92 protein-coding genes and 1 tRNA gene (2 of these 93 only partly in view) are annotated in these 115343 nt (G+C 73.0%); 31 read left to right on the top strand and 62 right to left on the bottom strand.

The window, feature by feature from the left end:
* The 4 genes from V6D49_RS22965 to panD all read right to left on the bottom strand — a co-directional run.
* A protein-coding gene (locus V6D49_RS22965) for a non-ribosomal peptide synthetase (protein ID WP_340562474.1) crosses the window boundary here: on the bottom strand, window positions 1-1197 show its 5' portion. 2088 nt of this gene lie to the left of the window's left edge; only the first 1197 of its 3285 coding nucleotides appear in the window; it begins with the start codon at window positions 1195-1197; its stop codon lies beyond the left edge, outside the window.
* Window positions 1194-8885, bottom strand: coding sequence for a non-ribosomal peptide synthetase/type I polyketide synthase (locus tag V6D49_RS22960; protein ID WP_340562472.1), 7692 nt, complete (start codon window positions 8883-8885; stop codon window positions 1194-1196). Before V6D49_RS22960 ends, V6D49_RS22965 begins: the two co-directional genes overlap by 4 nt.
* A complete protein-coding gene (locus V6D49_RS22955) occupies window positions 8882-15109 on the bottom strand; it encodes an amino acid adenylation domain-containing protein (protein WP_340562470.1) in 6228 nt (2075 codons plus the stop codon). Before V6D49_RS22955 ends, V6D49_RS22960 begins: the two co-directional genes overlap by 4 nt.
* 66 nt (window positions 15110-15175) lie before the next feature.
* Complete coding sequence (gene panD, locus V6D49_RS22950; protein ID WP_340562469.1) at window positions 15176-15610, bottom strand: aspartate 1-decarboxylase; 435 nt, start codon at window positions 15608-15610, stop codon at window positions 15176-15178.
* Between the two features lie 363 nt (window positions 15611-15973).
* Here panD and V6D49_RS22945 point away from each other — a divergent pair, with 363 nt between their 5' ends.
* Window positions 15974-16678, top strand: coding sequence for a response regulator transcription factor (locus tag V6D49_RS22945; protein WP_340562467.1), 705 nt, complete (start codon window positions 15974-15976; stop codon window positions 16676-16678).
* Window positions 16679-16869: 191 nt separating this feature from the next.
* Entirely contained in the window at window positions 16870-17436 is a 567-nt protein-coding gene (locus V6D49_RS22940) for a flavin reductase family protein (RefSeq protein ID WP_340562465.1), read from the top strand.
* Window positions 17437-17521: 85 nt separating this feature from the next.
* On the opposite strand, the gene V6D49_RS22935 is transcribed toward V6D49_RS22940, so the two are convergent.
* The 3 genes from V6D49_RS22935 to V6D49_RS22925 form a co-directional block, all read right to left on the bottom strand.
* Window positions 17522-19075, bottom strand: coding sequence for a tryptophan halogenase family protein (locus V6D49_RS22935; protein WP_340562463.1), 1554 nt, complete (start codon window positions 19073-19075; stop codon window positions 17522-17524).
* A 52-nt stretch (window positions 19076-19127) separates the two neighbouring features.
* Complete coding sequence (locus tag V6D49_RS22930) at window positions 19128-19940, bottom strand: tryptophan 2,3-dioxygenase family protein (RefSeq protein WP_340562462.1); 813 nt, start codon at window positions 19938-19940, stop codon at window positions 19128-19130.
* A gap of 451 nt (window positions 19941-20391) precedes the next feature.
* Entirely contained in the window at window positions 20392-21444 is a 1053-nt protein-coding gene (locus V6D49_RS22925) for an aminotransferase class V-fold PLP-dependent enzyme (protein ID WP_340562461.1), read from the bottom strand.
* A gap of 181 nt (window positions 21445-21625) precedes the next feature.
* Here V6D49_RS22925 and V6D49_RS22920 point away from each other — a divergent pair, with 181 nt between their 5' ends.
* From V6D49_RS22920 to V6D49_RS22895, 6 genes are all read left to right on the top strand, one after another.
* Window positions 21626-22555, top strand: coding sequence for a hypothetical protein (locus V6D49_RS22920; protein ID WP_340562460.1), 930 nt, complete (start codon window positions 21626-21628; stop codon window positions 22553-22555).
* Window positions 22549-23862: a sensor histidine kinase gene (locus V6D49_RS22915; RefSeq protein WP_340562459.1), complete on the top strand. Its 1314-nt coding sequence runs from the start codon at window positions 22549-22551 to the stop codon at window positions 23860-23862. The genes V6D49_RS22920 and V6D49_RS22915 overlap by 7 nt, the downstream gene beginning before the upstream one ends.
* A complete protein-coding gene (locus tag V6D49_RS22910; RefSeq protein ID WP_340562458.1) occupies window positions 23859-24515 on the top strand; it encodes a response regulator transcription factor in 657 nt (218 codons plus the stop codon). Before V6D49_RS22915 ends, V6D49_RS22910 begins: the two co-directional genes overlap by 4 nt.
* A 260-nt stretch (window positions 24516-24775) precedes the next feature.
* The gene (locus V6D49_RS22905) at window positions 24776-24979 is read left to right on the top strand and encodes a hypothetical protein (RefSeq protein WP_340562457.1); all 204 of its coding nucleotides are present in this window, start codon (window positions 24776-24778) and stop codon (window positions 24977-24979) included.
* Window positions 24980-25022: 43 nt separating this feature from the next.
* Entirely contained in the window at window positions 25023-25709 is a 687-nt protein-coding gene (locus tag V6D49_RS22900; RefSeq protein WP_340562456.1) for a class F sortase, read from the top strand.
* Between the two features lie 81 nt (window positions 25710-25790).
* A complete protein-coding gene (locus tag V6D49_RS22895; protein WP_340562454.1) occupies window positions 25791-26975 on the top strand; it encodes a TerD family protein in 1185 nt (394 codons plus the stop codon).
* 48 nt (window positions 26976-27023) lie between these two features.
* On the opposite strand, the gene V6D49_RS22890 is transcribed toward V6D49_RS22895, so the two are convergent.
* Window positions 27024-28562: a hypothetical protein gene (locus V6D49_RS22890; protein WP_340562453.1), complete on the bottom strand. Its 1539-nt coding sequence runs from the start codon at window positions 28560-28562 to the stop codon at window positions 27024-27026.
* A gap of 270 nt (window positions 28563-28832) precedes the next feature.
* Between V6D49_RS22890 and V6D49_RS22885 the strand changes: the two genes are divergently transcribed.
* The gene (locus tag V6D49_RS22885; RefSeq protein ID WP_445330581.1) at window positions 28833-30671 is read left to right on the top strand and encodes an endonuclease/exonuclease/phosphatase family protein; all 1839 of its coding nucleotides are present in this window, start codon (window positions 28833-28835) and stop codon (window positions 30669-30671) included.
* Between the two features lie 15 nt (window positions 30672-30686).
* Here the strand turns inward: V6D49_RS22885 and V6D49_RS22880 are convergent, their stop codons facing one another.
* The 3 genes from V6D49_RS22880 to V6D49_RS22870 all read right to left on the bottom strand — a co-directional run bounded on the left by V6D49_RS22880 (window position 30687) and on the right by V6D49_RS22870 (window position 33655).
* Window positions 30687-31541, bottom strand: a complete 855-nt coding sequence (locus V6D49_RS22880) for an EI24 domain-containing protein (RefSeq protein ID WP_340562451.1) — start codon at window positions 31539-31541, stop codon at window positions 30687-30689.
* Between the two features lie 78 nt (window positions 31542-31619).
* Window positions 31620-32609 (bottom strand): 2,3,4,5-tetrahydropyridine-2,6-dicarboxylate N-succinyltransferase, encoded by a 990-nt coding sequence (gene dapD, locus V6D49_RS22875; RefSeq protein WP_340562450.1) that lies wholly within the window; start codon window positions 32607-32609, stop codon window positions 31620-31622.
* Between the two features lie 62 nt (window positions 32610-32671).
* The gene (locus tag V6D49_RS22870; protein WP_340562449.1) at window positions 32672-33655 is read right to left on the bottom strand and encodes an NAD(P)/FAD-dependent oxidoreductase; all 984 of its coding nucleotides are present in this window, start codon (window positions 33653-33655) and stop codon (window positions 32672-32674) included.
* 79 nt (window positions 33656-33734) lie between these two features.
* Here V6D49_RS22870 and V6D49_RS22865 point away from each other — a divergent pair, with 79 nt between their 5' ends.
* The 3 genes from V6D49_RS22865 (at window position 33735) to V6D49_RS22855 (ending at window position 35496) form a co-directional block, all read left to right on the top strand.
* On the top strand, window positions 33735-34337 hold the full coding sequence (locus V6D49_RS22865) for a helix-turn-helix domain-containing protein (protein ID WP_340562447.1): 603 nt from the start codon (window positions 33735-33737) through the stop codon (window positions 34335-34337).
* A gap of 341 nt (window positions 34338-34678) precedes the next feature.
* Window positions 34679-35041: an RNHCP domain-containing protein gene (locus V6D49_RS22860; RefSeq protein ID WP_340562445.1), complete on the top strand. Its 363-nt coding sequence runs from the start codon at window positions 34679-34681 to the stop codon at window positions 35039-35041.
* A gap of 26 nt (window positions 35042-35067) precedes the next feature.
* Complete coding sequence (locus tag V6D49_RS22855) at window positions 35068-35496, top strand: RNHCP domain-containing protein (RefSeq protein ID WP_340562444.1); 429 nt, start codon at window positions 35068-35070, stop codon at window positions 35494-35496.
* 50 nt (window positions 35497-35546) lie between these two features.
* Here the strand turns inward: V6D49_RS22855 and V6D49_RS22850 are convergent, their stop codons facing one another.
* On the bottom strand, window positions 35547-35870 hold the full coding sequence (locus V6D49_RS22850) for a DMT family transporter (protein ID WP_191207384.1): 324 nt from the start codon (window positions 35868-35870) through the stop codon (window positions 35547-35549).
* A gap of 51 nt (window positions 35871-35921) precedes the next feature.
* Window positions 35922-36509 (bottom strand): TetR/AcrR family transcriptional regulator, encoded by a 588-nt coding sequence (locus V6D49_RS22845; protein ID WP_445330658.1) that lies wholly within the window; start codon window positions 36507-36509, stop codon window positions 35922-35924.
* A gap of 86 nt (window positions 36510-36595) precedes the next feature.
* Here V6D49_RS22845 and V6D49_RS22840 point away from each other — a divergent pair, with 86 nt between their 5' ends.
* Window positions 36596-37009 (top strand): VOC family protein, encoded by a 414-nt coding sequence (locus tag V6D49_RS22840; protein WP_340562440.1) that lies wholly within the window; start codon window positions 36596-36598, stop codon window positions 37007-37009.
* Window positions 37010-37095: 86 nt separating this feature from the next.
* Here the strand turns inward: V6D49_RS22840 and V6D49_RS22835 are convergent, their stop codons facing one another.
* From V6D49_RS22835 to V6D49_RS22800, 8 genes are all read right to left on the bottom strand, one after another.
* The gene (locus V6D49_RS22835) at window positions 37096-37437 is read right to left on the bottom strand and encodes a metal-sulfur cluster assembly factor (RefSeq protein WP_191207387.1); all 342 of its coding nucleotides are present in this window, start codon (window positions 37435-37437) and stop codon (window positions 37096-37098) included.
* Window positions 37434-37901, bottom strand: a complete 468-nt coding sequence (gene sufU, locus V6D49_RS22830) for a Fe-S cluster assembly sulfur transfer protein SufU (RefSeq protein ID WP_191207388.1) — start codon at window positions 37899-37901, stop codon at window positions 37434-37436. The genes V6D49_RS22835 and sufU overlap by 4 nt, the downstream gene beginning before the upstream one ends.
* Before the next feature lie 13 nt (window positions 37902-37914).
* Window positions 37915-39183: a cysteine desulfurase gene (locus V6D49_RS22825; RefSeq protein WP_340562439.1), complete on the bottom strand. Its 1269-nt coding sequence runs from the start codon at window positions 39181-39183 to the stop codon at window positions 37915-37917.
* Window positions 39180-39944 (bottom strand): Fe-S cluster assembly ATPase SufC, encoded by a 765-nt coding sequence (gene sufC / locus V6D49_RS22820; RefSeq protein WP_340562437.1) that lies wholly within the window; start codon window positions 39942-39944, stop codon window positions 39180-39182. The genes V6D49_RS22825 and sufC overlap by 4 nt, the downstream gene beginning before the upstream one ends.
* A 6-nt stretch (window positions 39945-39950) precedes the next feature.
* Window positions 39951-40283, bottom strand: a complete 333-nt coding sequence (locus V6D49_RS22815) for a non-heme iron oxygenase ferredoxin subunit (RefSeq protein WP_191207391.1) — start codon at window positions 40281-40283, stop codon at window positions 39951-39953.
* Window positions 40280-41452, bottom strand: a complete 1173-nt coding sequence (gene sufD, locus V6D49_RS22810) for a Fe-S cluster assembly protein SufD (RefSeq protein WP_340562435.1) — start codon at window positions 41450-41452, stop codon at window positions 40280-40282. Before sufD ends, V6D49_RS22815 begins: the two co-directional genes overlap by 4 nt.
* A gap of 85 nt (window positions 41453-41537) precedes the next feature.
* Complete coding sequence (gene sufB / locus V6D49_RS22805) at window positions 41538-42959, bottom strand: Fe-S cluster assembly protein SufB (protein WP_191207393.1); 1422 nt, start codon at window positions 42957-42959, stop codon at window positions 41538-41540.
* The gene (locus V6D49_RS22800; RefSeq protein WP_340562433.1) at window positions 42956-43759 is read right to left on the bottom strand and encodes a helix-turn-helix transcriptional regulator; all 804 of its coding nucleotides are present in this window, start codon (window positions 43757-43759) and stop codon (window positions 42956-42958) included. The genes sufB and V6D49_RS22800 overlap by 4 nt, the downstream gene beginning before the upstream one ends.
* 168 nt (window positions 43760-43927) lie before the next feature.
* Here V6D49_RS22800 and V6D49_RS22795 point away from each other — a divergent pair, with 168 nt between their 5' ends.
* Window positions 43928-44854 (top strand): ABC transporter ATP-binding protein, encoded by a 927-nt coding sequence (locus V6D49_RS22795; protein ID WP_340562431.1) that lies wholly within the window; start codon window positions 43928-43930, stop codon window positions 44852-44854.
* Between the two features lie 5 nt (window positions 44855-44859).
* Complete coding sequence (locus V6D49_RS22790) at window positions 44860-45633, top strand: ABC transporter permease (protein ID WP_340564233.1); 774 nt, start codon at window positions 44860-44862, stop codon at window positions 45631-45633.
* Between the two features lie 31 nt (window positions 45634-45664).
* On the opposite strand, the gene pgl is transcribed toward V6D49_RS22790, so the two are convergent.
* From pgl to tkt, 5 genes are read right to left on the bottom strand one after another with little or no spacing between them, the layout of a single operon-like run.
* Entirely contained in the window at window positions 45665-46444 is a 780-nt protein-coding gene (pgl, locus tag V6D49_RS22785) for a 6-phosphogluconolactonase (RefSeq protein ID WP_340562430.1), read from the bottom strand.
* Window positions 46441-47469: a glucose-6-phosphate dehydrogenase assembly protein OpcA gene (opcA, locus tag V6D49_RS22780; RefSeq protein ID WP_340562429.1), complete on the bottom strand. Its 1029-nt coding sequence runs from the start codon at window positions 47467-47469 to the stop codon at window positions 46441-46443. The genes pgl and opcA overlap by 4 nt, the downstream gene beginning before the upstream one ends.
* Entirely contained in the window at window positions 47466-49013 is a 1548-nt protein-coding gene (gene zwf / locus V6D49_RS22775) for a glucose-6-phosphate dehydrogenase (RefSeq protein ID WP_340562427.1), read from the bottom strand. Before zwf ends, opcA begins: the two co-directional genes overlap by 4 nt.
* 5 nt (window positions 49014-49018) lie before the next feature.
* Window positions 49019-50137 carry a transaldolase gene (tal, locus tag V6D49_RS22770; protein WP_340562426.1) on the bottom strand — a complete coding sequence of 373 codons (1119 nt, stop codon included), beginning with the start codon at window positions 50135-50137 and terminating at the stop codon, window positions 49019-49021.
* A 40-nt stretch (window positions 50138-50177) separates the two neighbouring features.
* Window positions 50178-52262 carry a transketolase gene (tkt, locus tag V6D49_RS22765; RefSeq protein ID WP_340562425.1) on the bottom strand — a complete coding sequence of 695 codons (2085 nt, stop codon included), beginning with the start codon at window positions 52260-52262 and terminating at the stop codon, window positions 50178-50180.
* Window positions 52263-52666: 404 nt separating this feature from the next.
* On the opposite strand from tkt, the gene V6D49_RS22760 reads away from it, so the two are divergent.
* Complete coding sequence (locus V6D49_RS22760) at window positions 52667-53623, top strand: heme o synthase (RefSeq protein WP_340562423.1); 957 nt, start codon at window positions 52667-52669, stop codon at window positions 53621-53623.
* Window positions 53624-53764: 141 nt separating this feature from the next.
* Entirely contained in the window at window positions 53765-54130 is a 366-nt protein-coding gene (locus tag V6D49_RS22755) for a hypothetical protein (protein ID WP_340562422.1), read from the top strand.
* A gap of 75 nt (window positions 54131-54205) precedes the next feature.
* Here the strand turns inward: V6D49_RS22755 and V6D49_RS22750 are convergent, their stop codons facing one another.
* The 13 genes from V6D49_RS22750 to V6D49_RS22690 form a co-directional block, all read right to left on the bottom strand.
* A complete protein-coding gene (locus tag V6D49_RS22750) occupies window positions 54206-55204 on the bottom strand; it encodes a COX15/CtaA family protein (protein ID WP_340564230.1) in 999 nt (332 codons plus the stop codon).
* 103 nt (window positions 55205-55307) lie between these two features.
* A complete protein-coding gene (pgi, locus tag V6D49_RS22745; protein ID WP_340562420.1) occupies window positions 55308-56966 on the bottom strand; it encodes a glucose-6-phosphate isomerase in 1659 nt (552 codons plus the stop codon).
* 95 nt (window positions 56967-57061) lie between these two features.
* Window positions 57062-57397 carry an RNA polymerase-binding protein RbpA gene (locus V6D49_RS22740; protein WP_191207407.1) on the bottom strand — a complete coding sequence of 112 codons (336 nt, stop codon included), beginning with the start codon at window positions 57395-57397 and terminating at the stop codon, window positions 57062-57064.
* Between the two features lie 172 nt (window positions 57398-57569).
* Complete coding sequence (gene secG, locus V6D49_RS22735; protein ID WP_340564227.1) at window positions 57570-57797, bottom strand: preprotein translocase subunit SecG; 228 nt, start codon at window positions 57795-57797, stop codon at window positions 57570-57572.
* A gap of 173 nt (window positions 57798-57970) precedes the next feature.
* Window positions 57971-58747, bottom strand: coding sequence for a triose-phosphate isomerase (gene tpiA / locus V6D49_RS22730; protein ID WP_340562419.1), 777 nt, complete (start codon window positions 58745-58747; stop codon window positions 57971-57973).
* A 6-nt stretch (window positions 58748-58753) separates the two neighbouring features.
* A complete protein-coding gene (locus V6D49_RS22725; RefSeq protein WP_340562417.1) occupies window positions 58754-59977 on the bottom strand; it encodes a phosphoglycerate kinase in 1224 nt (407 codons plus the stop codon).
* Window positions 59978-60101: 124 nt separating this feature from the next.
* On the bottom strand, window positions 60102-61106 hold the full coding sequence (gene gap / locus V6D49_RS22720) for a type I glyceraldehyde-3-phosphate dehydrogenase (RefSeq protein WP_340562416.1): 1005 nt from the start codon (window positions 61104-61106) through the stop codon (window positions 60102-60104).
* A gap of 181 nt (window positions 61107-61287) precedes the next feature.
* Complete coding sequence (gene whiA / locus V6D49_RS22715; RefSeq protein WP_191207412.1) at window positions 61288-62265, bottom strand: DNA-binding protein WhiA; 978 nt, start codon at window positions 62263-62265, stop codon at window positions 61288-61290.
* Complete coding sequence (locus V6D49_RS22710; protein ID WP_340562414.1) at window positions 62256-63278, bottom strand: gluconeogenesis factor YvcK family protein; 1023 nt, start codon at window positions 63276-63278, stop codon at window positions 62256-62258. The genes whiA and V6D49_RS22710 overlap by 10 nt, the downstream gene beginning before the upstream one ends.
* On the bottom strand, window positions 63275-64219 hold the full coding sequence (rapZ, locus tag V6D49_RS22705) for an RNase adapter RapZ (RefSeq protein ID WP_340562412.1): 945 nt from the start codon (window positions 64217-64219) through the stop codon (window positions 63275-63277). Before rapZ ends, V6D49_RS22710 begins: the two co-directional genes overlap by 4 nt.
* A 40-nt stretch (window positions 64220-64259) precedes the next feature.
* Window positions 64260-66245 carry an excinuclease ABC subunit UvrC gene (uvrC, locus tag V6D49_RS22700; protein WP_340562411.1) on the bottom strand — a complete coding sequence of 662 codons (1986 nt, stop codon included), beginning with the start codon at window positions 66243-66245 and terminating at the stop codon, window positions 64260-64262.
* 75 nt (window positions 66246-66320) lie between these two features.
* Window positions 66321-66977 carry an MBL fold metallo-hydrolase gene (locus tag V6D49_RS22695; RefSeq protein WP_340562410.1) on the bottom strand — a complete coding sequence of 219 codons (657 nt, stop codon included), beginning with the start codon at window positions 66975-66977 and terminating at the stop codon, window positions 66321-66323.
* 82 nt (window positions 66978-67059) lie between these two features.
* On the bottom strand, window positions 67060-67821 hold the full coding sequence (locus V6D49_RS22690) for a maleylpyruvate isomerase family mycothiol-dependent enzyme (protein ID WP_340562408.1): 762 nt from the start codon (window positions 67819-67821) through the stop codon (window positions 67060-67062).
* Between the two features lie 191 nt (window positions 67822-68012).
* On the opposite strand from V6D49_RS22690, the gene uvrA reads away from it, so the two are divergent.
* From uvrA to V6D49_RS22675, 3 genes are all read left to right on the top strand, one after another.
* On the top strand, window positions 68013-70982 hold the full coding sequence (gene uvrA, locus V6D49_RS22685; RefSeq protein ID WP_340562406.1) for an excinuclease ABC subunit UvrA: 2970 nt from the start codon (window positions 68013-68015) through the stop codon (window positions 70980-70982).
* Between the two features lie 21 nt (window positions 70983-71003).
* On the top strand, window positions 71004-71441 hold the full coding sequence (locus V6D49_RS22680; RefSeq protein ID WP_340562404.1) for a Rieske (2Fe-2S) protein: 438 nt from the start codon (window positions 71004-71006) through the stop codon (window positions 71439-71441).
* Between the two features lie 128 nt (window positions 71442-71569).
* The gene (locus V6D49_RS22675) at window positions 71570-74062 is read left to right on the top strand and encodes a phosphodiester glycosidase family protein (protein WP_340562402.1); all 2493 of its coding nucleotides are present in this window, start codon (window positions 71570-71572) and stop codon (window positions 74060-74062) included.
* Here V6D49_RS22675 and V6D49_RS22670 read toward each other — a convergent pair.
* The 4 genes from V6D49_RS22670 to uvrB form a co-directional block, all read right to left on the bottom strand.
* Window positions 73971-74975, bottom strand: a complete 1005-nt coding sequence (locus V6D49_RS22670) for a TerC family protein (RefSeq protein ID WP_340562400.1) — start codon at window positions 74973-74975, stop codon at window positions 73971-73973. The two genes, V6D49_RS22675 and V6D49_RS22670, sit on opposite strands and share 92 nt — an antisense overlap.
* Before the next feature lie 254 nt (window positions 74976-75229).
* Window positions 75230-77086 carry a TerD family protein gene (locus V6D49_RS22665; protein ID WP_340564225.1) on the bottom strand — a complete coding sequence of 619 codons (1857 nt, stop codon included), beginning with the start codon at window positions 77084-77086 and terminating at the stop codon, window positions 75230-75232.
* 30 nt (window positions 77087-77116) lie between these two features.
* On the bottom strand, window positions 77117-77695 hold the full coding sequence (locus V6D49_RS22660; protein ID WP_340562398.1) for a TerD family protein: 579 nt from the start codon (window positions 77693-77695) through the stop codon (window positions 77117-77119).
* 175 nt (window positions 77696-77870) lie between these two features.
* Window positions 77871-80015: an excinuclease ABC subunit UvrB gene (gene uvrB, locus V6D49_RS22655; RefSeq protein ID WP_340562397.1), complete on the bottom strand. Its 2145-nt coding sequence runs from the start codon at window positions 80013-80015 to the stop codon at window positions 77871-77873.
* A gap of 203 nt (window positions 80016-80218) precedes the next feature.
* Here uvrB and V6D49_RS22650 point away from each other — a divergent pair, with 203 nt between their 5' ends.
* From V6D49_RS22650 to V6D49_RS22640, 3 genes are all read left to right on the top strand, one after another.
* On the top strand, window positions 80219-81172 hold the full coding sequence (locus V6D49_RS22650) for a glycerophosphodiester phosphodiesterase (RefSeq protein WP_340562396.1): 954 nt from the start codon (window positions 80219-80221) through the stop codon (window positions 81170-81172).
* A gap of 34 nt (window positions 81173-81206) precedes the next feature.
* Window positions 81207-81752 (top strand): methylated-DNA--[protein]-cysteine S-methyltransferase, encoded by a 546-nt coding sequence (locus tag V6D49_RS22645; protein ID WP_340562394.1) that lies wholly within the window; start codon window positions 81207-81209, stop codon window positions 81750-81752.
* A 144-nt stretch (window positions 81753-81896) separates the two neighbouring features.
* Window positions 81897-83147: an MFS transporter gene (locus tag V6D49_RS22640; RefSeq protein WP_340564223.1), complete on the top strand. Its 1251-nt coding sequence runs from the start codon at window positions 81897-81899 to the stop codon at window positions 83145-83147.
* A gap of 72 nt (window positions 83148-83219) precedes the next feature.
* Here V6D49_RS22640 and V6D49_RS22635 read toward each other — a convergent pair whose 3' ends face one another.
* A complete protein-coding gene (locus V6D49_RS22635; RefSeq protein ID WP_340562393.1) occupies window positions 83220-83984 on the bottom strand; it encodes a PIG-L deacetylase family protein in 765 nt (254 codons plus the stop codon).
* Window positions 83985-84066: 82 nt separating this feature from the next.
* Between V6D49_RS22635 and V6D49_RS22630 the strand changes: the two genes are divergently transcribed.
* The 3 genes from V6D49_RS22630 (at window position 84067) to V6D49_RS22620 (ending at window position 86944) form a co-directional block, all read left to right on the top strand.
* Window positions 84067-84843: a class I SAM-dependent methyltransferase gene (locus tag V6D49_RS22630; protein WP_340562392.1), complete on the top strand. Its 777-nt coding sequence runs from the start codon at window positions 84067-84069 to the stop codon at window positions 84841-84843.
* 164 nt (window positions 84844-85007) lie between these two features.
* Complete coding sequence (locus V6D49_RS22625; RefSeq protein WP_340562390.1) at window positions 85008-86177, top strand: CapA family protein; 1170 nt, start codon at window positions 85008-85010, stop codon at window positions 86175-86177.
* A gap of 23 nt (window positions 86178-86200) precedes the next feature.
* A complete protein-coding gene (locus V6D49_RS22620; RefSeq protein WP_340562389.1) occupies window positions 86201-86944 on the top strand; it encodes a Mut7-C RNAse domain-containing protein in 744 nt (247 codons plus the stop codon).
* Between the two features lie 18 nt (window positions 86945-86962).
* Here the strand turns inward: V6D49_RS22620 and V6D49_RS22615 are convergent, their stop codons facing one another.
* From V6D49_RS22615 to rpsA, 6 genes are all read right to left on the bottom strand, one after another.
* Window positions 86963-87937 (bottom strand): pirin family protein, encoded by a 975-nt coding sequence (locus V6D49_RS22615; protein WP_340562387.1) that lies wholly within the window; start codon window positions 87935-87937, stop codon window positions 86963-86965.
* A gap of 96 nt (window positions 87938-88033) precedes the next feature.
* Window positions 88034-88747: an HNH endonuclease family protein gene (locus tag V6D49_RS22610; RefSeq protein WP_340562386.1), complete on the bottom strand. Its 714-nt coding sequence runs from the start codon at window positions 88745-88747 to the stop codon at window positions 88034-88036.
* A 114-nt stretch (window positions 88748-88861) separates the two neighbouring features.
* Window positions 88862-89224 carry a tetratricopeptide repeat protein gene (locus tag V6D49_RS22605; protein ID WP_445330580.1) on the bottom strand — a complete coding sequence of 121 codons (363 nt, stop codon included), beginning with the start codon at window positions 89222-89224 and terminating at the stop codon, window positions 88862-88864.
* A gap of 61 nt (window positions 89225-89285) precedes the next feature.
* A complete protein-coding gene (coaE, locus tag V6D49_RS22600; RefSeq protein WP_340562383.1) occupies window positions 89286-89879 on the bottom strand; it encodes a dephospho-CoA kinase in 594 nt (197 codons plus the stop codon).
* 22 nt (window positions 89880-89901) lie between these two features.
* Window positions 89902-90858, bottom strand: coding sequence for a PAC2 family protein (locus V6D49_RS22595; protein ID WP_340562381.1), 957 nt, complete (start codon window positions 90856-90858; stop codon window positions 89902-89904).
* Window positions 90859-91047: 189 nt separating this feature from the next.
* Window positions 91048-92559 carry a 30S ribosomal protein S1 gene (gene rpsA / locus V6D49_RS22590; RefSeq protein ID WP_340562380.1) on the bottom strand — a complete coding sequence of 504 codons (1512 nt, stop codon included), beginning with the start codon at window positions 92557-92559 and terminating at the stop codon, window positions 91048-91050.
* Window positions 92560-92954: 395 nt separating this feature from the next.
* On the opposite strand from rpsA, the gene V6D49_RS22585 reads away from it, so the two are divergent.
* Window positions 92955-93761 carry a class I SAM-dependent methyltransferase gene (locus tag V6D49_RS22585; protein WP_340562379.1) on the top strand — a complete coding sequence of 269 codons (807 nt, stop codon included), beginning with the start codon at window positions 92955-92957 and terminating at the stop codon, window positions 93759-93761.
* Window positions 93758-96298, top strand: a complete 2541-nt coding sequence (gene hrpB, locus V6D49_RS22580) for an ATP-dependent helicase HrpB (protein ID WP_340562377.1) — start codon at window positions 93758-93760, stop codon at window positions 96296-96298. Before V6D49_RS22585 ends, hrpB begins: the two co-directional genes overlap by 4 nt.
* A gap of 39 nt (window positions 96299-96337) precedes the next feature.
* Here hrpB and V6D49_RS22575 read toward each other — a convergent pair whose 3' ends face one another.
* Both V6D49_RS22575 and polA read right to left on the bottom strand, forming a co-directional pair.
* A complete protein-coding gene (locus V6D49_RS22575; protein ID WP_340562376.1) occupies window positions 96338-97924 on the bottom strand; it encodes a lytic transglycosylase domain-containing protein in 1587 nt (528 codons plus the stop codon).
* 132 nt (window positions 97925-98056) lie between these two features.
* Window positions 98057-100726: a DNA polymerase I gene (gene polA, locus V6D49_RS22570; RefSeq protein ID WP_340564221.1), complete on the bottom strand. Its 2670-nt coding sequence runs from the start codon at window positions 100724-100726 to the stop codon at window positions 98057-98059.
* Window positions 100727-100942: 216 nt separating this feature from the next.
* On the opposite strand from polA, the gene V6D49_RS22565 reads away from it, so the two are divergent.
* Window positions 100943-103228, top strand: a complete 2286-nt coding sequence (locus V6D49_RS22565) for an FdhF/YdeP family oxidoreductase (protein ID WP_340562374.1) — start codon at window positions 100943-100945, stop codon at window positions 103226-103228.
* Window positions 103229-103287: 59 nt separating this feature from the next.
* Window positions 103288-103740, top strand: coding sequence for a PaaI family thioesterase (locus tag V6D49_RS22560; RefSeq protein WP_340562373.1), 453 nt, complete (start codon window positions 103288-103290; stop codon window positions 103738-103740).
* Window positions 103741-103814: 74 nt separating this feature from the next.
* On the opposite strand, the gene V6D49_RS22555 is transcribed toward V6D49_RS22560, so the two are convergent.
* The 6 genes from V6D49_RS22555 to V6D49_RS22530 form a co-directional block, all read right to left on the bottom strand.
* Window positions 103815-104582, bottom strand: coding sequence for an ABC transporter ATP-binding protein (locus V6D49_RS22555; protein WP_340562371.1), 768 nt, complete (start codon window positions 104580-104582; stop codon window positions 103815-103817).
* Window positions 104579-105538: an ABC transporter ATP-binding protein gene (locus V6D49_RS22550; RefSeq protein ID WP_340562369.1), complete on the bottom strand. Its 960-nt coding sequence runs from the start codon at window positions 105536-105538 to the stop codon at window positions 104579-104581. The genes V6D49_RS22555 and V6D49_RS22550 overlap by 4 nt, the downstream gene beginning before the upstream one ends.
* Complete coding sequence (locus tag V6D49_RS22545; protein WP_340562367.1) at window positions 105535-106899, bottom strand: branched-chain amino acid ABC transporter permease; 1365 nt, start codon at window positions 106897-106899, stop codon at window positions 105535-105537. The genes V6D49_RS22550 and V6D49_RS22545 overlap by 4 nt, the downstream gene beginning before the upstream one ends.
* Complete coding sequence (locus tag V6D49_RS22540) at window positions 106896-107819, bottom strand: branched-chain amino acid ABC transporter permease (RefSeq protein ID WP_340562366.1); 924 nt, start codon at window positions 107817-107819, stop codon at window positions 106896-106898. The genes V6D49_RS22545 and V6D49_RS22540 overlap by 4 nt, the downstream gene beginning before the upstream one ends.
* 206 nt (window positions 107820-108025) lie before the next feature.
* Window positions 108026-109183 (bottom strand): branched-chain amino acid ABC transporter substrate-binding protein, encoded by a 1158-nt coding sequence (locus V6D49_RS22535; RefSeq protein ID WP_340562365.1) that lies wholly within the window; start codon window positions 109181-109183, stop codon window positions 108026-108028.
* A 276-nt stretch (window positions 109184-109459) separates the two neighbouring features.
* Window positions 109460-110140, bottom strand: a complete 681-nt coding sequence (locus tag V6D49_RS22530; protein ID WP_340562363.1) for an ANTAR domain-containing response regulator — start codon at window positions 110138-110140, stop codon at window positions 109460-109462.
* Between the two features lie 96 nt (window positions 110141-110236).
* Here V6D49_RS22530 and V6D49_RS22525 point away from each other — a divergent pair.
* Window positions 110237-110311: transfer RNA gene (locus V6D49_RS22525), tRNA-Leu, on the top strand.
* Window positions 110312-110549: 238 nt separating this feature from the next.
* Here the strand turns inward: V6D49_RS22525 and pyk are convergent.
* The 4 genes from pyk to V6D49_RS22505 form a co-directional block, all read right to left on the bottom strand.
* On the bottom strand, window positions 110550-111977 hold the full coding sequence (gene pyk / locus V6D49_RS22520) for a pyruvate kinase (protein ID WP_340562361.1): 1428 nt from the start codon (window positions 111975-111977) through the stop codon (window positions 110550-110552).
* Between the two features lie 101 nt (window positions 111978-112078).
* Window positions 112079-113428: a glutamine synthetase family protein gene (locus V6D49_RS22515; RefSeq protein ID WP_340562360.1), complete on the bottom strand. Its 1350-nt coding sequence runs from the start codon at window positions 113426-113428 to the stop codon at window positions 112079-112081.
* Window positions 113425-115224: an IucA/IucC family protein gene (locus tag V6D49_RS22510; RefSeq protein ID WP_340562359.1), complete on the bottom strand. Its 1800-nt coding sequence runs from the start codon at window positions 115222-115224 to the stop codon at window positions 113425-113427. The genes V6D49_RS22515 and V6D49_RS22510 overlap by 4 nt, the downstream gene beginning before the upstream one ends.
* Window positions 115221-115343, bottom strand: the end of a protein-coding gene (locus V6D49_RS22505) for a hypothetical protein (RefSeq protein WP_340562357.1). It continues 1170 nt past the right edge of the window; the window shows 123 of its 1293 coding nt (coding positions 1171-1293); its start codon lies off the right edge, out of view — the gene reads right to left on this strand; its stop codon occupies window positions 115221-115223. Before V6D49_RS22505 ends, V6D49_RS22510 begins: the two co-directional genes overlap by 4 nt.

Below are 115343 nucleotides of genomic sequence, written 5' to 3'. Positions count from 1 at the left end.
GAGCCGGGGCGGCAGGTCCTCCTGGGGGAACACCACCATGGTGAGGGGGTAGTGGGGACGTCCGTCGTAGGCGAAGTCGACGATCTCCAGCCCGTGCAGGGCCATCTCGGGCGCGGGGGTGTTCTCGAAGGCGAGGTCGGTCTCGAACAGGGGGACCCCGCCGCCGGGCAGCCCGGCCCACCGGGGGAACAGGTGCAGGGGGACGTCGGCGTGCTCGCGCGCCTCGGTCATCTCGTCCTGGAGCTGTCGCAGCCAGGGCAGCAGGGGGCGCTCCGGGTCGATGCGGGCCCGTACCGGGGTGGTGGTGATCATCGGACCGACGATGGTTCCGGCGCCGGCCAGGTCGACCGGGCGGTGGGTGGAGGTGGCCCCGCTGATGACGTCGTCGCGTCCGGTGTAGCGGGAGAGCAGCAGCATCCACGCGCCCTGGACCAGGGTGTTGAGCGTGAGGCGGTGGTCACGCGCCAGCGAGTCCAGGTCGCGCACCAGGGAGCCGAGCGAGCGGTCGGGGACGAAGCCGTGGCTGGGGCCGTCGTCGCCGGGCGGCCGGGGGCCGATCTCCAGGGCCTCGGGAGGCTCGTACCCCGACAGCGCCCGTCGCCAGAACTCCTCGGCCTTGCCCAGGTCCCGTCCGTTCCACCAGGCGACGTAGTCGCGGTAGGGGCGGGCGGGGGCCAGCGAGGGCTCCGCCCCGCCCGCGCGGGCGGCGTAGATCTCGGCGAACTCCTGCAGGACCAGGCCGAAGGACCAGCCGTCCATGACCAGGTGGGGGAAGCTCCAGAAGAGCCGGTGGAGGTCGTCGCCGAAGCGGACGAGCGCCACCTTCATCAGCGGCGGTCTGCGCAGGTCGAAGCCCCTGCGCCGCTGCTCGGCGGTGAACTCCCGGTACCTGCGGTCCTGCTCTTCCTCCGGCAGACCGCGCCAGTCGATCTCCTCGACGTGCAGGGCGGCGTGGCGGTGGACCGCCTGCAGGGACTTGCCGACCTCCTCCCAGTGGAACCCGGTGCGCAGGACGGGGTGCCGGTCGACCACGTCCTGCCAGGCCCGCCGGAAGGCCTCGGAGTCGGGGGTGCCGCGCAGGGTGAAGGTGAGCTGCTCGACATACACGCCGGACTCGGGCGCGAAGAGGCTGTGGAAGAGCATGCCCTCCTGGACGGGCGCCAGTTCGTAGACGTCCTGGAGCGTGTCGGGCTTCATCGGGTCTCCTCGGCGTGTGTCTGCGGGCTGTTCGGGTCGTGGGCGTCACCGCCGTCGGTGCCGAGGGCGTCGACGAACGCGGTGAGCTCGTCCGCGTCGAGGCCCGCCAGCGGGAAGTCGCTGGGGCTGAGTGATCCGGTGCCGGGTGTCCGGCAGTGGTCGGCGATGCGCCACAGCGCGTCGGCGAGGGCGTCCGCCAGAGGTGACAGCACGTCGGGCGGCGCCTCGCCGGAGCGGCAGGACACGGACAGGGACAGCCGTCCGCCCGTGAGCCGGGTGCTGACGACGAGTGGGGGGCCGCCCTCGGTGACGGGCGGATGGAGCGGGGTGAGCGCCCCGGCGGACCCCGTCGTGGCGCCCAGGTGCCGCAGGAGGACGCCCGGCGGGTCCGCCGCCGGTGCCGGCGGTGCGGACCGGCAGGCCTCCTTGGCCGCGACCAGCGCCGCGCCCGGGTCCGTCGCCGCGAGCAGGACGAGGGGCCGCACGGTGGCCAGGCTGCCGATCGCGTGGGCGTCGCCCTCGTGCGCCGAGGGCGCGACGCGGGGGTCGTCCTCGATGCCGACCAGGACCGCGTCCGGGGCTCCCAGGGCGCCGAGGGCGAGGGAGAAGCCGGCGGCCAGGGTTTCGGCCACCGTGAGGCGGTAGGCGGTGGCGGTTCCCTTGAGGAGGTCGGCGGTCTCCTCGGGGGTCAGTTCGGCGCCGAGCCGGTGGAGCGTGTCCCCCTCGTCGGGGACGAGCGCCGCCCCGCCGGACGGGCTCCGACCGGCTTCCGGCCGGCTCGCCCCGCTGTCGTCGGGGACGAGCGGCGCACCGGCCGACCGGACCAGCCGCCGCAGGGCCTCGGCGTCCTCCGCGTCGCACACCGGTTCCGCGCCCCCGACGACCCGGTCGGCGGCCCGGGCGAGCTCCTCCAGCAGGACCGACGACGACGGGCCGTCCACGGCGGCCTCGTGCACCAGCCACAGCAGGCGGCGGCCGCCCGTGCCGAGATCGAACAGCGCCGCCTTGGTGACGGGACCGCGCACCGGGCACAGCTCCTCGCGCATCTCCGCGGCCATCTGCTCCAGCGCCGGCTCGCGCCCGGACTCCGGGAGGGCGCCCAGGTCGATCAGCGGTACGGAGGTCTCCATGTCGGTCCCGTCCGCGTCGGCGGGTGCGGTACGCCGGGACCAGCCGCCCTCCTGCTCGACCAGCCGGGTGCGCAGGGCGGAGCGCGCGGCGACCAGGGCGGCCAGCGCGCGTTCCAGGACGGCCGGTTCGAGCTCGGGTCCGACCGCCAGCTCCGTGCGGTGGACTCCGCGCGGCACCGTCCCGTCGGCCAGCAGCTGGGCCTGGCGCGGTGTGAGGTCGGCGGTGTCGCCGGAGCCGCCGAGGTCGGTGCCCCGGGCCTCCAGCACGGCGGCCAGCTCGGCGATGGTCTCCTGCTGGAAGAGGTCGGCGGCGCTGAACTCCAGCCCCTCGGCGGCGGCGCGGGAGACGACCTGGATGCCCATGATCGAGTTGCCGCCGACCGAGAAGAAGTTGTCCTTCGGGCCGACCCCGGGGGTGCCCACCACCTCCGCGACGATCTCGGCGAGCCGGGCGGCCAGGGGACCGGCCTCGGCGTCGGCTCCGGCCGTCGTGGCGGTGGGGTCGGGGAGGGCGGAGCGGTCCACCTTGCCGTTGGAGCTGAGCGGCATCCGGTCCAGGACCACGAAGGCCGCCGGGACCATGTACGCGGGCAGCACGCTCTCGGCGAGCGCGCGGACCCCGTCCGTCAGTTCCCGGTCGCTCTCCTGGGTGCGCTCCGCACCGGGCGTGCCGGGGACGACGTAGGCCACGAGCCGGCGGTTGTGCCGGTCGCCGGGCGCCGCCACGGCCGCCTCCCGCACGCCGTCGTGGCGCAGCAGGGCCGCCTCGATCTCGCCCAGCTCGATCCGGAAGCCACCCACCTTGACCTGGAAGTCCTCGCGGCCGAGGAACTCGATCGTGCCGTCCGGCCGCCTGCGGCCGAGGTCGCCGGTGCGGTAGAGGCGTTCACCGGTGACGGGGTGGGTGACGAAGGAGGCGGCGGTGCGCTCCTCGTCGCGCCAGTAGCCCTCGGCGACCCCCACACCGCCGATGTAGAGCTCGCCGACGGCCCACACCGGGCAGGGCCGCATCCCGCCGTCCAGGACGTGGAAGGTCTGGTTGCGCAGCGGGGTGCCGTACGGGACGGAGTCCCACTCCGGATCGTCGGCCACGGCCGGGTCGATGGGGTGGAAGATCGACCAGACGGCGGCCTCGGTGGCGCCGCCGAGGCTGACGGCCCGCAGGTCGGGGGCGAGTTCGCGCAGCCGAACGGGCAGGTCGAGGGGGATCCAGTCGCCGGAGAGCAGCGCCAGCCGCAGCGGTGGCCGGCCCTGCTCCCCGGTGCCGCTCTCCGTGCCGGACAGGTGCTCGACGTACATCTGCATCAGCGCGGGAACGGAGTTCCACAGGGTGACGCCGTGCCGCCGCACCAGTGCGTCCCAGTGACCGGGGTCGCGGCTGGTCCCCGGGCGCGGCAGGACGAGCCGGCCGCCGGCTCCGAGGACCCCGAAGACGTCGTAGACCGAGAGGTCGAAGCTGAGCGAGGACAGTCCGAGGACGGCGTCGTCCTCCCCGACTGCGAAGCGCTCGTTGATGTCGACGAGCGTGTTCAGCGCGGCCCGGTGGGAGAGGACCACGCCCTTGGGCTCGCCGGTGGAGCCGGAGGTGAAGATGGTGTAGGCCGGGTCGGCCGGCGTCTGGACGGGCTCCGGCGGGGTGCCGTCGGCACCGGGCGCGTCGCCGGGGTCGGCGTCGAGGTCGACCTCGACCGTGCGGACGCCCTCGGGCCACTCCCGGTCCGGCCCGCCGGCGCGCGTCAGCACCAGCCGCACCTGGCCGCGTTCGCACAGGTGGTCCTGGCGCTCGGCGGGCAGGTCCGGGTCGACGGGCAGGTAGGCACCGCCCGCGAGTTGCACGGCGAGGGCCGAGACGACCTGCTCGCAGCCCTTGTCCAGGGCGACGGCCACCAGGCGGCCGGGGCCGGTGCCCAGGGTGCGGAGCCGGTGGGCCAGGACGCAGGCGTGGCGGCGCAGTTCCCCGTAGGTCAGTTCCCGGTCGTGGGCCACCACGGCGACACGGTCGGGCCGGTGTGCGGCACGGTCCATCAGCGGTCCGTACAGCAGTCCCTCGGGCACGGGGCCCTCGGTGGCGTTGACGGCCTCGATCAGCTCCCGCTGTGCTGCCGGCAGGGGGCAGGGGACGGCGGCGCGCCAGGCGTCGTCGGAGGCGGCCAGCTCCTCGACCAGGGTGAGGAAGGTGTCGAAGACCGCATCCATCACGCCGTCGGGGAAGATCTGCCGCACCCAGTGCCAGCTGAGTTGGACGCCCTCGGCGGTCTCCATCACCGCGAAGTCCAGCCACACCTGCGGCGTCTGGGCGATCTCGTGCAGGACGGAGCCGAGCCAGCCGAAGATCGAGGCGTCCTCGGCCGCGTTCTCCTGGACCAGCGTGCTGGTGAAGACCACGGGCATGACCGAGCCGCTGGTGCCGCCGCGCACGCGGGCCATCTCGCGCAGGATCTCCACACCGTTGAGGTACCGGTGCTCCAGGTCCTCCCAGCTCTGCCGCTGGAGCGCGGCGGCGAGGTCGGCGAGGCCGGGCCCACCCGCGAGGTCGACCGGCAGCAGGTCGAAGGAGGCGAACTCACCGACCAGGTCGCGGACGTCCTCGTGCACCTGCAGACGGTTGATGACGGTGACGTTGAGGGTGAAGCGGGGCTCGCGCGCCCAGGCCCCCAGGGCGGCCGCGTACGCGGCGAGCAGCGCGGCCGAGGGGGTCACTCCGGCGGCCGCCGCGCGCTCCTTGAAGCGGCTCCAGGCCTCGGTGGGCACGACCGCGTCGCGGGCGGTGAACTCGGGCTCGGTGAGCGCGGCGGGGTTGAGGGCCAGGGGCAGGTCGGGTCCCGGCGGCAGATCGGCCACCCGGTCGCGCCAGTAGGCCAGGGACCGCTCGTAGAGAGCGGTGCCGCGGACCTCCTCGGAGGCCAGGACGTAGTCCCGGTAGGACAGGCGCAGCGGGCGTATCTCCTCCTCGCGGCCCTGGTAGTACCGGCGCCAGTCCCGCACCAGGAGGCGGATGCTGCCGATGTCGGCGATGAGCAGGTCGAAGCTGAGGTGCAGCCGGGTGCGGCCGTCGGCGAGCAGGGTGACGCGGATGTCGAACAGCGGCCAGCGGTCGGCCGGACGGATCTCGTGGGAGAGGTCGGCGCGCAGCTCCTCCAGGGTGCGGTCGCTCTCCTCGGGAGCCGCGTCCCGCAGGTCCAGCACCGCGAAACGGTAGGGGCCGGTGTCGGACAGGATCCGCTGACGCCCGTCGTCGTCGATGACGGCACGGAGCATGTGGTGCCGGTCGACGACCTGCTGCCAGGCGGCCTCCAGCCGGTGGACGTCGACGGCCTCGTCGAGGTCCACCTCCCAGTACACGTGCGCGGCGACCCCGCCGCCCTGGAAGCTGCCCATGCGGCCGATCCACTGGGCCTGCTGCATCTCCGAGAGCGGGAACGGTTCGTGGAGGTGCTCGGGGTCGGGGACGGCGGCGGGCAGCCGTTCGCCGTCCTCCCCGGCGTCGGGGGCGGCGGCGGGGGTGTCACCGCCGAGCAGGGCGGTCAGGCCCGCGATGGTCGGGTCGGCCAGCAGGTCGCGGAGGGCGACGGTGGCACCGAGGTCGGCCTTGATGCGCTCGGCGACGCGGGCGGCGAGCAGCGAGTGGCCGCCCAGCTCCATGAAGTTGTCGTGGATACCGACGGGCGCGACGCCCAGCAGCTCCTGCCAGATGCCCGCGAGCCGCTGCTCGCGGTCGTCACGCGGCTCGGTGTACGGGGTCGTCAGGGGCGGGCGCGGGTCGAGGTCGCCGGAGAGGGCGAGGGGTGCCGTGGGGTCCGGGGCGCCCGGTTCGGGCTCCGGGACCTCGTACGGGCCGGCGGTCCGGTCCCCGGTCACGGCCGGCTCGATCCAGTACCGGCGCCGCTCGAACGGGTGGGTGGGGAGGGCGATGCGGCTGCCGGTCCCGCCCTGGACGCGTTCCCAGTCCAGCTCGGCGCCCGCCAGCCAGAGCCGTCCCAGCGCCTCGGTGAACCGCAGGGGCTCGTCGCGGTCCCCGTCCTCTGCCGCGGGCGGCAGGCAGGGGATCGCCGTGGCGCCCCGGCCGCGAGCGGCGGGCCGCGCCAGGGCGGACAGCACCGTTCCGGGGCCGGCCTCGACCAGGACGGTCGGGCCCTGCTCGGTCACCAGGCGGATCCCGTCACCGAAGCGCACCGGCTCGCGGACGTGGCGGGCCCAGTGCTCCGGGTCCGTGGCCTCGGCCGCCGTCGCCCACGTCCCGGTCGTGTTGGCGGCGTAGGGCACCTGCGGCTCGTGGAGGTCGAGCGTCGACAGGGCGGCGGTGAACTCCTCCAGCATCGGCTCGACCATGGCCGAGTGGAAGGCGTGCGAGGTGTGCAGCGGCCGCCCGCTGATCCCCTGGTCGGCCAGGTGCTCGGCGTAGGCGTCGAGGGCGGCGGAGGGGCCGGAGACCACGCACAGCTCCGGGCCGTTGACGGCGGCCAGGGACAGCTCGGCGGGCAGCGTCGCGCGCACCCGTTCCTCGGGCAGGGCGACCGAGAGCATCCCGCCGGGGGGCAGCGCCTGCATCAGGCGCCCGCGCACGGCGACCAGGTGCAGCGCGTCGGGCAGGGACATCACCCCCGCACGGCAGGCGGCGACGATCTCGCCGACGCTGTGCCCGATCAGCGCGTCCGGCCGTACACCGAGGCTGCCGAGCAGTTCGGCGAGGGCGTAGGAGACCGTGAAGAGTGCGGGCTGCGCCAGCTCCGTGGCGCGCAGCCGTGTCGCGGCCTCACGCAGGTCGGTGCCGGGGCCGGGCAGGATCAGCTCCCGCAGGTCCAGGCCGAGTTCCCCGGCCAGGGTCTCGGCGCAGAGGTCGATCTGCTCGCGGAAGACCGGCTCGGCGCGGTAGAGCCCGGCGCCCATGCCGGGGTGCTGGCTGCCCTGGCCGGGGAACATCAGGACGACGCGCGGCACCTCCGAGGCCTGTCCGGTGGCCACCCGCTCCGCGTCGCGTTCGCGCAGGGCGCGGGCGGCGTCGGCGGCGTCGCGGGTCACCACCAGCCGACGGTGGGGGTGGGCGGCCCGGCCGCGCTGCAGGGTGGTCGCGGCGTCGGCCGGTGCGCGGCCGGCCTCGCCGTCCAGCGCCGTGGCCAGCTCGTCGGTGGCGGTCTCCAGGGCGCCCGGGGTGCGGGCGGACAGCGGCAGCAGGTACAGGTCGCGGGTGAGGGGGCGGGCCGGGGGCGGGGCCGGCGCCTCCTCCAGCACGGCGTGGGCGTTGGTGCCGCCCATGCCGAAGGAGCTGACGCCGATGCGGCGCGGGACGGCGTCGGTCTTCCACTCCGTCGGCTCGGTGACGACGTGGAAGGGGCCGGAGTCGAGGTCGAGGCGCGGGTTGGGGCGCTCGAAGTGGAGCGACGGTGCGAGTTCCCGATGCCTGAGCTGGAGCACCGCCTTGATCAGGCCGGTGATGCCGGCCGCCTCCGCGAGGTGACCGACGTTGGACTTCACCGACCCGACGGCGCAGGAGGAGGCGCCCCCGGCCGACGGCCCCATGGCCCGGGCCAGGGCGGTGATCTCGATCGGGTCGCCGAGGGGGGTGCCCGTGCCGTGCGCCTCGATCGCGGTGACGGTGTCGGGTTCGACGTCCGCCACGCCCAGTGCCGTGGCGATGACCCGGGCCTGGCCGTCGACGCCGGGGGCGGTGTACCCGATCTTGGCGGCACCGTCGTTGTTGACCGCCGTTCCCCGGATCACCGCGTCCACGCGGTCGCGGTCGGCGATGGCGTCGGCGAGCCGCTTGAGCACGATGACCCCGACCCCGCTGCCGAACATGGTGCCGCTGCCGGCGGCGTCGAAGGGACGGGTGTGCCCGTCCGCGGAGAAGATCATCCCGTCGCGGTGCAGGTATCCGCGCCCCTGCGGCACGCGTACGGAGGCACCGCCGACGAGCGCGACGTCGCAGTCGTAGGCCAGCAGCCCCTGGGTGGCCAGGTGCAGCGCCACCAGGGAGGAGGAGCACGCCGTCTGGACCGCCAGGGCCGGACCGTTCAGGTCCAGGCGGTAGCTGACCCGGCTGGCGAGGTAGTCCTTGTCGTTGGTGACGAGCAGTTCGAGGGTCTCGGCGACGTCGGTGAAGCCGGCGCGGCCCGCCAGGAGGTTGGAGACGAGGTAGGTCGACAGGCTGCTGCCCGCGTAGACGCCGATCGCGCCGGGGACGGCGGACGGGACGCAGCCGGCGTCCTCCAGCGCGGTGTGCGCGGTCTCCAGCAGCAGCCGCTGCTGCGGGTCGAGCAGGGCCGCCTCGCGGGCGTTGTAGCCGAAGAACGCGGCGTCGAACAGTTCCACGCCCTCCAGCAGGGAGCCCGCCTTGACGTAGGCGGGGTCGGCGAGGAGGTCGGCGGGCACCCCTTTGGCGAGCAGTTCCTCGTCGTCGAAGAAGGTCACCGACTCCACACCGTGGCGCAGGTTGTGCCAGAAGTCGCGCACGTTCGACGCGCCGGGGAACCTGCCGGCCATGCCGACGACGGCGATCTCACCGCCGTCGAGCACGCCGGCGGCGCCGTCGCTCGGACCGTTGTACCGGGGCGTTGTCATGCGTGAGGGCCTTCCTGGTGCGGCGTCGGCGCGGTGGGCGGCAGCGGACGGCGTCCGGGTGCCCGGCGGTTCGCGGCGCGGCGCAGGCGGGCGCGGTCGCGTCCCTCCCGGGCCGCCCCGGTGGTGTCGCCGCCGCCGTCGAGGAACTCCGCGAGGCGGCGCACCGTGGTGTGCTCGAAGAGGCTCAGCAGCGGGAAGGTGCGGCCGAGCGCCGCGCACAGCTCCCGGTGCACCTGGACGACCCGCACGGACGTCGCCCCCAGGTCGAAGAAGTTGTCGGTGACCCCGATCGCGTCGATCCCCAGCGTGCGCTGGGCGACCTCCTGGACGGTGCGTTCCAGATCGCCCTCGGCCGCCACGTAGGCGTCGGTGCGCGGCGCGGCGGAGGCGGCGGACGCGTCGGAGGCGAGCCTTCCCCGGTCCACCTTGCCGTTGGCCGTGAGCGGCAGCGCCGCCCGTTCGGTGAGGGTGGCCGGAACCATGTACGACGGCAGCAGGGACGCCAGGTGGGCGCGGAGCCGTTCGGCCAGTGGCCCGCCGTCCCCGGAGTCCGGCGCGGTGTCCGCGTCGCCCGCCTCCGCTCGGTCGGGCACCGGGCGCAGGCCGCCGACCAGTGCGTGCAGCACCTCGTGCCGTCCGTCCTCCAGGCGCAGCGCGGCGCGCAGCGCGGGCGTGGAGCGGACCAGCCCCAACTGGCACAGGCCCAGGGGGCCCTCGGTCGCGGCCGTGTCCAGCAGCTGGGCCATCAGACCGGCCTCCAGGAGGCAGAAGTCCCGGCTGCGGCGCCCGTAGAGCGGGTCGATGGCCGCGCGGTCGGCGACGAGGAAGACGGAGAACGCCGATGCGGCGAACGTCGGCCGGTTGGCCTCCACGTGGAGGTCCTGCGCCAGCCGGGCCCCGGGTTCGATCGAGACGAGCTCGCGTGTGGCGGGGTCGGCGTAGTACGTCCCGCCCGCCAGGCCCTCCACCCGGCCCTCGGCCACGTAGAGGTAGGTCTGGACGGGGTAGAGGGAACCGGCCGAGGCGTAGGCGTACCGGGGGAACGGTCCGTCCTCCCGGCTGCTCAACGGCGCCAGCAGCCGGGCCAGTTCGGCCGTCGGCACCGGGCGCTCGTCGTACCGGCGGTGGCTGACGCGGGCGTGGAGGTCGCGAGGCGCCTCCTGCGCCGCCGTCGGCAGCCGGTGACGCAGGCCGTCGAGATCGGTGCGGCGCCCGGCCCGGCGGGCCTTGAACGCCAGCCGTTCGACGGGGTCGGTGACCACCTGGCCCAGTTCCTCGGCGTCGTAGGCGTCCCGGCCGTCCGCCGCGCGGCCCTCCGCGGCGTCCTCCGTGCGGGACGCCGTCGGGACGACGTAGGCGGCCAGCGTGCGGGCGTGCCGGTCGGCTCCGGTGGCGACGACGGCGGCCTCGGCGACCTCCGGATGGCGGCCCAGCGCCGCCTCGATCTCGCCCAGCTCGATGCGGAAGCCGCCGATCTTCACCTGGAGGTCGTCGCGGCCGAGGATCTCCAGGTTGCCGTCCGGCAGCCAGCGTCCCAGGTCCCCCGAGCGGTAGAGGCGCTGGCCGGAGCCGGGGTGGGTGACGAAGGAGGCGGTGGTGCGCTCCTCGTCACGCCAGTACCCCTCGGCCAGGCCCGCTCCCCCGATGTACATCTCGCCGGGGACTCCGACGGGACACGGCCGCATCCGGTCGTCGAGGACGTGGATGGTGTGGTTGCGCATGGGGCGGCCGTAGGGGATGGAGTCCCACTGCGGATCGACGTCGCCCAGGGGGTTGGCCACGCACCAGATCGCCGTCTCGGTGGGTCCGCCCGAGGCGGTGACGAGGGCGCCCGGGGCCAGCGCCCTGATCCGGTCGGGGAGGTCCACGGGGATCCAGTCGCCGGACAGCCACACCGAGCGCAGCGTCTTCAGCGCCGGGTGCGGATCGCTCGTGGGCGTGCCCGACAGGTGCTCCACCAGCATCCGCAGCAGCGCGGGCACGGAGTTCCACAGGGTGACGCCGTGCTCGGCCGTCAGCTCCAGCCAGCGGCCCGGGTCGCGGACGGCGGACGGCTCGGGCAGCACCAGGGTCCCGCCCGCGCCGAGCACCCCGAACACGTCCCACACCGACAGGTCGAAACTCAGCGAGGAGAGCCCGAGGGCCACGTCCCCCGCCCCCACGCCGAGGCGCTCCCGGACGTCGAGGAGGGTGTTGAGGGTGGCCCGGTGGGTCTGCACGACGCCCTTGGGCTCGCCCGTCGAGCCGGAGGTGAACAGCACGTAGGCCGGGTCGGTGGGCTTCTGGACCGGGTCCAGGGGGCCGCCGTCCTCCTCGAGGGGCTCGTCGAGGTCCACGGGCACGGCGACGATACCGGCGGGCAGGTCCGGGGCCGCCCCGGACGGCACGAGGGCGAGGCGCACCAGCCCCCGCTCGAGGATCGCGTGCCGGCGCCGCTCGGGGAGGTCCGGATCGACCGGCAGGTAGGCGGCGCCCGCGAGCTGGGCCGCGACGGCGGCGACCACCTGCTCGGCGCCCTTGGGCAGCTGGACGGCGACCAGGTCGCCGGGGCTGGCGCCCAGATCGCGCAGCCTGCGCCCGAGGCGGCAGGCGTGGTCGTACAGACCCGCGAAGGTCAGCCGGCGGCCGGGGGCGATCAGCGCGGTGCGGTCGGGGTGTGCACGGGCCTGCTCGACGATGCCGGTGAAGAGGTGCTGCGCGGGCAGGGGACCGGCGGTGTCGTTGGCCTCCTCCGTCAGGGCCCGGTGGGCCGCCGGAAGAGGGTCGAACCCGTCGGGCGACCAGGCGTCCTCACCGTCCGCCAGCTCCCGCAGGAGGTCGCGGTAGGCCGCGAACATCTCCTCGACCATGCCCTCGGGGAAGCGGTCGGCCACCGCGTCCCAGTTGTAGGACAGCACGCCGTCGTCCTCGAAGACCTGGTGGTCCAGGAGGACCTGGGGAGTCTGGGTGACCCCGGTCACCGTCTCTCCCATCCAGCGCGTGCCCCACTCCCCCTGGGAGAAGTCCTGGTCGCGTCCGTGCTCGCGGGTGCTGGCGAACACGATGGAGGCGAAGGCCGAGGCGGGCAGGCCGCGCGTGCGGGAGATCTCGCGCATCACCTCCACACCGCTGAAGTAGCGGTGTTCGAGGTCCTCCCACAGCTGACGCTGGATCCGCTTCGCCAGGCCCGCGACACCGTCGTCGGGCCGCAGGTCGACCTCCAGGAGCGTCACCGAGGTGAAGTCGCCGAGGATGTCGTCGATCCGCTCGTGCAGCGGCCAGCGGCTGAACAGCGGCACGTCGAGGGTGAAGTGGCTGGTGGCGCTCCAGGTGCCCAGGACGGTGGTGTAGGCGGCCAGCAGCAGGGCGGAGGGCGTCAGTCCGCGCTCCTGGGCGCGCTCACGCAGGATCCTCCAGCGCTCGGCGTCCAGCCGCGCCCGGTGGCGTCGGCGCACCGGAACGCGGGCCGCGCTCCGCTCGGGCACCGGCAGCAGGGGGAGTTCGGGGCCGGGGGGCAGGGTGGGCACCCGCTTCAGCCAGTAGGCGCGCGACGCGGCGTGCACGGGGGTGTCCTCGATCCGCTGTGCGGCGAGCACGAAGTCGCGGAAGGAGACCTCGGGGGGCGGCGGCTGGGAGGCGGGGTCGGCGTACAGGTCGCCCCACTCCAGGAAGAACAGCCGCACGCTCGCCACGTCGAACGCCAGCAGGTCCAGACTGATGTGGATCCGGTGGCGGTCTCCGCCCAGCGCGGTGGCCCGGATGTCGAACATGGGCCAGGAGTCCAGCGGCAGGACCTGGTGGGTGAGCTCCTCGCGCACCGCCTCCAGGTGCCGCCGCACCGCCTCCTCGTCCGCCCCGCTCAGGTCGTGGCACGGGATGTGGACGGCGGGCACCTCCTCGACGGGCAGGATGCGCTGGTGCCCGTCGGCGCTGACGACCGCCCGCAGCATCTCCTGACGCCGCACCAGCCGGTCGAGGGCCTCGCTCAGGCGCTCGACGTCGATGCCCTCGGCGGCCACCTCCAGGTAGAGGTGGATGGAGGAGCCGCCCAGGTCGTACGCGGTGCTGCGGCCGACGAGGTACGCCTGCTGGATCTCCGTGAGAGGGAACGGCTCGTGTCGGCGGGCCGGGTCGGCCACCAGCTCCGGCCACGGCGTACCGCCGCCCCCGTCGCCGGTGTCCTCGGCGATCCGTGCGGCGAGGTCGGTGATCGTCCCGCGCAGGAGCCCCGCCGTGGGCAGGGACACCCGGAAGTCGCGTTCCAGGCCGTACCGGAGCGCGATGACCCGCAGCGACTCCAGGCCCAGCGCGACCAGGGGCGTGTCGTCCCCGATGGCGTCGGCGGGCAGCCCGGTGGCCGCCGCGAGGCGGCGGCGCACCTCGGCCGCGGCGACCGGACGGCGCAGCTCGGCCGGGAGGGAGCCGACCAGGACGCGCAACGCGTCGCCGGCGCCGGGCGCCGCGTCACCGTCGGCGGGCCGGTCCGCCGAGGGTCCGGTGGTGTGCAGCACGGTCAGTTCGCCGTCGGAGTACGCCTGCCGGCAGCCGGTGCGGCGCACCTTGCCGCTGTCGGTGTGGGCGATCTCCTCGGGCTCGACCAGCACGACCTCGGCCTCGACCTCGTGGTCGGAGGCGACGGCGCGCCGGATGCGCTCGGCGAGGTCGGCCGGTTCCGCGGGGGCGCCGGACCCCGGTTCGGCGGCGCGGGGTACGGCCTGGACGACGACCAGGCGCTCGCCGTCCTCGTCGTCCACGGAGAAGGCCGCGACGGGGAGTGACGCCAGCTCGGGGGCCGCCGCGCGGGCGGACGCCTCGATGTCCTGCGGGTGGAGGTTGCGGCCCCGGATGATGACGAGTTCGCGCGAGCGGCCGCACAGGAAGACCCGACCGTCGTGGGCGAAGGCGAGGTCACCGCTGCGCAGCCAGGGTCTCGTGGAGCCCTCCAGCCGCCCGGTGAAGGTCTGTTCGGTCTCCTCCGTGCGCCGCCAGTAGCCGCGGCAGACGGCGGGCCCGGCGACCCACACCTCGCCGACCCGGCCGGGCTCCGCCTCGGTGCCCGTCCCGGGGTCGACCACGAGCACCTCCGCGGAGGGTCCGGGGCGTCCGCACGCGGTCAGCGTCCGCACCCGCCCCCCGCCGTCGTCCTGCGCCACCCGCACGCGGCCCCGCTCGAGTTCGGCCGCGTCGACGGTCAGCGTCCGGGGTCCGTGTTCACCGAGGACGATCTGCATGGCCTCGGTGAGCCCGTAGGCGCAGAAGAGCGCCTCGCGCCGGAAGCCGGCGGGGGCGAAGGCGTCGGCGAACCGGGCCAGCGTGCGCGGCTGGATGCGTTCGCCGCCGACCAGCGCGGTGTGCCAGGAGGACAGGTCGTAGGAGCGGACGCGGTCCTTCCCCACCGCCTCGACGCACCGCTCGTAGGCGAAGTTCGGGCCGCCGCCGAGCACCGGACCGGGGGTGTCGCTGATCGCGCGCAGCCACCGGCCCGGATCGTCGACGAAGTCGTCGGGGGTCATGTAGACGGCCTCGCCCCCGACGTACTGGGCCAGCAGCAGGTGCCCGAGGCCCAGGGCGTGGTACACGGGCATCCAGCTGACGGCCGACGCGCCGTCGGGGAACCGGGTCAGGGCCCGGAAGTTCTCGATCTGGGCGGTGAGCGCGGCCTGGTCGACGACCACGGCCTTGGGACGCCCGGTGGATCCGGAGGTGTACTGGAGCATCACCGGGCCGTCCGCCGCCTCGGCGGGCGGCCGCCAGTGGCTGCCGTCCTCCTCCGGGAGGGCGTCCACCTCGACCCAGCGGACGCCGTCGCCCGCCCGCCCCCACGCCTGGCGCAGGGCGGGCGCGAGCTCCGCGGTGGTGATGACGGCGCCGACCCCGGCGTCCTCGGCGATGCCCGCGATCCGGACGGAGGCGTCCCGCGCCGCGCGCGGCGGCGGGCAGGGCACCGCCGTCACCCCGGCGTACAGGCAGCCGTGGAACGCGGCGAAGAAGTCGTGGCCGGGCGGCAGGACGAGCAGCGCCGAGGCCGGCCCGGATCCCGCCGGACGGCCCAGGCACGCGGCGACGGCCCGCGCCCGGGCGTCCAGCCGGCCCCGGGAGATGGCCGAGCCCCGGTCGCCGGCCCGGTGGCCCGGAGGCAGGAAGCGGTAGGCGGTGGCCTCGGGGTCGCGCCGCGCGTGGTCCAGAACGGTCCCGAGGAAGGTGGGGGCATCGGTTCGGGGCGGCCCGGTGGTGGGGGCGGTCATCCTGGCTCCTGTTCTGGCTGCGTCGACGCGACGCCACGGTCCGGGGGGGGCTGGGTCCGGCTGCGGTCAGCCCGGTCGCCCGCCGTCCGCGGGGGCCGTGCCGGACGCCGTGGCGCCGTCGGGCAGCGCGCGGGACGGGTCGTCCCCGGTCCCGACCATCTGGTTCTTGTCGTCGACGAAGACGACCCGGGGCTCGTGATCGGCGAGTTCGTCCTCGGAGAGCTGCGCGTAGCCGATGATGATCACCAGGTCGCCGGGCTGGACGAGCCGGGCCGCCGCTCCGTTGACGCCGATGACCCCGGAGCCGGCGGGTCCCTCGATCACGTACGTCTCCAGGCGGGCGCCGTTGTCGATGTCGACGACGTGGATGAGTTCGCCGGGCAGCAGGTCGGCCGCCCGCATCAGATCGGAGTCGATCGTCAGCGATCCCACATAGTGCAGGTCGGCCCGGGTGACGGTGGCCCGGTGGATCTTCGACTTCAGCATCGTCCTGAGTTTCATGGTCATCCCCGCTGAGAGGTTGCGGTCCGGCCAGCAGCATGAGCGAGGGCCGCGAGCCGCCCCAGCCCCCTTCAGAGGGGCCGATGGGGCACCGGTGACGGTGGCCTATCGGGCACCCCGGGAAGGGTGCGGGCCGTTTCGCCGGTCAGCCGTGCCCGCCCGCGCCGGACGCCCCCGGTCCGCGTGACCGGCGTCGACGCTTCTTTCGACACACCTCACCGGCACGTAAGACGATGTTTCAGGCGTTACATCTTCCGTCCGCCGGACATGAGTTATAACGTCCCCGCCAGTGGAACGCGGCGCTCCGCGCGCCGCACCCGCTTCCCCCCATCGCGTCGTTCCAACACCTGAGGAGGGTGGTCGATGAAGGAACAGGTGCTCGACTGTCATGTCATGGACCTGCACATTCCCCGCCATGCCCCGCTCCTTCTCGATGTGGCGGTCCTGCACGAGGACGAGGTCGTCAGACGGGGCCTGGAGACCCTGCTGCGGCACATGGCCGACGTCGGCTCCGTCCGTGTCGCCGCTTCGTCCGCGCTGCTCGAGCAGACCCTCGCCCACTTCACCCCGGACATCGTGCTACTGCCCGCGTCCCTGGAGACCCCCACGCTCCGGGAACTGATCCGGACGGCGCGGGAAGCCGGGACCAAGGTCCTCTTACTGCTGAGTGAACTCGACCGGTACAACGTCCGGCGGGTCAGCGGCCTGGCGGTCGACGGCTTCGTCCAGGAGTCCGGCTTGAGCGCGGACGCGCTCAACCATGCGGTCACCGAGGTCAAACGGGGCGAGATACCCGCGCCCCCGGGCCTGGTGCGGGAACTGCTGGCGGTCGTGAAGGCCGGGGAACGCCCCAGCCGCGGGCCGCAACTCACCCCCCGCGAGGAGGAGGCGCTCGCCCTGATGGTGCAGGGGATGAGCAACAAGCAGATCGCCCGCCGCCTCGGCATCTCCGAGCACGGGGCCAAGCGCCACGTCTCCAACGTGCTGGCCAAACTCAACTGCCCCAACCGCACGGTGGCCGCGGTCGTCGCCGTCCAGGCAGGCATCACGGCGGCTCCGGCACCGTGACCGGGCGGACGGGGCGGGCGGCGGCGCGGGGCACCGGGCCCGAACGGGTACCGCACTCCGGGGCCCCGCACGGCCGCTCCGTTCAACCGTCGTCCGCGGCGCCCCCGCCTCCTAGGGTGGCGTCCCGAGGAGCGGCCGGAACAGCTCCCGGCCCGGCCGACGGCAGCCCACCCGTTGCGAAAGGCGACCCCATGCGGAGCACCAGGACCGACCCTTCCGGAACCTCCGACCGGGGCGACGGCCGTGCGCCGCGCACCGACGTGGACGCCTTCCGGTCGCTCATGAGCGGCTTCCCCAGCGGGGTCGCGGTGGTGACCAGCGTGGACGGGGCCGGCGCACCGCGCGGACTGACCTGCACGTCGATGTGCGGCGTGGGTCTGCACCCGCCGAGCCTGCTGGTGTGCGTCGACAACCGCAGCGGCACGCTGCGGGCGCTGTGCGAGAGCGGAGCGTTCGCCGTGAACCTGCTGCACACCGGCGGCCGGAGGACGGCCGAGACGTTCGCGACCCCCGGACGGGACCGGTTCGCCGAAGTGGCGTGGGAGCCGACGGCACGCTACCGGGTGCCCCGGCTGACCGAGGACGCCCACGCGACGGCCGAGTGCCGGGTGCTCCGCACCCACCCGGGAGGTGACCACACCGTCGTCATCGGGGCGGTCGAGGAGGTCCTCAGCCGGCCCGGCGCACCGCTGTTGTACGGCCGACGGCGTTTCGCCGACTGGTCCCGGCTCGCGGAGCCGACCACCGGCGAGAGGTGACGTCCGCGCCGGCCGGACCACCGCCACCCCGCACGGGGCGGCGCCCGGAGCACCTTGGCCCCGGGCGCCGCCCCGCCCCCCGTCCTCAACCGTGGAGCTGAGCCAGGTACGCGTGCTGGCTGGGCAGTTCGGCGGCCAGCCGCTCGCTCTGCCGTCGCACGTCCGCGAACTGCCGATCGGCCTCGGCCCCGTCCAGCAGGTCCAGCGCCGGATGGACGCGGGCCGGGTGGTGCCCCAGGCCGAGCAGCATCACGGCGTAGGAGTACGGGTCGAAGCCGTGGTAGTACGGATAGACCGCGCCGGCGTCGGGCAGCCGGGCCTCCCATCCCCGCAGCCGCTCGGCCATCCCCTCGGGCAGCGCCCGCTCCTTGGCGGCCTTCCAGTAGGGGGTGTCGGCGCGCGCCGCGGCGCGGTAGTGGAGGGTCAGGAACTCCCGCACGCCCTCCAGGCAGCGGGCGACGCGGTCGTTGTAGGCGTCGACCAGCGCCGGATCCCAGTCCTCCCCGGGGAAGTGCTTGACCAGCTGCTCGATGCCGTGCTGGATGAAGAAGATGCCGGTCGACTCCAGCGGCTCGACGAAGCCGCTGGACAGGCCGATGGCGACGCAGTTCTTCACCCAGGAGCGCCGGTTGCGGCCGATCCGCATCCGGATGTGGTTGGCCTCCAGCCCCTCCGCACGGGGCCCGACGAACCGCCGCAGCTCCCTCTCGGCCTCCTCCGGTGAGCAGAACTGCGAGGAGTAGACGTAGCCGGTGCCGATCCGCCCGAACAGCGGGATGGTCCAGATCCAGCCGTTGTCGCGGGCGGACGCCGTGGTGTAGGGGGCCATGCCCTCGCGCTCGACGTCCGTGGGCACCCGCAGGGCCACCGCACGGTCGTTGGGCAGGACGTCCTGGAAGGACACGAAGTCCTCACCGAGTGTCTTGTTGACCAACAGGCCGCGGAAGCCGGTGCAGTCGATGAACAGGTCGCCCCGGATCTCTCCGTGCTCACGGGTGACCAGGTGGGAGATCCAGCCGCGTTCGTCCTGCCGGACCTCCACGACGTCGTCCAGGACCCGGCGCACCCCCTGCCGCGTCCCGAGGTCGGCGAGGAAGGTGGCGAGCCGGGCGGCGTCGAAGTGGTAGGCGTAGGGGAACTGGGTGTCCTGCTGGCTCATCGTCGTCCGCCGCGCCCGGTCACCGCCGTCGTGCAGCGAACGCTCGAACAGCTCACCGTCGAGGTGCTTGGGCGAGCGCTTGGCCTCGCACAGGGCGGGCAGCACGTAGCAGGCCTCGTCGAACCGCCGGCCGTCGCGGCCACCGGACTTGAGCCACCAGTCGGCGAGCGAGAAGCCGTCCGCGACCCGCAGGCGTTCGAACGGGTGGTAGAAGTGCTCGCCGGTGCCGCGCCAGTTCTCGAAGCGGATGGCCAGCTTGTAGGAGGCGTTGCAGGAGGGCATCCACTCGTGCTCGGCGAGGCCGAGGTAGTCGAAGAAGTGGCGGACGGTGCTGAAGGTCGCCTCGCCCACGCCGACGGTGGGTACGTCCGCCGACTCCACGAGGGTCACGGGCAGCCGGTCGCCGAAGGTGGCGCGCAGGTAGGTGGCCGTCATCCAGCCCGCCGTACCGCCGCCGACGATCACCACGCTGTTGACCATGCGGTCTGTCTCCTTCCGGGGTCTGCAGGCATAAGGGGGCGGCGTGCGGGACTCACCCGGCGTCTCCGCCGCTTCGGTGGTCCTCGCCCGCCGGGCCGGCGGCCAGCGTGTCGCGCGACTCCCACAGGTAGGGGAAGAAGCGGTGACGCAGGGTGCGCTCCAGGTATCCGATCTCGGTGCCCCCGGTCCCCCGGGTGGAGCCGCCGATCATGCGGCGCACCAGCGCGACGTGCTCGGTGCGCCAGCGCAGCCACAGCTCGTCGTAGTCCATGAGCTGCTCACTGAGGACGTACAGCGGCGAGGCGGCACCCTCGTCGGTGTACAGCGCGGCCCAGTCGTCCAGGCCCGCGCGGTGGGCCGCCTCCCGGTGGGCGTCGGCGACACTGCGCCGCCCCAGGTTCCGGACGACCGCCTCGGGCAGCGCTCCCCCGCAGACGCCGCGCAGATCGCGCAGGTAGCCCTCCTCCCGCAGCCCCGAGCACAGCTCCACCTCGCGGAACTGGGCGGACTGGAAGCCACTGGCCTCGCCGAGCAGGTTCCGGAAGGCGTGGAAACTGTGCGGCGGCAGGTCCCGCAGGCTGCGCATCTGGACCAGCAGCGCGGTCATCACGTCGTTGATCCGGCGCATCACCGTGCAGCACTCCGGGAGCCGGTCGGCGTCCAGCAGCACGACCATCCGCCGCAGGTCGTGGGCGAGGAGCTTGAACCACAGCTCCATCGACTGGTGCACGACGATGAAGTGCAGCTCGTCCGGGTGTTCGCTGCGCGGCCGCTGGAGGTCGAGGAGGGTGGTCAACTCCAGGTAGTCGTCGTAGGTGAGCGTGCGGTCGGCGGCTTCCTGCCGCCGGCCCAGGGCCGTCACCATGGCGTGGCTCCTTCCGTCCTGGTTCGCGTCCCGCTTTCCGCTCCGGTGCCGTGGCGAGCGCCGGTCGGACTGCGGGAGGCGTGACGGCGGTGACGGCCGGCGCCACCACCGTCGGCGCGAAGGGCCTCGCCGGCCGGCGGACCGGGCGCCACCGGTGTCGTCAGCGGGCGGAGGAAGGTCAGCCGTGCAGCGTCGGGCATACGTCTCTCCGGAGGTCGTCCGCGTCCGGCCACGGCCGGGGTGTCCGACCCTTCCCGGTCCGCGCGGCCAGGGGCAGCCCCGGTGGGAGTGGCAGACCGGACGGCTCCGACGTACCCGGTCAGGCACGCCGACCGCGTCCGGGGAGGGTTCCCGGCGACGCGGCGGAGCCCGGCGCTCCCGCGGGTCGGGGGCGCCGGGCTCCGCCGGGCAGGCCGCTCCGCGCAGGCCCGACGGCCCGCGTGGGCCCGCGCTAGCGCGCGTGGTCGGCGAGGACCTCCAGGAGGCGGTCGACGTCGGCGCCGCTGTTGTACAGGTGGAAGGACGCGCGGAGGTTGCCCGCCCGCGCGGAGACCTCGACGCCCGCCCTGGCCAGTGCCGGTGCGGCGTCGCCCAGCCCCGGCACCGCGACGACGGCCGAGTCGGCCGGGACGGGACGGTGGCCGAGCTCCGTCGCCCCGGCCCGGAACCGCGCGGCCAACTCCCGGTTGTGGGCGCCGATCGCCGCCGGGCCCAGCTCCGCGATCAGCGCCAGTGAGGGCACGGCTCCGAGGAACGGCAGGAAGGGCGGCGACTCGTCGAAACGGCGCGCGGAGCGGGCGAGGTCGTCGATCGGTCCGTAGCAGGCGTCCCAGGGCCGCTCCCCCGCGACCCACCCGGCGTGTGCGGGGACGAGCCCGCCCCCGTCCTCGGGCACGGTGAGGAACGACGTGCCGCGCGGGCACAGCAGCCACTTGTAGGCACCGCAGACGGTGAAGTCGGCGAGCTCGGGGTCCATGGGCAGCCAGCCGGTCGACTGCGTGGTGTCGACGAGCACCCGGGCTCCGGCGGCCCGGGCGGCGGCGCGCACGGCCGCGAGGTCGGCCACGCGGCCGTCGGCGGACTGCACGGCGCTCACCGCGACCAGCCCCGTCCCCGGCCGCACGGCGTCCGCCAGGCCCTCCAGGGGCGCCTGCCGCAGCCGCAGGTCGGGGCGGACGTGGAAGGGGTTGACGAGGGAGCTGAAGTCTCCGTCGGCGACGAGCACTTCGGTACCGGTGGGGAGGGACTGGGCGATCAGCCCGACGTGCACCGCCACGGCCGATCCGGTGGCGACCCGCTCGGCGGGCAGGCCGACGAGCGCGGCGAAGGCGGCGCGCGCCTCCTCGACCCGTTCGTAGTAGGCGGTCTGGTCCATGCGCGCCTCGGCCATCTCCTGGACGGCGGCGCGCAGTACGGTCGCGGTCCGGGCGGGGAAGATCCCGTGGGCGGCGGTGTTGAGGTACGTGGTCTGCGGTGCGAACTCCTGGCTCAACGAACTCGGCATGATCGCATTCTCCGGCGGCCGGGAGCCCGCTGTCCATGGCGATTATCGTTCGGCGTTCCCCAAGCCGTCCTTATCCCCGCAGGTCAGCCGCGTGAACGACGCCCGTTTCCCCCGCGCGGGGGAGGCGGATCGGCGTCCGGCAGGAGGTGGGGCGGGGGTCTCCGGGGCCAGAGTCGTCACCATGGACAGACTGCTTCGGCTCCGCCCCGCACTGTGCGCCCTGACGCTCCTCGCCTGCCTGCCCTACCTGTCGCTCAAGCTGGCCTGGACGGCCGGCGGCGAGGTCGGCATCCCGGCCGGGAGTCCGCTCCTGGAGCCCGGGTCGGCCGGGGTCATGGCGGCCGTCAACGGGGCGACGCTGCTCATGGACGCCGGCGTCGTCGTGCTGGCCCTCGCCCTGACCCGCCCGTGGGGACGGCGGCTGCCCGCGCCGCTGCTGCTGGCACCGCTGTGGGTGGCCTCCGGGCTGCTGGGACCGGTGCTGCTCAGCACGGTGCTGGACGCGGTGCTGAGCCTGGGCGCGGCCCGTCCGGCGCCGCCCTCGGAGCCGTTTCTGGACCCCTGGGTCTTCACCGTCGTCTACGCCGGGTTCAGCCTCCAGGCCCTGGCGCTGGGCGGACTGCTGGCCGCCTACGTCGGGCAGCGCTGGGGTGCGCGCCTGCGGGGCGGCGGCACGGACCGGGAAGCGGCCGGGCCGCGCCGGCTCGCCGTCCTCGCGGTGGTGCCGGCCGCCGTCGCGTTCACCGCCCACCTGGGGCGGGGGCTCGGGGCGGGCGAGGGGCGGCCCGTCACCGTCAGCGTCGTGATGGCCTGCGCGGCGCTGTCCGCCGGGGCGGGAGCGCTGCGGCTGGGGCTGCGGCCGCGGGGCCCGTGGCGGAGGGCGGCCGTGGTGGGCACCTGGTGCGGCGGAGCGGCCCTCGCCGCCTGGGGTGCGTGGTGGCTGCTCGTGCCGCTGATCGACGCCCCCGTCGCCACGGCCGACGGCCCGTCCGCGCTGTGGCGGCTCGCCTATGCTGCACAGGTGATCACCGGTCCTGTGACGCTGGCCGTGCTGGCGCGCGTCACCGCCCATCGCCCGGAGCCCGTCCGGCCAGGGCGGCCGGGATGCTGAGCCCTCCGGGCCCCGGGCCCGGCGGACCGGGGGCGGCGGGGCGGGCCGGGGCGGTCCGGACGCGGGCCGGAGCGCGTCGCCTCGCCCTGCGCTGGGTGCACCTGCTGCTGGGCGGCGCCCTGTTGATGCCGTTCTTCCTCCTCTCCTCCGTCCTCGTGGGGCTCGCCACCGGCGCGGCGAGCGTGCCGGTGGCGAGCGTCCCCGGCCAACTGGCCGCGTACGCCCTCGCCCTGCCCGGCGCCGCCCTCGTCGGCCTCTCCCCGCTGGTGCGGCCGCTGTCGGTGACGGCGGTACGGGCGCTGGGCGGCGTCGCTCCCGAACGGCTCGCCGACACCCCGGCCCGTTCCTGGTCGGCGCGGCGGCGCGCGGCGGGCTGGTTCACGCTGCACACCGGCGTCGGCGCCCTCGTCAGCGGTGCGACGCTGGCCGGCCCGCCCGCCACGGTCGTGCTCGTGGCCACGCCCTTCTCCGCCGCCGTGCGCACGTCCCCGCTGGGCTGGCCGGTCGGCTCCGCCCCGTGGCTCGGCCCGGCGGCGGGGCTGCTGCTGCTCGCCGTACCGGTGGGTGCGGCGGCGGGTGCCGGACGGCTGCTGGCGCGGTGCGCGCCCGCGCTGCTCGGGCCGACCCCGGCCGACCGGCTCGCCGCCGCCGAGGAGCGGGCCGAACGCCTCGCGGTGCGCAACCGGCTGGCCCGGGAACTGCACGACGCGGTCGGTCACGCGCTGAGCGCGGTCACGCTCCAGGCGGGTGCTGCGCGCCGGGTGCTCGACCACGATCCGGCGTTCGTCCGGGAGGCGCTCGCGGCGATCGAGACCACGACGCGGGAGGCCGTGGCCGAACTCGACTCCGTGCTCGGCATGTTGCGGGAGGAGGCCGAGGACGCGGGGGCGGAGCGGCGCGCCCCCGCTCCGACGCTGGCGGCCCTGCCGCCCCTGCTGGCGCACGTGCGGGCCGCCGGGGCCGAGGTCACGGTGCACGCGCCGGAAAATCTGGACGCCGTACCGGCGGTCGTCTCGCGCGAGGCGTACCGGATCGTGCAGGAGGGGCTGTCCAACGCGTTGCGGTACGCCGCTCCCGGCCCGCCGGTACGACTCGAACTGACGCAGAAGGGCGAGCAGTTGACCATCACCCTCACGAACGCCGTGCCGGGAGCGGCGCGGCGCGGGCACACCGACGGACGCACCGGCGGGCGCGGCCTGCGCGGCATGGCCGAACGGGCGGCGCTGCTCGGCGGCACGATCGAGGCGGGTCCGTGCGAGGACGGCTGGCGCGTCGCGGCGCGGCTGCCGCTGCGGGGTGCGCGATGAGCACGACGCGGATCGTGCTCGCCGACGACGAACGGCTCGTGCGGGGGGCGCTGCGGGCCATCCTCGGGTGCGAGCCGGACCTGGAGGTCGTCGGCGAGGCGGCCACGGGGGCCGAGGCCGTGTCCGTGGTGCGCGAGCTGCGCCCGGACCTCGTCCTCATGGACGTGCGGATGCCCGAGGTCGACGGCATCCGCGCCACGGAGCGGCTGGTGTCGACCCTGGACCCACCGCCCCGCGTCGTCGTGCTCACCACCTTCGAGAACGACGCGTCCGTCTACGCGGCGCTGCGGGCCGGGGCCAGCGGCTTCCTGCTCAAGCGGGCCGCCGCGGAGGAGCTGGTGCGGGCGGTACGGCTGGTCGCCCGCAGCGACACCCTGCTCTTCCCCGCAGCGGTACGGGCCCTGGCGGCCCACCACGCGCCCGGCCCCGGGGACACCCTCACCCCCCGGCTCAGCGCCCGGGAGGCGGAGGTGCTGCGGCTGATGGCCGAGGGCCTGAGCAACGCGGAGATCGCCGAGCGGCTGACGGTGGGCGCCCAGACGGTCAAGTCCCACGTGGCGGCGGTGCTCGCCAAACTGGGTGCCCGGGACCGCACCCAGGCGGTGATCACCGCGTACGAGCAGGGCTTCGTCCGCCCCGGTGGACGGGACTGAGCCGCCTGCGACGCCCGACGCGGATACCGGGACCGCACGCCCGGAGTACGGAGCGGGGCCGAAGACCCCTCCCCCGATTGCCACAGGTCACCCGAACGCCGTAACGGCGATCCTGAGCTGCGACGACGCCCCGGCACCCGGCCCGCCGGGCGGCGAAACGCGGACGGGCCGCACCCGATCGCCTCGCGGCGGCCCCCGGCGCCCGGTTTCCTCGGCACATGAGTGCCGAACCCCGGCCTGGTGCTGAAGGAGTGAGCAGGATGCGCCCAGCCCGTGCCCTGACCGGTCTCGTCCTGTCCATAGCCGCCCCGGCGGCGTCGGGGCTCACGGCGGCGCCCGCTCTGGCGGCGGACGCGTCGGTGAGCGGCGACGCCACCGGGTCCCTGGCCGCCGCGGCGGTGCTCGCCGTGGGGGCGGCGGGCGGGAGCTGGCTGCTGCACCGGCGCGATCGGGACCGGCCCTGAGCGGCTGTGACCGAGCACCGTCGAGGACCCGCCGGAGGACGCGATGGACCGAGCACAGCGCCGCCGCGAGACGATCGCCGCGACCCTGACGGCCGTCGGACTGTGCGCCGGAGTGTGGCTCATCGACCACAGCCCGCAGGAGGAGCTGCCCCCGCAGCCCACGCCCGAGCAGGCCGTCGCTCCCTCCGAACGCCCGGAGACCGCCGCCGGCTCGGGCGCCATCGTGCCGCTGCCGCCCGCGGAGCCCGTGCGGGTGCGCATACCCGGCGTCCGGGTCGACGCGGCCGTCATGCCGCTCGGCCTGGAGGAGGACGGCAGCCTGGAGGTGCCCCCGCAGGACGCCGTGAACCTCACCGGCTGGTACCAGGGCGGGGCGACACCCGGCTCCCGGGGGACGGCCATCATCGCCGGGCACGTCGACAACGCGGCGGGTCCGAGTGTCTTCTACGGCCTCGGGGCGCTCACGAAGGGGGACACCGTCTCCGTGGACCGGGTGGACGGGCTGACTGCCGAGTTCCGCATCCACGCCATAGAGGTCCACGACCGGGACGCCTTCCCGGACGACAAGGTCTACGGCCCCTCCGAGCGCGCCGAGATACGGCTCATCACCTGCGGCGGCGGCTACTCCAGCACGGAGGGCTACCTGGGCAACGTGGTCGTCTACGGCCATCTGACGGCCATCACCGTCACCCCCGACACCACCACGGCGGCCGCCCGTACGCCGGGCTGACTCGGCGTCCTGGCCCGGTCCCGGTCGCCACCCCGGAGGAACCGTGCCGCTCGGCCGGTCGTTACGACGGGCATGACCGCAATGACTCCTGGCTCGAACCTGCCCCTCTCCGCGGCCCGGGTGGCCGTCGACGTCGCCGCACCGGTGCGGCTGGACGTGTCGGGCCTGCTGATCACCGCCGACGGCAAGGTGCGCTCCGACGCCGACTTCGTCTTCTACAACCAGCCCTCCGCCCCGGGGGTCTCGCACAGCGGCGGTGGCGGTGGCGGTACGGACACCATCACCGTCGACACGGCCGCCGTCCCCGCCGAGATCGAGAAGGTGGTCGTCACCGCCAGCCTGGACGCTCCGGGGGCCACCTTCGCGGGGACGGAGCCGACCGGCACGGTGCGGGACGCCGCGTCCGGCGCGGTGGTGGCGACGTTCACCCCGCCGCAGCTCGGTCCGGAGACGGCGCTGGTCCTGGTGGAGGTCTACCGGCGCGGCGGCGGCTGGAAGGTGCGGGCCGTCGGCCAGGGGTACGCGAACGGTCTGGCGGGCATCGCCACGGACTTCGGGGTCACCGTCGAGGAGCCGGCCCCCGCCGCCCCGCCGGCCCCGGCCCAGCCCGCACCGCCCGCACCACCGGCCCAGCAGGCGGCCCCCGCGCCGCCGCCCCCGGCCCAGCCCGCACCGCCCGCTCCGGGCGCGGGGAAGATCAACCTGGACAAGGGCCGCGTCGACCTGCGGAAGAACGAGACGGTCTCCCTGGTCAAGAACGACCGTCCGGTGCTCGGCGCCCTGCGCATGGGGCTCGGCTGGGAGCCCGCCTACCGGGGCCGGGACATCGACCTGGACGCCTCGGTCATCGCCTACGACGCCAACCGCAAGCCGATCGACGTCTGCTACTTCGGCAAGCTGAACATCCTGCGCGGCGCGATCCAGCACTCCGGCGACAACCTCACCGGAGAGGGAGCGGGGGACGACGAGACGATCACCGTGCACCTGGACGGCCTGCCGCCCGAGGTCACGGGGCTGGTCTTCACCGTGAACTCCTACCGGGGGCAGAAGTTCAGCCAGGTGGCCAAGGCGTACTGCCGGCTGCTCGACACCGGCGGCCAGGAGCTGGTGCGCTTCGACCTCACGGAGTCCGAGCCGCGCACGGCCGTCCTCATGGCCAAGTTCGTCCGGCAGTTCTCCGGCGAGTGGGAGATGACGGCGCTCGGGCAGTTCCTCGACGCCCGCACCGCCCGCTCCCTGCTCAAGCCCGGCGGCCAGGCCCTCTGACCGCGTGCGGTGGCGGTGCCGTACCCGGCACCGCCACCGCTCCCCGGCTCAGGCGCGGCGGGAGCGGGCCTTGTAGGCGGCCTTGCGGGCCGCCTTGGCGGCCGTCCGGTCGGGATGCACCCGGGCCATGGCCTCCAGCACCTGCGCCGTGGCCGGATGGTCGACGCGCCACGCCTTCTCGAAGAACCCGCTGTGCTGGGCCACGAGCCCGGCCATCAGTTCGCTCAGCTCCGGGGAGGCGGCCGTGGGGTCCCCGGGGTCCAGCTGGGCGGCGAGGGTGTCGACGGTGAGCCAGAAGATCAGCTCCTCGTCGGGCGGCGGCACGTCCCGCGCGCCCCGCTCGGCCAGCCACACCCGGGCGAGCCCGCCGAGCTCGGCGTCGGGCAGCACGGCGCGCAGGGCGGGCTCGGCCTCGGCCCCGACCAGCGCGAGCCCCTGCTGGCACAGCAGCCGGCGGCGCGGAGCCAGGGCGTCGGCCCCCCGTGCGGCGCTGAGCAGCTCCTCGGCGGCCTCCGGGACGGGACGACCCACGAGCCACTGCTCGAGCTCCGCCTGGGCCAGCTCCTCGGGGTAGCCGGACGCCGCGCCGAGCAGGGCCGCCGCGTCCGCCTCCTTCAGGTCGCCGACGAGGGGTGCGGTGAACCCCGCCTGCAGCAGCCGGGCCCGCTCCCCGTGCACGCCCAGTGCGGTGAGGCGGACCATGCCGTACCGCGACAGCTCCTCGTCCTCCACCTCCTGTGTGGGCAGCGGCTGTTCGTCGGCCTCCTGGAGCAACTCCTCGTCCATCGGGCGGTACTCGATCGCCCCGGCCGCCTCCAGGCCGCGCAACTGTCCGTCCAGCCGCATCATCACGTCCGAGACCTCCTCCAGGACGGCGTCGGAGGGCTGCTGCGTGCCGTCGGGGTCGTCGGGCAGGACGAGTGACGCCGCGAGCACCGGCAGCGGCACCATGGCGCCCGAGGCGAGCGACGGGTCGGTGGCGGTGAGGAGGTAGAGGTTGCCGAGCGCGTCGTCGAGCAGGTCGGCGGACTCCTCGGCCTCACCCTCCAGCGTCCGGGGGTCGAAGGCCTCGGGGTCGAGCGTGCCGTCCGCACCGGCCGCGTCCGCCAGCGCGTCGGCCAGCAACTCCTCCATGGGACGCAGGGCCGCGAGGCTGAGGGCCACCTGCCACACGTCGCGCCACAGGTCCAGGACGTCGGCGGGGCCGCCGGAGGTGAGCAGCTTCACGCTCTCCCCGGTGACCGCCACCTCTCCCGCCGCCGCGTCGTCGACCGGTCCCGCGTCGGCGTCGGCGTCGGCGTCCTCGGCGGGCACGACGGCGGCCAGCCCCGTCTCGGTGGCGACCTGCCAGGCGTCGGCGAGCTCCTCGCGCCCGTCCGGTGTGGCGTCCAAACCGAGCAGGTCGAGCGCTTCGGCGACCCTCGCCTCCGGGAGCTCGCCGCCCACCGTCAGGCGCACGCCGTCACCGGCCCACCGGGCGAGCGCCACGGCCCGGTTCAGCAGCGGCACGGCGAGCGCGTCCCGGGCCAGCTCTGCCTCGGCGGGCAGCCGCACGGGCGGCATGGGCGGACGGTCGTCACCGGTCATCGGCGTCGGGCTCCTCAGCGGGAAGCGGAAGGGTGGACGGTACGCACGGTGAGGGACAGGAGCCCCGGTGGTGCGCGGCAGTTGTCAGCCGGTGAACCAGCCTAGCGCCGCGTCGGCCGGTCCTCGCCCGAACGCGCGCATCGCCCCGGGTTCACCGGTCCGCCCGTTCCGGGCCACTCCGCGTGCCTTGACATCGTCCCAGCTCTGGGCGATTTTTACGCGCGTAGAAGTCCCCCGCACCACCCCCATCCCGTCCCGGAGGGACCGCACTTGACCACTCGACACCTCTCCCGGCCCACCGTCACGCTGGCCGCACTCACCGTCGCGGCCGTGACCTCGACGCTGCTCGGGGCGAACGCCTCGGCGTCCGAACCCGGCGGGGCCTCCGCCGTGCGCATCCACGACATCCAGGGCGACACCCGGATCAGCCCGCTCGTCGGCCGCCAGGTCGCCGACGTCCCCGGCGTGGTGACCGGCGTCCGGCCGTACGGCTCGCGCGGGTTCTGGTTCCAGGACCCGCGTGGTGACGGCGATCCGGCCACCAGCGAAGGCGTCTTCGTCTTCACCGGCAGCACGCCCACGGTCCGCCCGGGCGACGCGGTGCGCGTCAGCGGCCGGGTCGGGGAGTACTACTACGGCGGTACCGGCTCGGGCAACCAGTCGGTGACGCAGATATCCGGCGCCGACGTCACCGTCGTCTCCTCCGGCCTCCCGCTGCCCGCCCCCGAGGTGCTCGACGAGGACGCCGTGCCCGAGCGGTACGCACCGCGCGGCGACGCCGCCGACGGCGGCATCGAGGACCTGCGCCTGCGACCGGGCCGGTACGCGCTGGACCGCTACGAGTCCTGGGAGGGCATGAACGTCCGCGTCGACGACGTGCGCGTCGTCGGAGCCACCTCCCCGTACCACGACCTGTGGGTGAGCATCGAGCCGGAGCAGAACCGGACGGCGCGGGGCGGCACCCGGTACGGGGGCTACGACGAGCAGAACTCCGGCCGGCTGAAGGTCACGTCGCTGACTCCGATTTCCGAGCGCCCGTTCCCCACCGCCGACACCGGCGACCGCCTGTCCGCCGGCGAGGGCCCGCTCGACTACGACCAGTTCGGCGGCTACCTGCTGGCCGCCCGCGAGCTGGGCCGGGTGACGGACGGAGGGCTGCGCCGGGAGGAGACGCGCGCGCAGCGCCGGCACGAGCTGGCCGTGGCCACCTACAACGTCGAGAACCTCGACCCCGGCGACCCGCAGGCCACGTTCGACCGCCTCGCGGAGGGCATCGTGCGGAACCTGGCCGCGCCCGACATCGTCGCCCTGGAGGAGATCCAGGACGACTCCGGCCCCACGGACGACGGGACGGTCACGGCCGACGCGACGCTGCGCAAGCTCACCGACGCCATCGTCGCGGCGGGCGGCCCGCGCTACGCGTGGCGCGGCATCGCGCCGCAGGACAAGGAGGACGGCGGCCAGCCCGGCGGCAACATCCGCAACGTCTTCCTCTTCAACCCCCACCGGGTGTCGTTCGTGGACCGGGGCGAGGGCGACGCGACGACCGCCACGGAGGTGTTCAAGCGGCGCGGCAAGGCCGCCCTGACCCTCTCCCCCGGCCGGATCGACCCGCTCGACGTGGCCTGGGAGGACAGCCGCAAGCCGCTGGCGGGCGAGTTCCGCTTCCGCGGCCGTCCGGTGATCGTCGTCGCCAACCACTTCGCGTCCAAGGGCGGGGACCAGAGCCTGCACTCCCGCTTCCAGCCGCCGACCCGGTTCTCCGAGGAGCAGCGGGTGCGGCAGGCCGAGGTGGTCAACACCTTCGTCAAGGACGTGCTGGCGGTGCAGCGCAAGGCGAAGGTGGTCGTGCTCGGCGACATCAACGACTTCGAGTTCTCCCCGACCACCGAGGCGCTGACGGACGGCGGCGTCCTCTCCAGCGCGGTGTACTCGCTTCCGGCCGAGGAGCGCTACACCTACGTCTACCAGGGCAACGCGCAGGTGCTCGACCAGACGCTGGTCTCCCCCGGCATCCGCCGCCACGACTACGACATCGTGCACACGAACGCCGAGTTCGCCGACCAGAGCAGCGACCACGACCCGCAGGTCATCCGCTTCCGCCCGTAACGGGGCGACAGCGGGTCACCCGTACGGGCCCGGCCGTCCCTGGGGGCCGCCGGACCCGTACGGCGCCGTGACGGGCGGCCCGTAGGGCCCCGGCCCTGCGGCGCCGTCGCCGGGCGCGGGGCGCGGGCGCGCCCCCTCGCCCAGCACGTCGCGGGCGAGCAGCGTGGCCCCGGCCACCGCCCCCGGCATCAGGAAGACGGCGACGAACGGCACGAGGAACGCGGCGGCCAGCGGCACGCCGAACCCGAGGACCAGCGCCTTGCGCCGGCGCAGCACCCGCATCCGCTCCCGCACGGGCAGCCCGCGCCGCTGCATCGCCACCGACGACAGCTCCACGGTGAGGAAGAAGCCGGAGACACACAGGCCGACCACGGGAACGACCGTCTGCCCGACGAAGGGCACGAAGCCCAGCAGGAACAGCGGGATCGCGAAGACCAGCGCCCACATCAGCACGTAGAGGCTGTCGCAGGCCGAGATCCACAGCTCGCGCCACAGCGGCCGGTCCGACCCGGCGGGGCAGCCGCCCTCGTCCTCCTCGACCTTCTCGGAGAGCTTCTCGTAGAAGGGGTCGCCGATGAGCAGCGTCACGGCGGTGAAGGTGAGGACGGCGAGCAGCAGCCCGCCCGCGAAGAGGATGACGCCGACCGAGACGCGCAGCGCCGTCCGCCACGCCGCGCCCCAGTCGTCGGCGAACGGCGTGGCCCACTGCGCGATGTCCCCGGCGTACACCCCGAGCGCGACCAGGGCGGCCAGGTAGAGGACGAGGGCGATGGCGGCCGGGATCAGGCCGAACCCGTACCATCGGCCGTTCCGCGCGACCCAGCCCTGCCCCTTGCCCAGGCAGCGCGCCCCCGTTGCGAGATCACTCATGGCCGCCAGCGTAACGGCCCCGGTGCCCGGCCCCGCACGGGCCGGGCACCGGGGCCGGGAACGGGCCGCCGCCGCTGCTCAGTTGTGGCTGTGCAGGGCCTCGTTCAGGCCGCCCCAGGAGCCGCTGCGGGGCAGGGCCTCCACGGCGCCGCTGGTGGAGTTGCGGCGGAACAGCAGGTTGGTGACACCGGACAGCTCCAGCGCCTTGACGACCTGACCGTCCGGCAGGCTGACGCGCGTGCCCGCCGTGACGTAGAGGCCGGCCTCCACGATGCAGTCGTCGCCCAGCGAGATGCCGATGCCCGCCTCGGCCCCGAGCAGGCAGCGCTCGCCGATGGTGATGCGCTGCTTGCCGCCGCCGGAGAGCGTCCCCATGATCGAGGCGCCGCCGCCGATGTCGGAGCCGTCCCCCACGACGACGCCCGCGCTGATGCGGCCCTCGACCATGGAGGTGCCGAGCGTGCCGGCGTTGAAGTTGACGAAGCCCTCGTGCATGACGGTGGTGCCCTCGGCGAGGTGGGCCCCGAGCCGCACCCGGTCGGCGTCCCCGATGCGCACGCCCTTCGGCATGACGTAGTCCGTCATGCGGGGGAACTTGTCGACGCTGGTGACGTTGAGCTGACGGCCCTCGGCGCGCGCGGCCAGCCGCACGTCCTCCAACCGGTCCACCGGCACCGGCCCGAGGCTCGTCCAGGCGACGTTGGCCAGCAGCCCGAAGACGCCGTCCAGGTTCAGCCCGTGCGGGCGGGCCAGGCGGTGGCTGATGAGGTGCAGCCGCAGGTAGGCGTCGTGCGCGTCGGCGGGCTTCGCGTCCAGCGAGTCGATGACGGTCCGCACCGCGACGGTCTCCACGCCCCGCAGCGGGTCCGGGCCGAGGGCACGCGGGGCGGCCTCGCCCAGCAGTTCGGCGGCCTGCTCGGCGCTCAGCCGCTCGGTACCGGCCGGGCCGGGGGCGTCGGCCAGCTCGGGGCGCGGGAACCAGGTGTCGAGGACGGTGCCGTCGGCGGTGACGGTGGCGAGCCCGGCGGCGACGGCGCCGGTGGTACGGGTGGTGGCTGCTTCGGTCATGGGGAGAACCTAACGTTCCCCGCCGCCGCCCCGCGAACCGGTCTCGCCCAGTGACCGGCCGCTCAGCCCCGCCGCCCGGGGCCCGCCGGGCGGGAGGCGCGGTGGGCCTCGACGGCCCGGCGGGTCTCCTCGGCGACGAGGTCGGCGTTGATCTGCGCCGCCGCCGCGGCTCCGGCGGCCGCGGCGCCGCCGACCTGGGCGGACAGGTCCGTGACGTTGCCCGCCGCCCAGACGCCCGGCACGTCGGTGCGGCCGGTGGCGTCCACGGGCAGGTGCTCGCCGGCCCCCGAGGGGTGCTCCACGGGCTTCAGGCCGAGCCCGGCCAGGAAGGCGGCGCGGGCCTCCATGCGGGGCGCGACGGCGAGCGCGTCCCGGCCGACGCGGGTGCCGTCACCCAGCCGGACTCCGACGAGGCGGTCCTCGGCGACCTCGACGGACGTCACCTCGCCCGGCACGACGCGCACGCCCCGCGCCGCCAGCCGCTCCGCCTCCTCCCCGCTCGGTGGCGGCATGGTGTGCGGGAGGAAGAGGACGTCGTCACTCCACTGGCGCAGCAGCAGCGCCTGGTGCACGGAGAGCGGGCCGCAGCCGAGGACGCCGAGGGCCCGGTCCCGCACCTCCCAGCCGTGGCAGTAGGGGCAGTGCAGGACGTCGCGGCCCCAGCGCTCGCGCAGCCCCGGGACGTGAGGCAGCCCGTCGACGAGGCCGGTGGCGACCAGGACGCGGCGCGCACGGACGGTCGGCCCGGCGGCCGGCGTCACCCGGAAGCCGTCGGCCTCGCGGGTCACGGCCAGGACCTCCGCCGACACCACCCGGCCGCCGTACCGGCCGACCTCCTCCCGGCCGCGCCGCAGCAGCTCGCCGGGCGGCACGCCCTCCCGTCCCAGCAGCCCGTGCACGCCCTCGGCCGGGGCGTTGCGGGGCGCACCGGCGTCCAGCACCAGCACGTACCGGCGCGCGCGGGCCAGCATCAGCGCGCCGCTCAGCCCCGCGGCGCCGCCGCCGAGCACCACCACGTCGTAGGAGTCGCTCAGTTCCTCGGTCATCGTGACCACCTCCACGGCCGACGATGCGCGCCGCCGCAGGGGCTGGCAAACCTCCTTGCCGATCTGGCAAACTGACCCCATGGCCTCCACGGAAGACGGCGACGACCTCGGGCAGGCACTGGACGCGGTCGGGCCCCGGCTGCGGGCGCTGCGGCGGCACCGCGACACGACGCTGGCCGAGCTCGCCGCGCGCACCGGCATCTCCGTCAGCACGCTCTCCCGGCTGGAGTCGGGGTCGCGGCGGCCCAGCCTGGAGCTGCTGCTCCCGCTGGCCCGGGCGCACGGCGTCACCCTGGACGAGCTGGTCGACGCGCCGCCCACCGGTGATCCGCGCATCCACCTGCGGCCGGTGACCCACGGCGGCATCACGAGCGTGCCGCTGACCCGCCGGGCCGGGGGCATCCAGGCGTACAAGATGGTGCTCCCCGGCGCCACCGGCCACCGCGAGCCCGATCCGCAGACGCACGAGGGCTACGAGTGGCTCTACGTGCTCAACGGGCGGCTGCGGCTCGTCCTCGGCGACCGGGACATGGAGCTCACTCCCGGTGAGGCCGCCGAGTTCGACACCCGGCTGCCGCACTGGTTCGCCGCGTCGGGCGCCGAACCGGTGGAGCTGCTCAGCCTCTTCGGCCGCCAGGGCGAACGCGCCCACCTGCGGGCCCGCCCCCGGGCGCGGGACTGACGGCGTCGGGCCCGCCGGGCACGCTCACCGGCGGCCGGGAAAACCCGTGGCCGCCGCCGCGCGGTGTGGCTACGGTGGGCGGCGCCCCCTGTCGTCCACCGGGCCGGTGGCCCTGAGGAGTAGTGTCTTGATGCCCCGCACCGCGCCGAGCGCGCCTCGCCACGCCGCATAGCACCGTCCCGCCGCCACGGCTCCCCGTGGCGCGGTGGACGCCCGCTGCGGCGCCCGTACCGCCTCGCCCCGCGCTTCCCCGTGGAAGCCGTGGTGCGCGGCCTCCCGTCGAGGACCGCTCGGCCGGCTCTTGCTGTCATCACCGGCTTTCCCAGCAAGGAGCATCCCGGGTGTCCAACAAACCGCACAACACCCTCACGATCGACACCTTCACCTGCGCGTGGTGCGGCCTCACCGTCACCACGGCCGCCGCCGACGGCGCACGGCGTGAACACTGCCCCTCCTGCCTGCACTCCCGGCACGTCACCGATCACCTGGAGGGCGGGCCGAGCCGTTGCCGGGGGCGGATGACGCCGATCGCCATCGCCGTGCTGCGCACGGGTGACTGGCAGGTCGTGCACCGCTGCGTGCGCTGCGACGAGCTGACCGCCGGCCCCGTCCAGCCCGACGACAACCAGCTCATCCTCATGCGCATGGCGGTTCGCCCGCTCGCCCAACCGCCGTTCCCGCTCGAAGCCCTCGGCAGCCTGTGACGCGGCGGGGAAGGGGAGAAGCAACCATGCCACGACGCAATCCGTCACGCGGGCGGGGCGGGGCGGACCGCCGCCCCCAGCGGCACAAGGACGTCCTGCACGGCTCGGGAGGCCACCGGGCCGACGCCTTCCGGTGCGTTCACTGCCGCCTGGAGGTGTCCCTCACCGCTCCGGGCACCGTCCACCGCAACCACTGCCCGCACTGCCTCACCAGTCGGCACGTCGACCGCCGGGTCCCCGGCGACCGTGCGTCCGGCTGCCGGGGACGCATGGAGCCGCTGGCGCTGAGCACCCGGCCGGACGGTGAGTGGATGATCGTCCACCGGTGCCTGAGCTGCGGGGAGCTCGGCGTGAACCGCATCGCGGGCGACGACAACGCCCTCGCCCTGGTGCGGATGGCGCTCAGGCCGCTCCGGGACACCGCCCGGGCCGGCCGCACCCTCATGGCCCTGTAGGGAGCGGGGCCACCCGGCGGAGGACCGGCGGGTGGCCCCTGGGCGGGTACTCAGTGGGCGCCGCCGCCGAGGTTGAGGACGACGACGCCGACGACCACCAGCGCGATGCCCAGGATCCGGGTGAACGTCACCGGTTCGTCGATGAAGACCATGCCGATCGTGGCCACGGCGGCGGTGCCGACCCCGGCCCAGATCGCGTAGGCGGTGCCGACGGACATCGTCTTGAGCGCCTGCGCCAGGAGCACGAACGCGATGAGGTAGCCGACGACCGTCCCCAGCGAGGGCCACAGCCGGGTGAAGCCGTCACTGAACTTCATCGAGGTCGTGGCCAGCACCTCGGCGAGAATCGCCGCTCCGAGCGTCAAGTACACCATGCCGCCGATCGTACGGATCACCGCGCGCGGCGAGGACCGCGGCTCGTGGCGTCAGGAGTGGCGCAGGGAGGCCAGCAGCCGCTCCAGCGCGCGCTGGGTGTCGGCGAGGTCGCCGGGATCGGCGCTGTCCGCGAGCCACAGGGCCGCCTCGTTCATGGCGCCGGACAGCAGCCGGGCCAGCGGGGCGACGGGCTGGTCGGGGAGGACGCCCCGCGCGACGAGATCGGCCAGCGCCTCGTGCAGGTGCCGGGCGGACGCGGCCTCGTCCATCGTGCGCCAGGTGTGCCAGCCCAGCACGGCGGGCCCGTCGACGAGCATGATCCGCTGGACGCCGGGGCTCGCGGTGACGTCGAGGAACGCCGCGCAGCCCGCCGTCAGCCGGTCCCACGGGTCGGGCTCGGCGTCGGCCGAGGCGGCGACGCGGTCCCCCACCTCCTCCTGCACCTCGGCCAGGACGGCCCGGAAGAGGTCGGCCTTGCCGTCGAAGTGGTGGTAGAGGGCCCCTTTGGTCACTCCGGCCGCCGCGACGACGTCCGCCAGCCCGACCGCCGCGTAGCCCCGCTCCGCGAACAGCCGCCGGGCCTCGTCCAGCAGCGCCCGGCGGGTCCGGTCCCGCTGCCGTGCCCGCACCGTCCCCACACGCGTCACCCTCTCCTTTGACATACCGATGGTATGCGCATAGCGTCGAACTTGACATACCCAAGGTATGCGAAGGAGTGAACGCCATGCTGACCAGCTTCTATCCCGTGATCTGCACCTCCCGCCTCAGCGCCTCGCGCGACTTCTACACCCGCCTCATGGGCTTCGAGGTGACGTTCGAGGCGGACTGGTACGTGAGCCTGCGACGGCCCGGCGAACCGGCCTACGAGCTGGCACTCCTCGACGCGACGCACCCCACCCTCCCGGAGGGCCACCGCCGGCCCGTCCAGGGACTGCTGCTGAACTTCGAGGTCGACGACGTCGACGCCGAGTGGGAACGCCTCGTCGTCCGCGCCGGACTGCCGGCCGCCCTGGAGCTGCGCAGCGAGGACTTCGGGCAGCGGCACTTCATCGTGGCCGACCCCGACGGCGTCCTCGTCGACGTCATCACGCCCATCGCGCCGAGCGCCGACTACGCCGAGCAGTACGCCACGCCGTGACGGCCCCCGGCCGGGACGCACCGGTGCCCCGGTCCGCGCTGCGGACCGGGGCACCGGGCGCCGGGCGGGGAGACCCCCGCACCGGATCAGACGTTGAAGCCGAGGGCGCGCAGCTGCTCGCGGCCGTCGTCGGTGATCTTGTCCGGACCCCACGGCGGCATCCAGACCCAGTTGATCTTGAGTTCCTTGACGATGCCCTCGGTCGCGGACTTCGCCTGGTCCTCGATGACGTCGGTCAGCGGGCAGGCCGCGGACGTCAGCGTCATGTCGATCGTGGCCGTGTTGTCCTCGTCCACGTGGACCCCGTAGACCAGGCCGAGGTTGACGACGTCGATGCCCAGCTCGGGGTCGACGACGTCCATCATCGCCTCGTGGACCTCTTCCTCGCTGGCCGGCTTGGCCACGCCTGCTTCGGTCGTCTCGGTCATGCCGTCTTCTCCTTAACGGGGGACTCGCCCAGCGCCTGGGCCGTCGCGTCCTTCCAGGCCATCCAGCTGAGCAGCGCGCACTTCACCCGGGCGGGGTACTTCGAGACCCCGGCGAAGGCGACCGCGTCCTCCAGGACGTCCTCCATCGCGTCGTCCGGCGTCAGCTGGCCCTTGGACTGCATCAGCTCCAGGAAGGTCTCCTGGACGCGCCGGGCCTCGGCCAGGTTCTTGCCGACCAGCAGCTCGTTCAGCACCGAGGCGCTGGCCTGGCTGATCGAACACCCCTGACCCTCGTAACTGACGTCGGCGACGGTGTCACCGTCGTAGCGCACCCGCAGCGTGATCTCGTCCCCGCAGGTCGGGTTCACGTGGTGCACCTCGGCGTCGCCGTCGCGCAGGCCACGTCCGTGCGGGTTCTTGTAGTGATCCAGGATCACTTCCTGGTACATGGAGTCCAGCTTCACGAGTCAGCCACCCTCATCCGAAGAAGTTCCGAACGTACTCCAGGCCCTCGACCAGGGCGTCGACCTCGGCCGGTGTGGAGTACAGATAGAACGACGCTCGCGTGGTCGCGGGAATTCCGTAGCGCAGGCACACGGGCCGGGCGCAGTGGTGGCCGACCCGGACGGCGATGCCCTGCTCGTCCAGCACCTGGCCGACGTCGTGCGGGTGGATGTCGCCCAGCACGAACGAGATCGCCGCACCCCGGTCCTCGGCCGTACCGGGGCCGATGATCCGCAGGTCCGGAACGTCCCGGAGCCGCTGCACGGCGTACCCGGTGAGGGCGTGCTCATGCGCGGCGATGGCGTCCATCCCGATGCCGCTGAGGTAGTCCACCGCCGCGCCGAGGCCCACGGCCTGGGCGATCGGCGGCGTCCCCGCCTCGAACTTGTGCGGCGCGGGGGCGTAGGTGGAGGAGTGCATCGAGACGGTCTCGATCATCTCGCCGCCGCCGAGGAAGGGCGGCAGGTCCTCCAGCAGCTCCTGGCGTCCCCAGAGCACGCCGATGCCGGTCGGGCCGCACATCTTGTGGCCGGTGAAGGCGACGAAGTCCGCCTGTATGGCCTGCACGTCCAGCACCATGTGCGGCGCGGCCTGCGAGGCGTCGACGACGACGAGCGCGTTGACCTCCTGCGCCCGGCGGACGATCTCCTCGACCGGGTTGACCGTGCCCATGATGTTGGAGACCAGCGTGAAGGAGACGACCTTGGTCCTCTCCGTGATGATCTCGTCCAGGTTGGACAGGTCGAGCCGGCCGTCGTCGGTCAGCCCGAACCACTTCAGCTTCGCGCCCGTGCGCTGCGCGAGCAGCTGCCACGGCACGATGTTGGAGTGGTGCTCCATCTCCGTGATGACGATCTCGGTCTCGTGGTCCACCCGGTAGGGCTCGTCCGCCCAGCCGAGCATGTTCGCCACGAGGTTCAGCGACTCCGAGGCGTTCTTGGTGAAGATCACCTCGTCGCGGCTGGGAGCGTTGACGAAAGCGGCGACCTTGTCCCGCGCGCCCTCGTACAGGGCCGTGGCCTCCTCGGCGAGGACGTGCACACCGCGGTGGACGTTGGCGTTGTGCCGCTCGTAGTAGGTGTTCAGCGCGTCGAGCACCTGGCGCGGCTTCTGCGAGGTCGCCGCGTTGTCCAGGTACACGAGCCGCTTCCCGTCGTGGATCTGCCGATCCAGGATGGGGAAGTCCTTGCGGATCGCCTCGGTGTCGAGGAGGCCGGGGAGCCCGGGACGGGAGGACGTCACGAAGTCGTACCCCCCTTCACGTACTGCTCGTAGCCCTCGGCCTCCAGCTTGTCGGCCAGCTCCGGACCGCCGGACTCGGCGATGCGGCCCTTGGCGAACACGTGGACGTGGTCGGGCTTGATGTAGCGCAGGATGCGCGTGTAGTGCGTGATCAGCAGCGTGCCGACCTCGCCGCTCTCGCGCACCCGGTTGACACCCTCGGAGACGACGCGCAGGGCGTCGACGTCCAGACCGGAGTCGGTCTCGTCGAGGATCGCCATCTTCGGCTTCAGCAGTTCCAGCTGCAGGATCTCGTGACGCTTCTTCTCGCCACCGGAGAAGCCCTCGTTGACGTTGCGCTCGGCGAAGGCCGGGTCCATGGAGAGCCGCTGCATGGCCTCCTTGACCTCCTTCACCCAGGTGCGCAGCTTCGGGGCCTCACCGCGGGTGGCGGTGGCGGCGGTGCGCAGGAAGTTGGAGACGGAGACACCGGGGACCTCGACCGGGTACTGCATGGCGAGGAAGAGGCCGGCGCGGGCCCGCTCGTCCACGGACATCTCCAGGACGTCCTCACCGTCGAGGGTGACGGTGCCACCGGTGACGGTGTACTTCGGGTGACCCGCCAGGGAGTAGGCGAGGGTGGACTTGCCGGAGCCGTTCGGGCCCATGATGGCGTGGGTCTCGCCCTGCTTCACGGTCAGGTCGACGCCGCGCAGGATCTCGTTGGGTCCGCTGTCGGTGTCGACGGACACGTGCAGGTCGTGAATCTCAAGGGTGGCCATGGGGCTTCAGGACTCCTGGGTGACGGAGACGAGCACGGCCGCGTCCGGGCCGTCTCCTTCGATCTTTACGGGGTACACGGGGACGGGTCGCGTGGCGGGGAGACCCGAGGGCTTGCCGGTGCGCAGGTCGAAGCTGGAGCCGTGCAGCCAGCACTCGATGGCGCAGTCCTCCACCTCTCCCTCCGAGAGGGAGACGTTCGCGTGCGAGCAGATGTCGTTGATCGCGAACACCTCGCCCTCGGTGCGCACGAGCGAGACCGGCGTGCCGTCGACGTCCACCCGCTTCGGGGTGTCGTCCTCCAGCTCGCCGAGGCTCGCGACTTTCACGTATCCGCTCATGCCACCGACGCTTCCAGCTCTTCGTCGATCTTGGCGAGCAGGCGCTCCTGGAGGTCGGGCAGACCGATCTGCTGGACCAGCTCGGCGAAGAAGCCGCGCACGACGAGGCGGCGGGCCTCGTCGGCGGGGATGCCGCGCGCCATCAGGTAGAACAGCTGCTCGTCCTCGAACCGGCCGGTGGCCGAGGCGTGCCCGGCCCCCTGGATCTCACCGGTCTCGATCTCCAGGTTCGGCACCGAGTCGACCCGCGCGCCGTCGGTGAGGACGAGGTTGCGGTTCAGCTCGTAGGTGTCGGTGCCCTCGGCGGCCTTGCGGATCAGGACGTCGCCGATCCACACCGCGTGCGCGTCCTGCCCCTGGAGCGCGCCCTTGTAGGCCACGTTGCTGCGGCAGTGCGGCGCGTCGTGGTCGACGAACAGGCGGTGCTCCTGGTGCTGGCCGTCGTCGGTGAAGTACAGGCCGTACAGCTCGGCCTCACCGCCGGGGCCCGCGTAGCTGACCCGGGGGTGCAGCCGCACGACGTCGCCGCCGAAGGTGACGACGACGGACTTGAAGCTCGCGTCCCGGCCGACCAGGGCGTTGTGCTGCGAGCAGTGCACGGCCGTGTCCGCCCAGTCCTGCACGGAGACGACGGTGAGCTTGGCGTTGTCCCCGAGGACGAACTCCACGTTGGCGGCGCGCACGGCGTCACCGGTGTGGTCGATGACGATGACGGCCTCGGCGAAGGCGCCCAGCTCGAAGACGGTGTGCCCGTAGGACACCCCGCCCTCGCCGTGCAGACCGACCCGGATCGGCTCCTCCAGCACCGCTTCCTTCGGCACCGTGACGACGGTGGCCTTCTCGAAGGAGCTGAACGCCTGCGCGGCGACCCGGTCCACCGGCTTGCCGGCCCGGCCGAGCCGGGCGTCGTCCCGGCCGACGGCCTCGACGGTGACGACGTCGGGCGCGGAGATCTCGGCCTTCAGGCCGCCGGACGCCTCGGCGCTGCCGTCGTGCAGCCCGCGCAGCCGCTCCAGCGGGGTGAAGCGCCACTCCTCCTCGCGGCCGTGCGGCACGGGGAAGTCCGCCACGTCGAACGAGGGCGGTGCGCTCATCCGGGTGGCGACGGTGGACTCGGCGGCCACCGCGATGGCGGTGTTGCCCGCCGGGTTTGTCTGAGCCTCAGCCATGGCTACTACTGGTTCTCTTTCTCGGGTCTGGGCACGCTCGGCTCTGACGCCGCCGAGCGCTGCGGGACGGGCGGGACGGCCGGCGTCAGCCGACCGCGCCCTCCATCTGCAGCTCGATCAGCCGGTTCAGCTCCAGGGCGTACTCCATGGGGAGCTCCTTGGCGATCGGCTCGACGAAACCGCGCACGATCATCGCCATGGCCTCGTCCTCGGCCATGCCCCGGCTCATCAGGTAGAAGAGCTGGTCGTCGCTGACCTTGGAGACGGTCGCCTCGTGGCCCATCGTCACGTCGTCCTCGCGGACGTCGACGTAGGGGTAGGTGTCGGAGCGGGAGATCGTGTCCACCAGCAGCGCGTCGCACAGCACGTTGGACTTGGAGTTCTCCGCGCCCTCGGCGATCTCGATGAGACCGCGGTAGGAGGTGCGGCCACCGCCCCGGGCCACCGACTTGGAGACGATGTTGGAGGAGGTGTTCGGCGCCATGTGGACCATCTTGGCCCCGGCGTCCTGGTGCTGGCCCTCACCGGCGAAGGCGACGGACAGCGTCTCGCCCTTGGCGTGCTCGCCCATCAGGTAGACGGCCGGGTACTTCATCGTCACCTTGGAGCCGAGGTTGCCGTCGACCCACTCCATGGTCGCGCCCTCGTAGGCCACCGCACGCTTGGTGACCAGGTTGTAGACGTTGTTCGACCAGTTCTGGATCGTCGTGTAGCGGCAGCGGCCGCCCTTCTTCACGATGATCTCCACGACCGCCGAGTGCAGCGAGTCGGAGTTGTAGATCGGGGCGGTGCAGCCCTCGACGTAGTGCACGTAGGCGTTCTCGTCGACGATGATCAGCGTCCGCTCGAACTGGCCCATGTTCTCGGTGTTGATCCGGAAGTAGGCCTGCAGCGGGATGTCGACGTGCACGCCCGGCGGCACGTAGATGAAGGAGCCACCGGACCACACGGCGGTGTTCAGCGCGGCGAACTTGTTGTCACCGGCCGGGATGACCGTGCCGAAGTGCTCCTGGAAGATCTCCGGGTGCTCGCGCAGCGCGGTGTCGGTGTCCAGGAAGAGGACGCCCTGCTGCTCCAGGTCCTCGCGGATCTGGTGGTAGACGACCTCCGACTCGTACTGCGCGGCCACACCGGCGACCAGGCGCTGCTTCTCGGCCTCCGGGATGCCGAGGCGGTCGTAGGTGTTCTTGATGTCCTCCGGCAGGTCCTCCCAGGACTGGGCCTGCTTCTCGGTGGACCGCACGAAGTACTTGATGTTGTCGAAGTCGATGCCCGAGAGGTCCGAGCCCCAGTTCGGCATGGGCTTCTTGTCGAAGAGCTTCAGGCCCTTGAGGCGGAGCTTGAGCATCCAGTCCGGCTCGGACTTCTTGCCGGAGATGTCGCGGACGACCTCCTCGGAGAGGCCGCGCTTGGCGGCCGCTCCGGCCGCGTCACTGTCGGCCCAGCCGTACTCGTAGTTGCCCAGCCCTTCCAGCTCGGGGTGGGCGGTCTCCGTGGGGAGCGTCATGCGGGGTTCCTCCCGGCGGTGCTTGCAGAAGCTGTTGCGTGTGCGGTGGTCTCAGAGGTCAGCGCGGGCCCGTCTGCTCGCGGGACGAAGGTGGTGCACACCCCGTCGCCGTGCGCGATGGTGGCCAGGCGCTGCACGTGGGTGCCGAGCAGGCGGGAGAAGACCTCGGTCTCCGCCTCACACAGCTGCGGGAACCGCTCGGCGGCGTGCGCCACCGGGCAGTGGTGCTGACAGAGCTGCTCGCCGGTCGAGGCAGGGGCACTGCGTGCCGTAGCAGCGTACCCGTCCTCCGAGAGCGCTTCGGCCAGCACACGCGCGCGGTCCCGGGGGGCCGAACCCTCCAGACGCGCGCGGTACCGCTCGGCCTGGGCGTTCGCCCGGGCCCGGGCGAACGCCGCGACGGCGGCCTCGCCCTGCTCGCCGCCACCGGCCATGCGGGCTATCCAGCGCATGGCGTCGACGGCGAGTTCGTCGTAGGCCTGGTCGAACGCGTCCCGACCGCCGTCGGTGAGTGCGAAGACCTTGGCGGGACGGCCGCGCCCCCGGTGCCCGTAGACCCGCTGGGCGCGGGCCTCCGCGGTGCCCTCGGCGACCAGCGCGTCGAGGTGGCGCCGTACGGCGGCCTGCGTGAGCTCCAGCCGCACCGCCAGCTCCGCCGCGGTGGACGGGCCGTGGTCGAGGATGGAGCGGGCCACGCGATGACGGGTGCCGTGCTGCTCCTCCAGCGCGGCGGGCGCACTCGCGAGCGCGGGGGCCTCGACCGGCTCCCGCGTCGTCTGCGCGTCTCCCGTGTTTTTCACAACGCCATTGTTGCGTAATTCGGCGAGGGGCGGCAAGCCCGGTTGTGACCTGCGGCAATGGGGTGCATCACGTAAGGCAAGCCTTACTCGCGCAGGGTGCCCGACGGCCTCGGGGCGGCGCGGCCCCCGGGGCGTCGGCACTCCCCGGCGCTTCCTAGACTGGCCCGTATGCACGAGAAGGCGGCCGTCGAGGTCGCGGGGCTGGTCAAGCGGTACGGCGGGACGACGGCGGTGGACGGCCTCGACCTGACCGTGGAACGCGGCACCGTCACGGCCGTGCTCGGCCCCAACGGCGCCGGCAAGACGACCACCGTCGAGATCTGCGAGGGCTACCGGAGACCCGACGCCGGCACGGTGCGGGTCCTCGGGCTCGACCCCGTGGCCGACGGCGCGGCGCTGCGGCCGCGGATCGGGGTGATGCTCCAGAGCGGCGGCGTCTACCCGGGTGTGCGGGCCGGGGAGATGCTGCGGCACATGGCCGCCCTGTACGCCCACCCGCTCGACGTCGACGCGCTCGTCGAACGCCTCGGGCTCGGCTCCTGCGGCCGGACGTCCTACCGGCGGCTCTCCGGGGGCCAGCAGCAACGGCTGGCCCTGGCCATGGCCGTCGTCGGCCGACCCGAGCTGGTCTTCCTGGACGAACCCACGGCGGGCCTCGATCCGCAGGCCCGCCGCGCGACCTGGGACCTGGTGCGGGAGCTGCGCGCCGACGGCGTCAGCTGCGTGCTCACCACCCACCACATGGACGAGGCCGAGGAGCTGGCGGACGCCGTGGCGATCGTCGACGCCGGCCGGGTCGTCGCCCACGGCAGCCCCGAGGAGCTGTGCCGGGGCGGCGCCGAGAACACCCTGCGCTTCTCCGGCCGCCCCGGACTCGACCTCGCCTCGCTGCTGAAGGCGCTGCCGCCCCGGACGGCCGCGGTGGAGGTCACACCGGGCGCCTACCGGCTGCACGGCACGGTCGACCCGCAGCTCATCGCCACCGTCACGTCCTGGTGCGCGCAGAACGGCGTGCTGCCCGACCGCATCGCCGTCGAGCGCCGCACGCTGGAGGACGTCTTCCTGGAGCTGACCGGTAAGGAGCTGCGGTCGTGAGCGAGATCGCCACGGGCACGCACACCCCCGCCCCCGGGGCCGCGCCCGCCGGACGGATGATCGCCGCCCAGGCGGCCCTGGAGCTGCGGATGGCGCTGCGCCACGGTGAGCAGCTCCTGCTCACCGTCGTCATCCCCACCCTGCTGCTCGTGCTGTTCAGCGGCGTGGACGTCGTGGACCTGCCGGTCGACGGCGGGGAGCGGGTCGACTTCGTGGCCCCGGGGGTGCTGGCTCTCGCCGTGCTCTCCACGGCCTTCACCGGGCAGGCCATCGCCACCGGCTTCGAGCGCCGCTACGGCGTCCTCAAACGGCTCGGCAGCTCGCCGCTGCCCCGCTGGGGCCTGATGACGGCGAAGACGGCGGCCGTGGTCGGCATCGAGGTGCTCCAGGTCGCCCTGCTGAGCGCCGTGGCGTTCGCGCTCGGCTGGTCACCGGACGGCAACTGGGCCGTCGTGGCGCTGCTGCTCGTCGTCGGCACGGCGGCCTTCAGCGGGCTGGGCCTGCTCATGGCGGGCACCCTGCGCGCGGAGGCGACGCTGGCGGCGGCGAACCTCGTCTTCATCCTGCTGCTGCTCGGGGGCGGCGTCGTGGTGCCGCTGGAGCGGTTCCCGCAGGCGGCGCAGGACGTCCTCGCCCTGCTGCCGGTGACCGCCCTCGCCGACGGACTGCGCGCCGTCCTCCAGCACGGTGCCGGGCTGCCCTGGGCCGAGCTGGGCATCCTCACGGCCTGGGCGGTGGTCGCCCTGACCGCCGCCGCCCGCTTCTTCCGCTGGGAGTGAGGACCGGGACCGCGCACCTCGGCGGAACGCCCTAGGACCGGGCCCGGAAGCCTTCCGGAAGCCGGGCGGCGGCCGCGTCGTCCAGGAGCCACAGGGTGCGCGACCGGCCGTACGCGCCGGCCGCCGGGGCCTGCACCTCGCCGGCTCCGGTGAGGGCCACCGCCACGGCCCGCGCCTTGTCCTCCCCCGCCGCCAGCAGCCACACCTCGCGGGCCGCCCGGATGGCGGGCAGCGTCAGGGACACCCGGGTGGGCGGCGGCTTGGGCGAGCCGTGGACGCCCACGACCGTGCGCTCCGTCTCCCGCACCCCCGGCTGCTCGGGGAACAGGGACGCCACGTGCGTGTCGGGCCCCACGCCGAGCAGCAGCACGTCGAACGACGGCACCGGGCCGTGGTCCTCCGGCAGCGACGCGGCGTCCAGCTCGGCCGCGTACCCGGCCGCCGCCGCGTCGGCGTCGTCGCCGAAGGTGCCGCCGGAGGGCTCCATCGGGTGGACACGGGCCGGGTCGAGCGGGACGGCGTCCAGCAGGGCGGCGCGGGCCTGCGTCTCGTTGCGCTCCGGGTCACCGGCGGGCAGGAAGCGCTCGTCGCCCCACCACACGTCCAGACGGCCCCAGTCGATCGCGTCCCGAGCGGGTGAGGCGGCCACGGCGTCGAGCAGGGCGATGCCGTTGCGCCCGCCGGTCAGGACGACGGAGGCGGTGCCCCGGTCGGTCTGGGCGGCGACGAGCGTGGTGACGAGGCGGGCCGCCGTGGCCCGCACCATCTCGTCCTTGGTGCGGTGGACGACGACCTGGGGTGCGAGGGTCATCGTGCGGCGGCCTTTCGTGCGGGGGTCTTGCGCCGTGGTTCCGGGCCGGCGGCGGGCGGGTCGGACGGCCCGTCCGGCGCCTTCTCGGCACCGAGGTTGGCCAGGCCGTGGCACAGGGCGTGGTGGTAGGCCTCGTCCGGGTCGAGGCGACGCAGCTCCTCGGCGATGAGCTCCGCCGTGGTGCGGCGGTGAAGGGCGACGTGCCGGTCCGGCTGCCCCGGCACGGCGAGCAGCGCCAGCCGTCCGTCGGGCCGGTCCAGGCAGATCTCGCCCTCGGGCGTGGCCAGCCGGACGGCCGTGATGCCGGGGCCCTCGGACAGGGACCGCGTCACCGGGACGCCCAGCCGGTCGGCCAGCCACAGGGCCAGCAGTTCCGTGCTGGGGTTGTGCTCCTCGCCCTCGACGACGGCGCCGGTGACGGTGATCTGCTGCTGCCCGACGCCCCGCTGGTCCATCGCCGCCGCCAGGACGCTGCGCCAGGGCGTGATGCGGGTCCAGGCCAGGTCGGTGTCCCCCGGCGCGTAGGTCTCCGCCCGGCGGGCGAGCGTGCCGGCCGGGTCCTCGGTGCGGGCGGCGTCGGTGATGCGCCGCTGGGCGAGGGCGCCCAGCAGATCCTTCGACGGCACGGCCGGGCTGTCCTCGGGCCACCAGACGACGACGGGCGCGTCCGGCAGGAGCAGCGGCAGCACGACGCTGGAGGCGTGGCCCGCCAGCTCGCCGTGCAGCCGCAGCAGGACGGTCTCGCCCGTGCCGGTCTCGCCACCGAGCCGCACCTCGGCGTCGAGCCGGGCCTGGGCGCGGTCCCGGGGGGAGCGGCCGGGTCGGCGGATCACGACGAGGATGCGGGAGGGGTGCTCGCGGGAGGCGTCGCTGGCGGCCTTGAGCGCGTCGTAGTGGTTGCCCTCGTCGGTGACGACGACGAGGGTGAGGACCATGCCGACGGCCGGGAAGCCGGCGGCCCGGCGGGCCTTGACCAGCGCCGCGTTGATCTGGCCCGAGGTGGTGTGGGTGAGGTCGATGTTCATGGGCGCCGCCAGCTCCTGCCGTCGCGTGCCAGCATCTCGTCGGCCGCCTTGGGGCCCCAGGTCCCGGCGGTGTAGGGCTCGGGTTTGCCGTGCCGCTCCCAGTGCTCCTCGATCGGGTCGAGGATCTCCCAGGAGCGTTCGACCTCCTGGTGGCGCGGGAAGAGGTTCGCGTCGCCGAGCAGCACGTCCAGGATCAGCCGCTCGTAGGCCTCCGGGCTGGACTCCGTGAACGACTCGCCGTAGGCGAAGTCCATCGTCACGTCCCGGATCTCCATGGAGGTGCCGGGCACCTTGGAGCCGAACCGGATCGTGACGCCCTCGTCCGGCTGTACCCGGATGACCAGGGCGTTCTGCCCCAGCTCCTGGGTGTCGGTGGTGTCGAAGGGCGAGTAGGGGGCGCGCTGGAAGACGACGGCGATCTCGGTGACCCGGCGGCCCAGCCGCTTCCCCGTACGCAGGTAGAACGGCACGCCCGCCCAGCGCCGGTTGTCGATCTCCAGCTTGATCGCGGCGTAGGTGTCCGTCTTGGACTTCGGGTTGATGCCCTCTTCCTCCAGGTAGCCGAGCACCTTCTGGCCGCCCTGCCAGCCGGCCGTGTACTGGCCGCGCACGGTGTGCTTGCCCAGGTCGGCGGGGAGCCGGACGGCGTTGAGCACTTTCAGCTTCTCGGTGACCAGCGCCTTGGCGTCGAAGGAGGACGGCTCCTCCATCGCGGTGAGGGCCAGCAGCTGGAGGAGGTGGTTCTGGATGACGTCCCGGGCCGAGCCGATGCCGTCGTAGTAGCCGGCCCGGCCGCCGATGCCGATGTCCTCGGCCATCGTGATCTGCACGTGGTCGACGTAGGAGCGGTTCCACAGCGGTTCGAACATGGTGTTGGCGAACCGCAGGGCGAGGATGTTCTGGACCGTCTCCTTGCCCAGGTAGTGGTCGATGCGGAAGACCTGGCTGGCGCGGAAGACGCCGTGGATGACCTCGTTGAGCTCCTGGGCGCTCGTCAGGTCGTGGCCGAAGGGCTTCTCGACGACGGCGCGCCGCCAGGAGCCCTCGGGCGCGTCGGACAGGCCGTGCTTCTTCAGCTGCTGCACGACCGTGGGGAAGAACTTGGGCGGGACGGACAGGTAGTAGGCGAAGTTCCCGCCGGTGCCCCGGGCCTTGTCCAGCTCCTCGATGGTCGTCTTCAGCGTGTCGAACGCCGTGTCGTCGTCGAAGACGCCGGGCACGAACCGCATGCCCTGGGCCAGCTGCTGCCAGACCTCCTCCCGGAACGGCGTCCTGGCGTGCTCCTTGACGGCCTCGTGCACGACGTCCGCGAAGTCCTCGTGCTGCCAGTCGCGGCGTGCGAAACCGACGAGCGAGAAGCCCGGCGGCAGCAGCCCGCGGTTGGCGAGGTCGTACACGGCGGGCATGAGCTTCTTGCGGGACAGGTCTCCCGTGACGCCGAAAATGACCAGGCCCGACGGCCCCGCGATGCGCGGGAGCCGCCGGTCCTGTGCGTCACGCAGCGGATTGCCGTCCTGGGCCTGGCCTGCTGCGGGGCTCGTCACCGTCCTTACGCCTCCTTCGGGGCGAGACGCTTGAGCTCGGCTTCGGTGGAGGTGAGCAGGTCCGTCCAGGACTTCTCGAACTTCTCGACGCCCTCGTCCTCCAGCAGCCGCACGACCTCGTCGTAGGAGATGCCGAGTGCCTCGATGGCGTCCAGGTCCGCGCGCGCCTGCTCGTAGGTGCCGCGTACGGTGTCACCGGTGATCTTCCCGTGGTCCGCCGTGGCGTCCAGGGTGGGCTCCGGCATCGTGTTGACGGTGTGGGGCGCGACCAGCTCGGTGACGTAGAGGGTGTCCGGGTAGGCCGGGTCCTTCACACCGGTGGAGGCCCACAGGGGACGCTGCACGTTGGCGTTCTTGGCCTCCAGCGCCTTCCACCGGTCGGAGGCGATGACCTCCTCGTACGCCTGGTGGGCCAGCCGGGCGTTGGCGAGGGCGGCCTTGCCGCGCAGCGCCGTGGCCTCCTCCGTCCCCAGCGCGTCGAGCCGCTTGTCGATCTCGCTGTCCACGCGGGAGACGAAGAACGACGCCACCGAGTGGATCCGGGAGATGTCCAGACCCTTCGCGTCGGCCCGCTCCAGCCCCGTCAGGTAGGCGTCCATCACCTGGCGGTAGCGCTCCAGCGAGAAGATCAGCGTGACGTTGACGCTGATGCCGGTGGCGATGGTCTCGGTGATCGCGGGGAGCCCGGCCAGGCTGGCGGGGATCTTGATCAGGGTGTTGGGCCGGTCGACGAGCCAGGCGAGCTGCCGCGCCTCGGCGACGGTCGGCCGGGTGTGGTGGGCCAGCCGGGGGTCGACCTCGATGGAGACCCGGCCGTCCCGGCCGCCGGTCGCCTCGTACACGGGACGGAGGATGTCCGCCGCGTCCCGCACGTCGGCGGTGGTGATCATCCGCAGCGCCTCCTCGACGGAGACGCGGCGGGCGGCGAGGTCCGTGAGCTGCTGCTCGTACCCCTCGCCCTGGGAGATCGCCTTCTGGAAGATCGACGGGTTGGTCGTGACGCCGACGACGTGCTGCTGGTCGATCAGCTCGGCGAGGCCGCCGGACGTGATGCGCTCGCGCGACAGGTCGTCCAGCCAGATCGCGACGCCCTCGTCGGAGAGGCGCTTGAGTGCGTCTGTCATAGGAATTGCATCTCCTGCTTGTCGCTTGTCGGGCAGTGCGTCAGCGCGCTGCGGCTTCGATGGACTCGTGGGCGGCGGCCGCCACCGCCTCACTGGTGAGGCCGAACTCGCGGTAGAGCGTCTTGTAGTCGGCGGAGGCACCGAAGTGCTCCAGCGACACCGCTCGGCCGGCGTCCCCGAGGTATCGGTACCAGGACTGGGCCACGCCCGCCTCGACGCTCACTCGGGCCCGGACGGCCGGGGGCAGCACCGCGTCCTTCCACTCCTGGTCCTGCTCCTCGAACCACTCCACGCACGGCATGGAGACGACGCGGGCCCGCACGCCCCGCGCGGCCAGCTGTTCGCGCGCCTCGACGGCGAGCTGCACCTCGGAACCCGTCGCGATGAGGAGGACGTCCGGGCTGCCGCCCTCGGCCTCCAGCAGGACGTAGCCGCCCTTGGCCGCGTCGGGGTTCGGCTCGTAGGTGGGCACGTTCTGCCGGGTGAGGGCGAGGCCGTGCGGCGCGGGGTGGATCGCGTGCCGCTCCATGATCTCGGCCCACACCGTCGCCGTCTCGTTGGCGTCGGCGGGCCGGACCATGTTGAGGCCGGGGATGGCCCGCAGCGCGGAGAGGTGCTCGACGGGCTGGTGCGTGGGGCCGTCCTCGCCCAGACCGATCGAGTCGTGCGTCCAGACGTAGGTGACCGGCGTCTTCATCAGCGCCGCGAGCCGCACGGCGGGCCGCATGTAGTCGGAGAACACCAGGAACGTGCCGCCGTAGATGCGCGTGTTGCCGTGCAGGGCGACACCGTTCATGACCGAGCCCATGGCGTGCTCGCGGATGCCGAAGTGCACGGTGCGGCCGTACGGGTCGGCGCCGGGCAGCTTGTTGCCGATCGGGAGGAACGAGGTCTCGGCGATCGTGGTGTTGTTCGACCCGGCGAGGTCGGCGGAACCGCCCCACAGCTCCGGCAGCACCTCACCGAGGGCCTTGAGCACGGCACCGGACGCCTTGCGGGTGGCCACGTCCTTGCCCGGCTCGAACGTCGGCAGGGCCTCGCGCCAGTCCTTGGGCAGCTGCCGGTCGCGGATGCGCTCCCAGGTGGTGGCACGTTCGGGGTTCGCCGCGCGCCAGGCGTCCAGCCGCTCCCGCCAGGCGGCCTGGGCCGCACTGCCCCGCTCCAGGGCCTGCCGGGTGTGCGCGAGGACGGCGTCCTCGACGGCGAAGTCGGCCTCGGGGTCGAAACCGAGGACGCGCTTGGTGGCGGCGACCTCCTCGGCGCCGAGCGCCGAGCCGTGCGAGGCCTCGGTGTTCTGCGCGTTCGGCGCGGGCCAGGCGATGATCGAGCGGGCGGCGATGAGCGAGGGGCGGGAGGTCTCCTCCCGGGCCGCCTTCAGCGCCTCGTACAGGCCCTCGGGGTCGAGGTCGCCGTTCGCGGCCTGCTCGACGCGCTGGACGTGCCAGCCGTAGGCCTCGTACCGCTTCAGGGTGTCCTCGGAGACGGCCGTCTCGGTGTCGCCCTCGATGGAGATGTGGTTGTCGTCCCACAGCATCACGAGGTTGCCGAGCTTCTGGTGCCCGGCCAGCGAGGAGGCCTCGGCGGCCACGCCCTCCTGGAGGTCGCCGTCACCGCACAGGACCCAGATCGTGTGGTCGAACGGGGAGGTGCCCTCGGGCGCCTCCGGGTCGTACAGGCCGCGCTCGTAGCGGGCGGCCATGGCCATGCCGACGGCGTTGCCGATGCCCTGGCCGAGCGGACCCGTCGTCGTCTCGACGCCGACAGTGTGGTGCACCTCCGGGTGGCCCGGGGTCTTGCTCTCCCAGGTGCGGAAGGCCTTGAGGTCCTCCAGCTCCAGGCCGTACCCGGCCAGGTAGAGCTGGATGTAGAGCGTCAGGCTGGAGTGCCCGACGGAGAGAACGAAGCGGTCGCGGCCCGTCCAGTGCGAGTCGGCGGGGTCGTGCCGCATCAGCTTCTGGAACAGGACGTAAGCCGCCGGGGCCAGGCTCATCGCCGTGCCCGGGTGGCCGTTGCCCACCTTCTGGACGGCGTCCATCGCCAGGACCCGTACGGTGTCCACGGCCCGCTGGTCCAGCTCCGTCCATGCGAATGTGTCGGCTTCTGTGGTGGTCGGCTTGGTGCTCACCCTGGCTCAGGGCTCCTCTCCGCATACGAAAAGCCGGTGACCTGTCCCTCACCGCGCGCTGCCGAGCCTACCGTCGCCCGCGTCGGCTGCCCGCCGGTGTTCGGCCCGCGGTCACGATGCCGGTTACCCCGTGCCGGGGGAACCCTCACGTTCGCCCCGATATTTCCCACCGGGCCGTGCGGGAGGCCGCTCGCCGGCGGGAAGGGCGGCCTCCCGCCGGGAACGGCCTCCCACGCGGCCGGGCGCATACCGGCCCAACACGGCCACCCCCCGCAGTCGGGCCACGTACGGCTGCCGTCTAAAGTGGCGTGGTACGTGCGAGACGCCGCCGGACGCGTCGTCCGGCCCTCGCTTGTTCCCACTGCGGTGTGAGCCGCGGATGTCGCTTGTGATCAGGGGTGTTCGTGACGGCCGTCGAATCCCGTCCCGCGGGGAGTATCGCGCCTGCCCCCGGCGGCGAGACGCAGTCGGGCCCGCCGGTCATGGCGCGGGTGAAGGCGTTCGTGGCCCTCACCAAGCCCCGCATCATCGAGCTGCTGCTCACCACCACCATTCCGGTGATGTTCCTGGCGGCGCAGGGCGTTCCCGACCTGCTGCTCGTGCTGTGGACCTGTGTCGGCGGCTACCTGTCGGCCGGTGGGGCGAACGCCCTGAACATGTACATCGACCGGGACATCGACGCCCTGATGACCCGCACCGCGCAGCGGCCGCTCGTCACCGGCCTGGTCTCCCCCCGCGAGGGGCTGGTCTTCGGCCTGACGCTCGCCGTCGGCTCGACGCTGTGGTTCGGCCTGCTGGTCAACTGGCTCTCGGCCGCACTCTCCCTGGGCGCTCTCCTCTTCTACGTCGTCGTCTACACGATGCTGCTCAAGCGGCGTACCGCGCAGAACATCGTGTGGGGCGGGATCGCGGGCTGCATGCCCGTCCTGATCGGCTGGTCGTCGGTCACGAACGAGGTCAGCTGGGCGGCCGTCGTGCTGTTCCTCGTCATCTTCTTCTGGACGCCGCCGCACTACTGGCCGCTGTCGATGAAGGTCAAGGACGACTACGCGCGGGTGGGCGTGCCGATGCTGCCCGTCGTCGCGTCGAACCGCGTCGTGGCCCGGCAGATCGTCTGGTACAGCTGGGTCATGGTGGCCGTGTCGCTGGCCCTGTACCCCCTGGGGTACGTGGGCTGGTTCTACACGGCCGTCGCCCTGGCCGCCGGCGGCTGGTGGCTGTGGGAGGCCCACTCCCTCCAGTCCCGCGCGAAGGCCGGCGTCACGGGGACCAAGCTCAAGGAGATGCGGCTGTTCCACTGGTCGATCACCTACGTGACGATCCTCTTCGCCGCCGTCGCCATCGACCCCTTCCTGCGCTGACCCCTTCCCGCACCGACCTGTTCCCACCCTGACGCACCGCGCCCCACCGCATCACCCCGGCCCGGGGTGATGCGGTGGGGCGCGGAAACCGTGGCGCGACCCACGGTGACCTGCTGGCCTACCCGGCGGTAGCCTGGGCGTATGGCAGAGACGCAGAGCAGCGAGACCCCCGCGCCGCACGAGAGCGCGGCGGACGGCAAGGCGCAGCGGCAGGCCGCGCGGCTGGCCAAGCAGATCACCGCGTTCGCCCAGCGCCACGGCGGCAGCGCCGAGGGCCAGCTGGCCTACCTCGGGCAGCGCGGCGTGCGGATCGTCCTCGTCGGCGCGGACGGCGGCTGGGGCGACCTCGTGGCCACCAGCCACGCCGTCGCGGAGCAGGCCGTGGAGCGGGCCGGGATCACCGTCCGGGAGACGTTCGACGGGGAGATGGCCGCCAAGGTCCGCACCGGCCCGTACGAGTGGAGCCGGATGGCCGGAATGCAGATCGGCGGCCCCGCCAACCCGTGAGCAGCGCGGGGATCGCGCCGCACCTCCGCCGGCCCCGGCCGGTGTGCGGCGCGATCCCGGCTCCTCGCCGCCCCGCTATGCGCTGGGGACCGGAGCCTCGGGCCTGGCAGTGGTCCGGTCCGCCGCCTCGGGGGGCGCGGCCACCGCCGGTGCCGTGCCGCGCTCGCGCAGGGAGAGCACGACGCGCAGGACGGCGATCCACACCAGGGTCGAGCCGAGCAGGTGCACGGCGACGAGCAGTTCCGGCACGTCCGTCAGGTACTGCGCGTAGCCGACGACGATCTGCGAGGCGAGCACGACCGTGAGGTCACGGGTGCGGGCCCGGGGCCCGTCGGGGGCGTCCACGACCCGCAGGAACGCCCACAGGGCCAGCGTCAGGGCGACGACGAGCCAGGCGGCCGCCGCGTGCACCCGGGTCACGGAGTCCCAGTCCAGCGGGATGCGGGGCACGTCGCTGCTGTCACCGGCGTGCGGACCGGCGCCGGTGACGACCGTGCCGGCCACGATCAGCACCCCCGAGGCCACCAGGAGCGCGGCCCCGAGCTGCCGGACCCGGGGGCCGACGAGCGGACGCGGCGGGCCGTCGCCCTCCCGGGCCCGGTGCCAGGTGACGACCGTGACGGTGATCAGCGCGGTGGCCAGCAGGAAGTGCCCCGCGACGGAGTAGGGGTTCAGCCCGGTGAGCACGGTGATGCCGCCGAGCACCGCGTTGGCCACGACGATGAAGAACTGCGTCCAGGCCAGCCGGGTGAGGCCCCGGCGGCGCGGCTCGGTGCTGCGGGCGGCGACGATCGCCCAGCCGACGGCGGCGCACAGGACGTAGGTCAGCATGCGGTTGCCGAACTCGATGGCGCCGTGCAGACCCATCTCCTGGGTGGCGATGAGGCTGTCGCCGGTGCACTTGGGCCACGTGTCGCAGCCCAGCCCGGAGCCCGTCAGGCGGACGGCGCCGCCGGTGACGACGATGACGACGCTCATGACCACCGCGGTGAGGGTGGCCCGCTGGAGGGTGCGCTGGGTGGGCGTCCAGCGGCTGGCGACGTACGCGAGGGGGTTACGCGCGGCTTTGAGCATGTTCGGCACCCAGCCATGGTAAGCGGGTGCTTGTGCGAGTTTTCACGAGGGTCCCGGCCGGGGGACCGGGCCGCGACGGGCCCGCTCCCCCGGCCGGGTGCGCTCAGCGTCCGCGCAGCGCCCGGTACCGGGCCACGAGCGACGAGGTGGAGGCGTCCAGCCCCGGCACGTCGGCGCCCTCCGTCAGGGCCGGCTCGATGCGCTTGGCCAGCACCTTGCCCAGCTCGACGCCCCACTGGTCGAAGGAGTCGATGTTCCACACCGCGCCCTGCACGAAGACCTTGTGCTCGTACAGCGCGATGAGCTGGCCGAGCACGGAGGGGGTGAGGGCGGTGGCCAGGATGGTGGTCGTGGGCCGGTTGCCGGGGAACGTCCGGTGCGGCACCTGCTCCTCGGCGACGCCCTCGGCGCGCACCTCCTCGGCCGTCTTGCCGAACGCCAGCGCCTGTCCCTGGGCGAAGAGGTTCGCCATGAGGAGGTCGTGCTGGTCGCGCAGGGGGCCGAGCTCGGCGACGGGCTCCGCGAACCCGATGAGGTCGGCGGGGACGAGCTTCGTGCCCTGGTGCAGCAGCTGGAAGTAGGCGTGCTGCCCGTTGGTGCCGGGCGTGCCCCACACCACCGGACCGGTCTGCCAGGTCACCGGCCGGCCCTCGCGGTCCACGGACTTGCCGTTGGACTCCATGTCGAGCTGCTGGAGGTAGGCGGTGAAGCGGCCCAGGTAGTGCGAGTACGGCAGCACCGCGTGCGCCTGGGCGTCGAAGAAGGCGCCGTACCAGACGCCGAGCAGGCCCATGAGCAGCGGGGCGTTCTCCTCGGGCGGCGCGGTGCGGAAGTGCTCGTCGACGAGGTGGAAGCCGTCGAGCATCTCCCGGAACCGCTCCGGACCGACCGCGATCATCAGTGACAGGCCGATGGCCGAGTCGTAGGAGTACCGGCCGCCGACCCAGTCCCAGAACTCGAACATGTTGGCCGTGTCGATGCCGAACGCCGCCACCTCGTCGGCGTTCGTCGAGACGGCCACGAAGTGCCGGGCGACGGCCTCGCCGCCCGCGTCCAGCCCGCGCAGCAGCCAGTCGCGGGCCGCGCGGGCGTTGGTGATGGTCTCGATGGTCGTGAAGGTCTTCGACGCGACGATGAACAGCGTCTCGGCCGGGTCGAGGTCCCGCAGGGCCTCGTGCAGGTCGGCGCCGTCCACGTTGGAGACGAACCGGAAGTCCAGCTCGCGGGCGGTGTAGGGGCGCAGGACCTCGTAGGCCATCGCCGGACCGAGGTCGGAGCCGCCGATCCCGATGTTGACGACCGTGCGGATGCGGCGGCCGGTGTGCCCCGTCCAGGCCCCCGAACGGACCTGTTCGGCGAAGGCGCTCATGCGGTCGAGCACGGCGTGCACCGCCGGGACGACGTCCCGGCCGCCGGTCTCGATGACGGCGTCGCGCGGTGCGCGCAGCGCCGTGTGCAGGACCGCGCGGTCCTCCGTGGTGTTGATCCTCTCGCCGCGGAACATGGCGTCCCGCAGCGCACCGACGCCGGTGGCCTCCGCGAGGGCGCGGAGCAGCGTCAGTGTCTCGTCGGTGACGAGGTGCTTGCCGTAGTCGAGGTGGAGATCGCCGACCTGGACCCGGTACCGCTCACCGCGCCCGGGGTCGGCGTCGAACAGCTCCCGCAGCCCCACGTCCCCCAGCCGCTCGCGGTGCTCGGCCAGTGCGGCCCATTCCGGCAAGCGGTCCAGTCGTCCGCCGAACGTTGCGCCTGCTGCATTCATCTGCGCTGTCAGCCCATCCTTGTCGTCCGTTCCCCGCCGGACACGACCCTATCGGGGCCGGGTGGGCCGATCCGGCCCCGATAGGGGACGAAGGACTAGATCTCGCCCCGGAGCTTGGCGAGGGCCTCGGCGAGGATGGCCTCGCCGTCCGCGTCGGACCGGCGTTCGCGCACGTAGGCCAGGTGCGTCTTGTACGGCTCCGTACGCGGCGGGTCCGGGGGGTTGTCCTGGTCCGTGCCGGCCGGGAAGCCGCAGCGCGGGCAGTCCCAGGTGTCGGGGACCTGCGCGTCGCTGGCGAAGCTCGGCTTGGTCTCGTGTCCGTTGGAGCACCAGAAGGAGATGCGCAGGCGCGGCGCGGACTCACCGCGCTCGGCCTCGCCCATCGGCCCCGCCCCGACCCGGCTGCCCCGGATCGCGTTGCCACCTGCCACGGTCGTAACTCCCTGCCTCAAGGTGCTGCGAAGTCGCCCTAGTGTACGTAGGGCCCAACGCGCGTCCCCGTCCGGGAGTTACCCCGCGACGTGGAACGCGGTCCTCATGATAGGCAGCAAGGTGGCGTCCCTGTCAGCGGTGCGGCACCGCCCGGGAGGTGCGGGGACCGCCTCAGGAGGACTTCATCATGATGCCGAGGGCGATGATGATCGCGAACCAGATGATCCCGACCACGATGGTGATGCGGTCCAGGTTGCGCTCGGCCACCGAGGAGCCGCCGACGGAGGACTGCATGCCGCCGCCGAACATGTCGGAGAGGCCGCCGCCCTTGCCCTTGTGCATCAGCACCAGCAGCATCAGCAGCGCGCTGAAGACGAGCAGGGCGATCGACAGACCCAGTTCCACGGTTGGACCAACTCTCGGACTACGGAAAACGGACGGTGGGGGTGGCGCCGCTCCGGCGCCGGGTGCACCGGTGGGTGCGGGCCCGGGGTGCGGGACCGGATCGCAGCGTGATCCGGTCCCGCACAGCCTACGACGGGAACGCCCCGCGGGCCCAGCCCGGCGGCGGGCTACTGGTCGCGGAAGCGGACGATCTTGACGAACTCGTCCACGTCCAGGGAGGCGCCGCCGATGAGCGCGCCGTCCACGTCCGGCTGCGCCATGATCGCGGCGACGTTGCCGGACTTGACCGAGCCGCCGTACTGGATGCGGACCTTGTCCGCCAGCTCGGTGTCGTACAGCTCGCCGAGACGTCCCCGGATCGCGTGGCAGACCTCCTGCGCGTCCTCCGGTGTGGCGACCTCGCCGGTACCGATGGCCCACACCGGCTCGTAGGCGATGACGAGGGTCTCCGCGTCGGCGGCGGGGACGTCGTCGAGGGCGCCGTCGAGCTGCGCGAGGGTGTGCTGGACGTGGTGACCGGCCTTGCGGACGTCCAGGCCCTCACCGACGCACAGGATCGGGGTGAGGCCGTGCTTGAAGGCCGCCTTGACCTTCGCGTTGCACAGGGCGTCGTCCTCGTGGTGGTACTGCCGCCGCTCGGAGTGGCCCACGACGGCGTAGCTGCACTTCAGCTTCGCCAGCATCGGGCCGCCGACCTCGCCGGTGTAGGCGCCGGAGTCGTGCGCGGAGATGTCCTGGGCGCCGTAGGTGATCTTCAGCTTGTCGCCGTCGACCAGGGTCTGCACGGAGCGCAGGTCGGTGAAGGGCGGCAGGACGGCGACGTCGACGCCGTCGTAGTCCTTGTCCGAGAGGGCGAAGGCGAGCTTCTGGACGTGCGCGATGGCCTCAAGGTGGTTGAGGTTCATCTTCCAGTTGCCCGCCATGATGGGCGTGCGGGAACTCATGGTGGTTCAGTCCTCCAGTGCGGCGAGGCCGGGGAGCGTCTTGCCCTCGAGGTATTCGAGGCTGGCGCCGCCACCGGTCGAGATGTGGCCGAAGGCGTCGTCGGCGAAGCCGAGTGTGCGCACGGCCGCGGCGCTGTCACCACCGCCGACGACCGTGAAGGCCGGGCTGTCGGTGAGCGCCTGGGCGATGGCCCGGGTGCCCCCGGCGAAGTCCGGGTGCTCGAAGACGCCCATGGGCCCGTTCCAGAAGACGGTGGCGGCGTCGGCGAGCTTCGCCGCGTACAGCTTCTGCGACTCGGGGCCGATGTCCAGCCCCTGCTGGTGCGCGGGGATGGCGTCGGCGGCGACCGTCACCGGGTGCGCGGGTGCCTTCGTCGCCAGGTCCGGGAAGGTGTCGGCGGCCAGGACGTCCACGGGGAGGACGAACTCCACCCCGCGCTCCTTCGCCCGCTCCAGGTAGCCGCGGACGGCCGGGACCTGGTCCTCCTGGAGCAGCGAGTTGCCCACGTCGTGGCCCTGCGCCTTGAGGAAGGTGTAGGCCATGCCGCCGCCGATCAGGATGCGGTCGGCCCTCTCCAGCAGCTGCTCGATGACGGCGAGCTTGTCGGAGACCTTCGCGCCGCCGAGGACGACCGCGTAGGGCCGCTTGACGTCGTCGGTCAGCTGCTTCAGCACCCCGACCTCGGTGGCGACCAGCCCTCCGGCGGCGTGCGGCAGCCGTGCGGGCAGGTCGTAGACGGAGGCGTGCTTGCGGTGCACGGCGCCGAAGCCGTCGCCCACGTAGGCGTCGGCGAGGGCGGCCAGTTCGTCGGCGAAGGCGGCGCGCTCGGCGTCGTCCTTGCTCGTCTCGCCGGGGTTGAAGCGGAGGTTCTCCAGCAGCGTGACCTCGCCGTCGCCCAGAGCGGCGACGGTGGCCTTCGCGCTGTCCCCCACGGTGTCGGCGGCGAACGTCACCGCGCCCCCGCCGGAGCCGGCCAGCAGTTCGCCCAGCCGCCGCGCGACGGGGGCGAGGGAGAAGCGCGCCTCGGGCGCGCCCTTCGGCCGGCCCAGGTGCGAGGCGACGACCACCCGCGCGCCGGCGCCGGCGAGCTTAAGGATCGTCGGCACGGCGGCGCGGATGCGGCCGTCGTCGGTGATGGTGTCCCCCGCGAGCGGGACGTTGAGGTCGGCGCGGACGAAGACCCGCTTCCCGGCGACCCCTTCGGTGACGAGTTCGTCGATCGTCTTCATGTGGTGATGTGGCTCCTTGGAGTTCGGCCCTGCGACATGGCACGAGGCCCGTGCGGCGCGCCGGTGCGCCACACGGGCCTCGTTCCGGTCACTACTTCTCGGTGCCTGACGGACCGCGGTGGTCCTACAGCTGGTTGCCGACGAAGAGGGTCAGGTCGACCAGACGGTTCGAGTAGCCCCACTCGTTGTCGTACCAGCCGACGATCTTGACCTGCTTGCCCATGACCATGGTCAGCGAGGAGTCGAAGGTGCAGGACGCGGGCCAGTTGACGATGTCCGAGGAGACGATCGGGTCGCTGGTGTACTCCAGGATGCCCTTGAGCTGCCCCTCGGCGGCCTTCTGGAACGCGGCGTTGACCTCGTCCTTGGTGACCTCCCGCTCCAGCTCGACGACCAGGTCGGTCACGGAGCCGGTGGGCACGGGCACGCGCATCGCGATGCCGTCCAGCTTGCCCTTGAGCTGCGGCAGGACCAGCGCGGTGGCCTTGGCGGCCCCGGTGGACGTCGGGATGATGTTCTCCGCGGCGGCGCGGGCGCGGCGCAGGTCCTTGTGCGGGAAGTCGAGGATGCGCTGGTCGTTGGTGTAGGCGTGGACCGTCGTCATCATGCCCTTGACGATGCCGAAGCTCTCGTCGAGGACCTTCGCCATGGGAGCCACGCAGTTGGTGGTGCAGGAGGCGTTGGAGATGACGTGGTGCTCACCGGCGTCGTAGGCGTCGTTGTTGACGCCCATGACCACGGTGATGTCCTCCTCCTTGGCGGGGGCGGAGATGAGCACCTTCTTGGCACCGCCGGCCAGGTGCTTCGCCGCGTCCTCGCGCTGGGTGAAGATGCCGGTGGACTCGATGACGACGTCGACGCCCAGCTCGCCCCAGGGGATGTCGGCCGGGTTGCGCTCGGAGAGGACCTTGATGGTCTTCCCGTCGACGGTGATGGTGTCGGCGGTGTGCGTGACCTCTGCCTTGAGGCGGCCCAGGATGGTGTCGTACTTCAGCAGGTGCGCCGTGGTCGCAGTGTCGCCCAGGTCGTTGACAGCCACGATCTCGATGTCCGCGCCCTGCTCCAGGAGTGCGCGGAAGTAGTTACGACCGATGCGGCCGAAGCCGTTGATGCCTACGCGGATCGTCACGAAACCGATCTCCTCGTCAGGTACGCCGGAAGAGGGTTCCGGCGAGCTTGTTTGGGTTGTCCCCGACCACCTTCGACCCTACCGCGCCGATGTGGCGTCGGTGACATCGACCGGCCCCGCGCCGTGGTGATCCGGCCCCCGCCGGGCCCCGCCGGGGCGGCGACCCCGCGACGGACCGGCGTCAGCCGACCATCTCCTCGGTCAGCGTGGACTCCGTGCCCGGCAGCCCGAGGTCCGAGGCCCGCTTGTCGGCCATCGCCAGCAGCCGTCGGATGCGCCCGGCCACGGCGTCCTTCGTCAGCGGCGGGTCGGCGAGGGCGCCCAGCTCCTCCAGCGACGCCTGCTTGTGCTCCATCCGCAGCCGCCCGGCGGCGGCCAGGTGCTCGGGCACCTCCTCCCCGAGGATCTCCAGCGCCCGCTGCACCCGGGCGCCGGCCGCCACGGCCGCGCGCGCCGAACGCCGCAGGTTGGCGTCGTCGAAGTTGGCCAGCCGGTTCGCGGTGGCGCGGACCTCCCGGCGCATCCGGCGCTCCTCCCAGGCCAGCACGGACTCGTGCGCGCCGAGCCGGGTGAGCAGCGCCCCGATGGCATCGCCGTCACGGACCACGACACGGTCCACCCCCCGTACCTCGCGGGCCTTCGCGCCGATCTGCAGCCGGCGCGCCGCGCCGACGAGCGCGAGCGCGGCCTCCGGGCCCGGGCAGGTGACCTCCAGCGAGGACGAGCGGCCCGGCTCCGTCAGCGAGCCGTGGGCGAGGAACGCGCCGCGCCAGGCGGCCTCCGCGTCGCACGTCGCGCCGGAGACGACCTGCGGTGGCAGACCGCGGATCGGGCGGCCCCGGCCGTCGACGAGGCCGGTCTGCCGGGCGAGCTGGTCACCGCCCGCAACCACCCGGACGACGTAACGGCTGCCGCGCCGGAGGCCGCCGGGAGCCATCACCACCAGGTCGGACTTGTGTCCGAAAATCTCCTCGATGTCTCTGCGCAACCGCCTTGCCGCGATGGCGGTGTCCAGCTCGGCCTCGATGACGATGCGCCCGCTGACCAGGTGCAGCCCGCCCGCGAAGCGCAGCATGGAGGAGACCTCCGACTTGCGGCAGCAGGTCCGGGTCACGTGGAGCCGGGAGATCTCATCCTTCACCGCTGCCGTCATCGCCATGGGCCGATCCTTCCGTGCATCCGAAAAATACGGTCGTACGCCGCGGCCAGCCGTACCGGGTCGTGGCGGGCGTCGCTGTCCTGCGCGGCCACCGCCGCCAGCTCCACCGTGCCGCCCAGCCGCTCGGCGGCCTCGCGCAGACTCTGCTGGTCGGGGACTGCATCCTGGTCCGCCAGCACGACGTCGAAAGCGAGTTTAGGGGCGTGTCGGGCCAAAACCTCCAAATGACGCTGCGGGGAGAAGCCGGCCGTCTCCCCGGGCTGGGGTGCCAGGTTCAGCGACAGGACGCGCCGCGCCCGCGTCTCGGTGAGGGCCTGGAGCAGCTCGGGCACGAGGAGGTGAGGGATCACCGAGGAGAACCAGGAGCCGGGCCCGACGACGACCCAGTCGGCGTCCAGGACGGCCTCCACGGCCTCCGGGACGGCGGGCGGGTCGGCCGGGACCAGCCGCACCTCCCGCACCTCGCCGGGGGTGAGCGCGACGGTGGCCTGGCCCACGACGGTGCTCGTCTCGTCGGGGCGGTGCGGGTCGTGCCCGCGCACCTGCGCCTGGAGCTGGAGCGGCACGGCCGACATGGGCAGGACGCGGCCGTGTGCGCCCAGCAGCTTGCCGACGAGGTCGAGCGCGGCCACGTGATCGCCCAGCTGCTCCCACAGCGCGACGATCAGCAGGTTGCCCACGGCGTGTCCGTTCAGGTCGCCGCAGCCCGCGAAGCGGTGCTGGACGACGCGGGCCCACGTCCGGCCCCACTCGTCGTCCCCGCACAGCGCGGCGAGCGCCTTGCGCAGGTCGCCCGGGGGAAGGACGTCCAGCTCCGTGCGGAGCCGGCCGCTGGAGCCGCCGTCGTCCGCCACGGTGACGACGGCGGTGAGGTCACCGGTGATCCGCCGCAGGGCGGTCAGCGAGGCGGACAGCCCCATGCCGCCCCCGAGCGCGACGACCTTGGGCTGCCCCTTGCCGGGAAGGAGCCTGCGCCTGCGCAGCCGCAGCGAACGGCCGGTGACCGCGCTCATTCGCGTCCCATGTCCCGGTGTACGACGACCGTCTCCACCCCTTCGGCGGACAACCGCCGCCCCAGGCGCTCGCTCATCGCGACGCTGCGGTGCTTGCCGCCGGTGCAGCCGATGGCGATCGTGACGTAGCGCTTGCCCTCCCGGCGGTACCCGGTGGCGATGAGCTGGAGCAGCTCCGCGTAGCGGTCCAGGAACTCCTTGGCACCGGGCTGGTCGAAGACGTAGTCGGCGACCTCGGGGCTGGTGCCGGTGAAGGGGCGCAGCTCGGGCACCCAGTGCGGGTTGGGCAGGAAGCGGCAGTCGGTGACGAGGTCGGCGTCGACCGGCAGGCCGTACTTGTAGCCGAACGACATCACCGTGGCCCGCAGCTCGGGCTCCTCCTCCCCGGCGAACCGGGCGTCCATCTTGGCGCGCAGCTCGTGCACGTTGAGCCCGGAGGTGTCGATGACCAGGTCGGCGTCGCCGCGCAGCTCGCGCAGGAGGTCGCGCTCGGCGTCGATGCCGTCGACGATCCGGCCGTCCCCCTGCAGCGGGTGCGGGCGGCGCACGGACTCGAAGCGGCGCACCAGCGCGTCGTCGGACGCCTCCAGGAAGACGGTGCGGCGGGTGACGTGCTTGGCCTCCAGCGTGGCCAGCGACTCCTTGAGCGCGTCGAAGAAGCGCCGGCCGCGGACGTCGACGACGACCGCGATGCGGGCGACGTTGCCCTGGGAACGGGCGCCGAGGTCGACCATGGTGGGGATCAGGGCGGGGGGCAGGTTGTCCACGACGAACCAGCCCAGGTCCTCCAGGCACTTCGCGGCCGTGCTGCGGCCGGCCCCGGACATGCCGGAGATGATGACCAGCTCGGGGACGGTCAGGTCCTCCGCGCCGTTGCCCTCGGCCGGCGTGCCCGCGTTCACGTGTGCTCCCGTGTCGTTCTCCGTGTGCTGCTGGTCCATGATCTCTCCCCCGGTGTCGGTGCTGCGGGCGGGTGCGCCCTCACCGTTCATCATCGTCGATGATTTCGCCCGTGGCGGTGTTGACGGCGGGAACGGGCCGTGACGAGCCGGCGAGCGCGGCAGCCACGGTCTCGGCGGTCTTGCGGCCTATCCCGGGGACCTCGCAGATCTGTTCGACGGTGGCGGCGCGCAGTCTCCTGACCGACCCGAAGTGCTTCACCAGCGCCTGCTTGCGGGCCTCGCCCAGGCCCGGCACGGCGTCCAGCGGACCCTCCTTCAGCGCCTTGGAGCGCTTGCCGCGCTGGTAGCGGATGGCGAAGCGGTGCGCTTCGTCGCGCACCCGCTGCAACAGGTAGAGCCCCTCGCTGCTGCGCGGCAGCACGACCGGGTCGTCGTCGCCCGGGACCCACACCTCCTCCAGCCGTTTGGCCAGCCCGCAGACGGCGACGTCGTCGACGCCCAGCTCGTCCAGGGCCCGGCGGGCGGCGGCGACCTGCGGCTGACCGCCGTCCACGACGACGAGCTGCGGCGGGTAGGCGAACCGCTTCGGCCGCCCGTCGGCGGTGCGCGAGCCCGTCTCCAGCGGCTCGTCGTCCTCCTCCGGGACCGCCCACTCGCCCGTCTCCCGGCGCTCGGCGAGATAGCGGCGGAACCGGCGGCCGACGACCTCGTGCATGGCGCGGACGTCGTCCTGCCCGGCGAAGGACTTGATCTGGAAGCGGCGGTACTCGCTCTTGCGGGCCAGCCCGTCCTCGAAGACGACCATGGAGGCCACGACGTCGTCGCCCTGGAGGTGGGAGACGTCGAAGCACTCGATGCGCAGGGGGGCCGACGGCAGGTCCAGCGCCTCGGCGATCTCCTCCAGGGCGCGGGAGCGCGTGGTGAGGTCGGAGGCCCGTTTCGTCTTGTGCAGGGCCAGGGACTGCTGCGCGTTGCGCTCGACCGTCTCCATCAGAGCGCGCTTGTCGCCGCGCTGGGGGACGCGGAGGCTGACGCGCGCCCCCCGGCGACCGGTCAGCCACTCGGCGACGGGCTCGACCGGCTCCGGCAGCGCCGGGACGAGCACCTCCCTGGGCACGGCCTCGCCGTGCTCCTCGCCGTAGAGCTGCTGGAGGGCGTGCTCGACGAGGTCGGCGCTGCTGAGGGCCTCCACCTTGTCGGTCACCCAGCCGCGCTGACCGCGCACCCGCCCGCCGCGCACGTGGAAGATCTGCACGGCGGCCTCCAGCTCGTCCTCGGCGAGGGCGACCAGGTCGGCGTCGGTGGCGTCGGTGAGGACGACAGCCTGCTTCTCCATGGCCCGCCGCAGGGCCCCGATGTCGTCCCGCAGCCGCCCGGCCCGCTCGTACTCCATCTCCTCGGCGGCCTCGTGCATCTGCTGCTCCAGACGCCGCAGGTAGGTGCCGGTGCGGCCGGCCACGAAGTCGCAGAAGTCCTCGGCGAGGTCGCGGTGGTCCTCGGCGCTGATCCGGCCGACGCACGGCGCCGCGCACTTGCCGATGTACCCCAGCAGACACGGGCGCCCGATCTGCGCGGAGCGCTTGAAGACGCCCGCGCTGCAGGTGCGCACCGGGAAGACGCGCAGCAGCAGGTCCACCGTCTCGCGAATGGCCCAGGCGTGCCCGTACGGGCCGAAGTAGCGCACGCCCTTCTTCTTGGCGCCGCGCATGACCTGCACGCGGGGGAACTCCTCGTTCATCGTCACCGCGAGGAACGGGTAGCTCTTGTCGTCGCGGTACTTGACGTTGAAGCGGGGGTCGAACTCCTTGATCCAGGTGTACTCCAACTGGAGCGCCTCGACCTCGGTGCCGACCACCGTCCACTCCACGGAGGCCGCCGTCGTCACCATCGTGGCGGTGCGCGGGTGCAGGTTCGCCACGTCCTGGAAGTACGACGAGAGCCGCTGCCGCAGGCTCTTGGCCTTGCCGACGTAGATCACCCTGCGGTGCTCGTCACGGAAGCGGTAGACGCCCGGGGACTCCGGGATCTGCCCGGGCGACGGCCGGTAGCTGGACGGGTCTGCCATGCCGTCCACCCTACGTGCGCACGGTGACAGGGCGGGTGCGTCCCGTCCCGCCCCGCGACCGGCCGGACCGGGCCGTCACCAGCCGCGTTCGCGCCACTCGGCGAGGTGGGGACGCTCGGCGCCGAGCGTCGTGTCGGCGCCGTGGCCGGGGTAGACCCACGTCTCGTCGGGGAGTTCGGCGAAGAGCTTGGTCTCCACGTCGTGCAGCAGCGAGACGAAGTGGTCCCGGTTGCCGAAGGTGTTGCCGACACCACCGGGGAAGAGGCAGTCGCCGGTGAAGAGGTGCGGGTGGCCGTGGGGGTCGTCGTAGACGAGGGCGACGGAGCCGGGGGTGTGGCCGACGAGGTGGCGGGCGGTCAGCCGGACGGCGCCGAAGGAGACGGTGTCGCCGTCCGCGAGCGGCACATCGGTCGGGACGGGGATGCCCTCGGCGTCGTCCCGGCCGGCGTAGGTGTGCGCGCCGGTGGCCTCGACCACCTCGGCGAGGGCCTGCCAGTGGTCGCCGTGCCGGTGGGTGGTGACGACCCCGGTGATGCCGTCGGCCCCGATGAGGCTGAGCAGTGTGCCGGACTCGTTGGCGGCGTCGATGAGGAGCTGCTCGCCGGTGGCGCGGCAACGCAGCAGGTAGGCGTTGTTGTCCATGGGCCCGACGGCGGCCTTGGAGATGATCAGATCGGCCAGCTCGTGGACGTCGGCCGGGCCGCCGACCGTGACCTTTCCGGTGTAGGACATGGGGACTCCTCTACGGCGAGGCCACGGCCGGTGGAGGCTGCGGCCGGTGGCGGGCGGTGGGGTGGGCGGAGCAGGTGGGCGGTCAGAGAGGTGGCAGGACGGGCAGCGTGCCGGTGGAGGCCGTGAGGCCGGTGCCGGGGGTGCGGCCGGCCAGCCAGCACGCCAGGGCGCGGGCGGAGCCGGTGACGACGACGGGGCCGGTGGCGTCGCCCTGGCCGTCGGGCCCGCCCGGTTCCGCCGCCCGCCCGGTGCGCCAGGAGCGGCCGTCGTCGGTGCGCAGCTCGGTGGCGGGGACCTCGGCGTTGCCGGAGAAGCGCCGGGCCAGGTAGGCGATCAGGCGCTCGGTGAAGGCGGCCGGCAGGGCGTCCGGGCCGTGGCCGAGGTCGAGGTCGAGGTGGTGCAGCTCGACCTCGACCTGGCGGCGGAAGGGGATGGCGCCGGCACGGTCGGTGACGCCGTTGCGGAGTTCGACGGTCTTCTGCCAGGCGTCTTCGCCGCCGTCGCCGCCGCTCGCGTAGCGGGCGAGGACCTCGTCCAGCCGCCGGGCGGTGGCCCGCAGGTCGTCGAGCTGGGCGGGCAGGGGGCGCGGGGCGTCCCGCTCGATGTCGGCGTCCCGCGCCTCGGCGCTGACGTACATGGGCCGGCCTTCGAGCACGTTGACGAGGGCGTCGGCGTTGCGGGCGAGGTGGGCGAGGACGTGGCCCCGGGTCCAGCCGGGCAGGCGGGACGGCTCGGTGAGCAGCGCGTCCGGGCCGGTGGGCCCGTCGGCGTGCTTCTCGAGCGCGGCCAGGAGCGTGTCGGTGGACTCCCGGAGTGCGGCGACGTCGTGCTGTGGCGAAGTCATGATCCAACGCTAGCGCCGCCCCACGTTCGGGTGAAGTCGGCTCCACCGAGCCACGGACGGCCGAAAATCGAATGTGCGTGCTATAAGGTCGCGGTAGCGGCATCCCGAAGACATTCCGGCGGCGGCCCCCATACCCTGGTACGGGGGCCGGCCGTCCGGACCCCCACTCCACACGAAAGGTGCCAATCGGCGTGGCCGACCGTCTCATCGTCCGTGGCGCTCGCGAGCACAATCTGAAGAACGTCTCGCTCGACCTCCCGCGCGACTCCCTCATCGTCTTCACCGGGCTCTCGGGATCGGGGAAGTCCTCGCTCGCCTTCGACACGATCTTCGCGGAGGGCCAGCGCCGCTACGTGGAGTCGTTGTCGTCCTACGCACGGCAGTTCCTCGGACAGATGGACAAGCCGGACGTCGACTTCATCGAGGGCCTGTCGCCGGCGGTCTCCATCGACCAGAAGTCGACCTCGCGCAACCCGCGCTCGACGGTCGGCACGATCACCGAGGTCTACGACTACCTACGGCTGCTGTTCGCGCGCATCGGCAAGCCGCACTGCCCCGAGTGCGGCCGTCCCATCGCGCGGCAGTCGCCGCAGGCCATCGTCGACAAGGTGCTCGGCCTGGAGGAGGGCAGCCGGTTCCAGGTGCTCTCGCCGCTGGTGCGCGAGCGCAAGGGCGAGTTCGCGGACCTCTTCTCGGATCTCCAGACCAAGGGCTACAGCCGGGCCCGCGTCGACGGGCGGACGGTCCAGCTCTCCGACCCGCCGAAGCTCAGGAAGCAGGAGAAGCACACGATCGAGGTGGTCGTCGACCGCCTCACCGTGAAGGACAGCGCCAAGCGGCGGCTGACGGACTCGGTGGAGACGGCGCTGGGGCTGTCCGGCGGCATGGTCATCCTCGACTTCGTCGACCTCGACGAGGACGACCCGCAGCGTGAGCGGATGTTCTCCGAGCACCTGTACTGCCCCTACGACGACCTGTCGTTCGAGGAGCTGGAGCCGCGGTCGTTCTCCTTCAACTCCCCCTTCGGCGCCTGTCCCCAGTGCACCGGCATCGGGACGCGCATGGAGGTCGACCCGGAGCTGATCGTCCCCGACGAGGACAAGTCGCTGGACGAGGGCGCGATCCACCCGTGGTCCCACGGGCACAACAAGGAGTACTTCGGGCGGCTGATCGGTGCCCTGGCCGACGCGCTGGGCTTCCGCACCGACGTCCCCTGGGCCGGGCTGCCGCAACGGGCCAGGAAGGCCCTGCTGAACGGCCACCGCACGCAGATCGAGGTCAGCTACCGCAACCGCTACGGACGCGAGCGCTCCTACACGACCGCCTTCGAGGGCGCGGTGCCGTTCGTGCGGCGGCGGCACTCGGAGGCCGAGTCCGACTCCAGCCGGGAGCGCTTCGAGGGCTACATGCGCGAGGTGCACTGCCCGGCCTGCGAGGGGACCCGGCTGAAGCCCATCGTGCTGGCGGTCACGGTGAAGGGGCGGTCCATCGCGGACGTCGCGGCCATGTCCATCAGCGAGTGCGCCGACTTCCTGCGGGAGATGACGCTGACCGCGCGGGAGAAGAAGATCGCCGAGCGGGTCCTCAAGGAGGTCAACGAGCGGCTGCGCTTCCTCGTCGACGTCGGCCTGGACTACCTCTCGCTGAACCGCGCGGCGGGGACGCTGTCCGGTGGCGAGGCGCAGCGCATCCGGCTGGCGACCCAGATCGGCTCCGGCCTGGTGGGCGTCCTGTACGTGCTGGACGAGCCGTCGATCGGCCTGCACCAGCGGGACAACCACCGGCTCATCGAGACGCTGGTGCGGCTGCGGAACCTGGGCAACACCCTGATCGTCGTCGAGCACGACGAGGACACCATCCGTACCTCCGACTGGGTCGTGGACATCGGGCCCGGCGCCGGTGAGCACGGCGGCAAGGTGGTGCACAGCGGGCCGCTGGCCGAGCTCCTGACCAACGAGCAGTCGATGACGGGGCAGTACCTGGCCGGGAAGCGGCAGATCCCGACCCCACTGGAGCGCCGCGAGACCGACCCGGACCGCAGGCTGACGGTCGTGGGCGCGCGCGAGAACAACCTCCGCGACATCGACGTCGACTTCCCGCTCGGCGTCCTGACCGCCGTGACGGGCGTCTCGGGCTCCGGCAAGTCCACGCTGGTCAACGACATCCTCTACACGCACCTGGCGCGGGAGCTCAACGGCGCCAAGGCGGTGCCGGGCCGCCACACCCGGGTGACGGGTGACGACCAGGTCGACAAGGTCGTGCACGTCGACCAGTCGCCGATCGGCCGCACCCCCCGCTCCAACCCGGCCACCTACACCGGGGTGTTCGACCACGTGCGGCGGCTGTTCGCCGAGACGATGGAGGCGAAGGTCCGCGGCTACCTGCCGGGCCGGTTCTCCTTCAACGTCAAGGGCGGTCGCTGCGAGAACTGCTCGGGCGACGGCACGATCAAGATCGAGATGAACTTCCTGCCGGACGTGTACGTCCCGTGCGAGGTGTGCCACGGCGCCCGCTACAACCGGGAGACGCTGGAGGTCCACTACAAGGGCAAGAACATCGCCGAGGTGCTGGACATGCCGATCGAGGAGGCGATGGACTTCTTCGAGGCCGTTCCCGCCATCGCCCGGCACCTGCGCACCCTCAACGACGTGGGGCTCGGGTACGTGCGGCTGGGCCAGTCCGCGCCGACGCTCTCCGGGGGCGAGGCGCAGCGCGTGAAGCTGGCCTCGGAGCTCCAGAAGCGCTCCACGGGCCGCACGGTGTACGTGCTCGACGAGCCGACGACGGGGCTGCACTTCGAGGACATCCGCAAGCTGATCACGGTCCTGGAGGGTCTGGTCGACAAGGGGAACACGGTCATCGTCATCGAGCACAACCTGGACGTCATCAAGACGGCGGACTGGGTGGTGGACATGGGCCCCGAAGGCGGTGTCGGCGGCGGGCTGGTCGTCGCCGAGGGAACGCCGGAGGAGGTCGCCGCCGTCCCCGCCAGCCACACCGGCAAGTTCCTGCGGGACCTGCTGGGCGAGCGGGTCAGCGACGCCTCGGTGAACGGCGGCACGGCGCGCCGGAAGCCGGCGAGGAAGGCCGCCGCGAAGTCGTCGGCCAAGAAGGCCGCCGCCACCTCCCGAGCCCGCAAGGCCGGTGCGAAGCGCTCCTGAGCCGCACGTAGGGTGGCCCGCGTGACACGTGACGAACAGCGACGCCCCCGCCGTCGGACCGCGCTCCGCGGTGCGGCGGCCGGGGCGGCCCTGGCCGCCGGGGGATCCGTCCTCTCCGGCTGCGGCCGCCCCGACGAGCCCGCCACACCACCGCCGTCGACGCCGACGGCCCCCGTGGAGCTGGGCACCGCGGACGAGGTGCCGGTGGGCGGCGCCCACGCCTTCCGCGACGCCAAGGTCGTCGTCTCCCAGCCCGAACCCGGCCGTTACAAGGCGTTCAGCGCCGTGTGCACGCACGAGGGCTGCGCCATGTTCGCCCTGCGGGAGCGGGCCATCGTCTGCTCCTGCCACGGCAGCAGCTTCGACACGACGACCGGCGAGGTGCTCACCGGACCGGCCCGCGAACCGCTGCCCGAGATCCCGGTCCGGGTGGAGGGCGACGGACTGGTCGCCGGCTGACCACGGGGCACGCCGGGTGCGCCCAGCAGGTGCTGACGTCGCGCCGGTGACCGCCACGGGGGCGGTTTCCCGCCGCGTCCGGCCCCGCGTGCGCCGTCGTCACCACCGCACTCTGCGACGCTGCGTCCGTGACGCTCCACCGACGTACGGCCCGCGCCCTGTTGTGTGCGGCGGCGTCGCTGCTGCTCGGTTCCGCGCTCGCGGTGCCGACGACGACGACCGACCGTCCCGCAACCGCCCCGGCGGCGGCCGTCCCGGCCCTCCCGCGCGCGGCGGACGGAGCGGACCCGGGCCGTGCCCCGGCGCGGAGCGAACGACCGGTCGCGCCCGGCGTGACGCTCACCTCGTTCAGCGAGCCACGTGCCGGGGAGTGGGTGCGGGGCGACGGGCTGAGCGTGGACCTCACCGGGGAGCTCCGCGTCGACTACCTCGACTCCGGGGAGGTGACGCGGCGGCAAACCGTCAGCGCACTGGTGGCGCACCACGACCCCGGCGCCGGACGGCGCACCGTCGCGGCCGTCAACGCCGACTTCTTCGACATCAACGGCACCGGTGCGCCCCTCTCGGCCGGGCTGCGCGACGGCGGGCTGACGCAGTCGGGTGGGCCGGGCCCGTCCCGGGTCGCGGGGTTCGGGCCGCAGGGAGCGGGCCGCATCCTGGAGCTCCTCTTCGAGGGGAGCGTCCGGCTGCCCCGGGGGACGCGGCCGCTGGCCGGGTACAACGCCGCCGAGCTCCCCCGGGACGGCATCGGGCTCTACACACCGGGCTGGGGCCGCGCCGACCGGGCGCCGACCACGCACGGCGCCCGCGCCGCCGAGGTCACGGTGGCGGACGGCGTGGTCGTGGCCGCACACGACGAGTCGGGCACGGCGCCGGTCCCCGCCGGGACGACCGTCCTGCGCGGCCGTGAGGCCGGAGCCGACGCCCTGGCGGCCCTCGCCCCCGGGCACCGGGTGGCGGTGCGGTACGCGGTCCGCGCCGGGGACGGCGGGCCGCTGCCCCGCACCGCGGTCGGCGGCCGGGAGCCCCTGGTCGTCGACGGCGAGCCCCGGGACTGGACGGGCCTGCCCAACAACGCCCCCGCGCCCAGGACCGCCGTCGGCCTCACCGCCGACGGCGGGACCCTGCACCTCCTCACCGTCGACGGACGCCAGGCGGCGTCCGGGGGTGTGACCCTCACCGCGCTCGGCCGCATGATGCGGGACCTGGGCGCCTACCAGGCCCTCAACCTCGACGGCGGCGGCTCCGCCACGCTGCTGGCCCGCGAGCCCGGTGCGGCGCGCCCCCGGGTGGAGAACGCGCCGTCGGACGGCGCCGAGCGGCCGGTGCCGAACGGGCTGGCGGTCACCGCGCCGCAGGGCAGCGGACGACCGGCCGGCTACTGGGTGCGGCCCGCGCTGGAGCCGGAGCGGACGCCGGGCGTCCCCCTCGGCAGCGGCGGCCGCACGGACCGGGTCTTCCCCGGGCTGACGCGGCGGCTGAGCGCCGTGCCCTTCGACGAGGCCTACGGGCCCGCCACCGGCACCCCCCGGTGGAGCTCCGCCCGGCCCGCCCTCGGAACCGTGGACGCCGACGGCACGTTCCGGGCCCACCGGACCGGCCGGGTCACGGTGACGGCGGCCTCGGTCCACCCCGGTACCGGGCTCGTCCGGGGCGGGACGCGGCTGGAGGTGCTCGGCCCGCTGGAGCGGCTGCGGCCCACCACGGCCCGCGTCGCGCTCACGGCGGAAGGGGACAGCGCGACGTTCGGGCTCGTCGGTCAGGACGCCGACGGGGCCCTCGCCCTCATCGCCCCCGAGGACGTGACGCCGTTCTACGACGCGAGGCTGTTCGACGTGACGCCCGACCGGGCCGACGGCACGTTCACCGTCACCGCGCGCACCGGTGCGGCGTCCGGCCGGGTGGAGCTGTCCGTGGCGGGCCGGACGACCACGGTCGCGGTCACCACCGGCCTCACCGACCGCACCGTCGCCGACTTCTCGGACGCCGGGAACTGGCGGTTCAGCGGCGCCCGCGCCACCGGGGCGGTCGTCCCGGAACCGGCCGGGCGGACCGGGCCGGGGCTGCGGATGCGCTACGACTTCAGCCGCTCCCCCGCCACCCGGGCCGCGTACGCGGAACCACCGGTGCCGATCCCGGTGCCGGGCCGGGCCCGGCACTTCACCCTGTGGCTGTACGGGGACGGGCACGGGGCCTGGCCCTCGCTGCACCTGACCGACGCGCGGGGCGCGGGGCACGTCCTGCGCGGCCCGCACGTGGAGTGGACGGGCTGGCGGCGGCTCACGTTCGAGGTGCCCCCGCGCGCGGCGCACCCGCTCGCGGTGCGCCGGATCTACCTGGCCGAGACCCGGCGCGGTGCGCGGTACCGGGGCGAGGTGGTCCTCGACGACCTCGTCGCGGGCGTCCCGCCGGAGTCCGCCGCGGACGCGGCCGGAGCCCGGCCGCGCGGTGCGGCCGGGCTCCGGTCCGGTCGTTCAGGGGGCGCCCCGCACGGCCCGCGCGTCGGCGGACGGTCTGCGAGGACGGGCGTCAGCGCGCCGGGACGTCGCTGTCCTTGTCCTGCGGGTCCGCCTCGTCGGCCGCTGCCGCTCTCTGCTTCTTGGAGGCGATCAGGCTGGTGACGGTGGTGACCACCAGCACCGCGCAGATGACGCCGAGCGACACCGGGGTGCTGATCACCGGCACGTGGACGCCGAGCTCGTGCAGGGCGTGCAGGACGAGCTTGACCCCGATGAAGCCGAGGATGACGGACAGCCCGTAGGAGAGGTGGACGAGCTTCTTCAGCAGGCCGCCGATGAGGAAGTACAGCTGCCGCAGACCCATCAGGGCGAAGGCGTTGGCGGTGAAGACGATGTACGGGTCCTGAGTGAGGCCGAAGATGGCCGGGATCGAGTCCAGGGCGAACAGGACGTCCGTGGTGCCGATGGCCAGCATGACGATGAGCATCGGCGTCATCAGACGACGCCCGTTCTCCACGATCGTCAGGCGGGTGCCGTGGTACTGGTCGGTGGACGGGAAGCGCTTCTCGACCATCTTCAGGAAGCGGTTCTCCTCGAACTCCTCGTCCGTCTCGTCGGCGCGGGCCTCCTCGATCAGCTTCCACGCGGTCCAGATGAGGAAGGCGCCGAAGATGAAGAAGACCCAGGAGAACTGGGAGATGATCGCGGCGCCGGCGGCGATGAAGCCCGCGCGCAGCACCAGCGCGATCAGCACGCCGATCATCAGCACCCGCTGCTGGTAGATGGCGGGTACGGAGAACTTCGCCATGATGAGGACGAAGACGAAGAGGTTGTCGACGCTCAGCGACTTCTCGGTGATGTAGCCGGCGAAGAACTCACCGGAGGACTTCGTGTCGCCGAACAGCAGCAACCCGAGTCCGAACAGGACGGCGAGGGCGACCCAGACGGCCGACCAGATGCCGGCCTCCTTGATGGAGACCTCGTGGGGCTTGCGGCCGCCGATGAAGAAGTCGACGGCGATGAGGGCACAGAGAACGAGAATCGTCACGGCCCAGGTGGTCCAGGTTACGTCCACGCAGCACTCCTCCGGCTGTGGTCGCCGGAGGTCTCTTCCGCCCGGGGCAGTGCCGCAGGCCGATGCCCCGGGGCCGAACGGTCGGCCCGTACTGACGGGAACATCGCAGGTGGGAATACTCCCCTCCGCAAATGTCACCCTAAGGGGAGGTCAAGGAATCACCAAGCGCGCAGGCGGAGTTGTCGCCCACGTCACATACCGCACGGAGGAGCGCCCGGTGGCGCGGCACGCGCGGCCCGGCAACGGACGGCCCCTCAGCGGCGTCCGGGACGGGCGCGGGCGGCGGCGAGCGTCCCGAGCACCTGAGGCAGGATCGCGCTGCCCGGCGGTACGTGCGGCGGCTCGTACGTCCAGATCTGACGGACCCACGGGTCGGCGATATGGTCGTCGGGGACGGGGGTGATCCGCAGCAGGGACCGCCACAGCGGGTCCAGGAGGGGGCCGTACTCGGCCGCGTCCTCCCGGTCCGCCACCAGGAGCAGGTGCACGCCGACCGAGGGGCCCTCGTCGGCCAGGTACCGCAGCCGGGTCACGGCGCGGTCGTCGAAACCGTGCGGGAAGTCGTGGACGACGAGGAGCTGCTCGCTCGTGTCCACGCCGGGCGGCAGCGCGTCGGCGGCGCCGTTGCGGACGGCCAACTGGACGAGGTCGACCCGCTCGGTCAGCCGGCCCAGGACGGCCGCCACCCCGGCGGCACCCCGTGCGGGCGGCTCCGGCAGCACGCCCGAGTCCACCAGCGGACGCAGCGTGTGCGCGGCCGAGCCAGCCGGGTCGATGACCCGCACGGTGAAGCGGCCCGGCGGGTGCACGGCGAGGAGCCGTCCGGCGACGGCCGTCGCCAGCAGCCCGGCCTCGCGGCGCAGCTCCCCGGCGTCCAGGACGGTGGCGGCCGGCCCGTCGCCCCGGCCGGCGTCGATCCACAGCCCCCGCTCCAGCGGCAGCCGCACCAGCATCGGGATGCGCAGGCCGATGCGCTCGGGCAGGCTCAGATCGCCCAACCGCAGGGCCAGGGGTGCCTGCTCGGGAACGCGGTAGCCGTGCCAGACCGGGTTGTCCCACCGGGCGAACGCCGGCGGGAGCGCCGGTTCCACCACGGCGGCCTCGGCCGTCAACTGGTCCAGGTCCCGGTCGAGGACGGCCCGGGCGCGGGCGGTCAGCTCGCCGTGCCGGGAACGGGCCAGGTCCCGTGCCCGCTCGGCCGCCGGGCCGGTGCGGCCGACCGGGTCGGCGAGCACCTCGTCGATCTCCCGCTCCAACCGGTCGTCGGCGAAGGAGACGGCGCTCCGGTGGGCCGCGACCGCGCGGGCCAGGTCCTCGAACATGCCCCACACCTGGTTGTGGAGCCGCTCCTCCATGGACCAGCCCGAGGCGTCCCCCGCGACGGGCGGGGGCGGCGCGTCGGGCCCGCCGGGGGTCGGCCGGGGCTCGGGTCCGGCCGGACGGCCGGGGTGCGTGACGTCCACGGCCGCGTCGGCGACCGGCGCCCGGGCCGCGCGGCGCGGGTGGCGGTAGTCGACGCGGCCGGGCGGCTCGGCGGACTCCTCCCGCGGCACCGGCGCGGGCGCGCGCGTCGCCGCCACCGAGGACGCCAGGACCCGGCGGGCGAGCGCCGCCGCACCGGGGAGGCCGTGGTCGGCGCACAGCGCCGCCAGCCCGCCCGCGTACCCCTGCCCCACGGCGCGCACCCTCCACGCGCCCGCCCTGCGGTAGAACTCGACGGCCGTGACGGCCGTCTCGGCGGCGAGCCCGCTGAGGGTGTGGGCGACCCGACCGGCACCGGCCGCGTCGCCGACGACGACGCGCGGCGCTCCCGTCGCCGCGAAGGAGGCGGGCCCGCCGGGCGGGAGCGCGAGCCAGACCCGTACCGTGTGGGCGCCCTCGGGCAGCCGGGCCAGGTCGAGGTCAAGGTCGTGCGCGGGCGCGGGGCGCCCGGGGGCGACCAGCCCGGGGAGGCTCGGGGCGTCGCCGTGGACGAGCCAGCCCTCGCGGCCGCGGCCGTCCGCGTCGGCCAGGGTCATCCCGGCGAGGACGGGGAGTGCGGCCGCGACGTGGACCGTCAGGTCCGTACCCGGCAGCGCGTGGTTCTGTCCCCGCACCAGCTCGGCCGTCATCGACCGCTCCCCCTCGTCCACGTCCGGTCTCTACAGGTGCTGCGCGATGGCAGGCATCAGGTCCTGGAAGGTGCGGCCGTCGGCGGGGGCGCCGATGGCGGTCATGGACCAGCCGCCCTCCTGCCGGTGCACCTTCGCCATGATCTGCGCGGTGTAGGAGCCGCCGCCGGTCAGGGTGTAGCGGGCCAGCTCGGTGGCGGTGTTCTCGTCCAGCAGGCGGCAGAAGGCGTTCTCGACCTCGGCGAAGGTCTGGCCGGTGAAGGAGTTGACGGTGAAGACGATCTGGTCGATGTGGACCGGCACCCGCTGGAGGTCCACCAGGATCGCCTCGTCGTCCCCGCCCTGGCCCGCGCCGCCGACCAGGTTGTCGCCCGTGTGGGTCACCGAGCCGTCGTCGCTGCGCAGGTGACGGAAGAAGACCACGTCGACGGGCTGCCGCTCGGCGAACAGCACCGCCGAGGCGTCGAGGTCGATCTCCTTGCTGCGCCGGCCGAAGAGGCCGCGCCGCGCCGCGGCCTGCCAGCCCAGGCCCATGCGCACCGCGGACAGGGAGCCCCCCGCGGCCTTCTCCAGGCTGATCGCCTGCCCCTTCGACAGATTGACCGTCACGTCTCGTCCTCTCCGGTGGTGTACCGCGCCACGAGCGCGGAGGCCGCTTCGCACCCTACGCAGTGCCGTGCGCGGCGCGCACGGGGATCCCCCCGGTTTGTGGCGGTCCTGCAACAGTCCGGCCACACCCGGCCCGTCCGCACCGCGCGTCAGGCCCGGACGTTTCAGGCCCGCCTCACTTCAGGCCCGCCTCACGCATCTGGCGCAGCTCCTTCTTCAGCTCACCCACCTCGTCCCGCAGCCGCGCGGCCACCTCGAACTGGAGCTCCGCCGCGGCGGCCCGCATCCGCTCGGTCAGCTGCTCGATGATCCCGGCCAGTTCGGTCGCGGGACGGTCGGTGGGCGCGCCGTCCGTCGCGGCCTTGCCCGCCGCGCCCGCCGAGGCCTTCACCTGGCCCTTGCCGAGGGCCGGGACGGGCGCCCTGCCCTTGCGCTCGCCGTCCGCCGCCTGGCGGTAGCCGGTGCCGAGGAGCTGTTCGGTGTCGACCTCCTCCCGAGCGATGGCCGAGACGATGTCGCCGATCTTCTTGCGCAGCGGCTGCGGGTCGATGCCGTGTTCCTTGTTGTACGCGACCTGCTTCGCCCGGCGGCGGTTCGTCTCGTCGATGGCCCGCTCCATCGCCGGGGTGGTCTTGTCCGCGTACATGTGCACCTGGCCGGAGACGTTCCGGGCGGCGCGGCCGATGGTCTGGATGAGGGAGGTGCCCGAGCGCAGGAACCCCTCCTTGTCGGCGTCGAGAATGGCCACCAGCGACACCTCGGGGAGGTCGAGCCCCTCCCGGAGGAGATTGATGCCGACCAGGACGTCGTACTCGCCCGCCCGCAGCTCACGCAGCAGCTCCACGCGGCGCAGCGTGTCGACGTCGCTGTGCAGGTAGCGGACGTTGATGCCCAGCTCCAGGAAGTAGTCGGTCAGGTCCTCCGCCATCTTCTTGGTGAGCGTGGTGACCAGCACGCGTTCGTCCTTCTCGGTGCGGGTGCGGATCTCGTGCACCAGGTCGTCGATCTGACCCTCGGTCGGCTTGACGACGACCTCCGGGTCCACCAGGCCGGTGGGACGGATGATCTGCTCCACCACACCGTCCGAGCGGGACAGCTCGTACGGGCCGGGCGTCGCGGACAGGTACACCGCCTGCCCGATGCGCTCCTGGAACTCCTCCCACTTCAGCGGGCGGTTGTCCATGGCCGAGGGCAGCCGGAACCCGTGCTCGACGAGGGTGCGCTTGCGGGACGCGTCCCCCTCGAACATCGCGCCGATCTGCGGGACCGTGACGTGTGACTCGTCGATGACCAGGAGGAAGTCCTCCGGGAAGTAGTCGAGCAGGGTGTGCGGCGGCGACCCGGCCTCGCGCCCGTCGATGTGGAGCGAGTAGTTCTCGATGCCGGAGCAGGTGCCGATCTGCTGCATCATCTCCAGGTCGTAGGTGGTGCGCATCCGCAGCCGCTGGGCCTCCAGGAGCTTGCCCTGCTTCTCCATCACCTCCAGCGTCTCGCGCAGCTCGTCCTCGATCGCCCGCACGGCGCGGGCCATGCGCTGCTCACCGGCGACGTAGTGGGAGGCGGGGAAGACGTACAGCTCCGTGTCGTCCGAGATGACCTCGCCGGTGATGGGGTGCAGCGTGGACAGCGCCTCGATCTCGTCACCGAACATCTCGATGCGGACGGCCAGCTCCTCGTAGACGGGGAAGACCTCGATGGTGTCCCCCCGGACCCGGAAGGTGCCACGGGTGAAGGCGGCGTCGTTGCGGGCGTACTGGATCTCCACCAGACGGCGCAGCAGCGCGTCGCGGTCGATCTCCTCGCCGACCTTGAGCGGCACCATGCGGTCGACGTACTCCTGCGGCGTGCCCAGGCCGTAGATGCAGGAGACCGAGGCCACGACCACCACGTCCCGCCGGGTGAGCAGCGAGTTCGTCGCGCTGTGCCGCAGCCGCTCGACCTCCTCGTTGATCGAGGAGTCCTTCTCGATGTACGTGTCCGACTGCGGAACGTACGCCTCCGGCTGGTAGTAGTCGTAGTACGAGACGAAGTACTCCACCGCGTTGTTCGGCAGAAGCTCGCGGAACTCGTTCGCCAGCTGGGCGGCCAGCGTCTTGTTCGGCGCCATCACCAGCGTCGGCCGCTGGAGCTTCTCGATCATCCACGCCGTGGTGGCGGACTTGCCGGTGCCGGTGGCACCGAGCAGCACGACGTCCCTCTCCCCAGCCTCGACCCGCCGGGCGAGCTCGGCGATGGCGGTGGGCTGGTCACCGCTGGGCTGGTAGGGGCTGACGACCTCGAAAGGCGCCACCTTGCGTTCGATGTGGGATACGGGCCGCATGCTCCCCACGGTACGGCGCGGCACTGACAACGTTCAGCTCGTCGTCATCAGGCACCCGTTTGGCGCCCATGCCAAAGCCGCCCGCACTGGAAAGGGTTCCTCACGGCCGCGTTGCCGACGCAGCGCGACGGAACGTCGACACAACGCGACACCGCTCGTTGACCAGGGCGGTGTCGCCGCTGTCCCTCACGTGAGGAGCCCCTGTGTCCCTTCGCCCCACCGCCCTTCTCGGCCCACTGCTGGGTGCCTTCGCCCTCGTGCTCACCGCCGCCCCGGCCCCGGCCCGGCCCGCCCCCCTGGCGGACCCGGTCCTTCCCTCGCCGGCCGCCCACGCGGTCGGGCACCCCGCCGCCGCACAGGACGTCGTGCCGATCGCGCACCGCGGCGCCTCCGCCTACAGCCCCGAGAACACGCTCGCCGCCGTCGACAAGGCACGTGACCTGGGCATCCTCTGGGTCGAGAACGACGTCCAGCGCACCAAGGACGGCGAGCTCGTCGTGCTGCACGACCCGACGCTGAGCCGGACGACGAACGTCGAGGAGGTCTTCCCCGACCGCGCGCCGTGGAACGTCGCCGACTTCACCGCCGCCGAGATCGCCCGGCTGGACGCCGGGAGCTGGTTCGGCCCGCAGTACGAGGGCGAGCGGGTGCCGACGCTCAAGCAGTTCCTGGACCGGATCTCCGGCCACCACCAGAAGCTGCTGCTGGAGATCAAGAAGCCCGAGCTGTACCCCGGAATCGAGCAGGACATCCTCGACACACTGCGCGAGGAGGGGTGGCTGGACGCCTACCACGTGCGCCGCCAGCTGATCGTCCAGTCCTTCAGCGCCGACGCCCTGCGCCGGGTGCACGCGCTCAAGCCCGCCGTGAAGACCGGCTTCCTCGGCACGCCGGACCCCGACGAGCTGTCCGCGTACGCACGGTTCGCCGACCAGATCAACCCCCGCTACACCACCGTGACGCCCGAGTACGTCGAAGCGGTGCAGGCTGTGCGGGGCCCGCACGGACGTCGGCTGGAGATGTTCACCTGGACCGTCGACGACGGCCCCACGGCCGCGCGGCTGGCGGACCTGGGCGTCGACGGCGTCATCAGCAACCGCCCGGACGTCGTCCGCGACGCGGTCAGCGCGGGGGACGGAGCCGGGGACTGGCGCTGACGCACGGTCGGTGGGGGGCCGTAGGCTCGCCCCCATGACCGCCACGATCGCGCAGCCGGCCTGGACGGTGGTGCCGGCGCCCGTCGGCCCGCTGCTGCTCCTCGCCACGGACACCGGGCTGGCGGCCGTCGGCTTCCACGCCGCCGGGCCGGCGGTACCGCGCACCCTGGAGCGGCTGGGCGGGCACCTCGGCGCCGAGCCCGTCGAGCGGGCCGGGCACCCGGTGCTGCGCCGGGCCGCACAGGAGCTCGACGGGTACTTCGCCGGTCGGCTGCGCGTCTTCGGCGTGCCGCTGGACTGGTCGCTGACCGGCGGCTTCACCGCGCGGGTGCTGCACGCCCTGGCCGACACCGTGCCGTACGGTGCGGTGGCCACCTACCAGGACCTGGCCGACGCCGTCGGCGAGCCCGGGGCCGCCCGGGCGGTCGGTGCGGCGATGGGCGCCAACCCGCTGCCCGTCGTCGTGCCGTGCCACCGCGTCGTCACTGCGGGGGGCGGCATCGGCGGGTTCGGCGGTGGTCTGGAGGCCAAGCGCACCCTGCTCGCGCTGGAGGGGGTGCTTCCCGCTCCCCTGTTCTGACCCGGGGGGCCTGCTGGCACACTGCCCGGTGTGAACCCGCCCCTCGAACCCGCCGACGCCACGGCGTCCCCCGGCGACCCGCCCGCGATATCCGCGACCGCCCCCGTCCTCGCCAAGGGCGCGCCCGGCCCCGCCGTCCCCGCCGTGCCGGACGCCGCCCGGCTGGCGGAGATCCGGCGGCGCACGACGCTCGTGCTGGTCCTCAGCCAGGTCCTCGGCGGCCTCGGCGTGGCGACGGGCATCGCGCTGGCCGCCGTGCTGGCCCAGGAGATCAGCGGCTCGGAAGCGCTCTCCGGGCTGGCCCTGACGTCCTCGGTGATCGGCACCGGGCTGCTCTCGCTGCCGTTCGCCGCGCTGATGGCCCGGCGCGGCCGACGTCCGGGGCTCGCCCTCGCCTACCTCGTGGCGGCTGCCGGTGGCGCGCTGGTGGTGGCCGCGGCCGTCATCAGGAACTTCCCGCTCCTGCTCGTCGGGATGGCGGTCTTCGGCGCGGGGTCCTCCGCCAACCTGCAGGCCCGGTTCGCCGCCGGGGACCTGGCCGCACCCGAGCGGCGCGCCCGCACCATCTCCCTCGTGGTGTGGGCCACCACGCTCGGCGCCGTCGCGGGACCGAACCTGGCGGGCCCGGCCGGGCGCAGCCTGGCCGGCTTCGGCGTGCCGGAGGCGGCCGGGCCGTTCCTGTGGGCGGCGGTGATCTTCCTCGTCGCCGGGGCCCTCGTCTGGGTCCTGCTGCGACCCGACCCGCTGCTGACGGCCCGTGCGCTGGCGACCTCCTCGGCGGACGGCGGCGGGGCCGGGGATCGTTCCCTGCGCGCGGGCCGGGCGGCGGTCCTCGCCTCGCCCCGGGCACGCCTGGCCCTGGTGGCCATCGCCGGCACGCACACGGTGATGGTGTCGGTGATGGTGATGACCCCCGTCGACCTGAGCCACCACGGCGCCGACCTGGAGCTGATCGGCCTCGTCATCAGCGGGCACATCGCCGGCATGTACGCCTTCTCGCCGGTGATGGGCTGGCTGGCGGACCGCCTCGGACGGGTCTCCGTCATCGGGCTGGCCGTGGGGCTGCTGGCCTGTGCGACGGTCCTGGCGGGCACCTCCGACGGGGATCACGCCCGTAGCGCGGCCGGTCTCTTCCTGCTGGGGCTCGGCTGGTCCGCCGGGCTGGTGGCCGGCTCCGCGCTGCTCACCGACTCGGTGCCGCAGAGCGCCCGGGCCGCCGCGCAGGGCCTGTCGGACCTGACGATGAACGCGGCGGCCGGGGTCGGCGGCGCGCTCGCGGGGCTCGTCGTCGCACAGGCCGGGTACGGCTGGCTGAACGCCCTGGCCGCCACCCTGCTGCTGCCGGTGGCGGCCCTGGCCCTGCTCGGCCGCACCGGGCGGGCGTCCGGCGACTGAGCCCCGCGCCGCGTCCGGTCCGGTGCCGTGGGCCCCGGCGCGGCGTCATGCTCCGCTGGGCGGCGGGCCCGCTCAGCAGGGGTGGAGGCGGAAACCGACGCCCCGGCGGCCGCCGGTGCGCTCGGCGAGGCCGTCCATGACGCCGGTGATGAAGGTGCGGGCGTAGGTCTCGGGGTCCTCGTCGCTGAGCGCGGTGAGGTAGGCCCGGTGCTCGGCCAGCGAGGCGACGGCCCGGTCGACGTCCCGTTCACCGACCTCCTGCACGTGGGTGGTCCCGGTGGGCGCGGTGACGGCCACCCAGCGCACACCGTCCCACCGCTGGAGGGCTCCGTCGGCCAGCTGTTCGGGGAAGATCCAGCGGTTCCCGGCGTCCGCGACGGCGTCGAGGGTGGCCCGGCCGACGGCCTTGTGGTCGGGGGTGTTCCAGTACCCGCCGGGCCAGGTCTCGTCGAAACTGAGGGTGACGACCAGCTCGGGCCGGTGGCGCCGGATCGCGGCGGCCAGATCGCGGCGGAGGTCGACGCCGTACTCGATGACGCCGTCCCGGTGGTCGAGGAACTCCACGTCCCGCACCCCGACGACGGCGGCGCTGGCGCGCTGCTCGGCCTCCCGGACGGGCGCGGCCTCGGCGGGCGGCAGGGTGTCGATCCCGGCCTCGCCGCGCGTCACCAGCAGGTAGGTGACCTCCTTGCCGGCGTCCGTCCAGTGCGCGACGGCGGCGGCCGCCCCGTACTCCAGGTCGTCCGGATGGGCCACGATGGCCAGGGCCCGTTGCCAGTCCTCGGGCATCTGCGCCAGTTCTTCCGCCACTTGGGCCTCCCGTCGATCGTTACGCATCCCGACCGATCCTCACACAGCCCCTGCCGCGGAGGGCGCCTTTCACCGGTCCGCCCCCGCGCACCGGTGAAAGGCGCTTGCCGTGTCCCGACGACTGCACACCGACCGCTCCTCCCTGGCCCACCGGCTCCAGTACGCCCTGCGGCACCCGACGCGGGTACCTCCCTACCTGCGGCGCTACGTACGCGACCTACGGCTGCGGCGGATGACGGGCAGCGACCACGTCGCCTACTACCGGGCGGTGATGAAGGACGACACCGCCCGCAACCCCGAGTCGGCGGTCGGCAGCGCGACGCACGAACGGTGGCTGGCCCTGGGCGATATGCAGTTCGACTACCTCGTGCGGCACGGCCTGAGCCCCGACGACCGGATGCTGGAGATCGGCTGCGGGAACCTCCGGGCGGGTCGGCTGTTCATCGCCTACCTGAACCCCGCGCACTACCACGGCATGGACATCTCGCCCGAGATCCTCCTCTCGGCCCGCGAGACGCTGGTGCGGCACGGGCTGCAGGCCAAACTGCCGTGTCTGACGCTGGTCGACGACCTGCGGCTGGCGCACCTGCCGGACGGTCACTTCACCGTCGTGCACGCGCACAGCGTCTTCTCGCACTCGCCCGTCCAGGTGATCGACGAGTGCCTGAAGCACGTGGGCCGCGTCCTGGCGCCCGGCGGCTTCTTCGACTTCACCTACAACCGGACGCTCGGCGCCGAGCACCAGGTCCTGCGGGAGGACTTCTACTACCGCACCGAGACGCTCGTCCGGCTCGCGGAGTCGCACGGGCTGACGGCCCGCCCGATGGACGACTGGGAGGAGCTGCCGCACCAGCAGTCGAAGATCCGGGTCACGCACCCGGCGTAGCGCCCGTCCGGTATCCCGCCGAGGACCCGGGCCGAGCCTGAACGAGTGGTTCCGCACCGCCATCCCGGCGATCCGCCGGGTGTGGCGGTGTTCGGACGTGCCGCCGCGCGTCAATGAATGTGATTGTCCTATTAATCATATTCATATGACTACGGAGCGGTACTGTGAGGCACCACACCCGACGCCGTGCGGCCACCGTGCCCGTCGCCCTCGCCCTGCTGGTCCCCCTCACAGGCTGCGGCGGCGGCAGCGCCGAGCCGTCCACGACGGCGAGCGGCCGTACCCCGGCCTCCGCGACCGACGAGCGGGAACCCTTCACCTTGGTCGCCACCGGCGACATCCTCAGCCACGACTCCGTCATCCGGCAGGCCGCCGCCGACGCCGACGCCGGGGGCGGCCACGACTTCCGCCGGATGCTCGCCGGGGCCGAACCCGTCGTGGCCGGCGCCGACCTGGCCATCTGCCACCTGGAGACGGTCCTGGGCGCGGACGACGGCCCGTTCAGCGGATACCCCATGTTCCGTACGCCCCCGCAGGTCGCCCAGGCCATCGCGGAGACCGGCTACGACTCCTGCTCGACCGCCTCCAACCACACGCTCGACGCCGGCGCCGACGGCGTCACCCGGACCCTGGAGGCCCTGGACGCGGCCGGTGTCCGGCACGTCGGCTCCGCCCGCAGCGCGGCCGAACGCGACCGGCCCGCCCTCATGGAGGCCGGCGGCGCCCAGGTCGCCCAACTGGCCTACACCTACGGGACCAACGGCATCCCCGTCCCCGAGGACCGGCCCCACCTCGTCAACCTCACCGACCCCGAGCGGATCGTCGCCGACGCCCGCGCCGCCCGGAAGGCCGGAGCCGACGTCGTCGTGGTGAGCATGCACTGGGGCACCGAGTACCAGGAGGCGCCCGACGACCGGCAGCTCGCCCTCGCCGAGGAGCTCACCGCCGCCCGCGCGGACGGACGGCGCGCCATCGACCTCCTCGTCGGGACCCACGTCCACGTCCCCCAGCCCTACGAGAAGGTCAACGGCACCTGGGTCGTGTACGGCATGGGCGACCAGGTGGCGGGCGTCATGAACGACTCGCGCGGACAGATGGGCTCGGCGGCCCGCTTCACCTTCGCCCCGCCGCAGCGGGAGGGCGAAGCCTGGCGGGTACGCACGGCGGAGTTCGTCCCGCACGTCATGGACAACGACCCGCTGCGCGTGGTCAACCTCCCCCGCGCCCTCAAGGAGCGGCCCGACCACGCCCTCTACACCCGGGCCCTGGACGTCATCCGGGACGCCGCGCTGAGCCGGGGCGCCGAGGAGGACGGGCTGCGCATGGGCCGCTGAGGCCCGGTGCCCCGGACCCCGCGATGAACGACCGGGCGGACGGCGGCGAGCTGGAGTTCCGCGTCGCCGGGGAGCTGCGCTTCCTGCTGACCCCCCGCTTCCGCGACCGGGAACGGCCGCGGGTGCCGTACGACCGGACCTCCACGCTCGGCCACGTCGTGCAGTCGCTCGGCGTGCCGCTCACCGAGGTCGGCGGCCTGACCCTGGACGGCGAGCCCGTGCCGCCCGCACACCGGCCGCCCGGCGGCGGCCTCGTCGACGTCAGCGCCGTGCCGCGCCCGCAGGCCCTGCCGGAGAGTCCGCCCCGCTTCCTCGTCGACGTCCACCTCGGCGCGCTCGCGCGTCGGCTGCGGCTGGTCGGGCTCGACAGCGCCTACTCCAACAACGCCGACGACCCCGCGCTCGTGGCCCGCTCCGGGGCCGAGCACCGCGTCCTGCTCACCCAGGACCGGGGCCTGCTCCGCCGCCGCGCCCTGTGGCTGGGCGCCTTCGTCCGCGGCACCCGGCCCGACGATCAACTCACCGACGTCCTGGAGCGGTTCGCCCCGCCGCTCGCCCCCTGGACACGCTGCCCCGCCTGCAACGGCCGGCTGGCCCCCGTCGCCAAGGCCGAGGTCGCCCACCGACTGGAACCGGGGACGCTGCGGACCTACGACGCCTTCACGCGCTGCCGAACCTGCGCCCGCGTGTACTGGCGCGGCGCACACGGCGCACGGCTGGAAGCCACCGTGACCGCCGCCGAACGCGCACTGCGGCACGCGGACTGAGGCCTGCTCCGCGAGCCGTCAGCGGGTGTCGCCGGTGCGGCTCCGGGGTTTGAGGCGGACGGTGGGGAGGGCGGGGGCGGGCAGCGGGGCGTCGGCGCAGTGCTCGACCGTGCCGAAGCGGCCACCGGCCTCCCAGTCGTCCCGGGCGCGCACGATCTCCTCGTGGGTGCGCCCGACGAAGTTCCACCACATGACGAGCGGCTCCTCGAACGGCGTGCCGCCGAGCAGGAAGATCCGCGCCGGCTCCGTGACCTCGACGGTGACCTCGGTGCGGCCCTGGCCGAGGTGGAGCAGGGCGCCGGGGGCGAGCTCCGTCCCGGCGACCGTGGCCCTGCCCGAAAGGATCAGGGCCCCCGTCTCGAAGGCGGGGTCCACGGGCAGCCGGAGGATGCCGGGGGCGTCGAAGCTCACCTCGGCGCCGAGGAGGGGGCTGTGCACCCGGGCGGGCGACCGGGCACCGGCCAGCTCGCCGACGACGACCGTCACCGTCGCCGCGCCGTCCCGCACGGTCGGCAGGTCCGCGTGGTGCTCGAAACGCGGCGGCTGGTGCCGGGCGTCGTCGGGCAGGGCGATCCACAGCTGGAGCCCGTGCATCACGGGCGGGTGGTCCGGCGGGGACTGCTCGGAGTGGGAGATGCCGTGCCCCGAGGTCATGAGGTTCAGGGCGCCCGGCACGATCGGCTGCAGGCTGCCGAGGCTGTCGGCGTGCACGATCTCGCCCTCCACCAGCCAGGTGACGGTCTGGAGCCCGGTGTGGGGGTGGGGTGCGATCTGCATGCCGGGGCGCTCGGCGACGTCGTCGGGGCCGAAGTGGTCCGCGAAGCACCAGGCGCCGATCATCCGCCGCTCGCGGTGCGGCAGCAGCCGCCGCACCGTGGTGTAACGGCCCAGCGGTACGTCGTGACCCGGAAGGAGCAGGCTGTCCGGCTCCTCGGCGGCCCCCAACGTGCACGCGTACACGGCCGGTCCGGTCTGCGCTGCGTCCTCGTTCATGCCCCGACCCTACGACGCCGCGCCACCCTCGCGGCCCGGCGCCGCGAGGGTGGCGCGGAAGAGTCCCGGAACGGGACGGGACGGGCCGGGGTGGCGTCAGTCGGGGGCGGAGAACTCCGGGGGTGCGGTGGTGGGGGCGTCGCCCTGCGGCAGTTCGGTGTCGGGGCAGTCGCCGAGGATGCGGGCCAGCGCTTCCTTCTCCGCCTCGGTGACCCACAGTTCGTACTTCTGCTTGACGGCGACCTGCGCGGCCGCGTAGGTGCAGCGGTAGGGCTTGTGGGACGGGAGCCAGGTGGCGGCGTCCGCGTCGCCCTTCTGCCGGTTGGCGCCGGCGTCGACGGCCAGCAGGTTCAGGGGGTCGTTGGCGAGGGCGATGCGCTTCGCCGGCTCCCAGGTGTGCGCGCCCTTCTGCCAGGCGTCGGAGAGGGCCACGAGGTGGTCGATGTCGACCTCGCTGGGGCCGCCGCGTTCGAATTCGATGGTCTCGCCGGTGAAGGGGTCCTCGGTGAGCGTGCCCGCCTCGACGGTGCAGCCGTCCTCGTCCCGCGTGACGTCGTCGAGGTCGCGGGCGAGGATGTCGTCGCGGGTGCCGCAGTCGTTGCCGTCGACGTCGGGCCAGGGGCTGCCGAACTTGCGGCGGTCGTAACCGTCCCGTCCGGCGCGGCCCTTGACGGTGAGGTCGTCGAGGGCGGCCAGGGCCGGTTGCCCGTCGGTGACGGGGGTCCGGCCGTCGGTGACGTCATCGACGGTGCAGGAGGTGGTGGCGAGGAGAACGAGGACACTGGTGGCACAGACGCGGCGCGATATCACGGGAGACGACCCTATCGGCCACCGACCGTGCTGGGCAGGGCCCCTTGCGCCCACACCCCGGCACCGGGCCCGGCCGGACGCGTCGTCAGACGGCGACCGGCCGGGCGGGCGGCGTCAGAAGCTCTCGAACCGGGCGGCCTCGACGTAGTCCGGACGCGGGTCCAGCGCGGCGGCGAGACGGAAGTGACGGCGGGCCTCGCCGGTGCGCCCCGCGCGCTCCAACGTCCGCGCCAGCGCGAAGTGCGCGAAGGCGTTGTCCGGCTCCCGCTCGATGACCAGCTGGAACTCCAGCTCGGCGGAGCGCAGCTGGGCGGAGTGGAAGAACGCGCGGGCCCGCAGGAGCCGGGCCGCCGTGTTCTCCGGGTGCGCGGTGATCAGTGGATCGAGCAGCTTGACCGCACCCCGCGGATCCTTGGCCTCAAGCAGCTTCTCCGCGGCGCGGAAGTCGATCACGTTCGTCTGGGGCGTTCGGGACATCAAGGCGCCTCCTTCGGCCGGGACAACAGCCGGGTGACCGGAAGCATTCCCCCCGAGCGGGTCAGGCACGCTTCCGGAGCTGCTCCCACACCTCGCGCACCCGGGGTTCGAGGGCCTCCAGCGGGCCCTCGTTGTCGATGACGTGATCGGCGACGGCCAGCCGCTCGGCGCGGGTGGCCTGGGCCGCCATCCGGGAGCGGGCCTCGTCCTGCGGCATGCCGCGCAGCCGCACGAGGCGGTCCAGCTGTGTTTCCGAGGAGGCGTCGACCACCACGACGACGTCGTAGAGGGGGGCGAGGCCGTTCTCCGTGAGGAGCGGCACATCGTGGACGACGACGGCGTGCTCGCCCGCCGCCTCCTGGAGCTCGGCGGAGCGGGCGCCCACCAGCGGGTGCACGATGGCGTTCAGCGCGGCGAGCCGCTCGGGGTCGTTGAATACGACGCGGCCGAGGGCCGGCCGGTCGAGGGCACCGTCCGGCAGCAGCACCGCGTCGCCGAACTCGGCGACGACGGCGGCGTGCCCCTCGGTACCGGGCTCGACGACCTCGCGGGCGATGCGGTCGGCGTCGATGATCACCGCGCCGTAGGAGGCGAGGAGTCGCGAGACCTCGCTCTTGCCCGCCCCGATGCCTCCGGTCAGTCCCACAGTCAGCATGCCCGCAAGCCTAAGGGCCGTCTCACGCCTCGGGCTCGCCGGTGTCGCGTTCGCGGTCCGCGAGGAACCGCTCGAAGACGGCGCCCAGCTCCTCCGCCGAGGGCAGTTCGTTCGGCTCGGCGACCAGGCTGCCCCGGCTCGCCGCTCCCGCCACGGCGTCGTACTGCTGCTCCAGGCCCCGGACGACGGCGATGAGCTCGCTGTCCCCGTCGGCCAGCTGCCGCTCGATCTCCGTCTGCGTGGTGTGGGCCCGGCCGCGCAGGGTGTGGGCGATGGCCGGCAGGACCAGGCCGGTCGCGGCCGTGATCGTCTCGACGACGACGAGCGGGGCGTCCGGGTAGGGGGAGCGGGCGACGTAGTGCGGGACGTGCGCGGCGACCCCCAGGACGTCGTGCCCGGCCTCGATCAGCCGCAGCTCCAGCAGGGAGGCGGCGCTGCCCGGCACCTGCGCCTCGTCGAACAGGCCGGGGCGGCCCGGTACGAGGTCGGCGCGGCTGCCGTGCGGGGTGAGACCGACCGGGCGCGTGTGGGGCACCCCCATGGGGATGCCGTGGAAGGTCACCGAGAGCCGGACGTTCAGCCGCTCGACGATCTCCTGCACCGCTGCGGTGAACGCCTCCCACTGCACGTCCGGCTCGGGGCCGCTGAGCAGGAGGAACGGGCTGCCGGTGGCGTCCCGCAGCAGCTTCAGCTCCAGGGCCGGACGGTCGTAGGAGACCCAGCGGTCGCGGCGGAACGTCATCATCGGGCGCCGCGCCCGGTAGTCGACGAGGCGGTCCACGTCGAACCGGGCCACCGTGGTGTGGGGGCGGCCCTCCAGCAGCAGGTCGGTGATCTGCTCACCGGTCGCCCCGGCGTCGATGAAGCCCTCGAAGTGGTACAGCAGGACAAGACCGGCGCCGACGCCCTGGTCGAGGATCTCGTCCACCGACCGCAGGCCGCTCGGATCCCATTCGTACAGCTCGCGCGGCTTCAACACGTTCTCCTTGCCCCTCCGTCAAGCGCTTCCGCCTGTGCCAACGTCGGTGCCCGGCGCGGAATTCCCTCCTCCGGGGCGTGGCCGCCGACGCGGGGCGCCACGACGCGGAAGGGCCCGCCCCCCGAGCGGGGAGCGGGCCCTTCCGTACCGTCGTGAACCGAACCGGCCGGGCCTCGGCCCGGCGCGGAATCAGCTCTGGCCGCCGGCCAGCTTCTCGCGGAGCGCGGCGAGGGCCTCGTCGGAGGCCAGCGCGCCGGAGTCCTCGCCGGAGTCCGACGAGTAGGAACCGCCACCGCCGCCGCCGCCACCCTGGCTGCTCGGGGCGGGACCGGCGCCGGCACCCTCGGCCTCGGCCTGGGCGTCCTGCTCGCGGGACTTGACGACCTGCGCCTGGTGCTGCTCGAAGCGCGCCTGGGCGACCGCGTACTGGTTCTCCCACTCCTCGCGCTGCTTCTCGTACCCCTCGAGCCAGTCGTTCGACTCGGGGTCGAAGCCCTCGGGGTAGATGTAGTTGCCCTGGTCGTCGTAGGACGCCGCCATGCCGTACAGCGTGGGGTCGAACTCGACGGCCATCGGGTCGGCGCCGAAGGCCTCGTTGGCCTGCTTCAGCGAGAGGCTGATGCGACGGCGCTCCAGGTCGATGTCGATGACCTTGACGAAGATCTCGTCGTTGACCTGGACGACCTGCTCCGGGATCTCGACGTGGCGCTCGGCCAGCTCGGAGATGTGGACCAGGCCCTCGATGCCCTCGTCGACGCGGACGAACGCACCGAACGGCACCAGCTTGGTGACCTTGCCGGGGACGACCTGGCCGATCTGGTGCGTGCGGGCGAACTGCTGCCACGGGTCTTCCTGGGTCGCCTTCAGCGACAGGGAGACGCGCTCGCGGTCCATGTCGACGTCCAGGACCTCGACCGTGACCTCCTGGCCGACCTCGACGACCTCGGAGGGGTGGTCGATGTGCTTCCAGGACAGCTCCGAGACGTGCACCAGGCCGTCGACGCCGCCCAGGTCCACGAAGGCACCGAAGTTGACGATCGAGGAGACGACGCCGGAGCGCACCTGGCCCTTCTGGAGGGTGGTGAGGAAGGTCTGACGGACCTCGCTCTGCGTCTGCTCCAGCCAGGCACGGCGGGACAGGACCACGTTGTTGCGGTTCTTGTCCAGCTCGATGATCTTCGCCTCGAGCTCCTTGCCGACGTACGGCTGGAGGTCGCGGACGCGGCGCATCTCGACCAGGGAGGCGGGGAGGAAGCCCCGGAGGCCGATGTCGAGGATGAGACCACCCTTGACGACCTCGATGACGGTACCGGTGACGATCCCGTCCTCTTCCTTGATCTTCTCGATGGTGCCCCAGGCGCGCTCGTACTGGGCGCGCTTCTTGGACAGGATGAGGCGGCCTTCCTTGTCCTCCTTCTGGAGGACAAGGGCCTCGATCTCGTCACCGACGGCGACGACCTCGTTGGGGTCGACGTCGTGCTTGATCGACAGCTCACGGGAAGGGATGACGCCCTCGGTCTTGTAACCGATGTCGAGCAGGACCTCGTCCCGGTCGACCTTCACGATGACGCCGTCGACGATGTCGCCGTCGTTGAAGTACTTGATCGTCTCGTCGATCGCGGCGAGGAAGGCTTCCTCGGAACCGATGTCGTTGACCGCAACCTGCGGGGTGGTCACGGTGGTCTCGGTGCTGCTCGTCATGTGGTAAAGGGCTCCGGTACGGACACAGAAGTCGTAGGTACTGCTACGCCGTGAGCCCTTATCGCACCGCCGAAGCCGGACAGCCTGGGAGGCACTTCCCGAAACGCGAAAGCACCTCGACAACCGAGAGGACATACAACAGATGCGAGCGCGACCTGCTCCGTCCGAGGCGCGCAGGCCCGCAGCGCAACTTGTAGCATACGGCCGCAGCCGGGCAGGGTCAATGCACGTTTGCGACACGTGGGACGGATGGGGCGAAAACCGCCCGCTCCGCCGCGTCCTCCGTATCGGCAGACGCACATCGCAGTGTGCTCATCGCACGCCGCATGCACAAGATTGCCCACAGCCTATCGTTACGGTCGCCACACGAGTGCGACAGGGGTGCGAAGACGAGGATGAGTGCCGACGAGGGCGACGCCGTACGGCGCAGGGCCGGTGAGGCCGAGAGCCGGCGGGCGAGCCGGCTGTGGTGGGACCGCAACGCCGACGACTACCAGAACGAACACGGCGGCTTCCTCGGTGACGACCGCTTCGTCTGGGGCCCCGAGGGGCTGACGGAGGACGAGGCGCGCCTTCTGGGCGACCCGGAGCGGCTGGTCGGAGCGCGCGTGCTGGAGATCGGCGCGGGCGCGGCGCAGTGCTCGCGCTGGCTGGCCGCGCACGGCGCCCGCCCGGTCGCCCTGGACGTCTCCCACCGCCAGCTCCAGCACGCCCTGCGCCTGGGCACCGACGGCGTCACGCTGGTCGAGGCCGACGCCGGGGCGCTGCCCTTCGCGGACGCCTCCTTCGACCTGGCCTGCTCGGCCTACGGCGCCGTGCCCTTCGTCGCCGACCCCGTGCGCGTCCTCCGGGAGGTGCGGCGCGTCCTGCGGCCGGGCGGACGCTGGGTGTTCTCCGTGACGCACCCCCTGCGCTGGGCCCTGCCCGACGAGCCCGGGCCGGAGGGCCTGACCGTCTCCGCGTCCTACTTCGACCGCACCCCCTACGTCGAACAGGACGAGGAGGGCCGCGCCCTCTACGTCGAACACCACCGCACCCTGGGCGACCGGGTGCGGGACGTCGTCGCCGCCGGGCTGCGGCTCACCGACCTCGTCGAACCGGAGTGGCCGGCGTGGAACCGGCAGGAGTGGGGCGGCTGGTCCCCGCTGCGCGGCGCGCTGATCCCCGGCACGGCGATCTTCGTGTGCGAGCGGGACGCGTGACGGCCACCGCACGGCAGCGGGCGCTCGACCTCCCGGTGCGGGATGCGCTGCCCCGACTGCGGGAGGCCCTGGCCGAGGCGGGCACCGCCGTGCTGTGCGCCCCGCCGGGGTCGGGCAAGACGACGCTGGTGCCACTGGAGCTGGCCGGTCTGGCACCGGGCGCCGCGGACGGCCGGACGGGCCGACCCCGGCGCGTCCTGGTGGCCGAACCCCGGCGGATCGCCGCCCGGGCCGCCGCCCGCCGGATGGCGTGGCTGCTGGGCGAGGACGTGGGCGGCCGGGTGGGCTTCACCGTGCGCGGCGAGCGGCGCGTCGGACCGGGGACGTGCGTGGAGGTCGTCACCACCGGCGTCCTCCTCCAGCGGCTCCAGCGCGACCAGGAGCTGCCGGGCGTCGACGTCGTCATGCTCGACGAGTGCCACGAGCGGCACCTCGACGCCGACACCGCCGCCGCCTTCCTGCTGGACGTGCGGCACACCCTGCGGCCGGAGCTCCAACTCCTGGCCGCCTCGGCGACCACCGACGCCGAGGGCTGGGCGCGCCTGCTGGACGGCCCCGTGGTGGCGGCGCGGGGCGTCGCCCACCCCGTCGAGACGGTGTGGGCGCCCCCGCCCACCCCCGTCGCGCCCCCGCACGGCCTGCGCGTGGACCACGCGCTGCTCGCCCACGTCGCGGCCGTCATACGGCGCGCGCTGCGCGAACGGGAGGGGGACGTCCTGTGCTTCCTGCCCGGCGTCGGCGAGATCGCCCGGGTGGCGGCGGCGCTGGAGGACGCGGACGCCGACGTCCTCCAGGTGCACGGCCGAGCCCGCGCCGAGACCCAGGACGCCGTCCTCGCCGGGCCGGGCCCGCACGGACGCCGCCGGATCGTGCTGGCCACCGCCGTGGCGGAGTCCAGCCTCACCGTGCCCGGGGTGCGGATCGTCGTCGACGCCGGGCTGGCCCGGGAGCCGCGCACCGACCACGCACGTGGGCTCAGCGCCCTGACCACCGTGTGGGCCTCCCGGGCGGCGGCCCGGCAGCGCGCGGGTCGGGCCGGACGCGAGGCGCCCGGCACCGCCTACCGGTGCTGGTCACAGGGGGAGGACGGCCGCCGGCCCCGCTTCCCGCAACCCGAGATCGCCGTCGCTGACCTCGGCGCGTTCGCCCTCCAGGCCGCCTGCTGGGGCGCCCCGGGCGCCGACGGCCTGGCCCTGCTCGACCCGCCGCCCGCCGGGGCCATGGCGGCGGCCGGTGCGGTTCTGACCGCCGTCGGCGCCGTGGACGGCGCGGGCCGCGCCACCACGCGCGGCGAGGCCATGGCCCGGCTGGGGCTCCACCCCCGGCTGGCCCGGGCCCTGCTCGACGGCGCCCGCCTCGTCGGCCCACGAGCCGCCGCCGAGGTCGTCGCGCTGCTCAGCGAGGAGCCGCCGCGCGAACTGGGCCAGGACCTGGGCGACGTCCTGCGGGCCGTACGCCGCTCCCCGCGCGAGGGGTACGCCGCCCGCTGGCGGCGCGAGGCCGACCGGCTGCGCAGGGCGCTGCCCGGGGACACCGCACCCCGGAGAAGCGAGGACGGCGGCGGGGACGCGTCCGGTGGGGTGGCGGAGGCCGTGGGCCTCGTCGCCGCTCTCGCCCACCCGGAGCGGGTGGCGCGGCGGCAGGGCGGGGCCGGCGCCTACCTGATGGCCTCCGGCACCCGGGCCGAGGTCACGACCGCGCACGGCGGCGCGCCGTGGCTCGCCGTCGCCGTGGCCGACCGCCCGGCGGGCGCCCCCTCGGCGCGGGCCCGGCTCGTCGCCGTCATCGACGAGGAGACCGCCCGGCAGGCCGCCGCCGCCCTGCTCCGGGAGGACGAGGAGGTGACCTACGACGCCGGGCGCGGCGCCGTCACCGCCCAGCGCGTCACCCGGCTCGGGGCGATCGCCCTGGGCAGCGAAACCGTGCCGCGGCCCCACCCGGAGCAGGTGCGCCAGGCGCTCCTGGAGGCGGTGCGCGCGGGCGGGACGGACCTCCTGCGCTGGCCGGAGCAGGCCCGGTCGCTGCGTCGGCGCATGGCCTTCCTCCACCGCACGCTGGGCGAGCCCTGGCCCGACGTCGGCGACGACGCCCTCCTCGCCCGCGCCCCCAGCTGGCTGACCGGCGACCGCCTGGACGCCGTCGACACCCTCGCCCTGCTGCGGAGCCTGCTGCCCTGGTCGAGCGGCGCGGCGGCCCGGCTGGAGGAGCTGGCGCCCGAACGGGTCGAGGTGCCCTCGGGCTCGCGGGTGCGCGTCGACTACTCCGGCGACCAGCCGGTGCTCGCCGTCAAACTGCAGGAACTCTTCGGCTGGACGCAGGCGCCCCGGCTCGCCGACGGGCGGGTGCCCCTGCTGGTGCACCTGCTCTCCCCCGCCGGGCGGCCCGCCGCCGTCACCGCCGATCTGGCGTCGTTCTGGGCCGAGGGCTACCGCGCCGTGCGCTCCGAGCTGCGCGGGCGCTACCCGCGCCACCCGTGGCCGGACGACCCGACCACGGCGGTGCCCACCCGCCGGGCCGCCCCGCGCCGAGGACGGTAGGCGGGGCGGGCTCCGGCGTGCCGGGCTGCGGCGTGCCGACTATTCGGCGCGGGCGGCGTCCTCGGGACGGACGCCGCCGTCGCGGGCGGTGCCGCCCTCGCCCTGCTGCTCCTCGTCGCCCTCGTCCCGGGGGTCGTCCTCGTCCTGCTCCGGGTCCTCGGCGTCCGGGTCCCCGCACGGGTCGGCCGGCTCGTCCTCCGGGTCGTCGGCGTCGGGGTCGTCGGCGTCCTCGGAGTCGTCGGCCCCGGCCTCATCGGAGTCCTCGGGCTCCGTGCGGTCGTCGGCGTCGGCAGCGCCGTCGGCGGCGTCCTCGTCGGTCGCCTCCTCGTCGTCCGCCGGGTCCTCGGTGCCGGGCTGCGGCTCCTCGGGGTCGGTGGGCTCCTCCGGGTCGACCGGGCACTCCCCCGGCTCCTCGCCCGGCTCGTCCGGGTCCTCCGGCTCCTCGGGGTCGGTCGGCTCCTCCGGGTCCTCCGGCTCGTCGGGGTCGCCAGGCTCCTCGGGGTCGGTGGGCTTCTCCGGCTCCTCGTCGCTGCCGTCGTCCGGCCCGGGCCCGTCGCCGTCGGGGTCCTCGCCGGAGGGCGGCACGATCCCGCCGTCCTCGTCCTCCTCGGCGGGCTCCTTCGACCCCGGACGGTCCCCGCCCGAGCCGGGCTTCTCGTCCTGCGGATCCTTCGGATCCTTCGGGTCCTTCGGGTCCTTGGGCCCCTTCGGCTCCTTGTCGCCGGAGGTGTCCTCGGACGCCGGCCGCCGCTTGGGCTCCTCGTCGACCGGGTCGGGCTGACGCGGATTGCCCGGCCCCGGGGAGTCGGGCAGCTGGCCGGTGCCGTCCGGCACCTCGTGGACGCCCTTGCGGTAGAACTCCAGCCACGACAGGACCGTCCGCAGGTACTCCCGCGACGGGTTGTAGCTGAGGATGGCGCGCTCCAGGTCGGCCGGGTCCGCCAGGTCCCGGCCGTTGGCGCACAGGTAGCGGCCCGCCGCGAGGGCGGCGTCGAAGATGTTGTCGGGGTCCTTGGCGCCGTCGCCGTTGCCGTCGGCGCCCCACGCCGCCCACGTGGTGGGGATGAACTGCATGGGGCCGACGGCCCGGTCGTGCACGGTGTCGCCGTCGTAGGCGCCGTTGTCGGTGTCCGGGATGTTCTGGAAGCCGTTTCCGTCCAGCTTGGGGCCGCGGATCGGGGAGAGCGTGGTGCCCTCGGCGTCGACCGCACCACCGCGGGCCTGCCCCGACTCCACCTTGCCGATGGCGGCGAGCAGTTGCCACGACAGGTTGCAGCGGGGCTGCTCGCCGCGCAGCGTGCTCTCGGCCTGCCGGTAGGCGGCCAGGACCGTCGCGGGGACGCCCGCTTCGGCCGGGCCGGTCACGACCGGGCCGCCGCCGTCCAGCTCGCGGGAGCTGTCCGGCATGTCCGGCGTCTCCAGCGGGGGAAGCTCGGTGTGGTAGGGGGCGTCACCCCCGGTCGCGGGCGCGTCGTCCGCCCCGAGCGCCGGATCGTCCGCCGTGGGGCTGGGCGGGGGCAGGGAGAGGCCGGGCGCCTGAGACGCGGTCAGGGCCACCATCGCGGCGGCCGCCACGGCCGTCGCGCTCACGCCCCTGCGGAGCCTGCCACCGGTACGACCCGTCATACGGCCGTTCCTCCCCTTGTCCCCGAATGGTCGCGCTGCCCGTCATGTACCTGACTCCCGACAGGGCGGCGAAGGTGACGATACGACACGCGGCGGCTTCCGGTCACGCCCTCCGCCGCCACACCCCGTTCGTCAGTGGGCCGCCGACTCCCAGTCCGGGCCCACCCCCACCGACACGTCCAGCGGGGCCCGCAGTTCCACCGCACCGGCCATTTCGCGGCGCACCAGCTCCTCCACCGCCTCCCGCTCGCCCGCGGCGACCTCCAGCACGATCTCGTCGTGCACCTGGAGCAGCATGCGCGAGGTGAGATTCCGCTTCCGCAGCTCGGCGTCCACCCGCAGCATGGCGATCTTCACGATGTCCGCGGCCGTGCCCTGGATCGGCGCGTTCAACGCCATGCGCTCGGCCATCTCCCGGCGCTGCCGGTTGCTGGAGTTGAGATCCGGCAGGTAGCGGCGGCGGCCCAGCATGGTGCTGGTGTAGCCGACGGCGCGGGCCTCCTCCACCGCACGGTGCAGGTAGTCCCGCACCCCGCCGAACCGCTCGAAGAAGGTGTCCATGAGCCTGCGGGCCTCCTCCGGGCTGATGCCAAGCTGCTGGGACAGCCCGAACGCGGAGAGGCCGTAGGCCAGACCGTAGGACATCGCCTTGATCTTGCGGCGCATCTCGGGGTCGACCTGGTCCTTGGCGACGCCGAACACCTGCGAGGCCACCGTGGTGTGCAGGTCCTCGCCGGAGGTGAACGCCTCGATGAGCCCGGCGTCCTCCGACAGGTGCGCCATGACCCGCAGCTCGATCTGGCTGTAGTCCGCCGTCATCAACGACTCGAAGCCCTCGCCGACGACGAACGCGCGGCGGATCGCCCGGCCCTCGTCGGTGCGCACCGGAACGTTCTGCAGGTTCGGGTCGGTCGAGGACAGCCGGCCGGTGGAGGCGACCGTCTGACTGAACGTGGTGTGGATCCGGCCGTCCGCCCCGATCGTCTTGATCAGCCCCTCGACGGTGGCGCGCAGCTTGGACTGCTCCCGGAACCGCAGCATCAGCACCGGCAGTTCGTGGTCCGTCTGCGTCGCGAGCCACGCCAGCGCGTCGGCGTCGGTGGTGTAGCCCGTCTTCGTCTTCTTCGTCCTCGGCAGGCCCAGCTCCCCGAACAGCACCTCCTGGAGCTGCTTGGGCGAGCCGAGGTTGAACTCGTGCCCGACGGCCGCGTGCGCCTCCCGCACCGCCTGCTGGGCCGCGTCGGCGAACTGCTGCTCCAGGCCGCCGAGCCAGGCGCGGTCCGCCGCGATACCGGCCCGCTCCATCCGCGACAGCACCTCGGAGACGGGCAGCTCCATGTCGGCCAGCAGCTCCGCCGCCCCCACCTCGGCCAGCCGGCCGGTGAACGCCTCCCCCAGGTCCAGCACCGTACGGGCCTGCCCCATCAGGGCGTCGGCCTGCGCCTGCTCGTCCGCCCCCAGTGCCAGCTGGCCCGAACCGCTCTCGGCGGGCTGCGGCAGCTCACGGCCGAGGAACTCCAGGCTGAGCGCGTCCAGCGCGAAACTGCGGCGCCCCGGCTGCACCAGATAGGCGGCCAGCGCCGTGTCCGAGACGATCCCCTCGATCCGCCAGCCGTGCTCGGCGAACACCCGCTGCGTCGCGCGCGCGTTGTGCACCGTCTTCGGCCGCTTCCCGTCGGCCAGCCAGGCCGCGAACGCCTGCTCGTCGGGGGCGTCCAGCTCCGCCGGATCGAACCAGGCCGCCGGGCCCTCCCCGGTGGCCAGCGCGATCTCGCTCACCCGGCCCGCCCCCAGGTGCCAGTCGTCCACCGACGCCAGGCCCAGCGGACGCCCGCCCGCCGCCGCGTGTTCGGCCAGCCACGGCCCCAGCTCGCCCGCCTCCAGCACCCGGCCCGCCACCTCGACCCCGGCCGCGGGGGGTTCCGCGTCCGCCTCGGCGGCGGCCGGATCGGCGGCGAACAGCCGCTCGCGGAAGTTCTGGTTGCGGATCTCCAGCACGTCCAGCAGCGACGTCAGCGTCTCGCGGTCGTAGGCCACCCGCTCCAGCTCCGCCGGGCCGCACGGCAGCTCGACGTCCCGCACCATCTCCGTCAGCCGCCGGTTGAGCTTGACCGACTCCAGGTGGTCGCGGAGGTTCTGCCCGGCCTTCGTCTTGATCTCGTCCACCCGCGCCACCAGCTCGTCGAACGAGCCGAACTGGCTGATCCACTTGGTGGCCGTCTTCTCCCCCACCCCCGGAATGCCGGGCAGGTTGTCCGACGGGTCACCGCGCAGGGCCGCGAAGTCCGGGTACTGGGCCGGCTCCAGCCCGTACTTCTCCCGCACCTTCTCCGGCGTGAACCGCGTCAGCTCCGAGACGCCCTTCGTCGGGTACAGGACGGTGACCCGGTCCGAGACCAGCTGGAAGCAGTCCCGGTCACCGGTGACGATCGACACCTCGTACCCGGCGGCCTCCGCCTGCGTCGCCAGCGTGGCGATCACGTCGTCCGCCTCGAAGCCCTCCACCGCGAACCGCTTGACGCGCATCGCGTCCAGCAGCTCGCCGATCAGCTCCACCTGCCCCTTGAAGCCGTCCGGCGTCTTGGAGCGGTTCGCCTTGTACTCCGTGAACTCCTCCGCGCGCCACGTCTTGCGCGAGACGTCGAACGCGACCGCGAAGTGCGTCGGCGCCTCGTCACGCAACGTGTTCGACAGCATCGACACGAAGCCGTACACCGCGTTCGTCGTCTGCCCCGTGGTCGTGGAGAAGTTCTCCTCCGGCAACGCGTAGAACGCCCGGTAGGCCAGCGAATGGCCGTCCATCAGCAGGAGCTTGCCCCCGCCGCCCCGCTCCGCCCGCTCCGGTGCCGTCTCCACCACGCCGTCCACCACGCCGTCCGCCACGCCGATCTGCTCGTCCTTTGCCACGGCACCGATCCTGCCACGGCCCACCGACACTCCCACGACGCGGCGTCCCCGCGCCGCGAACGTCCCGCCCGCGCCCGCCCCGCCCAGCGCCCGGCATGGGAGGATCGCACCATGACGCGCGCCACCCCGTCCTCCTCCGGCGACCCCGTCCAGGACGCCCCCCAGGTCCGCCCGCCGCGCCGCTCCGCCGCCGGGCTGCCCGCCGTCGGCCACGCCCTGCGCATGGCCCACCGCGAGATGGGCGTCAAACGCACCGCGCTCACCCTCCTGCGCGTCAACCAGAAGGACGGCTTCGACTGCCCCGGCTGCGCCTGGCCCGAGGAGGCCGACCGGCACACGGCGGAGTTCTGCGAGAACGGCGCCAAGGCCGTCGCGGAGGAGGCCACCCGCGCCCGCGTCACCCCCGCCTTCTTCGCCCGCCACTCCGTCACCGACCTCGCCGAACGGTCCGGCTACTGGCTCGGCAAGCAGGGCCGCCTCACCCAGCCCGTCTACCTCGCCAAGGGCGCCGACCACTACGCACCCGTCAGCTGGACCCAGGCCCTGGGCATCATCGCCGACGAGCTGCGCGCCCTGCCCTCCCCCGACGAGGCCGTCTTCTACACCTCCGGGCGCACCAGCAACGAGGCCGCGTTCCTCTACCAGCTCTTCGCCCGCGAGTTCGGCACCAACAACCTGCCCGACTGCAGCAACATGTGCCACGAGTCCTCCGGCTCGGCCCTCACCGAGACCATCGGCGTCGGCAAGGGCAGCGTCCTCCTCGAGGACCTCCACCAGGCCGACCTGATCATCGTCGCCGGACAGAACCCCGGCACCAACCACCCGCGTATGCTCTCCGCCCTGGAGAAGGCCAAACACAACGGCGCGAAGATCATCACCGTCAACCCGCTCCCCGAAGCGGGCCTGGAACGGTTCCGCAACCCGCAGACCCCCCTCGGCCTCGTCGGCACCGGCACCCCCCTCACCGACCTCTTCCTCCAGATCCGCCTCGGCGGCGACCAGGCGCTCTTCCGGCTGCTCAACAAGCTCATCCTCGACACCGACGGCGCCGTCGACGAGACGTTCGTGGCCGAGCACACCGACGGGTTCGCCGCGTTCGCCGACGCCGCCCGCACCGCCGGCTGGGACCGCACCCTGGCCGCCACCGGCCTCGACCGCGACGCCATCGAGGAAGCCCTGCGCATGGTCCTCGCCTCCCGGCGCACCGTCGTGTGCTGGGCCATGGGCCTCACCCAGCACAAGCACGCCGTCGCCACCATCCGCGAAGTCGTCAACTTCCTCCTCCTGCGCGGCGACATCGGCCGTCCCGGCGCCGGCGTCTGCCCCGTCCGCGGCCACAGCAACGTCCAGGGCGACCGCACCATGGGCATCGTCGAACGCCCCTCCCCCGAACTCCTCGACGCCCTCCAGAAGGAGTTCGGCTTCACCCCGCCCCGCGCCCACGGCTACGACACCGTCGAAGCCATCCGGGCCCTGCGCGACGGCCGCGTCCAGGTGTTCTTCGCCCTCGGCGGCAACTTCGTCGCCGCCTCCCCCGACACGCGCGTCACCGAGGACGCCATGCGCCGCGCCCGGCTCACCGTCCACGTCTCCACCAAGCTCAACCGCTCCCACGTCGTCACCGGCGCCCGCGCCCTCATCCTCCCCACCCTCGGCCGCACCGAGCGGGACGTCCAGGCGGGCGGGGAGCAGTACGTCACCGTCGAGGACTCCATGGGCATGGTGCACGCCTCCCGCGGCACCCTCGAACCGGCCTCCGAACACCTCCTGTCCGAACCCGCCATCATCAGCCGCCTCGCCCGCAAGGTCCTCGGCCCCGCCAGCACCACCCCCTGGGAGACCTTCGAGCAGGACTACGGGCACGTACGGGACCGCATCGCCCGCGTCATCCCCGGCTTCGAGGACTTCAACACCCGCATCACCCACCCCGGCGGCTTCACCCTCCCCCACGCCCCCCGCGACGAACGCCGCTTCCCCACCGCCACCGGCAAGGCCCGCTTCACCGCCGCGCCCGTCGAACACCCCGAGATCCCCCCGGGCCGGCTCCTGCTGCAGACCCTCCGCTCGCACGACCAGTACAACACCACCATCTACGGCCTCGACGACCGCTACCGCGGCATCAAGGGCGGCCGCCGGGTCGTGCTCGTCCACCCCGACGACGCCACCGCACTCGGTCTGGCCGACGGCACCTACGCCGACCTCACCAGCGAATGGCACGACGGCACCGAACGCACCGCCCCCGGCTTCCGCGTCGTCCACTACCCCACCGCCCGGGGCTGCGCCGCCGCCTACTACCCGGAGACCAACGTCCTCGTCCCCCTCGACGCCACCGCCGACGGCAGCAACACCCCGGCCAGCAAATCCGTGGTGATCCGACTCACCCCCACCCGGCCGTGAGCGAACGCTTAGCATCAGGACCGCCAAGCAGAGCCGCCAGCGATCGGAGCCGAACGACCATGGGCGAGAACACCGCCACCGTCTTCCCCCAGGAGATCCTCGACCAGTGGGCCGGGCTCGGCATCGACCTGCCGACCCTCTTCTCCGCCGGACACCTCGGCGACCGGATGGGCCTGAAGATCCTCCACGCCGCGCCCGACCGCGTCGTCGGAACCCTGCCCGTCGAAGGCAACACCCAGCCCTACGGACTCCTCCACGGCGGCGCCTCCGCCGTCCTCGCCGAAACCCTCGCCTCCGTCGGCGCCATGCTCCACGGCGGTCCCGGCAAGGTCGCCGTCGGCGTCGACCTCAACTGCACCCACCACCGCGGCCTGCGCTCCGGCCTCGTGACCGGCACCGCCACGCCCGCCCACCTCGGCCGCACCACCGCCGCCTACGAGGTCGTGATCACCGACGAACAGGACCGCCGCGTCTGCACCGCCCGCCTCACCTGCCTGCTGCGCGACGCCTGAGCCCACCACCACACGCCGAAGGGCCGGCCACCCCGACTGCGGGTGACCGGCCCCTTCGACGTCCTACACCGGGCTCAGGCCGCGCCCTCACCCAGATACGCCTCCCGCACCCGCGGATCCGCCAGCAGCCGCGACGCCTCACCCGACATCGCCACCGCCCCCGTCTCCAGCACGTAACCGCGGTCGGCCAACTGCAAGGCCTGCGACGCGTTCTGCTCCACCAGCAGCACCGTCGTCCCCTGCTCGTTGATCTCCTTCAGAATGTCGAAGATCTGCGCCACGATCAGCGGCGCCAGACCCATCGACGGCTCGTCCAGCAGCAACAGCTCCGGCTTCCCCATCAACGCCCGGCCGATGGCCAGCATCTGCTGCTCGCCACCCGAGAGCGTGCCACCCTGCTGCGTCCTGCGCTCGTGCAACCGGGGGAACAACGAGTACACCCGGTCGAGCGTGTCCCGGTCCGGGGACTTGAACCGGTACGCCCCCATCTCCAGGTTCTCCCGCACCGTCATACGCGGGAACACCCGACGGCCCTCCGGCACGTGCCCGATGCCGAACTGCACCAGATCGTGCGACTTGATGCCGTCGACCCGCTCACCGTGCAGCAGCACCTGACCCGACCGCGGCGCCAGCATCCCCGACGCTGTCCGCAGCGTCGTCGACTTACCCGCGCCGTTCGCGCCCAGCAGGGCCACGACCTCACCGTCGTACACCGCGAGATCGATGCCCTTCAGCGCCTCGATCGCGCCGTAGAACACCCGCAGGTCCCGCAGCTCCAGCACCGGAGTGCCCTCCGGCAGACCCGAGGCCTGCTCCTTCGTCACCTCAGCGGTGCCACTCATGCCTCGTCCTTCCCCGGACCGTCCTGCGCCGCGCGCTCATCGGTCACCTCACCGTCACGGGCCTGCGGAACCCCGGCGCCGTCGGTGCCGTCCGAACCGTCGTCGGCCTCATCCGACTCGGCCGGCGCACCCAGATACGCCTCCACCACCGCCGGATCACGCTGCACCTGCGACGGAGACCCCTCGGCGATCTTCTTGCCGAAGTTCAACACCATCACCCGGTCGGCCACCGACATCACCAGACGCATGTCGTGCTCGATCAGCAGCACGCTCACGCCCAGCTCCCGGTTGATCCCCCGGATCAGCTCCTCCAGCTCCAGCTTCTCCGTCGGGTTCGTCCCCGCCGCCGGCTCGTCCAGCAACAGCACCTGCGGATCCGTGGCCAGCGCCCGAGCGATCTCCAGCCGCCGCTGGTCGCCGTAACTCAACGACCCCGCCAACTCGTTCAGCTTCGGCGCGAGCCCCACGAAGTCCAGCACCTCGTGCGCCCGCCGGTCGCTCGCCCGCTCGGCCCGCCGCGCGTTCGGCAGTCCCAGCATGATCGACAGCGGGTCCGACTTCAGCCGCGTCTCCGCCGCGATCTTCACGTTCTCCAACGCCGTCAACGCGCCGAACAACCGGATGTTCTGGAACGTCCGGGCCAGGCCCAGGTGGTTCACCAGGTGCGGCTTGCGCCCCCGCAACTCGTGCTCACCACCCGTACGCGGCCGGTACGTGATCCGGCCCTCCTGCGGCACGTACGCGCCCGTGAGCGAGTTGAACAACGACGTCTTGCCCGCACCGTTCGGCCCGATCACCGCGAGGATCTCCCCACGGCGCATACACAGCTCGACACCGTCCAGACTCGTCACGCCGCCGAAGCGCAGCGTCACCCCGCTCGCGTCCAGCACCAGGTCACCGGCGTCCGGCTCCGGCCGGCCCCCGGGGCCCTGCTCCTTGATCAGCTCCGTCGTCATGACAGCCTGCCTCCCGCCGGCTCCGTCATCGCATCGGCGTCCGACTCACCGGACTCCGACAGCTTCAGCTCCCGCGCACGACGCCGCGACGGAATCACCCCCTGCGGCCGGTAGATCATCATGATCACCAGCAGCACGCCGAGGTACATGTACCGGTCCTTCGGGTCCACGAAGTCCCGCAGCGCCTCCGGCAGCCACACCAGGAACGCCGCACCGAACAACACACCCGCGATCGAACCCATACCGCCGAAGATCACGTACGCCAGCACGAGCACCGACAGCAGGATGACGAAGTTCTCCGAGTTGATGTAGCCGACCTTCGACGCGTACGCGACACCCGCCACGCCCGACGTCGACGCACCGATCGCGAACGCCATCAGCTTGAAGCGCACCGTGTTGACACCCGTCGACGCCGCCGCGACCTCGTCCTCGCGGATCGCCGTCCACGCCCGGCCCACCTTCGAGTGCTCCAGCCGCCAGAAGAAGAACACCACGACCGCGATGAACACCAGCAGCAGGTAGTAGTACGGCATCGGGTCGATGACGCCCCACTCGTACGACCAGAACCCCAGATCCAGCGAGAACCGGTCCACCTTCACGCCACCCGTACCGCCGGTGACGTCATCCAGGTTCTTCGCCGTCAGGTACACGATCTCGTGGAAACCCAGCGTCACGATCGCCAGATAGTCACCCCGCAACCGCAACGTCGGCGCGCCCAGCAGCACACCCGCCAGCAGACACGTGACGATCGCCACCGGGATCACCGCGAAGTTGTTCAACTCCATCGGCGGCTGCACCGGCAGCGCACCCGTCCAGTACGCCGCGCTGTAGGCACCGATCGCGAAGAAGGCGATGAACCCCAGGTCCAGCATCCCGGCCCAGCCGATGACCACGTTCAGGCCGATCGCGACCAGGACGTAGATCGCGATCTGGTCCACCAGCACCGTCTGCCAGTACCGCTCCAGACCCGACGGGAGGAACACCGCCGCCGCCACCAGGACGCCCAACGCACCCCAGCGCAGCCACTTCTCCTCGCGCCAGGCGCTCCGTGCCTTCCCCAGCGGCCCCTCGGTCACCGACCGGTAGCCGACCGAGACCGCCTTCACCTGCGGCGACAGGAACTCCCTGACCGCCCACACGCCGACCGTCAACGCCAGCCACACCAGCAGAACCGGCGAGGTGAAGTTCTCCTCCAAGGCGTAGAACAGGTCCCGCTGCGTGCCCTGCACGCCCGTCACCATCGCTCCGAGCACCGCCAGCGCGATCATCGCGCCCAGCCGCTTCCACCGCGGCCGCTGGTACCAGCGCACCGTCCTCAACCGCTCCGCGGCCCGGCCGCGGACCATCGCCTCCGCACTCATGCGGTCCTCCCCAGACGCTCGCCCAGCAGACCCGTCGGCCGGAACATCAACACCACGACCAGCACGGCGAAGCCCGCCACGTAACGCCACTCCTCACCCCAGAAGTACACGGTGAGGGTCTCCACGATGCCCAGCAGCATGCCGCCGAGCATCGCGCCGCGCACGTTGCCGATCCCGCCCAGCACCGCCGCCGCGAACGCCGTGATCCCCGGCAGGAAGCCCATCGTGTACACGACCTTGTTGTTCACCCCGAAGAGGAACCCCGCCGCACCACCGAGCAGACCACCGATCACGAACGTCCGCGAGACCACCTTGTCGATGTTCACGCCCATCAGCGACGCCACCTCGGGGTCCTGCGCCACTGCGCGGATACTCGACCCCAGCTTCGTCCGGTTCACCACGTAGTCCAGACCGATCATCATGCCCACCGCGGACACGACGATCAGGATCATCGTCACGCTCAGCTCCGCACCGAAGAACGAGAACACCCTCTTGTTCTCGTACATGTCCGGCATCGCCAGCGAGTTGCGGCCGAACAGCTTCCCCGCCAGGTTGTAGAGGAAGAACGACGCACCGATCGCCGTGATCAGAAACACCAGCCGGGGCGCTTTATGTCGCCGCAACGGCCGATAGGCGACCTTCTCCAACCCGTACGCGACCACGCCACCGAACGCCGCACCCGCGAGCATTCCGACCACGACGTACAGGACCGACTGCGCACCGGACGGATCAGGAGCCGGAGCCCACACCGTCAGCGCCATCAGGCCGCCGAAGCCACCGAACATGAACACTTCGCTGTGCGCGAAGTTCAGAAGCTGAAGCACGCCGTAGACCAGCGTGTAACCAATGGCGATGACGGCATAAAGACAGCCGAGCACCACCCCTAGGACCAAGAAGTCCCAGAAAGCGTTGAGGGACATCGAACGACTTCCTTATGGGAACGAGCCACCGCCCCGCACGTTCAGCACGGCTCCGGCAGCAGCGGAGGAAAAACGCGGCCACCGCGGAGAACGGCAGACCGTGGAACACCGGTCGGCGCGATGCTCGCGCGCATCGCGCCGACCGGAACCGGTCATCGCAGAAACCGGCCGAAACACCGGGCCGTCACCGGCCCACGGGCGACGCGTTACTCGGCCGCCAGCTCGTCGATGTTCCCCACGTACCCGATCTTCTCGTCCTTGACCTCGTACATGTAGATGGTCTGGTTCTTGAACTCGCCCTTGTCGTCGAACGAGAACGTCTTCGTCAGACCCTTGTACTCCACACCGCGCAGCGACTCCAGCAGCTTCTCGCTGTCCGACTCCGCACCGCCCGTCTCGGCGATCTGCGCGATGATCATCTGCGCGACGTCGTACGACTCGGCCGAGTACGTACCCGGAGCCTGGTTGAACTCCGCCTGGTAGTCGTCGGCGAACGCCTTCGTCGCCTCCTCCTGCGTCGGGTCCGTGCAGGGGCAGGTCAGCTTCCAGCCGTTGGCCGCGTCACCGGCCAGCTTCACGAAGCCCATGTCGTTCGTGCCGTCACCGGACATCGTCGTGCCCTCGAAGCCCGCCTCGGCCAGCTTCGTCGCGAACGGGCCCGCGTCCTCGTAGTAGCCCGCGTAGATCAGCCCGTCGGCCTTCTGGCCCACCACGCTGCGCGCGGCCGCCGAGTAGTCCGGCGTCTTCTGCGGCACCGACTGGCGGACGACCTCGATACCGGCCGCCGTCAGCTCCTTCTCGGCGACGTCCGCCAGGCCCACGCCGTAGTCGGTCTTGTCGTCCACGACGACGACCTTCTCCGCGTCCGTCGCCTGGTCGAAGTACTTCGCCATCCCCGCGCCCTGGGCCGAGTCGTTCGGCACCGCGCGCAGGAAGCTCTCGTAACCCTTCGTCGTCAGGTCCGGCCGCGTCGCCGACGACGACACCGCAGGAATACCCGCCTCCGCGTAGACCTCCGCCGCCGTGTCCGCCGGGCCCGAGAAGGCCGGGCCGATCACCGCGATGACACCCTCATCAATCGCCTTCTGAGCGGCGGCGGTCGCCTTGTCCGGCTGACCCTGGTCGTCGGTCGGGAAGTACTCGATCTCGAAGTCGTAGTCGCCCGAGGCATTCGCCTGGTCGATCGCCAGCTTGATACCGTTCTCCATATTGGTACCAAGCTGGACATTGTCACCGGAAAGCGGTCCCTGGAAGGCGATCTTGATCGTGTCGCCACCGCCACCGCTGTCACTTCCACACCCGGTCAGCGCGAGAGCGCTGATGGCCAGCGGCGCGGCCAGCTTCACAAAGGTCTTGTTGAGCACGTGGGAACCCCCTGGTCCGGCCCAGAACAGTTGGCAGCCGCCGGAAGACGACCGGCGGGAGCAAGACCGTACGAACGTACGGCTGGCCCGGAATCTATGCCGCAGGGAGCAAACCAAACAGACAACCGCCACAAGTGTGATGCGGCTGTGACCTGTGCCATGCGCCGGAAAGAGGACGGTCCTTACCGCTCACCGAACGAAACGGGAAGATCCTTTAAAGCGCCCCCGAGGGGCAAAAACGGGCGAGGCGGAACGAAACCGCCCCGCCACTTGCCCCTACTGCTCCTTCTTCGCCTGCTTCTCGGCCTGCTTCTCCGCCGCGTCCTCGATCACGGCCTCCGCGACCTGACGCATCGACAGACGACGGTCCATCGACGTCTTCTGGATCCACCGGAAAGCAGCCGGCTCCGTGAGCCCGTACTCCGTCTGCAACAACGACTTCGCCCGGTCCACCAGCTTCCGGGTCTCCAGTCGCTGGGTGAGGTCCGAGACCTCCTCCTCCAACTGCTTCAACTGCGCGAACCGCGACACCGCCATCTCGATCGCCGGCACCACGTCACTCTTGCTGAACGGCTTCACCAGGTACGCCATCGCCCCCGCGTCCCGCGCCCGCTCCACCAGCTCGCGCTGCGAGAACGCCGTCAGCATCAGCACCGGCGCGATGCTGTCCTCCGCGATCTTCTCCGCCGCCGAGATCCCGTCCATGACCGGCATCTTCACGTCCAGGATCACCAGGTCCGGGCGGTGCTCCCGAGCCAGCTCCACCGCGGTGCGGCCGTCTCCGGCCTCGCCCACCACGGTGTACCCCTCCTCCTCCAGCATCTCCTTCAGATCCATCCGGATCAGGGCCTCGTCCTCCGCGATCACCACGCGGGTCGTCGCAGGCGGCACGTGGGCGTCCCCGTCCTCGGGGGCATCGGCCGGCGTGGGGTTCTCGGGGGCGTCAGCGGCGCTCACTGGTGCTCCTCGCTTTCAGCAGGTCGGGCCCCATGAGCCTATCTGCCTGCGGTATGGTGGTGTCACATCGAAGGCCAGGTGACCTTCCTTTCTTAGGCCCCGGTAGCCCAATTGGCAGCAGGCAATGGATTCAAAACCCATACAGTGTCGGTTCGAGTCCGACCCGGGGCACTTTTCCTTCCATTCGAAGGCCGGGGCTGCAAGGCCACTCCGCTGCTCCACGTAACCCCTCCGGGTGACCTCCCTCGAACCTTCCGCGCGGCATCGTGACGCGCCGCGATCCGTGGGCACGCGTCCGCACAACGCGCGGGCGACGGCCCGTCCACGCCGGCCGCAAGGCGTCCGTCACGTTGCCGGACGCGCACGTGGGGGCGAAGTGCCGAGCGACCCGCCCCCGGAGCGGCTGCGGTCAGCGGTGCTCCTCGCCGATGTGGTGGACGCGGACAAGGTTGGAGGTGCCGGGGATGCCGGGGGGCGAACCGGCGGTGATGACGACCATGTCGCCGCGTTCGCAGCGGCCGATCTTGAGGAGCTGTTCGTCGACCTGGTCGACCATCTCGTCGGTGGTGGCGACGGTGGGACCGAGGAAGGTCTCGACCCCCCAGCTGAGGCAGAGCTGGGCGCGGGTGACGGGGTCGGGGGTGAAGGCGAGCAGCGGGATGGGTGAGCGGTAGCGGGAGAGCCTGCGCGCGGTGTCGCCGCTCTGGGTGAAGGCGACGAGGAACCTGGCGCCCAGGAAGTCGCCGACGTCGGCGGCGGCGCGGGCGACGGAGCCGCCCTGGGTGCGGGGTTTGGTGCTGGGGCTGATGGGTGGGAGGCCCCTCGCGAGGAGGTCCTCCTCGGCGGCCGTGATGATGCGGGCGGCGGTGCGGACGGTCGCGACGGGGTGCTTGCCGATGCTGGTCTCGCCGCTGAGCATGACGGCGTCGGTGCCGTCGATGACGGCGTTGGCGACGTCGGAGGCCTCGGCGCGGGTGGGCCGGGAGTTCTCGATCATGGAGTCGAGCATCTGCGTGGCGACGATGACGGGCTTCGCGTTGCGTTTGGCGAGCTTGACGGCGCGCTTCTGGACCATGGGGACGCGTTCGAGGGGCATTTCGACGCCGAGGTCGCCTCGGGCCACCATGAGGCCGTCGAAGGCGTGGACGATCTCGTGGAGGTTCTCCACGGCCTGGGGTTTTTCGATCTTGGCGATGACGGGCCGGTGGATGCCTTCTTCGCGCATGATGCGGTGGACGTCGCGGATGTCGGCGGCGGTGCGGACGAAGGACAGGGCGATCAGGTCGGCGCCGTGGTGGAGGGCCCAGCGGAGGTCTTCGTGGTCCTTCTCGCTGAGGGCGGGGACGGAGACGGCGACGCCGGGGAGGTTGATGCCCTTGTGGTCGGAGACGAGGCCGCCTTCGATGACGGTGGTGCGGACGCGGGGACCGTCGATGGCGGTGACGTGGAGGGTGACGCGGCCGTCGTCGACGAGGACGGTGTCGCCGGGGTTGACGTCCGTGGCGAGGCCCGGGTAGGTGGTGCCGCAGGTGGTGTGGTCGCCGGGGACGTCCTCGGTGGTGATGGTGAAGGTGTCGCCGCGTTCGAGCAGGACGGGGCCTTCGTGGAAGGTGCCGAGGCGGATTTTGGGGCCCTGGAGGTCGGCGAGGACGCCGATGCTGCGCCCCGCGTTCTCGGCGGCGGTGCGGGCGTGGTGGGCGCGTTGTTCGTGTTGGGCGTGGGTGCCGTGGCTGAGGTTGAGGCGGGCGATGTCCATTCCGCTGTCGACGAGGGCTTTGATCTGCTCGTACGAGTCGGTGGCCGGTCCCAGGGTGCAGACGATTTTTGCTCGGCGCATGCGTGGAGCCTATGGCTTACCCACTGGTAGTCGTTTGGTGGCCGGTGGCGGCTGAATGACGTGGGGGCGAAGCGTCGTTGACGTTTCCCCGGGGGTCGGCTTCAGAGGCGTTCGAAGCCGCGGTGGCGTTCCCAGTCGGTGACGGTGCGTTCGAAGGCGGCGAGTTCGGTGCGGGCGGCTTGGGCGTAGTGGGTGGTGACGGTGTCGCCGAAGGTCTTGGCGACGGTTTCGCTGGTTTCCCAGTGGTGGAGGGATTGGGTGAGGGTGGCGGGGAGGCGGGGGACGGTGGGGTCGGCGAGGGCGTTGTGCGGGTGGGGGTCGGGAAGGGGGAGTTCGTTCTCGATGCCGTGGAGGCCGGCGGCGATGAGTGCGGCGAGGGCGAGGTAGGGGTTGGCGTCGCCGCCGGGAACGCGGTGTTCGAGGCGCAGCGAGTGGCCCTGGCCGATGACGCGGACGGGGCAGGTGCGGTTGTCGCGTCCCCAGGTGATGCCGGTGGGGGCGAAGGCGCCGGGTTGGAGACGCTTGTAGCTGTTGATGTTGGGGGCGAGGAGAAGGGTGAAGTCGGGGAGGCAGGCGAGCTGTCCGGCGATGAAGTGGCGCATGAGGGCGGACATGCCGTCGGCCGCGGTGGGGTCGGCGAGGACGGGAGTGCCGTCGGTGCCGCGAAGGGAGAGGTGGATGTGGCAGGAGTTGCCTTCGCCGTCGTCGTACTTGGGCATGAAGGTGACGGCGTGGCCTTCTTGGGCGGCGATGGTCTTGGTGCCGTGTTTGAAAAGGGTGTGGTGGTCGGCGGTGGTCATGGCGTCGTCGTAGCGGAAGACGATTTCGTACTGGCCGGGGTGGACTTCGGCGCGGGCGGTTTCGAGGGTGAGTCCGGCGGCGACCATTTCGCGGCGGAGGCGGCGGAGGAAGGGTTCGAGGTGGGTGGTGCCCTGGAGGGCGTAGTCGACGGTGTGGCGGGTGGCGGGGCGTAGGTCCTGGTAATGGGCTTGGTGGGCCTGGTCGTAGGTGTCGTGGAAGGCGAGGAATTCGAGTTCGGTGCCGGCGTGGGCGGTGAGGCCGTGGGTGGCGAGGCGGTCGAGTTGTTGGCGGAGGATGTGGCGAGGGGCGACGGGGACGGGCGTGCCGTCGGGCCAGGTGGCGTCGGCGATGACGAGGGCGGTGGCGTCGTCCCACGGGAGGGTGGTGTAGGTGGTGGGGTCGGGGCGGAGGAGGAAGTCGCCGAAGCCGGTGTTCCAGGCGTCGATGGCGTAGCCGGGGCCGGTGTTCATGTCGACGTCGGTGGCGAGGAGGTAGGTGCAGGCGCTGAAGCCGCGGGTGGCGGCTTCGTCGAGGAAGTGGGGTATGGCGAGGCGGCTGCCCTGGAGGCGGCCTTGGAGGTCGGGGAGGGCGACGATGATGTTGTCGAGGTGGCCGGCGGCGTGGGCGGCGCGGAGGTCGTCGTAGGTCATGGCTGGTCCTGGGCGGGGACGGGGGCGGTGGCGAGGGGGTTGGGGACGCGGCCGTGGGTGACGTCGAAGCCTTCGTCGCGTTCGGCACGGTCGTGGAAGGCGCCGCCGAGGAGTTGTTCGCGGTTGAGGGCGATGCGGTCGAACTCGGGGGCGAGGAGGCCGTAGGCGTCGGCGTGGTGAGCGTGTTGCGGGAAGCGCTGGTGGTAGTGCTCGATCTCGGCGCGGACGAGGGCCCAGAAACGGGGTTCGGGCAGGTGGAGGTGGTCGGCGAGGAGCGGGGCGAAGTAGCGGAAGTGTCCGGCGAAGACGGCGCTGAGGAGGGAGTGGGCGAGTTCGGCGGCGGGCCAGCGCAGGAGGATCGCGTCGGCGCGTTCGGTGAGGTCGGCGTAGGCGGGGTGGGGTTCGGGGAGGAGGTTGACGTCTTCGGCGAAGTCCTTGACGGCGATGCCGATGGGGGTGTCGGTGGCGTCGTAGAGGACGACGGTGTTCTCGCCGTGGGGGCAGAAGGCGACGCCGTAGGCGTAGAGGTGGTGGAGGAGGCCAGGGAGGAGGGCGTGCAGGAAGTGGCGGAGCCAGTTCTCGGGGGTGCGTCCTGAGCGGTGGACGAGCTCGGTGACGAGGGCGCGGCCGTCGCTGCCGGTGGTGAGGAGAGCGGCCATGGTGCGGGCCCGTTCGCCGTCGCGGAGGTGGGTGTGGACGGGCTCGCGCCAGACGGCGCCGAGGAGTTCGTGGTAGCGGTAGGGGGCGTCGGGGACGGCGTCGTAGAGGGGGTGGTGGACGGAGACGGCGGCGACCTCGCCGAGGGGGTGGAAGCGGAGTTCCTCGCTGAGGTAGGGGTCGCGGGCGCGGAGGGTGTGGAGCCAGTGGCTGACGTCGGGGGCGGCGTGGGTGGGCTCGGTGGACAGGCCGCGCCAGACGAGGGTGTTGCGGATGAGCAGGGGGACCTTGACGTTGCGGCGGTGGGGGTGGTCGAGGTTGGCGAGGGTGCGGATGGACTGGAGGGGGCGGTAGCGGTCGGGGCTGTCGCCGAGGCGGATGATGCGGCCGTCGGCGAGGTAGGGGGCGAAGAGGGTTTCGACGGCTTCGTCCCAGTGGAAGGGGTGGACGGGGAGCCAGGTGTAGTCGGCGGGGTCGTGGCCGGTGGTGGCGGTGGCCTTGTCGAGGGTGGTGGCGTACTGGCTGCGGGTGTGGGGGTCGAGTTCCTCGTTCAGGAGGGCGTCGGCGGTGAGGCCGGGGGTGCCGCTGTAGGTGGCGAGGGTGGTGTGGACGGCGGCCCATATGAGGCGTATGGAGCCTGCGGCTTCGGGGGTGTAGGTGGCGGCGTCGTGGCCGGAGAAGCCGAGGCGTCCCTTGTTGAGGAGCATGCAGGGGTGCCCGTCCTGGTGGGCCTCCAGGTCGAGGTGGTCCAGGTCGGCGAGGTCGGCGGCGGTGTGCCGCCGGGTGAGGGCGGCGGCGTCGGCCCGGCGGGTGGCGGTGAGTTCGCGGAGGATCTCGGCGGTGGTGGGTCCGTCCCAGCCGAGGGTGGGGCGGGCGTCGAGGAGGAGCCGTTCGGGCCCGGTTTCCCCGTCGGTCGCGGGGGTTCGGGTGGGGGTGCCGGTGAGGCGCCAGGTGCCGAAGGTGCCGCGGCTGGCGGTGAAGGTCCAGTGGATGCCGTCGTCGAAGGTGAGGCGGTAGGTGTCGGGGCGGTCCTCGACGGGCCGCGGCGTGAGGAGTTCTTCGTAGGCGAACTCCTCGATGGCCTTGACGAGCAGCCGGTGGCCCGCTTGTGCCCAGGTGCCGGGGGTGGGGCGGTTCATGCGTGGGTGTCCTTCGGTTCGGGGGTGGTGGTGCGGCCGCGCGTGAGGGTGAGGAGGGCGGCGGTGAGGAGGGCGGCGGCGGCGATGCCGAGGGGCAGGGCGAGGTCCTGGCTCGCTGC

The sequence above is a fragment of the Streptomyces sp. GSL17-111 genome, assembly GCF_037911585.1.
In the GTDB taxonomy this organism is placed as follows: Bacteria; Actinomycetota; Actinomycetes; order Streptomycetales; family Streptomycetaceae; genus Streptomyces.
Note: the sequence above shows the minus strand (reverse complement) of the source record. Positions and strands in the feature narration are given on the sequence as shown.

What these genes read in the sequence shown, in the direction of transcription:
- V6D49_RS22880 (WP_340562451.1), bottom strand. Translation starts at nt 31,541, where the DNA reads ATGAGTGATCTCGCAACGGGGGCGCGCTGCCTGGGCAAGGGGCAGGGC.
- V6D49_RS22865 (WP_340562447.1), top strand. Translation starts at nt 33,735, where the DNA reads ATGGCCTCCACGGAAGACGGCGACGACCTCGGGCAGGCACTGGACGCG.
- V6D49_RS22605 (WP_445330580.1), bottom strand. Translation starts at nt 89,224, where the DNA reads ATGTCCCGAACGCCCCAGACGAACGTGATCGACTTCCGCGCCGCGGAG.
- tal (WP_340562426.1), bottom strand. Translation starts at nt 50,137, where the DNA reads ATGACAGACGCACTCAAGCGCCTCTCCGACGAGGGCGTCGCGATCTGG.
- V6D49_RS22935 (WP_340562463.1), bottom strand. Translation starts at nt 19,075, where the DNA reads ATGGTCAACAGCGTGGTGATCGTCGGCGGCGGTACGGCGGGCTGGATG.
- polA (WP_340564221.1), bottom strand. Translation starts at nt 100,726, where the DNA reads ATGGACGGCCATTCGCTGGCCTACCGGGCGTTCTACGCGTTGCCGGAG.
- V6D49_RS22565 (WP_340562374.1), top strand. Translation starts at nt 100,943, where the DNA reads ATGACGCGCGCCACCCCGTCCTCCTCCGGCGACCCCGTCCAGGACGCC.
- V6D49_RS22540 (WP_340562366.1), bottom strand. Translation starts at nt 107,819, where the DNA reads ATGTCCCTCAACGCTTTCTGGGACTTCTTGGTCCTAGGGGTGGTGCTC.
- rapZ (WP_340562412.1), bottom strand. Translation starts at nt 64,219, where the DNA reads ATGGACCAGCAGCACACGGAGAACGACACGGGAGCACACGTGAACGCG.
- V6D49_RS22945 (WP_340562467.1), top strand. Translation starts at nt 15,974, where the DNA reads ATGAAGGAACAGGTGCTCGACTGTCATGTCATGGACCTGCACATTCCC.
- V6D49_RS22725 (WP_340562417.1), bottom strand. Translation starts at nt 59,977, where the DNA reads ATGAAGACGATCGACGAACTCGTCACCGAAGGGGTCGCCGGGAAGCGG.
- V6D49_RS22850 (WP_191207384.1), bottom strand. Translation starts at nt 35,870, where the DNA reads ATGGTGTACTTGACGCTCGGAGCGGCGATTCTCGCCGAGGTGCTGGCC.
- V6D49_RS22870 (WP_340562449.1), bottom strand. Translation starts at nt 33,655, where the DNA reads ATGACCGAGGAACTGAGCGACTCCTACGACGTGGTGGTGCTCGGCGGC.
- V6D49_RS22930 (WP_340562462.1), bottom strand. Translation starts at nt 19,940, where the DNA reads ATGGTGACGGCCCTGGGCCGGCGGCAGGAAGCCGCCGACCGCACGCTC.
- V6D49_RS22960 (WP_340562472.1), bottom strand. Translation starts at nt 8,885, where the DNA reads ATGACAACGCCCCGGTACAACGGTCCGAGCGACGGCGCCGCCGGCGTG.
- pyk (WP_340562361.1), bottom strand. Translation starts at nt 111,977, where the DNA reads ATGCGCCGAGCAAAAATCGTCTGCACCCTGGGACCGGCCACCGACTCG.
- V6D49_RS22665 (WP_340564225.1), bottom strand. Translation starts at nt 77,086, where the DNA reads ATGACGGCCGAGCTGGTGCGGGGACAGAACCACGCGCTGCCGGGTACG.
- V6D49_RS22575 (WP_340562376.1), bottom strand. Translation starts at nt 97,924, where the DNA reads ATGACGGGTCGTACCGGTGGCAGGCTCCGCAGGGGCGTGAGCGCGACG.
- uvrC (WP_340562411.1), bottom strand. Translation starts at nt 66,245, where the DNA reads ATGGCAGACCCGTCCAGCTACCGGCCGTCGCCCGGGCAGATCCCGGAG.
- V6D49_RS22890 (WP_340562453.1), bottom strand. Translation starts at nt 28,562, where the DNA reads ATGACCGGTGACGACCGTCCGCCCATGCCGCCCGTGCGGCTGCCCGCC.
- V6D49_RS22795 (WP_340562431.1), top strand. Translation starts at nt 43,928, where the DNA reads ATGCACGAGAAGGCGGCCGTCGAGGTCGCGGGGCTGGTCAAGCGGTAC.
- V6D49_RS22710 (WP_340562414.1), bottom strand. Translation starts at nt 63,278, where the DNA reads ATGAGCGCGGTCACCGGCCGTTCGCTGCGGCTGCGCAGGCGCAGGCTC.
- V6D49_RS22755 (WP_340562422.1), top strand. Translation starts at nt 53,765, where the DNA reads ATGGCAGAGACGCAGAGCAGCGAGACCCCCGCGCCGCACGAGAGCGCG.
- V6D49_RS22515 (WP_340562360.1), bottom strand. Translation starts at nt 113,428, where the DNA reads ATGACCTACGACGACCTCCGCGCCGCCCACGCCGCCGGCCACCTCGAC.
- coaE (WP_340562383.1), bottom strand. Translation starts at nt 89,879, where the DNA reads ATGCTGACTGTGGGACTGACCGGAGGCATCGGGGCGGGCAAGAGCGAG.
- V6D49_RS22615 (WP_340562387.1), bottom strand. Translation starts at nt 87,937, where the DNA reads ATGAACGAGGACGCAGCGCAGACCGGACCGGCCGTGTACGCGTGCACG.
- V6D49_RS22905 (WP_340562457.1), top strand. Translation starts at nt 24,776, where the DNA reads ATGCGCCCAGCCCGTGCCCTGACCGGTCTCGTCCTGTCCATAGCCGCC.
- V6D49_RS22555 (WP_340562371.1), bottom strand. Translation starts at nt 104,582, where the DNA reads ATGAGTGGCACCGCTGAGGTGACGAAGGAGCAGGCCTCGGGTCTGCCG.
- panD (WP_340562469.1), bottom strand. Translation starts at nt 15,610, where the DNA reads ATGAAACTCAGGACGATGCTGAAGTCGAAGATCCACCGGGCCACCGTC.
- V6D49_RS22635 (WP_340562393.1), bottom strand. Translation starts at nt 83,984, where the DNA reads ATGCGTAACGATCGACGGGAGGCCCAAGTGGCGGAAGAACTGGCGCAG.
- V6D49_RS22920 (WP_340562460.1), top strand. Translation starts at nt 21,626, where the DNA reads ATGGACAGACTGCTTCGGCTCCGCCCCGCACTGTGCGCCCTGACGCTC.
- V6D49_RS22915 (WP_340562459.1), top strand. Translation starts at nt 22,549, where the DNA reads ATGCTGAGCCCTCCGGGCCCCGGGCCCGGCGGACCGGGGGCGGCGGGG.
- V6D49_RS22840 (WP_340562440.1), top strand. Translation starts at nt 36,596, where the DNA reads ATGCTGACCAGCTTCTATCCCGTGATCTGCACCTCCCGCCTCAGCGCC.
- sufC (WP_340562437.1), bottom strand. Translation starts at nt 39,944, where the DNA reads ATGGCCACCCTTGAGATTCACGACCTGCACGTGTCCGTCGACACCGAC.
- uvrB (WP_340562397.1), bottom strand. Translation starts at nt 80,015, where the DNA reads ATGCGGCCCGTATCCCACATCGAACGCAAGGTGGCGCCTTTCGAGGTC.
- V6D49_RS22815 (WP_191207391.1), bottom strand. Translation starts at nt 40,283, where the DNA reads ATGAGCGGATACGTGAAAGTCGCGAGCCTCGGCGAGCTGGAGGACGAC.
- V6D49_RS22955 (WP_340562470.1), bottom strand. Translation starts at nt 15,109, where the DNA reads ATGACCGCCCCCACCACCGGGCCGCCCCGAACCGATGCCCCCACCTTC.
- whiA (WP_191207412.1), bottom strand. Translation starts at nt 62,265, where the DNA reads ATGGCGATGACGGCAGCGGTGAAGGATGAGATCTCCCGGCTCCACGTG.
- V6D49_RS22895 (WP_340562454.1), top strand. Translation starts at nt 25,791, where the DNA reads ATGACTCCTGGCTCGAACCTGCCCCTCTCCGCGGCCCGGGTGGCCGTC.
- V6D49_RS22690 (WP_340562408.1), bottom strand. Translation starts at nt 67,821, where the DNA reads ATGACTTCGCCACAGCACGACGTCGCCGCACTCCGGGAGTCCACCGAC.
- tpiA (WP_340562419.1), bottom strand. Translation starts at nt 58,747, where the DNA reads ATGAGTTCCCGCACGCCCATCATGGCGGGCAACTGGAAGATGAACCTC.
- pgl (WP_340562430.1), bottom strand. Translation starts at nt 46,444, where the DNA reads ATGACCCTCGCACCCCAGGTCGTCGTCCACCGCACCAAGGACGAGATG.
- V6D49_RS22900 (WP_340562456.1), top strand. Translation starts at nt 25,023, where the DNA reads ATGGACCGAGCACAGCGCCGCCGCGAGACGATCGCCGCGACCCTGACG.
- V6D49_RS22510 (WP_340562359.1), bottom strand. Translation starts at nt 115,224, where the DNA reads ATGAACCGCCCCACCCCCGGCACCTGGGCACAAGCGGGCCACCGGCTG.
- V6D49_RS22620 (WP_340562389.1), top strand. Translation starts at nt 86,201, where the DNA reads ATGAACGACCGGGCGGACGGCGGCGAGCTGGAGTTCCGCGTCGCCGGG.
- V6D49_RS22545 (WP_340562367.1), bottom strand. Translation starts at nt 106,899, where the DNA reads ATGAGTGCGGAGGCGATGGTCCGCGGCCGGGCCGCGGAGCGGTTGAGG.
- V6D49_RS22855 (WP_340562444.1), top strand. Translation starts at nt 35,068, where the DNA reads ATGCCACGACGCAATCCGTCACGCGGGCGGGGCGGGGCGGACCGCCGC.
- V6D49_RS22925 (WP_340562461.1), bottom strand. Translation starts at nt 21,444, where the DNA reads ATGCCGAGTTCGTTGAGCCAGGAGTTCGCACCGCAGACCACGTACCTC.
- sufD (WP_340562435.1), bottom strand. Translation starts at nt 41,452, where the DNA reads ATGGCTGAGGCTCAGACAAACCCGGCGGGCAACACCGCCATCGCGGTG.
- V6D49_RS22695 (WP_340562410.1), bottom strand. Translation starts at nt 66,977, where the DNA reads ATGTCCTACACCGGAAAGGTCACGGTCGGCGGCCCGGCCGACGTCCAC.
- rpsA (WP_340562380.1), bottom strand. Translation starts at nt 92,559, where the DNA reads ATGACGAGCAGCACCGAGACCACCGTGACCACCCCGCAGGTTGCGGTC.
- sufB (WP_191207393.1), bottom strand. Translation starts at nt 42,959, where the DNA reads ATGACGCTCCCCACGGAGACCGCCCACCCCGAGCTGGAAGGGCTGGGC.
- dapD (WP_340562450.1), bottom strand. Translation starts at nt 32,609, where the DNA reads ATGACCGAAGCAGCCACCACCCGTACCACCGGCGCCGTCGCCGCCGGG.
- V6D49_RS22750 (WP_340564230.1), bottom strand. Translation starts at nt 55,204, where the DNA reads ATGCTCAAAGCCGCGCGTAACCCCCTCGCGTACGTCGCCAGCCGCTGG.
- V6D49_RS22645 (WP_340562394.1), top strand. Translation starts at nt 81,207, where the DNA reads ATGACCGCCACGATCGCGCAGCCGGCCTGGACGGTGGTGCCGGCGCCC.
- pgi (WP_340562420.1), bottom strand. Translation starts at nt 56,966, where the DNA reads ATGAATGCAGCAGGCGCAACGTTCGGCGGACGACTGGACCGCTTGCCG.
- V6D49_RS22550 (WP_340562369.1), bottom strand. Translation starts at nt 105,538, where the DNA reads ATGACGACGGAGCTGATCAAGGAGCAGGGCCCCGGGGGCCGGCCGGAG.
- V6D49_RS22910 (WP_340562458.1), top strand. Translation starts at nt 23,859, where the DNA reads ATGAGCACGACGCGGATCGTGCTCGCCGACGACGAACGGCTCGTGCGG.
- opcA (WP_340562429.1), bottom strand. Translation starts at nt 47,469, where the DNA reads ATGAACATCGACCTCACCCACACCACCTCGGGCCAGATCAACGCGGCG.
- V6D49_RS22835 (WP_191207387.1), bottom strand. Translation starts at nt 37,437, where the DNA reads ATGACCGAGACGACCGAAGCAGGCGTGGCCAAGCCGGCCAGCGAGGAA.
- V6D49_RS22585 (WP_340562379.1), top strand. Translation starts at nt 92,955, where the DNA reads ATGAGTGCCGACGAGGGCGACGCCGTACGGCGCAGGGCCGGTGAGGCC.
- V6D49_RS22560 (WP_340562373.1), top strand. Translation starts at nt 103,288, where the DNA reads ATGGGCGAGAACACCGCCACCGTCTTCCCCCAGGAGATCCTCGACCAG.
- V6D49_RS22940 (WP_340562465.1), top strand. Translation starts at nt 16,870, where the DNA reads ATGCGGAGCACCAGGACCGACCCTTCCGGAACCTCCGACCGGGGCGAC.